The sequence below is a fragment of the Rapidithrix thailandica genome, assembly GCF_039710355.1.
GTDB lineage: Bacteria > Bacteroidota > Bacteroidia > Cytophagales > Flammeovirgaceae > Rapidithrix > Rapidithrix thailandica.
On sequence record NZ_JBDKWZ010000012.1, the window covers coordinates 1 to 115,343 of the forward strand.

Annotated in this window: 84 protein-coding genes, 1 tRNA gene and 1 pseudogene (1 of these 86 running past the window's edge); 29 read left to right on the forward strand and 57 right to left on the reverse strand. The window is 40.0% G+C overall.

Translation table 11 applies throughout. The annotated features are described in order from the left end of the window. Positions 1-120: 120 nt before the first annotated feature. The gene (locus tag AAG747_RS19315; protein WP_346822859.1) at positions 121-1,635 is read right to left on the reverse strand and encodes a P-loop NTPase fold protein; all 1,515 of its coding nucleotides are present in this window, start codon (positions 1,633-1,635) and stop codon (positions 121-123) included. 420 nt (positions 1,636-2,055) lie between these two features. On the opposite strand from AAG747_RS19315, the gene AAG747_RS29225 reads away from it, so the two are divergent. The 7 genes from AAG747_RS29225 to AAG747_RS19345 all read left to right on the forward strand — a co-directional run bounded on the left by AAG747_RS29225 (position 2,056) and on the right by AAG747_RS19345 (position 12,374). Further along, complete coding sequence (locus AAG747_RS29225; RefSeq protein WP_430300664.1) at positions 2,056-2,187, forward strand: DUF4113 domain-containing protein; 132 nt, start codon at positions 2,056-2,058, stop codon at positions 2,185-2,187. A gap of 78 nt (positions 2,188-2,265) precedes the next feature. Further along, positions 2,266-3,510, forward strand: a complete 1,245-nt coding sequence (locus AAG747_RS19320) for a hypothetical protein (protein WP_346822860.1) — start codon at positions 2,266-2,268, stop codon at positions 3,508-3,510. Beyond that, positions 3,510-4,631 carry a hypothetical protein gene (locus AAG747_RS19325; RefSeq protein WP_346822861.1) on the forward strand — a complete coding sequence of 374 codons (1,122 nt, stop codon included), beginning with the start codon at positions 3,510-3,512 and terminating at the stop codon, positions 4,629-4,631. The genes AAG747_RS19320 and AAG747_RS19325 overlap by 1 nt, the downstream gene beginning before the upstream one ends. 1,094 nt (positions 4,632-5,725) lie before the next feature. Further along, the gene (locus AAG747_RS19330; RefSeq protein WP_346822862.1) at positions 5,726-7,291 is read left to right on the forward strand and encodes a class I SAM-dependent DNA methyltransferase; all 1,566 of its coding nucleotides are present in this window, start codon (positions 5,726-5,728) and stop codon (positions 7,289-7,291) included. Next, positions 7,284-8,495, forward strand: coding sequence for a restriction endonuclease subunit S (locus AAG747_RS19335; protein ID WP_346822863.1), 1,212 nt, complete (start codon positions 7,284-7,286; stop codon positions 8,493-8,495). Before AAG747_RS19330 ends, AAG747_RS19335 begins: the two co-directional genes overlap by 8 nt. Next, on the forward strand, positions 8,488-9,132 hold the full coding sequence (locus tag AAG747_RS19340) for an abortive infection family protein (RefSeq protein ID WP_346822864.1): 645 nt from the start codon (positions 8,488-8,490) through the stop codon (positions 9,130-9,132). The genes AAG747_RS19335 and AAG747_RS19340 overlap by 8 nt, the downstream gene beginning before the upstream one ends. After that, positions 9,129-12,374 carry a type I restriction endonuclease subunit R gene (locus AAG747_RS19345; RefSeq protein WP_346822865.1) on the forward strand — a complete coding sequence of 1,082 codons (3,246 nt, stop codon included), beginning with the start codon at positions 9,129-9,131 and terminating at the stop codon, positions 12,372-12,374. The genes AAG747_RS19340 and AAG747_RS19345 overlap by 4 nt, the downstream gene beginning before the upstream one ends. A 503-nt stretch (positions 12,375-12,877) precedes the next feature. On the opposite strand, the gene AAG747_RS19350 is transcribed toward AAG747_RS19345, so the two are convergent. The 8 genes from AAG747_RS19350 to AAG747_RS19385 all read right to left on the reverse strand — a co-directional run bounded on the left by AAG747_RS19350 (position 12,878) and on the right by AAG747_RS19385 (position 18,251). Continuing rightward, positions 12,878-13,732 (reverse strand): hypothetical protein, encoded by an 855-nt coding sequence (locus tag AAG747_RS19350; protein WP_346822867.1) that lies wholly within the window; start codon positions 13,730-13,732, stop codon positions 12,878-12,880. A 122-nt stretch (positions 13,733-13,854) separates the two neighbouring features. Continuing rightward, a complete protein-coding gene (locus tag AAG747_RS19355; protein ID WP_346823029.1) occupies positions 13,855-14,211 on the reverse strand; it encodes an HAD domain-containing protein in 357 nt (118 codons plus the stop codon). 257 nt (positions 14,212-14,468) lie between these two features. After that, positions 14,469-15,317, reverse strand: a complete 849-nt coding sequence (locus AAG747_RS19360) for a metallophosphoesterase family protein (protein WP_346822868.1) — start codon at positions 15,315-15,317, stop codon at positions 14,469-14,471. 72 nt (positions 15,318-15,389) lie between these two features. Continuing rightward, positions 15,390-15,833, reverse strand: coding sequence for a hypothetical protein (locus AAG747_RS19365; RefSeq protein ID WP_346822869.1), 444 nt, complete (start codon positions 15,831-15,833; stop codon positions 15,390-15,392). Positions 15,834-15,856: 23 nt separating this feature from the next. After that, positions 15,857-16,654, reverse strand: coding sequence for an RHS repeat domain-containing protein (locus tag AAG747_RS19370; RefSeq protein WP_488168894.1), 798 nt, complete (start codon positions 16,652-16,654; stop codon positions 15,857-15,859). Positions 16,655-16,729: 75 nt separating this feature from the next. Then, a complete protein-coding gene (locus AAG747_RS19375) occupies positions 16,730-17,044 on the reverse strand; it encodes a hypothetical protein (RefSeq protein WP_346822871.1) in 315 nt (104 codons plus the stop codon). Between the two features lies 1 nt (position 17,045). Further along, a complete protein-coding gene (locus tag AAG747_RS19380; RefSeq protein WP_488168895.1) occupies positions 17,046-17,687 on the reverse strand; it encodes an RHS repeat domain-containing protein in 642 nt (213 codons plus the stop codon). Between the two features lie 165 nt (positions 17,688-17,852). Then, complete coding sequence (locus tag AAG747_RS19385) at positions 17,853-18,251, reverse strand: hypothetical protein (protein ID WP_346822873.1); 399 nt, start codon at positions 18,249-18,251, stop codon at positions 17,853-17,855. Between the two features lie 180 nt (positions 18,252-18,431). Here AAG747_RS19385 and AAG747_RS19390 point away from each other — a divergent pair, with 180 nt between their 5' ends. From AAG747_RS19390 to AAG747_RS19400, 3 genes and pseudogenes are all read left to right on the forward strand, one after another. Beyond that, complete coding sequence (locus AAG747_RS19390) at positions 18,432-18,710, forward strand: transposase (protein ID WP_346822874.1); 279 nt, start codon at positions 18,432-18,434, stop codon at positions 18,708-18,710. A 142-nt stretch (positions 18,711-18,852) separates the two neighbouring features. Continuing rightward, positions 18,853-18,990 (forward strand): annotated as a pseudogene (locus AAG747_RS19395) (IS3 family transposase); the annotation flags it as partial. Positions 18,991-19,090: 100 nt separating this feature from the next. Next, positions 19,091-19,582, forward strand: coding sequence for a DDE-type integrase/transposase/recombinase (locus AAG747_RS19400; protein ID WP_346822875.1), 492 nt, complete (start codon positions 19,091-19,093; stop codon positions 19,580-19,582). Positions 19,583-19,721: 139 nt separating this feature from the next. Here AAG747_RS19400 and AAG747_RS19405 read toward each other — a convergent pair whose 3' ends face one another. The 9 genes from AAG747_RS19405 to AAG747_RS19445 all read right to left on the reverse strand — a co-directional run bounded on the left by AAG747_RS19405 (position 19,722) and on the right by AAG747_RS19445 (position 32,077). Next, positions 19,722-20,801, reverse strand: coding sequence for a leucine-rich repeat domain-containing protein (locus AAG747_RS19405; protein ID WP_346822876.1), 1,080 nt, complete (start codon positions 20,799-20,801; stop codon positions 19,722-19,724). After that, a complete protein-coding gene (locus tag AAG747_RS19410) occupies positions 20,801-21,568 on the reverse strand; it encodes an RHS repeat domain-containing protein (RefSeq protein ID WP_488168896.1) in 768 nt (255 codons plus the stop codon). Before AAG747_RS19410 ends, AAG747_RS19405 begins: the two co-directional genes overlap by 1 nt. Positions 21,569-21,713: 145 nt before the next feature. Next, positions 21,714-22,823 (reverse strand): hypothetical protein, encoded by a 1,110-nt coding sequence (locus AAG747_RS19415; protein WP_346822878.1) that lies wholly within the window; start codon positions 22,821-22,823, stop codon positions 21,714-21,716. 121 nt (positions 22,824-22,944) lie between these two features. Continuing rightward, positions 22,945-27,198 (reverse strand): DUF6531 domain-containing protein, encoded by a 4,254-nt coding sequence (locus AAG747_RS19420; RefSeq protein WP_346822879.1) that lies wholly within the window; start codon positions 27,196-27,198, stop codon positions 22,945-22,947. A gap of 671 nt (positions 27,199-27,869) precedes the next feature. Further along, complete coding sequence (locus AAG747_RS19425) at positions 27,870-28,736, reverse strand: BT4734/BF3469 family protein (protein ID WP_346822880.1); 867 nt, start codon at positions 28,734-28,736, stop codon at positions 27,870-27,872. Between the two features lie 210 nt (positions 28,737-28,946). Then, positions 28,947-30,509 carry a hypothetical protein gene (locus tag AAG747_RS19430; protein ID WP_346822881.1) on the reverse strand — a complete coding sequence of 521 codons (1,563 nt, stop codon included), beginning with the start codon at positions 30,507-30,509 and terminating at the stop codon, positions 28,947-28,949. Positions 30,510-30,571: 62 nt separating this feature from the next. Continuing rightward, positions 30,572-30,916, reverse strand: a complete 345-nt coding sequence (locus AAG747_RS19435) for a helix-turn-helix domain-containing protein (RefSeq protein ID WP_346822882.1) — start codon at positions 30,914-30,916, stop codon at positions 30,572-30,574. Between the two features lie 83 nt (positions 30,917-30,999). Then, complete coding sequence (locus AAG747_RS19440; RefSeq protein WP_346822883.1) at positions 31,000-31,896, reverse strand: hypothetical protein; 897 nt, start codon at positions 31,894-31,896, stop codon at positions 31,000-31,002. 106 nt (positions 31,897-32,002) lie between these two features. Then, positions 32,003-32,077 (reverse strand) — tRNA-Val (locus tag AAG747_RS19445). Between the two features lie 400 nt (positions 32,078-32,477). Between AAG747_RS19445 and AAG747_RS19450 the strand changes: the two genes are divergently transcribed. Then, positions 32,478-33,404, forward strand: coding sequence for a CPBP family intramembrane glutamic endopeptidase (locus AAG747_RS19450; RefSeq protein WP_346822884.1), 927 nt, complete (start codon positions 32,478-32,480; stop codon positions 33,402-33,404). A gap of 95 nt (positions 33,405-33,499) precedes the next feature. Here the strand turns inward: AAG747_RS19450 and AAG747_RS19455 are convergent, their stop codons facing one another. The 5 genes from AAG747_RS19455 to AAG747_RS19475 all read right to left on the reverse strand — a co-directional run bounded on the left by AAG747_RS19455 (position 33,500) and on the right by AAG747_RS19475 (position 42,595). Beyond that, positions 33,500-34,984, reverse strand: coding sequence for a RagB/SusD family nutrient uptake outer membrane protein (locus tag AAG747_RS19455; RefSeq protein WP_346822885.1), 1,485 nt, complete (start codon positions 34,982-34,984; stop codon positions 33,500-33,502). Positions 34,985-35,012: 28 nt separating this feature from the next. Next, positions 35,013-38,297: a SusC/RagA family TonB-linked outer membrane protein gene (locus AAG747_RS19460; protein WP_346822886.1), complete on the reverse strand. Its 3,285-nt coding sequence runs from the start codon at positions 38,295-38,297 to the stop codon at positions 35,013-35,015. Between the two features lie 338 nt (positions 38,298-38,635). Next, positions 38,636-39,682 (reverse strand): FecR family protein, encoded by a 1,047-nt coding sequence (locus tag AAG747_RS19465; RefSeq protein WP_346822887.1) that lies wholly within the window; start codon positions 39,680-39,682, stop codon positions 38,636-38,638. A 181-nt stretch (positions 39,683-39,863) separates the two neighbouring features. Beyond that, entirely contained in the window at positions 39,864-40,478 is a 615-nt protein-coding gene (locus AAG747_RS19470; protein ID WP_346822888.1) for an RNA polymerase sigma factor, read from the reverse strand. Positions 40,479-40,720: 242 nt separating this feature from the next. Continuing rightward, the gene (locus AAG747_RS19475; RefSeq protein WP_346822889.1) at positions 40,721-42,595 is read right to left on the reverse strand and encodes a PAS domain-containing sensor histidine kinase; all 1,875 of its coding nucleotides are present in this window, start codon (positions 42,593-42,595) and stop codon (positions 40,721-40,723) included. A gap of 278 nt (positions 42,596-42,873) precedes the next feature. Between AAG747_RS19475 and AAG747_RS19480 the strand changes: the two genes are divergently transcribed. Then, positions 42,874-43,905 (forward strand): WD40 repeat domain-containing protein, encoded by a 1,032-nt coding sequence (locus AAG747_RS19480; RefSeq protein ID WP_346822890.1) that lies wholly within the window; start codon positions 42,874-42,876, stop codon positions 43,903-43,905. Positions 43,906-44,003: 98 nt separating this feature from the next. On the opposite strand, the gene AAG747_RS19485 is transcribed toward AAG747_RS19480, so the two are convergent. Continuing rightward, positions 44,004-44,246 carry a hypothetical protein gene (locus tag AAG747_RS19485; RefSeq protein WP_346822891.1) on the reverse strand — a complete coding sequence of 81 codons (243 nt, stop codon included), beginning with the start codon at positions 44,244-44,246 and terminating at the stop codon, positions 44,004-44,006. Between the two features lie 458 nt (positions 44,247-44,704). On the opposite strand from AAG747_RS19485, the gene AAG747_RS19490 reads away from it, so the two are divergent. Beyond that, positions 44,705-45,151 carry a hypothetical protein gene (locus tag AAG747_RS19490; RefSeq protein WP_346822892.1) on the forward strand — a complete coding sequence of 149 codons (447 nt, stop codon included), beginning with the start codon at positions 44,705-44,707 and terminating at the stop codon, positions 45,149-45,151. A gap of 47 nt (positions 45,152-45,198) precedes the next feature. On the opposite strand, the gene hpf is transcribed toward AAG747_RS19490, so the two are convergent. From hpf to rpsU, 3 genes are all read right to left on the reverse strand, one after another. Further along, positions 45,199-45,504 (reverse strand): ribosome hibernation-promoting factor, HPF/YfiA family, encoded by a 306-nt coding sequence (hpf, locus tag AAG747_RS19495; protein WP_346822893.1) that lies wholly within the window; start codon positions 45,502-45,504, stop codon positions 45,199-45,201. 64 nt (positions 45,505-45,568) lie between these two features. Further along, entirely contained in the window at positions 45,569-46,441 is an 873-nt protein-coding gene (locus AAG747_RS19500; RefSeq protein WP_346822894.1) for a phage lytic cycle repressor MrpR family protein, read from the reverse strand. A 206-nt stretch (positions 46,442-46,647) separates the two neighbouring features. Then, on the reverse strand, positions 46,648-46,842 hold the full coding sequence (gene rpsU, locus AAG747_RS19505) for a 30S ribosomal protein S21 (RefSeq protein WP_346822895.1): 195 nt from the start codon (positions 46,840-46,842) through the stop codon (positions 46,648-46,650). A gap of 297 nt (positions 46,843-47,139) precedes the next feature. Between rpsU and AAG747_RS19510 the strand changes: the two genes are divergently transcribed. The 4 genes from AAG747_RS19510 (at position 47,140) to AAG747_RS19525 (ending at position 54,668) form a co-directional block, all read left to right on the forward strand. Beyond that, positions 47,140-49,881: a 2-oxoglutarate dehydrogenase E1 component gene (locus tag AAG747_RS19510; protein WP_346822896.1), complete on the forward strand. Its 2,742-nt coding sequence runs from the start codon at positions 47,140-47,142 to the stop codon at positions 49,879-49,881. Positions 49,882-50,013: 132 nt separating this feature from the next. After that, positions 50,014-51,549 (forward strand): 2-oxoglutarate dehydrogenase complex dihydrolipoyllysine-residue succinyltransferase, encoded by a 1,536-nt coding sequence (odhB, locus tag AAG747_RS19515; RefSeq protein WP_346822897.1) that lies wholly within the window; start codon positions 50,014-50,016, stop codon positions 51,547-51,549. 111 nt (positions 51,550-51,660) lie between these two features. Further along, a complete protein-coding gene (lpdA, locus tag AAG747_RS19520) occupies positions 51,661-53,064 on the forward strand; it encodes a dihydrolipoyl dehydrogenase (protein WP_346822898.1) in 1,404 nt (467 codons plus the stop codon). A 668-nt stretch (positions 53,065-53,732) separates the two neighbouring features. Then, complete coding sequence (locus tag AAG747_RS19525; protein ID WP_346822899.1) at positions 53,733-54,668, forward strand: NAD(P)-dependent oxidoreductase; 936 nt, start codon at positions 53,733-53,735, stop codon at positions 54,666-54,668. A gap of 193 nt (positions 54,669-54,861) precedes the next feature. Here AAG747_RS19525 and AAG747_RS19530 read toward each other — a convergent pair whose 3' ends face one another. After that, complete coding sequence (locus tag AAG747_RS19530) at positions 54,862-55,608, reverse strand: porin family protein (RefSeq protein WP_346822900.1); 747 nt, start codon at positions 55,606-55,608, stop codon at positions 54,862-54,864. A 396-nt stretch (positions 55,609-56,004) separates the two neighbouring features. Here AAG747_RS19530 and AAG747_RS19535 point away from each other — a divergent pair, with 396 nt between their 5' ends. The 4 genes from AAG747_RS19535 (at position 56,005) to AAG747_RS19550 (ending at position 59,417) form a co-directional block, all read left to right on the forward strand. After that, positions 56,005-57,510: an aminotransferase class V-fold PLP-dependent enzyme gene (locus AAG747_RS19535; protein ID WP_346822901.1), complete on the forward strand. Its 1,506-nt coding sequence runs from the start codon at positions 56,005-56,007 to the stop codon at positions 57,508-57,510. Between the two features lie 212 nt (positions 57,511-57,722). After that, positions 57,723-58,496 (forward strand): AraC family transcriptional regulator, encoded by a 774-nt coding sequence (locus tag AAG747_RS19540; protein ID WP_346822902.1) that lies wholly within the window; start codon positions 57,723-57,725, stop codon positions 58,494-58,496. Positions 58,497-58,578: 82 nt separating this feature from the next. Then, on the forward strand, positions 58,579-58,968 hold the full coding sequence (locus AAG747_RS19545) for a VOC family protein (RefSeq protein ID WP_346822903.1): 390 nt from the start codon (positions 58,579-58,581) through the stop codon (positions 58,966-58,968). Between the two features lie 101 nt (positions 58,969-59,069). Further along, a complete protein-coding gene (locus tag AAG747_RS19550; RefSeq protein WP_346822904.1) occupies positions 59,070-59,417 on the forward strand; it encodes a rhodanese-like domain-containing protein in 348 nt (115 codons plus the stop codon). A 73-nt stretch (positions 59,418-59,490) separates the two neighbouring features. On the opposite strand, the gene AAG747_RS19555 is transcribed toward AAG747_RS19550, so the two are convergent. From AAG747_RS19555 to uvrA, 4 genes are all read right to left on the reverse strand, one after another. Continuing rightward, entirely contained in the window at positions 59,491-59,922 is a 432-nt protein-coding gene (locus tag AAG747_RS19555) for a DUF2147 domain-containing protein (RefSeq protein ID WP_346822905.1), read from the reverse strand. Between the two features lie 138 nt (positions 59,923-60,060). Further along, entirely contained in the window at positions 60,061-61,161 is a 1,101-nt protein-coding gene (locus AAG747_RS19560; RefSeq protein WP_346822906.1) for a peroxiredoxin family protein, read from the reverse strand. A gap of 88 nt (positions 61,162-61,249) precedes the next feature. After that, the gene (gatB, locus tag AAG747_RS19565; RefSeq protein ID WP_346822907.1) at positions 61,250-62,710 is read right to left on the reverse strand and encodes an Asp-tRNA(Asn)/Glu-tRNA(Gln) amidotransferase subunit GatB; all 1,461 of its coding nucleotides are present in this window, start codon (positions 62,708-62,710) and stop codon (positions 61,250-61,252) included. A 178-nt stretch (positions 62,711-62,888) separates the two neighbouring features. Beyond that, complete coding sequence (gene uvrA, locus AAG747_RS19570) at positions 62,889-65,732, reverse strand: excinuclease ABC subunit UvrA (protein WP_346822908.1); 2,844 nt, start codon at positions 65,730-65,732, stop codon at positions 62,889-62,891. 192 nt (positions 65,733-65,924) lie between these two features. Here uvrA and AAG747_RS19575 point away from each other — a divergent pair, with 192 nt between their 5' ends. The 3 genes from AAG747_RS19575 (at position 65,925) to gatC (ending at position 68,046) form a co-directional block, all read left to right on the forward strand. Continuing rightward, a complete protein-coding gene (locus tag AAG747_RS19575; RefSeq protein ID WP_346822909.1) occupies positions 65,925-66,704 on the forward strand; it encodes an FkbM family methyltransferase in 780 nt (259 codons plus the stop codon). A gap of 221 nt (positions 66,705-66,925) precedes the next feature. Then, on the forward strand, positions 66,926-67,690 hold the full coding sequence (locus tag AAG747_RS19580; protein WP_346822910.1) for a lysophospholipid acyltransferase family protein: 765 nt from the start codon (positions 66,926-66,928) through the stop codon (positions 67,688-67,690). Positions 67,691-67,758: 68 nt separating this feature from the next. Then, positions 67,759-68,046 carry an Asp-tRNA(Asn)/Glu-tRNA(Gln) amidotransferase subunit GatC gene (gene gatC, locus AAG747_RS19585; RefSeq protein ID WP_346822911.1) on the forward strand — a complete coding sequence of 96 codons (288 nt, stop codon included), beginning with the start codon at positions 67,759-67,761 and terminating at the stop codon, positions 68,044-68,046. Between the two features lie 21 nt (positions 68,047-68,067). Here the strand turns inward: gatC and AAG747_RS19590 are convergent, their stop codons facing one another. The 18 genes from AAG747_RS19590 to AAG747_RS19675 form a co-directional block, all read right to left on the reverse strand. Then, positions 68,068-69,465 carry a right-handed parallel beta-helix repeat-containing protein gene (locus AAG747_RS19590; RefSeq protein WP_346822912.1) on the reverse strand — a complete coding sequence of 466 codons (1,398 nt, stop codon included), beginning with the start codon at positions 69,463-69,465 and terminating at the stop codon, positions 68,068-68,070. Between the two features lie 156 nt (positions 69,466-69,621). Continuing rightward, the gene (locus AAG747_RS19595) at positions 69,622-70,467 is read right to left on the reverse strand and encodes a CheR family methyltransferase (RefSeq protein WP_346822913.1); all 846 of its coding nucleotides are present in this window, start codon (positions 70,465-70,467) and stop codon (positions 69,622-69,624) included. 72 nt (positions 70,468-70,539) lie between these two features. Continuing rightward, entirely contained in the window at positions 70,540-73,428 is a 2,889-nt protein-coding gene (locus tag AAG747_RS19600) for a PAS domain S-box protein (protein WP_346822914.1), read from the reverse strand. Between the two features lie 34 nt (positions 73,429-73,462). Continuing rightward, the gene (locus AAG747_RS19605; RefSeq protein WP_346822915.1) at positions 73,463-74,059 is read right to left on the reverse strand and encodes a hypothetical protein; all 597 of its coding nucleotides are present in this window, start codon (positions 74,057-74,059) and stop codon (positions 73,463-73,465) included. Positions 74,060-74,077: 18 nt separating this feature from the next. After that, on the reverse strand, positions 74,078-75,895 hold the full coding sequence (locus AAG747_RS19610; protein ID WP_346822916.1) for a chemotaxis protein CheA: 1,818 nt from the start codon (positions 75,893-75,895) through the stop codon (positions 74,078-74,080). 8 nt (positions 75,896-75,903) lie between these two features. Further along, positions 75,904-76,950, reverse strand: a complete 1,047-nt coding sequence (cheB, locus tag AAG747_RS19615) for a chemotaxis-specific protein-glutamate methyltransferase CheB (protein WP_346822917.1) — start codon at positions 76,948-76,950, stop codon at positions 75,904-75,906. A gap of 9 nt (positions 76,951-76,959) precedes the next feature. Beyond that, positions 76,960-77,316, reverse strand: coding sequence for a response regulator (locus AAG747_RS19620; RefSeq protein WP_346822918.1), 357 nt, complete (start codon positions 77,314-77,316; stop codon positions 76,960-76,962). Between the two features lie 60 nt (positions 77,317-77,376). Further along, complete coding sequence (locus AAG747_RS19625) at positions 77,377-77,898, reverse strand: chemotaxis protein CheW (RefSeq protein ID WP_346822919.1); 522 nt, start codon at positions 77,896-77,898, stop codon at positions 77,377-77,379. 27 nt (positions 77,899-77,925) lie between these two features. Further along, entirely contained in the window at positions 77,926-81,327 is a 3,402-nt protein-coding gene (locus AAG747_RS19630) for a methyl-accepting chemotaxis protein (protein WP_346822921.1), read from the reverse strand. Positions 81,328-82,011: 684 nt separating this feature from the next. Next, entirely contained in the window at positions 82,012-82,443 is a 432-nt protein-coding gene (locus AAG747_RS19635) for a hypothetical protein (RefSeq protein ID WP_346822922.1), read from the reverse strand. Positions 82,444-82,536: 93 nt separating this feature from the next. After that, complete coding sequence (locus AAG747_RS19640) at positions 82,537-83,430, reverse strand: hypothetical protein (protein ID WP_346822923.1); 894 nt, start codon at positions 83,428-83,430, stop codon at positions 82,537-82,539. Between the two features lie 68 nt (positions 83,431-83,498). After that, positions 83,499-86,606, reverse strand: coding sequence for an ATP-binding cassette domain-containing protein (locus AAG747_RS19645; RefSeq protein WP_346822924.1), 3,108 nt, complete (start codon positions 86,604-86,606; stop codon positions 83,499-83,501). A gap of 145 nt (positions 86,607-86,751) precedes the next feature. Then, complete coding sequence (locus tag AAG747_RS19650) at positions 86,752-87,114, reverse strand: DUF1987 domain-containing protein (RefSeq protein WP_346822925.1); 363 nt, start codon at positions 87,112-87,114, stop codon at positions 86,752-86,754. Positions 87,115-87,158: 44 nt separating this feature from the next. Continuing rightward, the gene (locus AAG747_RS19655; RefSeq protein ID WP_346822926.1) at positions 87,159-87,695 is read right to left on the reverse strand and encodes a SiaB family protein kinase; all 537 of its coding nucleotides are present in this window, start codon (positions 87,693-87,695) and stop codon (positions 87,159-87,161) included. A 105-nt stretch (positions 87,696-87,800) separates the two neighbouring features. After that, the gene (locus AAG747_RS19660) at positions 87,801-91,247 is read right to left on the reverse strand and encodes a PAS domain S-box protein (protein ID WP_346822927.1); all 3,447 of its coding nucleotides are present in this window, start codon (positions 91,245-91,247) and stop codon (positions 87,801-87,803) included. 57 nt (positions 91,248-91,304) lie between these two features. Continuing rightward, entirely contained in the window at positions 91,305-92,102 is a 798-nt protein-coding gene (locus AAG747_RS19665) for a GAF domain-containing protein (RefSeq protein WP_346822928.1), read from the reverse strand. After that, a complete protein-coding gene (locus AAG747_RS19670; protein WP_346822929.1) occupies positions 92,102-92,689 on the reverse strand; it encodes a chemotaxis protein CheB in 588 nt (195 codons plus the stop codon). The genes AAG747_RS19665 and AAG747_RS19670 overlap by 1 nt, the downstream gene beginning before the upstream one ends. Positions 92,690-92,769: 80 nt before the next feature. After that, positions 92,770-93,630 (reverse strand): CheR family methyltransferase, encoded by an 861-nt coding sequence (locus AAG747_RS19675; protein ID WP_346822930.1) that lies wholly within the window; start codon positions 93,628-93,630, stop codon positions 92,770-92,772. A gap of 293 nt (positions 93,631-93,923) precedes the next feature. On the opposite strand from AAG747_RS19675, the gene AAG747_RS19680 reads away from it, so the two are divergent. From AAG747_RS19680 to porX, 3 genes are all read left to right on the forward strand, one after another. Next, positions 93,924-94,469 (forward strand): hypothetical protein, encoded by a 546-nt coding sequence (locus AAG747_RS19680; protein ID WP_346822931.1) that lies wholly within the window; start codon positions 93,924-93,926, stop codon positions 94,467-94,469. A 127-nt stretch (positions 94,470-94,596) separates the two neighbouring features. After that, positions 94,597-96,324, forward strand: coding sequence for a phospho-sugar mutase (locus AAG747_RS19685; protein ID WP_346823030.1), 1,728 nt, complete (start codon positions 94,597-94,599; stop codon positions 96,322-96,324). 402 nt (positions 96,325-96,726) lie between these two features. Beyond that, positions 96,727-98,280, forward strand: a complete 1,554-nt coding sequence (gene porX, locus AAG747_RS19690) for a T9SS response regulator signal transducer PorX (RefSeq protein WP_346822932.1) — start codon at positions 96,727-96,729, stop codon at positions 98,278-98,280. Positions 98,281-98,378: 98 nt separating this feature from the next. On the opposite strand, the gene pfkA is transcribed toward porX, so the two are convergent. Both pfkA and ppk1 read right to left on the reverse strand, forming a co-directional pair. After that, the gene (gene pfkA, locus AAG747_RS19695) at positions 98,379-99,350 is read right to left on the reverse strand and encodes a 6-phosphofructokinase (protein ID WP_346822933.1); all 972 of its coding nucleotides are present in this window, start codon (positions 99,348-99,350) and stop codon (positions 98,379-98,381) included. A 131-nt stretch (positions 99,351-99,481) separates the two neighbouring features. Then, positions 99,482-101,590: a polyphosphate kinase 1 gene (ppk1, locus tag AAG747_RS19700; protein ID WP_430300665.1), complete on the reverse strand. Its 2,109-nt coding sequence runs from the start codon at positions 101,588-101,590 to the stop codon at positions 99,482-99,484. Positions 101,591-102,103: 513 nt separating this feature from the next. Here ppk1 and AAG747_RS19705 point away from each other — a divergent pair. Both AAG747_RS19705 and AAG747_RS19710 read left to right on the forward strand, forming a co-directional pair. Then, complete coding sequence (locus tag AAG747_RS19705; RefSeq protein ID WP_346822935.1) at positions 102,104-102,916, forward strand: murein L,D-transpeptidase catalytic domain family protein; 813 nt, start codon at positions 102,104-102,106, stop codon at positions 102,914-102,916. A 166-nt stretch (positions 102,917-103,082) separates the two neighbouring features. Beyond that, positions 103,083-104,318 carry a M48 family metallopeptidase gene (locus AAG747_RS19710; protein ID WP_346822936.1) on the forward strand — a complete coding sequence of 412 codons (1,236 nt, stop codon included), beginning with the start codon at positions 103,083-103,085 and terminating at the stop codon, positions 104,316-104,318. A gap of 73 nt (positions 104,319-104,391) precedes the next feature. Here AAG747_RS19710 and AAG747_RS19715 read toward each other — a convergent pair whose 3' ends face one another. From AAG747_RS19715 to AAG747_RS19735, 5 genes are all read right to left on the reverse strand, one after another. Continuing rightward, positions 104,392-104,979: a helix-turn-helix domain-containing protein gene (locus tag AAG747_RS19715; protein ID WP_346822937.1), complete on the reverse strand. Its 588-nt coding sequence runs from the start codon at positions 104,977-104,979 to the stop codon at positions 104,392-104,394. A gap of 90 nt (positions 104,980-105,069) precedes the next feature. Then, positions 105,070-106,752, reverse strand: coding sequence for a DUF6909 family protein (locus tag AAG747_RS19720; protein WP_346822938.1), 1,683 nt, complete (start codon positions 106,750-106,752; stop codon positions 105,070-105,072). A gap of 164 nt (positions 106,753-106,916) precedes the next feature. After that, positions 106,917-110,324, reverse strand: coding sequence for a VCBS repeat-containing protein (locus AAG747_RS19725; RefSeq protein ID WP_346822939.1), 3,408 nt, complete (start codon positions 110,322-110,324; stop codon positions 106,917-106,919). Between the two features lie 144 nt (positions 110,325-110,468). After that, entirely contained in the window at positions 110,469-112,076 is a 1,608-nt protein-coding gene (locus AAG747_RS19730) for a RagB/SusD family nutrient uptake outer membrane protein (protein WP_346822940.1), read from the reverse strand. An 18-nt stretch (positions 112,077-112,094) separates the two neighbouring features. Continuing rightward, positions 112,095-115,343, reverse strand: the 3' portion of a protein-coding gene (locus AAG747_RS19735) for a SusC/RagA family TonB-linked outer membrane protein (RefSeq protein ID WP_346822941.1). It continues 84 nt past the right edge of the window; only the last 3,249 of its 3,333 coding nucleotides appear in the window; its start codon lies beyond the right edge, outside the window; the stop codon is at positions 112,095-112,097.

The window sequence follows — 115,343 nt, forward strand, 5'->3', positions numbered from 1 at the left end:
ACCTTTATCAATTATCGCTCTAAGCTCGGATACTTCTTCTTGCAGTAATTTGACCCTGTACCTTTTCATCTTTTTTCTAAAGGTACTGAATTATTACGTTATTTTAAATTTTACTTAACACTAATTGTATACTATTATTTTTTCATCCCGGCATTTTATAAGGGTTTCCAGTAATAAGCCGAAATAGTTTATATGGTTCCCATCTATATATTTAACCTTGTTTTTATTCCTAGATTTTTGTTCTATATTCTGAATGGAGTGAATTTGAACATGTGTATGATCTTGTTTACCTACTAAGTACGTAAATGATTGGCTAGTTTCAGTACATGTGAAATTATACCCAATATCTTTTGGTGTAAAATTGTGATCTTCATAACCTAAAATTGTTAATAGACTTGCGCTATAGTGAGTTTTATCGATTTCACTTTTTAAGTCTTTGCATCGTCTAACAATATTAATAAATTCATCATAGCCTTCAAATAACCATAGAAAGAAGTCGATTATTTGAATGCAAGGTATATGAGCAGGGTGAAGAATGCTATCCTTTAAAGCTAAATTTAACCTATTTTTATTAGGGGTGTATTGATCCTTTTTAAGGAACCTCTTTAACATTCGAGGGGTAAGTAGGTTTGCATTGATCATTTCGTCAAGTATATAACAAATGTTTGCTGAAGTAGGAGAAGAAACACCCTTGTATAATTGATACTCATCCTGTTTTAATCTTTTAAGTTGATTATATACTTTTTGCTTAATTCCATCAATATTGCTGAAAGAATACACCTCATTTGAATAGAATTTATCCATATATCCATAGAAGTCCACATCTGCCCCATATCGGTTTTTGAAAATATTTCGGATATTTTCTATATCACACACAAGAATGATTTTATCAAAATCAAATTTATTTTCATCATCACGGTGATCTGTATGTGCTGCAAATACATTAAGCACTCTGAATATATGTTCCGGGTCTATTCTGTCCAGGTCATCAATAATTAATACAGTCTCTTTTTTATTCCTCACCTCTGACTCCCCTTCTGTATCTGTTTCTCCCTGATTATCTTCCTCAGTTTCTTTTAGTTGATCTACTAAATTACAGATGAGTTGGGTAAAGAAATCTTCTTCATAAACACTTCCCTGTTTTTGTGTAAACTGTTCTAGAAAGTTTATCACTGTTTTTTTCTCATCAAGTTGGGCTTCTTCATGATGTTTCAAATATTGATCATATAACTCCTTAAGTTTGTCGGCAATTGGATAAAGGGTTTTACCCAATTTGGGAATGAGGTTTACAAAAGGGGTGAGAATATTTAGTACATTATTAGTCGCGAAGAAGTGTAAAGTTTGAATATGAGGAATATCTAATTTGTCGAACTCAAATACTTTATCTTTATTTTCAAGAAGAGAGAATAAAATATCATACTTCACCAATTCAAAAATATCCTCATTGGAGGCTACACTATAATTTACTGGATAGAGGTGTATGGCTTTGTAGTCGTCATTTTCTTCAAAAAACTTTTTTAAAAAGTAAGTCTTACCACTGCCAAACTTTCCGGAAAATAAAATTCGTTTGTTTTCATCACTACTAAGATGTTCTTCAAACCTTTTTCTAGGGGTTTCAATACTAAATTCTTCCATAGGAGATAAATGGTTTAAATTATACGGCTTTATAGCATATCTGAAAATAGTAAAATTGCAAATTAAACGACCGTTTTATTTGCAAGTATTTTGCAGAAAAAACGGTCGGATTTTTTTGTCTGTATTTGTGCAAAAAAATACCTGAAAGTACCTTTTTTGTGCAAACCCTCGCCTATATCCGTGTCAGCACTGACAAACAAGACCTCGAAAAACTATAGCAGGCTCCATCTCCATGCAACTCACCTATCCGGGAAACAGCGCTTTCGTTTTGGCTAGAAGTGTCCGAAATCTGTTGAAAATGGTCTTTAAGGAAGGATACAAATACAAGCGAATGGGGTACTCCTTTCCGATTTTTGCACGGAACCGGAATTACAACTATCTCTTTACCCTGGATACGACCCGAAGAAGCTCTCATCCCTAATGAAGAGTGTGGATTACCTCTCCGCCAAAATGGGCCGGAAAGCCATACAACTAGCCTGCTCCGCTATCAAACAGCCTTTCAAAATGTGGAAGTCGCCTTGTTATATCACAAATATGGGTGATGTTTTTTAGAATGAAAATTTAAGAGTATTTAGGTAAAAAATTTCTATTTTCATAGCCTTGAAAACATTACTTTCCTAAATAAGCATTATGAAAAAAGTTTCAGCTGAGAATTTTATTAAAATATTAAGGGGTGATGTACTCGCTTTTAAGATGGGCTTTATAAAAGAGAATACTATAGTAATTGATGAGGTAACTGTAGAGGAAAATATTATAGTACAGAATGAAATTACATACAATTTAGAGATTCAGATAAAAAAAGTGGAATTTCAGAGTCAATTTATTATTAAAAAAGGGGAATTTTTAAAGAAATTTTCAATTCAAGGAGGAAATTTTAAACATAGTAGAATAGCTGTACCTGGGTTTTCAATTGAAGGAGGAAAATTTAGTGATTTCTCAATTGAAGGAGGAAAACTTGGTTATGCTTCGATTTTAAATGGTGAATTTGATCGATTTAATATTAGTGGAAATACTGAATTTCGTTTTTTAGACATTTCAGGGGGGATTTTTCCTAATAAATTATCCATCAAAGGGGATCCTAAATTTGATCAGTTTACTATTAAAAAAGTAAATGAGTCTAATAATGTCAAAGTATATATTAAAGGAGGAGAATTCGAAAGTATTTGCTTTGAGGAATCAGAGCTAAAATGTACAGAAATTCAGAACGCAAAAATCAAAAATGACTTTTCAATTAATAATTGTCACTATACAGGTTATTGTAAAATACTTGAAAATAGTTGTATAAACCAATTGACTGTTCAGAATAAGTGTCAATTTGATCATGGTCTTTTAATAGAAAAGGCAAGTACAAAAAAAATTACTTTAGCAAATAGTTTTTTTAAGAATAAATCATCCGTTTTTGCTGAATGTCTATCTTTTATTAATGGAAATCATAATACCCTTAGTATTTATAGTTGTGAGTTATTAAAGAAATTTTATATTTCCAATGGGACATTTAAGGGTAAGGTATTTATTTCTAGAAATGAATTTGGAAAAGATTTTGTAATCAATGGAGGTTCTTTTGAGGATGAAATAAAAATTACAGAGGAGGGAGATACTGAAGGTAATTTTGAAATTTCCAATGGGATATTTAAGGGTAAGGTATTTATTTCTCCAAATGAACTTGAAAAAGGTTTTGTAATCAATGGAGGTTCTTTTGAGGATGAAGTAAAGATTACAGGAGGAAAATTTAAAGGTGACTTTAAAATCTCTAAAGGAGAATTTGAAAAGTCTGTAGTGTTTGAAGGAGGGACTTTCTATAAAGATTTAAAAATAACTGGTGGCAATTTTAAAGAAAAGCTAATTATTAAAAAAGAATCAAAGAAGATCAAATAATGATTATAGTTAGTGGAGGTACTATAAATGAATTAGTCATTGGCCCTTTTAATGAAGAGGAGCAAATTAAAGTGGATTGTAGCGTTTCCAACGACATTAGTATAAAAGGGGCCGATTTAAATGATAACAGTCCTATAACTCAACTCATCTTAAAAGGTAAAATTTCCTCAGACGCAACCCTTGAATGTGCAGATTTACAGATTAACACTCTAAAAATGGAAAAGCTCGTCAATAATGGAAGGCTTTATCTAAGAAATTGTAAAGGACAAGCTTCAAAAAGTGAGGTAATTATTGAAAGTTCTCGTTTGGGCAATACCACTTTTGAAAACTTTGATTTTAATTCATTTGAGAAATTACGGATTGTACATAGCAACTTGAATGAGATTGAAACCTATGAAATGCATTTCCCTGGTTTAGATGGGAATAATAAAATCAAGACTTCAATATCTGAGCTAAATAACAATAACTCTATTTCCGAAGAGTATAGGCGCCAGTCCGAGTTTTATAATAATCTGATGCTTGCAATGCAGAAGCAAGGTAACCGTACACAAGAAAACTTATACTATGCTTCACACTTAGAAACAAAAAGAAAGTATTTAAAAGAAAATAAACAAGAAAAATACTGGGGAAAATTACCGGAAATTATTTCATTGTCCTCTCACAAATATTCTTCAGACTATAGTCAAAATTGGATGATCCCAATTGTCTGGCTTTTATCCTTTGGCCTATTTTGCTTTTATCCTTATTACATTGGATTATTATATGATGACATTCAAAGTGCCATATGTTTTTTGACAATAGGATTTATTTTCTTTTTTTCAATCTTTTTTAGCTTGTCTAAGTCTAAAATAAATTGGCATGAAATTCCAATTCCTTTAGCCTGTTTTGGAGCAGTTTGTATAATCATTTCCATTTTCTCTGTTTTTCCATCATATCTATCAATTATTGATTGGACTTATTTTATAGGCAAATACAGTGAGTTTATTTTACCAACACATAAATTAGACTTTTTATGTAATGATCCCAATGGTTGGATAGTGTTAGACTTTTTTAATCGAATCATCGCAGGCTACCTCATCTATCAAATGATTGTTGCCTTTCGGAGGTCAGGAAAGAAGTAAAGCCTTATTTACTTCTCCTCAATTTATTCAGATAAAATTTAATTAATATCATGAGCATTATTATCTGTGGTATTTTTGGGAGTTGTCACAGTCCCAAGAAAAACCGCTTGGAAGCTGTTAAAATCAGATAAGGAATGCTTAACCAGTCGAAAAGCCTGCCTTAACCAACAGGATAATACTACCTGTTATCAGGCCTGATTCCAAATAGGTGGTGCATTGGCCAATACCTTGGGAGAAATATTTCCACACCTTCCACCAATTCCATCCTTATTATATAGGGACGTCATCAATCGGCAATTCAAAGCCCGTCTGTGCAATCACTATAATTATGATCTGGAAACTTTGGCGTACCAGGCAAAATAATAACACAGATTCAGACTGGTTTTCCCACCGGGAATTTCGTCTGAATCCGTCTTATTCCTACCGGTTACTTTCATTAAAAGTGCGTCCCGGTTCCAAAAAATTTGGTTGAGTTATTGAATCAGGCGTATGGCTTGCCGTATGCCATACGGTATGGTTTTACCACTTTTCCAGATGCCTTTGGAAATCTATGTGGGTTGGCGAAAGATCAAAGAAATCGTGAAGGGAATCAGAGCTGTTAAGTTTAAATTTGGTATTAAACCAAAGAAACTACCTGTAGAGCAGGATATCAGACTGACTACAGGAACATATGTTAAGACATAGCTTTGTTACTAGTTCTACATCTTGACATTTATTAGGGCTAGGAACCAACTTACAATATATTCAAAACTTATTGGGGTATACTTCCGCTAAAACAACAGAAATATATACCTAAATATAAGTCAAAAAGCACTGGAAAATATGAATAACCCCTTGGATAATTTGGCAGTATAGCTAAATTTGGGGAGTTAAAGATAAGCGAAAAATAACAGGGATAATACAATTGGAAATAGGGAGTGGTTCCGGTTATTCCAATGTTGTGTGGCATACAAAAAAACCAACGTGTAAACAGGCATATTTGCTTACCCAAAAGTTAAATGCTCATGCCTCGCAAGCAAAAGAGCCTGTTTTTTTGGGCCAACGCTAGGACAGAAAAAATGAACTTTGAAACTGATAAAAAGAACTTTAAATAGATGGCAAAAAAGAACGGAAACGGAACGGAAGAACCGTTGGAAAAACAACTCTGGAAATCGGCAGACAAGCTGAGAAAAAACATTGATGCTGCGGAATACAAACACGTAGTACTCGGACTGATTTTTTTGAAATACATCTCGGATGCGTTTGAAGAACTCTACGACAAATTGAAAGCCGGAGAAGGCGAATATGCCGGAGCCGACCCGGAGGACAAAGACGAATACAAAGCCGAAAATGTCTTCTTCGTTCCGGAAAAAGCCCGTTGGTCTTATTTGCTCTCGCAAGCCAAACAACCCACTATTGGAAAATCGGTGGATGAAGCCATGGACTTCATTGAAAAGGAAAACGTATCGCTAAAAAGCGTTTTGCCAAAAGTATATGCACGGCAGAATCTTGACCCGACCAGTTTGGGTGAACTCATTGACTTGATCGGTAACATTGCCCTTGGTGATGCCAAAGCCAGAAGTGCTGATGTGCTTGGGCATGTTTTTGAATACTTCCTTGGTGAATTCGCCTTGGCAGAAGGTAAAAAGGGCGGCCAGTTCTACACGCCAAGGAGCGTTGTTGAACTCTTGGTAGAAATGCTAGAACCCTACAAAGGCAGAGTGTTTGACCCTTGCTGTGGTTCGGGTGGAATGTTTGTGCAGTCAGAAGAATTTGTAACAGAGCATCAGGGGAAAATCAACGATATTTCTATTTACGGACAGGAAAGCAATCAAACCACCTGGCGATTGGCAAAAATGAACTTGGCCATTAGGGGTATTGACAGCTCACAGGTGAAATGGAACAATGAAGGGTCGTTTTTGAACGATGCCCACAAAGACTTGAAAGCCGATTACATCATTGCCAATCCACCCTTTAACGTAAGTGACTGGAGCGGTGATTTGCTCCGCAAAGACGGACGCTGGAAATACGGTACACCACCCACAGGAAATGCCAACTACGCCTGGATTCAGCATTTCCTATATCACTTAGCACCGAGCGGACAAGCAGGTTTTGTTTTGGCAAAAGGCGCATTAACTTCTAAAAGTGGTGGTGAAGGTGACATCAGAAAAGAACTGGTAGAAGCCGATTTGATTGACTGCATCGTCAACCTACCTGCCAAGTTGTTTTTGAACACTCAAATTCCTGCTTCGCTATGGTTTATGAGCCGTAACCGCAGCGGTAAGGGCAACGGTTTGTCCTTCCCCTATAGAAACCGAACAGGCGAAATTCTCTTTATTGATGCCCGCAACTTAGGTCATTTGATCAACCGCAGAACCAAAGTGCTTTCTGAAGATGATATCCAAACCATTGCAGACACCTACCATAACTGGCGAAACACCGATGGGAACTACGAAGACGTAAAAGGCTTCTGTGCTTCTGCCACCAAAGAACGAGTAGCCGAATTGGACTATGTACTCACCCCAGGCCGCTATGTAGGCTTGGCAGAGGAAGAAGATGACTTTGACTTTACGGAACGCTTTACCAGCCTAAAAGCTGAGTTTGAAGCCCAACTCAAAGAAGAAGCCGAACTCAACGAACGCATTGCCGCTAACCTTCAAAAAGTGAAAATTGATGAGTGAGTGGAAGGATACCGAGGTAGGTAGAATCCCTGCATCCTGGAAAATGGGGACACTGGGGGAAATCAGCAGTCTTCTAACAGATGGATCGCATTCTTCTCCTAAAATAAGTCAGTCGGATAATCTAATGGCTTCCGTGAAAGATATGCGGTACAATCACTTTGACTTTTCAGATTGTAAAACCATTTCAGATGATGATTTTGAAAAATTAGTCAAGGGGAAGTGTAGTCCAGAATATGGCGATATTCTTTTATCAAAAGATGGTGCTAATTGTTTAGATATCATATTCGTCTACAAGCAAAGCGAAAAGATTGTTCTGCTCTCGTCCATTGCAATTGCAAGACTTGAAAAAGGATATAACCCAGATTTCTATCGGTATTATCTGCTTTCCCCACAGGTTCAAGACTTAATGAAAAACAACTACGTTTCAGGGTCAGCTATACCCAGAGTAATTCTAAAAGATTTTAAAAATGTTCCTGTTCCATTAATCCCTTTAGTCACTCAAAACTCAATCGCAGAAGTCCTTTCCAGCTTAGACGACAAAATAGACCTGCTGCACCGCCAAAACCAAACCCTGGAGCTAATGGCGGAGACGCTGTTTCGGCAGTGGTTTGTGGAGAATTCTAATCCTGAATGGGAAGAAAGGCCTTTGAGTTCAATAGCCACATTTTTAAATGGATTGGCTTGCCAAAAATATCTACCACAAAATGATGTGGACAAGTTGCCAGTTTTGAAAATCAAAGAATTGAGAAATGGTATTACCGAAGATTGCGATTGGTGTACTACAGAAGTTGATGAAAAGTACATAGTAGAAAATGGCGATGTAATTTTCTCATGGTCAGCGTCATTGATGGTCAAGATATGGGATGGTGAAACCTGCATTTTGAATCAACATCTTTTCAAGGTAACATCAGATGAATTTCCAAAATGGTATTTCTACTTGTGGAGTAAGTTCCATCTTGACCAATTTATTGCAATAGCGAGAGCACATGCAACAACAATGGGGCACATCAAAAGAGGAGATTTAGATGAAGCAATGGTATTGACACCTTCTGAGGATGAAATCAATGAAATGAGTGCTCATTTTGAGCCTGTCATTGATAAAATCACTGTCAATAATCGACAAATAAGTAAGCTAGTTGCCTTTAGGGATACCCTTCTTCCAAAACTCATGAGTGGTGAAATAAGCATTGACACAGATGAATAAACTCAAAACTGTCATAGAAGAATATCGCAATTGGGCTGGTTTATCGACTTACATTGACCGCATAGAAACTCATATTGAAATTGATTTCAGTCACTCACTTGAAAATGCAAAAGCTCTATTGGAAAGTGTTGGAAAAGAAATCTGTGATAAAAATGGCGTTGAGTTAGGCATAAAACCTTCTGTGAATAGTGTTTTAAAGAAATGCTTTTCTTCTATGGGTTACGCAAATGGAACTTTGGTCAATCAAGTTTCATCAGCTTTGGCGACCATTGCACAACAAGTTGGTGAATTAAGAAACGATATAGGATTGACTTCTCACGGTAAATCTTTAGAAGAAATCAAACAGCGGAACAGCAAAGTTGATGTAATTACCAGAGAGTTTTTAATTGATACGGTTGAAACAGTTTGCGTTTTCATTATCAGAAACTACGAAAGCAAAAAAGAAAAGAAAGCGGCTGAGCAACTTGAAGATACTTTGGACTATTGGGAAGCTGACGACTTCAACGAATTTTGGGATGATTCTTTTGGCGAATTTAAAATGGGCGATTACTCATATCCTGCAAGTGAAATTCTGTTCAATGTTGACAAACAAGCCTATGTAAACGAATACAAAGCATACACCGAAACTGAAGAATGACAAGAATAACCGAAAACACCATAGAAGATTTTGCCATCAAATTGTTAGAAGGGTTAGGTTATGAATACATCTACGCCCCAAGCATTGCTCATGATGGCGAAAACCCGGAACGTAGTTCTTACGAAGAAATATTGCTAACTAATCGCATGGTAGAAGCGGTGCGGAGAATCAATCCAAATGTTCCACTTGCAGCACAGGAAGAAGCCATCAAAGAAATTCAGCGCATCCATTCGCCCGAGTTATTGACCAACAACGAGAACTTTCATCGCCTATTAACAGAAGGCATCCAAGTTAGTTATCAGAAAGATGGTCAACAAAGAGGCGATTTGGTGTGGTTGATAGATTTCAACACACCTGAAAACAACGACTTTATTGTTGCCAATCAATTTACGGTGGTAGAAGATGGCGTAAACAAACGCCCGGATGTGATTTTGTTTGTCAACGGCATTCCTTTGGTGGTGATCGAACTGAAAAATGCAGTCGATGAAAACGCCACCATCAGATCTGCTTTCCGCCAGATAGAAACCTACAAAGCAGTTATTCCTAGCCTTTTTACATATAATGCTTTCACCGTTATTTCAGACGGATTGGAAGCCCGATCCGGAACCCTTTCATCGGGTATGAGCCGCTTTATGGCCTGGAAATCGGCAGACGGAAAAGAAGAAGCATCGCACTTGGTAAGCCAAATGGAAACGCTTATCAAAGGCATGCTGAACAAAGAAACCTTGCTCGATTTGATACGGCATTTCATCGTTTTTGAAAAATCGAAAAAGGAAGATACGGAAACAGGGGTAACGACCATTTCAACTATAAAGAAATTAGCGGCTTATCATCAATTCTATGCGGTGAACCGTGCAGTTGAATCTGCCATGAGAGCCACTGGCTACAACGTTGAGAAAGAAACGCCAACCAGCATGGTGATGGAATCGCCAGAAAATTATGGTGTGGCTGGTGTAAAATCACAACCTTCAGGAGATAGAAAAGGTGGTGTGGTTTGGCATACCCAAGGAAGTGGAAAATCTCTTTCCATGGTTTTCTTTACTGGTAAAATTGTGTTGGCTTTGGACAATCCCACCGTTGTGGTCATCACCGACCGTAACGATTTGGACGACCAACTCTTTGATACTTTTGTTGCATCCACCCAGCTCTTACGTCAAGAACCCAAGCAAATTGAAAACCGAAACGATTTAAAAGAAAAACTGAAAGTAGCTTCGGGTGGTGTGATTTTCACCACCATTCAAAAGTTCTCACCCGAAGAAGGTAATGTATATGAAACCCTTTCGGAAAGAGAAAACATTGTGGTGATTGCCGATGAAGCTCACCGAACACAATACGGTTTTAAAGCCAAAACGGTAGATGACAAAGACGAACAAGGCAATGTGATAGGAAAGAAAACCGTGTACGGTTTTGCCAAATACATGCGTGATGCTTTGCCCAATGCCACTTACATCGGTTTTACAGGAACTCCCATTGAAAGCACAGATGTCAACACACCTGCTGTTTTCGGAAATTACATTGACGTTTACGACATCGCTCAGGCGGTGGAAGACGGGGCAACGGTTCGTATTTACTATGAAAGTCGCCTAGCTAAGGTTAAGCTCACAGAAGAGGGAAAAAAAATAATAGAAGAGCATGAGGATTTTGAAAAGTTGATAGAATGGGAAAATCCTGAATTTTCTAATGCCACCCAAAGAGCTAAGGCTAAATGGACAAGGCTGGAAGCCTTAATTGGAAGTGAAAACAGAATAAAGAATATAGCCAACGACATTATTCAACACTTTGGGCAGCGGCAAGAAGTGTTTGAAGGCAAAGGAATGATTGTGACCATGTCCAGAAGGATTGCCGCTGATTTGTATGAAGAAATCGTCAAGCTCAAACCCGAATGGCATTCAGCCGATTTGGACAAAGGTGCGATTAAAGTGGTAATGACTTCATCATCTTCCGATGGACCGAAAATCGCCAAACATCATACCACCAAACAACAGCGTAGAACCCTTGCCGAACGGATGAAAGACCCTGATGACGAATTGAAATTGGTCATCGTTCGGGATATGTGGCTCACAGGTTTTGATGCCCCAAGCATGCACTCGCTTTACATTGACAAACCGATGAAAGGCCACAATTTGATGCAAGCGATTGCACGAGTTAACCGGGTGTATAAAGACAAACCCGGTGGATTGGTAGTGGATTATTTGGGCATTGCTTCCGACTTGAAAAAAGCACTTTCCTTCTACTCAGATGCCGGAGGAAAAGGAGACCCAACCATTGTCCAAGAACAAGCGGTTGAATTGATGTTAGAGAAACTGGAAGTAGTTTCGCAGATGTTCAGCGGTTTCCCATATGAAGATTATTTCCAAGCGGAAACTGGTCAGAAGCTTTCCATGATTCTAGCAGCCGAAGAACACATTCTCGGTTTAGAAGATGGTAAGAAAAGATACATTAATGAAGTAACCGCCTTGTCTAAAGCTTTTGCCATTGCCGTTCCCCATGAACAAGCCATGGATGTGAAGGATGAAGTTTCTTTTTTTCAAGCGGTTAAAGCAAGATTAGTTAAGTTTGACGGAACAGGTTCTGGAAGAACGGACGAAGAAATTGAATCGACCATTCGTCAAGTCATTGACCAAGCGTTGGTTTCAGAACAAGTGATTGATGTTTTTGATGCGGCAGGAATCAAGAAACCGGATATTTCCATTCTTTCAGAAGACTTCTTGATGGAACTAAAAGGCATGAAGCATAAGAATGTGGCACTTGAAGTCTTGAAAAAGCTGCTCAATGATGAAATAAAAGCACGTTCCAAAAAGAACCTGGTAAAGAGTCAGTCACTGAAAGAAATGTTGGAAAATTCTATTAAGAAATATCACAACAAGATTTTGACGGCTGCTGAAGTGATGGATGAGCTCATTAAGTTGAGTAAGGAAATCGTCAACATAGACAGTGAAGCTCAAAAACTTGGACTTTCTGACTTTGAGTACGCATTCTATACGGCAGTAGCCAACAACGATTCTGCAAAACAACTCATGCAGCAAGACAAGTTGAGAGAGCTTGCCGTGATATTAACAGAACAAGTGAAGCAAAATGCATCGATCGACTGGACAATAAAAGAAAGTGTCCGAGCGAAACTGAAAGTAATCATTAAAAGAACCCTAAGACAATACGGCTACCCGCCTGATATGCAAAAGCTGGCTACTGAAACCGTGCTGAAACAGGCAGAGATGATTGCAAAAGAACTAACAACTGACTGATAAATACCAACGCTCAAGGCAGACACACAAGCTAAAGCTTGTTAAAGAGTATGTCTGAGTCAACACACGGTTACAAAAGAAAAAAGTCGAGTAGGTAGAAGATGAGCCTCACTCACTAAGCCTTTCACATCATAAGGTTAGGTGTACTAGCCACCACTTGATCTGACAGGTCATAATTATCGGTCACTATATTCCTTTGGCGAGCTACATCCATCTTGTTCAAGCTCCGGATATAGCAGAGCGTTGCTACTACCTCATACAGTTCACTGTATCCTCCTAAAAATGTCAAATTTTCATCCTAAAAAGGGCGTTGATACTGAGTGGTCATTTTGGGTGTAGCGGGTCAACTGGGGGGGGAATTGTGACCTTGTGGCCAGGCCTCTCTTTTGGAACCTCTTCTGCGCATAGGTAACTTGTGCGATTGGCTGCAAGTTTTATGCGTATTCCATTGGGATAGCATATGATACGACATGGAAATTATACCTCATATTGTACAGCGCTTTTCATTTGGAGAATAATCCCAATAACCGCTCCCAAAATGTTTTCTTAGGTTTTGTATGCAATTCGGACGGTTTCAAATCAATATTTGGACTTGTTTCAACTGGCAAACTTTTTTGCTCAACATGAGTGATTTTTGCTCTTTCTCTCTCAAACGATGGTAGTTCTGGCTTTTTGGCTTCAATTTCTTCTTGTTTAGGAAGTTCATTGCTACACTCTCTACCATTAATTATGGTTTCCCAATTTGGATCATGTAATCTTTTTGCAAACCTTTGTTTTCTAAAATATCCACTTAATTGCTTTTGTAATTTCTGAACATCACCTTGAAACTTTATTTTATGCCAAATGTCAACTTCTATTGCTGTAAGATTATTATTCCGATAGAATTTTTTCTTTGAATTTTTAACCCGATTAGAAAGATGCAGTTCAATGATGATCATTGAGTTTACAGGAAAACCGAATTTATTTTCCTTGCAAATACGACAGTATAAATCTGCCTTATACTTTCCATCTTCAAATGGTTGCTCAATAATTACCTCTGAAAAAAAAATTGAATCCTCTATTTCTCCAATTTTGATATTTAGTGATTTTAAATCAGAGATTATTTTTTTCGAGAGTTGATGCTCAATGCTTTCTCCTCCTCCAGAGTTTTTATTTCCCCCATGACCAGGTTTAAATGCAAAATGAGGCTTTTGTTTTGTGGAATTAACTTTCGCGATCATTGGTATATGATGCCATAATGAAAAGTAGGTTCTTCCTTCCCAAGCTGAAGGAGTCTCACCATTCAATCCTTGAATAACATCATATATGGAAATTATCTTACTATCAGGATTATTTTCTAAATGAGCAAGGTATTTCATTACTTGTTTTTATCCATAGTAAAAAATTAATGCCTCAGTGAGTAAATTGCCCGTTGGATCAATTCCAACTTCTTTATGCCGTACAACGGTTTGGGTTATGAGCAGTAGCATCCCACAGGGTACTATTGCTTATTGGTTTTGTTGTCCCAGGTTTTTATTTTTTTCTTGTTTTCAATCAGCTTTTCAGAATTAAATCCAATCATCGGGTCGGTTCGCATCCAAAAACGCTTTCGAGCCTCATTCAATTCTTTATTGATGTTTCGACTTGCAAAGATCTCCTTAAACTTCTCAAGCGATTGGTTCATTCGTTTGGTGGAGCTTAACCATAGTTCAGCATCAACTTCTTCCAACAGTTTATTTAAATTTCGAACAGCATTCCTGTTAAACTCGGAATATCCATCAATATGGATTTCATCTGGCTTCCAACTTGGTGTCGTTATCAAAACACCGTCCAAATCAAGTATTATAACGTTCTTTATTTAATTGGGCGCAACAACTATATAATTACCAATAAAACTGTATTTATTTTGTAGTAACTAAGATAATAAATCTCTCAGAAAAGTATTTGGGTATGGCACATTTTCCAATAAATATGGAGTGCCCAAACCGTCTGAGAAGATGGAATAGGTTTCTCCTTCTACAATGGCACAAAATTGCCTTCGTCAAAGACCCAGGTGATCAGGTTTTCTACGGGTTCGGGTTTAAACGATTGAATAAATTGAAAATAAAACGAACATCAGTCTTTCCAATGAGTTTTGGTTAATTTACCTGTCAGGGATGGTGGAACCACTGTTAGCTCCCAGTCCTCTTCCTTTGTTTGGTGGAGAATGATCATGCATCCTTTCGGTAAAGTGCCGTCCTCTGAAAATTCCAATTCCTTAATTTTACACGAAGTCGTGATGCCGTTGCTGTCTATCTGGCATTGAAAGGGCTCGCCCGTATGTCCATAAAAATGATAATGAAAAATCACCTGGTCCAGTGTGTGACGGATTTCGGGCATTCCATACCCCCGTTGACTTGCATCGTCTTTGTCATGCGAGAGCAAAATATCAAAGTGTTCGTTTGTTTGGAACAGGGATGCTAACTGTTTCCGTTCATACTCCTGGATAAAGCGTTTTGCCGTCCGTCCTTTTCGGTCACCAATCCTTCCGATCCCCACAAAGCTCAACCGTTTATCCCCCTTTCGAAAGGTTTGAATATGACCTGTTTTGCAGATCCATACCCTTTGATAGACATCTATGGGAAACCGTGAAGCCTTACCACTTTTTTGTTCTAAGGCATCCAGATAGTCGTGGTCTTCATGATTCCCCCGAACACAAATCATATGCAAATCGAGCTGTTGGAGATAAGCCTTGATGGTCGCCTTTTCTTGGACAAAATCCTCATGGAAACCCAATTCATCCCGGTCGTACCGGGCATGTTTCAGAGTGGCCTTATCCAATGCCTTCAAATCGGGATAGGCTCCTAAATCCCCGCATTGTAAAATCAAATCCACTTTCTCCCCAGTCTCCTGTTGATACAAATCCACCAGTTTAAACGGGAGTAATAGTTTTCCATGAAGGTCTGCAAAAATCGCGATGCGCATATTGGATCAATTTTTTTCTTATCTATTACACTTAGTTCACGAACGAGATGCTTGCGACAGTATTGGGGAAATTTAGTTTATAACATAGTTACTCGCTAATAACTCAACATAGCTATCATACCCTTCAATCAAATAATGTTTTAAATTTAATCTATTTCTAGGATCATACCTTTCTTTGGATTCTTTTAACCAATGAGAATCATCTATTTGGTAAAATCCAGATGAAGGATGATACCCATTAATAACCCAAAACTCATACTCCGATACATTTTCTTCATTAATATCTAATATTTCAAAATTTTCATAATTGCTCTCTTGAAAATTTAATGAGATACACTTTAACTCGGCGACTAACTTAAATTCTATTTGAATAGTTGTGCGTTTTTCCTTTTGCTTAAAGTCCTCCAAAAGGAATGATTCTAATTTTATTTTAGCACTGTTTCTTTCTTTATATTCTACAAATAAATCTGTAGTAGATATTTTAAAATCTACTTCCTCTGGGATCAAAATCTTCATAGGTATCTTCAAACTTCAAATGTTTACTTACAACTACTATTAACTTTTTTTAGAAAGCCAGATCCATCTTTATTTTTGGTAATATTAATAGTTTTTGAAGGAGGTCTGTTTTTAATATCGGCAACTAGATGTGGAGGGACTCTATCATAAGGAACTTTTATAGTCATATCCGGAGTTTTTCCTGACTCCACTATTGCCGCCAACCCTCTATTATTTAGTGTAACATTTTTACCTGTCGCGGGATCAACAGTATATGAAATAACCATTACATTTGGATCAATTTTTCCTGCCTTTATATCACTAGACACATCAGTTATTGATTGACCAATTATTACATCATCAGCTTGAGAACCTATACTACTAAAATTTGGAGCTATCCTATCTTGCCCAAAATATATGTCTTTTGGAAATTCTGTTACTTCTCCAACAGAAAATGGATCAAAACTACTTAACCCAAAAACATCCACCCAAGCATTACTATCATGCACATAAGCATAAATATTCGGATTATTCCCCGCCAAGCCAATCGGATCCTGGGAAATATACGTCCCTGATTCAGGCGAATAGTACCGAAAACGGTTGTAGTACAAGCCCGTCTCTACATCCTCGTACTGTCCTTGGTTCCGGAAGGGACAATCTTGAAAGGGACAATCTTGAATCGAGCCTCTTTCTAAAGTTCGGATCTTTCCATAGATGTCCAATTCGGCTTGCCAAACCAGGTTGCCTACGTGGTTGTACATCAGGCATGGAGTACCCAAATAATCCGATACGATGGAATAGGTTTCTCCTAAAAAAAATTTAGCCGAAGAAATTATATACACCTCTTTCGCTAAATTGAAACCGTCAAGACTCCTCCTACAGTTGTAGTTTTTATTTGAAATGAAAATTCTTAATAATCAACTAGATGATTCTTTGTGCTCTATATAAGCATTACTGTTTAACTTTTGCCTCTTATCGAGCATTTTAAGTATTCGTATATTCTCAAAAACGGATTTAGCTGTTTGGCTGAGAGTTTCTAATTGATGAAGACTAAGTTCAATAGAAACAAAACCCTCATTAAACTCTATTTTTTGTAAATCTTGTACTCTTAATTGAAGAGTTGCTTTTTCAAATTTACTTTCAACCATATATAAAGCGTCTATGGTCCCAAATTGGCTTTTATTATCCTTACTTTCAAGAAGATATGCGCCAGTATATAATTTTTTTTTCATGTTATTTTTTGCATTTTATTATCGGTTGTTCATCCAAGTCTAATGGCATTCCCCCGTCTAACAATTTATTTAGCTTATTGATATTATCTACAAAATTAGTTTTTACATAGTTTAAGCCAGCTTCTTGTGCCACATACAATGTTCGATTGTTCAGAGTTACAATATTTTGCCCCCCATTTAATTCCATTACATTTAGCTGTAATCCATTAGGTAATTTTCCCTCTTTTGCGGTTTGCTCTATGGCTTCTTTCGATGTTTTTCCCCTCCAAGGCCCCTCATTAAATTTATCACTAATAGAATTCTGAGTAAATTGAATATCCCAGGGATCCATTAGCCCAAGTGGGTCTATTCTCATGTTACTACCACTGACATACCCATAAATATTCGGATTGTTCCCCGCCAAGCCAATCGGATCCTGGGAAATATACATCCCACTGTTTCCATCGTAATACCGGAAGCGGTTGTACATTAAGCCATCCAACTCTGCATCTTCGTACTGCCCCTGGTTCCGGAAAGGAATGAAGTGTTGCTCTCCTTTGGTTTGGCTGCGGATATTGCCATAAATATTGTATTCCACCTCCCAAACAAGATTCCCCACTCCGTTGTAGGCGGCAATGGGTTTGCCAATGTAATCGGTGACAATGCTGCTGGGCCCCTATTTTGATGGTCTTTGTAGAAGAGGGAGATATAAAAAAGCCCATGAGTCATTATTCATGGGCTTTTTTGATCAACTTTAGAATAAGATATTTTTAGCTCATTAAACTATTGTCTGTTGCATTCCCATCAAACCACCCTAAGTGTTTAGCTTTTAGTAATAGGCATAAAAGCAGTTATCAATTAAAGTAAGCAAGCCATCAACCCGGTCATCTTTAATCTTTACACACTGAGATTCGAGCGCTTTTAATTCTTGAAAAACACCTGCATCTTCTTGCTCCATTTTTTCAAAGGTCTCACTATTTATAAGTGATAAGGTAGCGATGAGAAGCCGTTCAAATTCCGGATCTGTTTTTTTAAGTTGATACCCCTTTATGAACTCCATCGCATTTTCTAAAATAAATCCTTGGTAATGCTCATGCGTGTCAAATAACAATGATAAATTTTCCTGAACTTTATATATCTGACAGGCATCTTCGTATTTAGAAGATAAAGCGATTAATTGCTTACTTTTTAAGTCCAATATTGAAAAACTTAATTCCTCAAAAAACACTTTTTTCTCTCTTTTTATTTTTAGGAGAAGTTGTTCAAGTGGTTTCTTATCAAAATGAACTTTACGAGTTTCAAAAAAGCCCTTTTCAAGGAGGAAATTTTGAGGAACCCCTAAGCTGATGTTTCCCCAAAAATTCGGACAGTAAATTAAGTTTAAAAATAAACAATTAAATTTACTGATATGACGAGAAGGAAATTCACATCGGCTTTTAAGACCAAGGTAGTTTTGGCAGTCTTAAAAGAGCGGGAAAGTTTATCGGAACTTGCCCAAAAGTATGAGGTTCACCCCCAGCAGATCAGGACATGGAAACGGGAATTTCTAAAAGGCGCAGAAAATGTATTCAGCCATGGTGAAAAGAAAAGCGCCAGGACGGAAGCCGAAGAAAAAGAAGAAAAGTTATTGAAAATCATCGGCCGGCAAAAAGTGGAACTTGATTTTTTAAAAAAAGCCTTGTCGTGAAAAAAACAGTACCGGAACGCAAGTCCATGATAGACAAGGATTATGCAAGCCTGAGCCTGGTACAACATGTGTTTTATTGTCGATAAGCCGCTCAAGCCTGTATTACAAGCCCTGTGGGGAATCCGGGCTGAACCTTGAGTTGATGCGCTTGATGGATGCACACTACCTGGACCACCCCTACAAAGGAGCCGGTCGCATGCACACCTGGCTGACCAAAGACCTCGGGTATAAAGTCAGCCTGAACCGTATAGAACGCCTGTATTACAGAAAAATGGGGTTGCGTTCATTGCTGCCTGGTCCCCATACTTCCAAACCGAGCCAGGAAAACCCGGTGTACCCCCTACCTTTTGAGGGGCCTGGAAATCAGTCACCCCAATCAAGTGTGGGCCACCGACATTACATATATACCGATGAAAAACGGATTTATGTACCTGATGGCCATCATCGACCTGTACAGCCGTTATGTGGTACACTGGTCGGTATCCAACAGCATGGAGGCCGAATGGTGCACCAAGGTCTTTAAGGAAGCTGTGGAAAGACAGGGAGCCCCCAAGATTTTAAATACCGATCAGGGCAGCCAGTTTACCAGCGAGGTTTTTAGCAAAGCAGTGCTGGCACACAGCCAGCTTTCCATGGACGGCAAAGGAAGGGCCACCGACAATGCCTTTATAGAAAGGCTATGGAGAACGGTAAAATATGAAAAGGTATATTTGGAGCCCCCTACCGATGGGGTGCACCTTTATCACATACTGCACAGCTTTTTTGATGAATACAACCATAAAAGAAGGCACAACAGCATTGAAGATGACAGACCAAAGGATCGGTATTTCTCTTGTAACCCACCCCGTAATAATCAAGTCCGGGCGGCTTAAAAGAAAAATAGCAAACTAAGAAATGAGCAAGAACTGTCTGAAACATTGGGGGGAGATCAGTTCCTGAAATGGGAATTTTTAACCCAAAGGATGAAATTTAAACATGCTCTAAAACTAAGTATTTTGTAGAAAAGAGACTTCAAGGTAAAAAAGGAGGGGTGTACTCTGAAGGTTTCAATTGTATGGTGATATTATCGGGAACCCTTCCTTTTATTTCTTTCAGGGGATTATGAGCTAAAGTTATCAAACACTTTCCCTTTATTTTATACAACCACTCTGTATCAAACTCCTTAATTTGATTTCCCGCTAGATGGAGTTCTTCTAAAAAAATCAACTCCTCATCAATCTCCTCAATCAAATTACAAGAAAGGTACAAGTATTTTAAACTGTGTGAAGGGATATTTTCTATTTTTCTAATCTCATTAAAATGCAATATCAAAACCTCCAAGTTTAATAAATTTTCCAAGCCTTTGATTTGCTCAATTGGGTTATAAGCGAGGTTTAATTCCTTAAGTTGTGATAAGTTATTTAAACCTTGCAGTTGTAGAATTCGGTTTGAACTCAAATCTAAAGTTTCTAACGTTTCTAAGTGATTCAAACCTTCAATCTTGGTAATCTGGGATGAACTTAGACTAAGCTCTCTGAGTTGATTCATCTTCTCAAACCCCTTTATCCCTGCTATCGGATTGTTACCCAAATCTAATACTTCTAACCTAGGAAATCTTTCCAACCCTGTAATTTGACTAATTCCACAACCATTTAATAGTAATGTTTTGAGGGAAGGAATAGCACAAATATTGTCAATATTATCAATTTTGTTGCCATCCAAATCTAACACCTTCAGACACTTAAGACATTCCAACCCTTCAATAGAATTAATATCTATACATCCTAAGACTAATTTTTTAAGACAAGATAATGTTGTTATTTCTTCTAGTTTTGAGATACGGTTACGAGACAAGTCTAATTCTTCAAGTCGTGTGAATGTTTTTATCCCTTCTATATTTTTAATCTCACATTCTATTAGAGATAAGACTCTCAGGTGTTTGGCAATAGGTGACAACCTATGTAAGTGTTGAAGTTTAACTTCTTCCAGATATAATGCTACAATATTTCCAAACATATCTACACTGTAGGTATGTTTATCTTCTATAGGTAGATTAGATTCTATTAATTCTATATTAAAATCTCTTTCTAGTTTCTTGATAAATTCACTCATTAGTTACAACCCTTTAAACTCTTAAACTTTGCTGCATTATCTTTTCCTTTTGGATTTATATTTGCCCCCAATCTTCTAAGTACCTCTTCTGCATATGAAAAACAGTCCATTTTATTAAGTTTGTATTTTTTTCCTGTATATTTATTCTTTATATCACTTACAGCACTTACCGCATCGTCTCCTTCTTTTTTAACTATTACATCTATGGAGTCAACTATATCATTATCATTTCCAATATATTTGTCTGTCTTAATTAATATTTTATTATTACTATTCTTAGTAAGGTGCGTTACATTCTCTTCTTCCGTACCAGGAAATGCAACTTTATAATGAACTTGATTATTTCTTTTATAAAAGAATTTTATTAATTGAGCCTTTAATTCTGTGAGCCCCAATACATCCACCCAAACATTACTATCACTGACATACGCATAAATATTCGGATTATTTCCTACTAACCCAATCGGATCCTGCGAAATATACGTTCCCGATTCAGGCGAATAGTACCGGAAGCGGTTGTAGTACAAGCCTGTCTCTGCATCCTCGTACTGGCCTTGGTAACGGAAGGGACAGTCTTGAATTGAGCCTCTTTCCAGGGTTCGGATCTTTCCATAGATGTCCAATTCGGCTTGCCAAACCAGGTTGCCTACATGGTTGTACATCAGGCATGGAGTACCCAAATAGTCTGAGACGGTGGAATAGGTTTCTCCTTTTACGATCTTGGCACTTGGCACAAAACTCCCTTCGTCAAAGACCCAGGTGATCAGGTTTTCTGTGAGAGAAAATTATTACTTTATATTTCCTCCATCAAAAAGTGGATGCCTCAGAGCTATTTACCCAAGACATCCACCATTTATTAAAAGAAACCAATTATTTTGATCAATTTATAACTCTGTCAAATAGACGATATAACTACTCTAAGTAACTATGTATATCATATATGTCATTAATTTTCTCTTTTTTTATGCCCTTAGGTATTAACCCGGCATAAAGCATTGAGTAAGTATGGGTTTTATACTCATTAAGCGCATCATATAAAAACATCTGTACAGGATTTAGTTGATTTACAGAGACAATTTCTCCTTTTCCCAGAAAATCTTTGTAAACTATACTTGTAATGTCTTCTAATAAATATTTATGAGGAGGGAAGTCAATCTCAAATTCAGGATTATATGAGTCCCTAAGAGCAGTGTACCCTTCTAATATATTTGATAACACTTCAATCTTCCTCTTAATACTTTTATCTGAATTGGCTATAAAATAAGAACAAGCAGATAATACAGAAGAATAGCCATTGGCCCAGGAGATACTTGTTTCTTTATTATTTTGTATGAGGGATAACAAAATGTTTTCATCACATTGCTTCCCTAAAAAGCCTAAAGAGGTGTCTATAAACCCATCTGTAATACTTGGTAACCTGATGTCTTTGTAGGTTATATCAATCTGACTTTTGTATTTTAAATATCCTATGCCAATTAAAATATCATGGACAAAACCCTGATTGACTACTTCTTCATCTATCAGACCAAGTAATTTAGGTAAAACTTGCAGTGGTTTTCCAAAAATACTATCATAATAGGCTATTGACCCTATATTCTCTTTCTGAAAGTTGTCTGAAAAATGTTTGAAATATAGCTTCTTAAATTCTAGGTATGCTAAATATTCTTCCTGATCAAAAGTCTCTATCGCTTTAGAAGCTAACGAGTAACGAATGGGAGTAACTAGTAAATTAGCCGTATCCCTTATATGTTCTGAAAATATGTATTCTAAAAAATAGAGAATGACCATTTTATATTTTGTATTCAAATTTTTAGCTAAATAATCATCTATACATTCCATAACGGGATAAATTACATTGTATATCCTGTATTGATGTTTGATATTCGCAGCCAAATCCGAATAGAGAAATAACTCTACATCCTCTATAGAATCACTTGTCGTAAAAAGGTATTCCAATTGGACAGGTACCTCTTCAAAAGCTTGTTTATAAGGATAATTATATAGTTTCCAATCTATTTTCATACAACTTTAAACAAATACAATTTGTACTAATAAATTCTTTTGCTGTGCTTTTCTTATTATCAACTTTTAATCATTACATACCGTGGACTATAGGTGCTAACACGTATTTTTTGATCAATAATTAAGAACAACCTATTTTAGGATACTTAACTGTTTTTCCTCTATAGTTATATTCAATTTCCATTTTATTTTTAATTGCAAATTCATCCATTCTTATATCACAGAAATCACAAGGGGCTATCCCTTGAATGGGAATTGTTTTTCCTTTTGCTCTTATAAAAGTAGGCTCAGAGTTAATTACCAATTTTGAACCTTCTAATTTGCTACCCTGAGTTGAATTTATATGTCTCAAAATTTTCTGTTCGGAATCTCCTGTTCTACCAGCAATGGTTTTTGCTTTAGGGTCAGGTTTCATATTGCCTTTTTCTAAAAGCTCTCCATTAGAGCCATATAAAAACCAAGAAGTTTTATTTAATCCAAAAACATCCACCCAAACATTGCTATCGCTGACATAAGCATAAATATTCGGATTGTTCCCTGCCAAGCCAATCGGATCTTGGGAAATATACATCCCACTATTTCCATCGTAATATCGGAAGCGGTTGTACATTAAGCCATCCAGCTCTGTATCTTCGTATTGTCCTTGGTAACGGAAGGGAATAAAATGCGCTGCTCCTTTGGTTTGGCTGCGGATATTGCCGTAAATATCGTATTCCACCTCCCAAACAAGGTTCCCCACTCCGTTGTAGGCGGCAATGGGTTTGCCGATGTAATCGGTGACAATGCTGTACACATCCTCTTGGGTGATTTTGGTGGAGGGCACAAAACTCCCTTCGTCAAAGACCCAAGTGATCAGGTTTTCTACCGGTTCGGCTTTGTCCAAACTGAGCATTCCCAACTCATCGGCCACCGTCTGTGGCCGGTCTTTTAAGGCATAACGCCACTCGTGCAAAGGTACGTTCCCGTCCCATACAAACCTAGTGATCTCTTCGGTGGCATGGTTGAGTTTGGCCGTTCTTCTACCCAAGGCATCGTATTCGAAAGAGACCTCCGTGCCGTCCGGACGCTTTACGCTTTGCAACATCCCGTTGGCCTGCCAGGTGTAGTACCAGTCCCCGTGCTTCCAACGGGGTGCACCGGAACCTTGCCGGGCTTTGTTCTGCAAATAGCCCTCTTTTTCCTCCCGGGTATAGCGCTTTTTCCGTATCTCTTCGGGCGCTCCCCATTCCTTTTCGTCCAGAAACAAACTAAATTTCGGTTGGGACGCTTCTTTTTGTGAAGCCGGATCTTGGGATTCCAAAGGTACTTCCTCTTTGGTCTTGCGGATCAGGTTGCCTTCTTCATCGTATTGGTAGTACCAGTCCCGGTCTTTGAGCAGCTTGCCACCCTTGCCGTAGACCTCTTGCTTTTTCGGGTCTTTGTAGAGGTTACCCACCTCATCGGGCAACTTGTAGTCGTAACTGCCGTCCTGGTACTTGGCCGAAGCCAGGTTGCCAAAGGCATCGTAGGCGTATTGGATCTTGCCCTGGGTCAAGGCATTCAGTGTCTCTTTCAAACGGTGGTTGGCATCCCAATGGTAACGGTAGTGCCGGTTGTCGTGAAACCCCCGTTTCACCCGTTGGGAGGTCGGTCTTCCCGCCTCGTCATAGGTAAAGGTGGAGGTGATTCCTCCGGTCAGCTCCCGCTCTATTTCCTGCCCCAAGGCATTGTGTTGTAACTTTGCCTCCCAGGTCTTGCTTTCAGTCTCGCCTTCTTCCTCTGTTTGGACCCGGGCTGTGGTTCCGGTTCTTCTGCCCAGGGCATCGTAGTTGTTTTGAATATCGGCTCCTAAAGAGGAGGTGATCCGGGTGCGCTGTCCGTCCCGGTTGTAGGTACTGAGCACTTCGTAGCCCTCTTCTCCCGGCAAGCCCGAGGTCTGTACCTCCCGGATCACCCGGCCCAAGGCATCCCGTTCGATCAAGATCGCGTTCTTCTCCGTGCGGGCCTCTACCAGCTGCCCGTTTTTGTTGTAGCCATAGGTCTCCCAGCTGCCGTCCTGATGGTCCACCCGGCTGATCCGGCCCAAGGCATCGTATTCGTATTCCGAAAAGCGTTTGCCCGGCCGCTGTACTTTCAACACCTTGCCCGCACTGTCACGGTCGTACTTACGGGTCAAGCCGTCAAAACCCTCTTCCTCGATGATATCTCCCTTCAGGTTCCGGGTAAAGCGGTACCGTTCTTGCCGTTCGTTCTCGACCCTGAGCAATTGCTCCATCTTGTCGTAGTCGAAAAACACCTTCTTGCCGTTTTCCTCCCGCATCTTCAAGCTGCCCATAGGCGTGTATTCAAAGCGCACATGATGGTGTTTGTCCAGGGCTTCGATCACCTCGTCATAGGCGTTGTACCGCAGTTGGGTCTGGTTGTGGTCCGCTCCCCGGATGCCCACGACCCGGCCCAAGGCATCGTAGTTGAACTGTTGCTGGCTCTGCCCTTCGGCTTGTACCGCCCGCACACGGCCCTGGGCATCGTACACCCAACGGGTCGAGTGGCCCATCGCATCGGTAAAGCGTACCAGGTTCTGTTGCTCATCATAGGCCAGGAGGCTCTTTTGTCCGTTCTGCCGCACTTCTACCAGCAAGTCCTCTTCATCGTATTCAAACATCGTATAGCTGTTGTCCGGCTCCACCACGCTGCCGAGCAAATGCGGCTTTCCGTCCACATAACTGTAGGTACGGCATTGGCCTTCGGCATCACTGGCCAGGATCAAACGGTCTTCTTCATCGTAGACAAAGCCCTCTTCGGTACCGTCCGGGTAGACTATGCCCGTGCGGTTGCCCCGCTCGTCATAGGTGTAGCCCGTCAAATTGCCCGCCTCGTCAATCTCCCGGTACAGCTCCATAAACTCCGTATACTGCAAAAAGCGGCTGTTGCCCAAGGGGTCTTTTACCTGGGTAACCAACCCTTCCGGGGTATAGTAATAGGTAGTAGTGGCCCCGTTGGCATCGGTGATGAGGTTATAGCCCTCTTCGGTATGGTACTCAAACCAACCTTCTTGATAGCCTCCGTCTCCCCAGGTGTGTACACAGCGGGATTCGTTATCGTATTCCCAGTAAAAGGCCTGTCCGTTCCGGTCGGTCTTTTTCACCAGCAAATGCTCTTGGTATTCCATGACGGTTTCCTGTCCCAAGGAGTCGAGAATACCTGCCATATTCCCCTCCGCATCGTAGCGGTAGCCCACCAAGGTGGATTCATTCAGCCGGATTTCGGTAATCCGTCCTTTCGCATCGCTGTCCACTTCCAGTTCCCGGCCCGCACTGTCGGTGATGCCCGTCAAGCGGTCCCCGTTCAAATGCAAACGCAGCGCCTTGCCCGCCGGGGTTTCGATCCGGCTCAGCCGGTAGCGGTCGTAGCCGTTGTAGCAGTCAAAGAGATAGGTCAACGAGCTACTGTGGTCTACCAACTGGAAGCAGCCGTTGCCCAGGCGCTTCAGGGTGAGTTTTTCCTGGCGGGAATAAAATTCCTCCCCGTAGTCCAACAGTGGAAAGCCCACCAAACGGCCGTCTTCCATCCGCAAGCCTAAATTTCCCTCCTCCGGGTAAAGCTCTACGCAACGGTCCAGAGCATGATGCACCCCGTGCCCCAGCCAGCCTTCGTATTCGGTATCCGAATACCAGGCCCGGTCCCAGGACAAAGGCACCGGTCCGGGCAATGCAAAGTCCTTGCCTTCGTAAACCACCGCTCCGGTGATCAGGTTGATCGGTTCAAAACCCAACCAACAGAGGGCATCGGTGAGTTTCTTGGGCGCTTTTTTATTTTTCAACAGGCCGTTGAGCCGGGTCATTCCATTTTTGGCCCCTTTCATCAAAGCGCCCAGGCCGAAGCTGGTGATCAATCCGGTGATCAAGCCTTCGATGTCCGGCACATAGGGGCCGCCCACGATGACCGGAGGCCCGGTGGGAATGGGCAAAGAGAAGGACGTGGGAGCATACCGGGTGGGTACCAGCTTCCGGAATTTGTCCTTGCCGGGGGTCACCGAAAAGGGAATGCCGATGTCGTTGCAACTCATCACCATATGGCCTTTGGGGCTGAGCCGGGAGCCTTCGGCAAAGACCGTCTGGCTGCCGAAAAAGTTGAGGCTTTCGTGGCCGATGGCCGGCTCCATGACAAAAGGCGGGTTGAACAAAGGGATATGCTGAAAAGTAACCAGTAGGCCCATGGTGTCCGTATTGCCCCGTTTGAGACCGTTGATCTGGACGTTGGAACCCAGAAAGGGGATGTAATCCATGGGGTCCATCAGGATGCCGATAAAAGGTTGAAAAGGGTTGTTGGGCGGAGTAGCCGTAAAATGGATATCCAGCCCGATGATAGGGGTAAAGTGGTTGCTGGCTAGTAACATAGTGGTTGAAATCAGGGATTATACAAAACAGCCCTCCGGGACAAAAAAAAGATGGCCCTGTAGCTTTCTTCGGTTTAATACATTTCGGATAAATAAGTCTTGGAAGGTATTCCAAAGACTTGCATTCGATCTCCCCAAATATAGTTACATCTTTGAATAATACAACTGATTGAAGTGTTTTTTTAGTAAGAAACTTTGGGTAGGGAGATTGTTAAGGGGGAGGTGAGGGTTGGTTTCGCTTTGACCGGCATTCGACCCCTTACAAGCATCTTGATCCGGTGGGTTTCAAACAATTACCGGTCAGGGCGCTGTGGCAGCTCATGTCATGAATAGAATACGCTTCATCACCGATGATACACCCTTTCACCCCCTTGTCTTGTTTTTATCCGGCCAATATTTTTTCCAACGTTAACAACACTCAGCCTAAAAGGATGCAATTGGTCCCCCTCAACTCCTTAAAAACAGTCAGGATAGGTGGAAAACTGGCTTGAATTTAAAGGGGGGGTAAGGCTGATTACCCCTTAAAACCCCGTCTAATTCCGCCCCTTTTTTCCGATGGGTTCCGGTCTCTTAAATTAAGGGGTGTAAAACTCCGGGGGGTTACATTTATTGATGAAGATTTAGGGACTCAACAAGCGGTAAAACCCTTCATTTTTTGGAAACCCGCCTGATTATTTTGCCCGGTACAACAAAGTCCCAAGGCCATAATTGTACTGGTTGCGCAGGCAGGCATTGAATTGCCGGTCGGTGGCCGCCACCGTATAGTCGGGGTGGAACTGGCTGAGGGTGTGAAAATATTCCCGGCCGGCTTCTCCCAAGGTATTGGCCAAGGCACAACCTATTTGAAACCAGGCCTCATAACTGGCCGTAATATCCCGCCGGTGAAGGCATATTTTTTCAACCAGTTGTCGGATACATTCCTCGTCAGAACTCCCTTGGTTCAGCCGGGTTTCCGGCGGCTTCCAAGCGGTCTTCACACGGGTTTTCAGGCGTTGATACACCCTGGCCCGGGGGTTAAAATACGCTTCGGGATCATAGGAATAGCCTCTGCCACTGGAGATGTTCTTGGGAATGCTGTCTAACCGGATCCCCAACCGGAAAAAGTCTTCTTCAAAGGCCTCAAAATGCGCCCGGTGCTTGTGGGGATAAGCGACAGGAACCAAACCCCAATACCCCCTTCCCGAAACAGAAAGACCGCAATAGGCTACATTTTGCAGGTTTTGAAGCAATGTTTTTAACTCGTCAAAATTGGCTATGTGCAGGTTGTCTTTTTTGTCTATATCAAACTGAATAAGCCCACTGTATGCAAGCAAATTTTCTTCCGACCGATACCGGAAGGTACCCGATGGGGTGATAAGGGGGAGTTGTGCTTTCAATAGCCTGCGTTCCTCGGGAGCTTCAACCGCTCTAATTTCAAGTACCTTATTTGCGTATTTTTCGCAACGTAACCAGGTCAACAGGTTTACAGGCCGGGGGTTGTAACAGACGGAATAGTTTTGAAAACAAGAAACGGTAATATCCAGACAGTTTTGGAGCATATTCCGGGAAGTTTAAAGGATCTGTCAAAAAAAACATACATACACCCCCTAACAATTAGGAAACACTGATTTATTAAATTATTAAACAGTAGACTGATGAACAAAAACCACCTCTTAAATGCTATTTAAGCCGTTTTAAGGCCGGTTTCAACCGGTTTCAATTTAGAAAATTAAGAATTTGCTACTGTAAGGGGGTATGTGTCTAAAAAATTAAGCCTGAAGGTTCGGTATGAAATAGAAATCAGGACCTTTGAATACTGTTTTCCATCCTTTATAAGCAGCAAAATGCTTTACATTATTGGAAAAGGCGCGTTGACTGTAGTCTTTATTAGTAAAACCGCAAAGGTGTACGAAACACTTGTACCACTCCTGGGTCTTGTATTTTATTTCTGCTTGAAAAGCCTGTTGCATAGCCCATTCGAAAAAAGAGGGATCCACTTTTTGTTTAAATGTATTGAGTGCAATGTTTTTGTGCTCGTAGCTTTGCAAGCCATTTCGAAGGTAATATTGTATACAGTAGATGATAAAATTGTAAAATAACCCCCACTCGGTGTCATTCCATTCATGGGAAAAGAAGGTACACCCATGTTCTTTGACCACCGGTTGTTCAATGCCGGATTTGATCATTTTCGAATAGTAATCGCTAAACTCCAGGGGAAACAGCCTTCGTTTGCGGGTGGTGCCTTCCAGGCTCGGAATATGATTGGAAGTGATCACCATTTTAGGGCAATACTCCGGAGGAATCCACTTTTCAGGTTCGTACTTTTGTTCTACGGCCCAGCCATTGTTTGAAAGGGAGTGCAAACGGTCAAAATCAAAGTGCTTTTTCACATCATCCAAGGCAAAAATTTGCGTCAGGTAATGGATGCCCTGAAACGCAAAACGATCGTTTTCATTGAACTTTTTACCGTCTTTACAGAGGGTGTTGCGGACATGTTGAAGGGCCTGCAGGAAAAGGCCTTGCCCCGTGCCTCCCTGGGGGGTGTTTTGATCGGTAACGGCTTCGTCAATACAAACAATGGCCTGACTGGTTGCCGGAGTATGGTAGTTATGCAAGAGGTAACCAATGGCACTGACAAAGGCCCAAAAACGCTCGTTTTCCCAGTTGGAAATATTCTTGATAAAACGGTAAAAATGACCTTGGGTAAAGTCCTGTACCGGGCGGTATTCTTTAGCCAATACATGGAGCTTCCAAAGGTAGTGGTCTTTTAATTCCCAATATCCCGAAAAGGTGACTTGCCCGGCCGTAACGGTGACAAATCCATTTTTAAAAGGGAGAAAAGCGCGGTCCTTTGTATCCCGCAACAGAGGGAGGCTGAAGCTTTCCAGGTTTTCCAAAAAGGTAGCGTTGAAGATCAAATTGCTTTGTTTGAAAAAGGTCTCTCTCAGCAGTTCCCGGGTGGCTGTAATCTCCTGTCCCTCGAACGGAAAACACAAACCCTTGGCATAGTAAGCAAAGACAATTTCCCGCACCCTGTCCAGCATCCTGTTGATTTCCACTTCCTCAATTAAGTTATTTTCCCGGTGGACGTAATGATACCCCTTTGGGTCTTTGTACAATTTAGCGTAACCTAATTTGAGCAAAAGTTGTATAAAGGCCGTTCGGTAAAGCCCTTTGAGCTCCCATTTGCGTTTTCCTTTTTTCTCAAAGTAAAACAAACCACAGGCGATTTTAGCCTCCGACAAAAGGACGGGTTGGTGGCTAGGCAAGGCATTCAAATCAAGCCCGGGAGGAACGGCTACCATATGTTGTTCGTTATTTTTAGGATTCATGATGATAGGTTTTTGAAGGCACAGACAGGTGAGGCTGTTTGTGCCCTTTTAAAAGAAGCGGTTTAGGAAGGTTTGCGATGTTGAAGTTCCGAGCGGATTTCAAACCGCGAAGGATGCTTTCCGGCTTCCAGCCATTCGGTCAGTTCCGAGCGTTTGCAGAAAATCTTCTTACCCCGTTTGTAGAAAGGAATTTCCCGCTTGGAGGTACGATGGTAAAAAGAGGAGAGTGATTCCCCGATAAAATCGGCCGAAGCCGGGGCGTCCAGAAATTCATCTCTTGGGCTTTCCACTTGAAAACCCTGTTGTTTCAAAGCGGTAATGATGTCGGGCAGCAGCTCAATAAATGCCGCTTTGAAAAGCCCCTTGAAAAAAGAATGTAAAGCTGAATAAGGATTGTTATTTTTCATCTTGCCAGTAAGTTTTGTAGTGAAACTTAAAGCAAGTATAAGCAGGGATGAGAGGGTGAGGAAGGGGGTGGGGATATCCCCACCTACCCGTTTTGCTTGTTATTATTCAAATAATTTAACTCTTTCTCTATATAGTCTAACATTTTTTTGCAATTGCCATATGGCTCAAAGGGTTGAAGAAGTTCCTGAATCCATTGCAAGTGCTTCAGAGCTTCCTCTTTTGTTCCCCACTTTTGCTCACCTTTCAACTTCGAATATATTGAAGAGTCCCGAATAAGCTCACAACTCGGCTCGGCACCAAAAAGCTTGTAGGCCAGTTTCGCGATATACGTATAATGAGGCCTGTCTAAGGTTTCCTCCTCTTCCAGTTTATCCTCTTTTTGAGCGATATCAACCCCTAAACCATACAATAAAATTGAAAAAAGCCTTAATTGGAAGTTCCAGGAGTGCCCGTTTTTCGTTTCATACACCAGATCTCCTGCTGTTTTAATTACAGATCTGATTCTTTGATCATAGCTCATTTGAAAATCATAAATAGCATCTATTTCAGCGATTAGTTTTACTATTTTTTCCTCTGTTAAATTTTTAAGGACTTCTAAATTAGTTTGATCTGTGGCTGTGAGGGTTTCCGCATTTTGGTATTTTCCTAGCAATTCTTTTGCTTTGGGAACGACAAATTTAATAAGAGTATTTTTGACAATGTTTCTTTTGTATCTCTTGCGGTTGCTATCAAAGGCAACGTGTAAACAGTCACCTATTGTAGTCAAACGTTTAGATTCGCTCTTTTTTTTGTTATCCCTTACCTGAATAAGTCTTTTTTGTACTTCCCTTTGAAATTCCTCCCTTAGATCTTCCAAAGTACGATCGTTTAGAGGAGCTTCCCGTTCGACTTCTGCAGCTTGTTTTTCCAGTTCGTCTATTACCTGGTTATACACTTGATGGAAGAGTTGGTCCAAAGGACTGTCAGTTTGTTTGTTCATGATATGGTGATTTAAGGTGAGATAATGGGTGAGATTGTTTAAACTATGTTTAAACCAAAACAAAAAAGCAGTTACCTATAAATAGATAACTGCTTGATAATCAGTGTGGGACCTACTGGATTCGAACCAGTGACCCCCTGCTTGTAAGGCAGGTGCTCTGAACCAACTGAGCTAAGATCCCTTGTTTTGTGTTGCCGTTCCGTCTGAATTGCGAGTGCAAAGATAGCAGTGAAATTGAACTGTGCAAATCTTTTTTTTAAGTTTCTGACTATACAACAGTCAACATTTTGAGAATCAATAAAATATTTTTAATATTTTATTATCAGAAAACATTCACTTTTCTTTTTTTCAAAAGATGTGGATGTGAAATATTCCAAACAATGAATTTTCCGGTAATCAATCTTTTTGGTAAGTATATTCGCCTCTACATCCAAGTTGGAATTTGTATGGGAAGTCAAGACTTGGATTTTTAAAATGGAGAGTGTAAATACGATTTGGAAATTAGAATACTAAAAAAAACTAAGACTACACTTCACCCTTTGTTTCTTCTCTCCTTTCTACAATCGTGAAAAAGTTAAATTATGTTTATTGAACAAACCATTCAAGGCAAAAATAGCCTTTGGAGGTATTTACTCGGATTAATCCTTGTCATTGCTTTTGTTGTGCTTGCAAACTTTCCAATCGTACTGATACAAGCTTTGTTCAAAGAAGATTTATTACTCCCTTCCGGAACTACAAATACCGGGTATATGACACCCAATAGTGAATTATTAATCCAGTTATTCCCCTTTATTACCGGATTCTGCGGAATCTTGTTAGTCGTTAAGTGGATTCACCACCGTCCTATACTAAGCTTGGTCACGCCTACCTTACGGTTCGATGGGTCGCGATTTTTCTTTTCTTTCGGCCTATGGTTTGGATTAACCTTCGTAGCCGAGCTGTTCTTTTACCTTTATCAACCCGAGCAATACACCTTTCAATTGCAGTGGGAAAATTTTGCCATATTGCTATGTATTGCTTTGTTTATACTACCGATCCAAACCAGCTTTGAAGAGCTTCTGATACGAGGCTATCTGATGCAGGGCATTGGTTTGGCGACCCGGTTTCGCTGGATTCCTTTGCTAGCCACTTCCCTCTTGTTCGGTTTTTTACATGGGGCCAATCCGGAAATAGAAAAATACGGATGGGGAATTATGATGGTCTTTTATATCAGTGTGGGATTATTTGCCGGTATCCTTACCCTCATGGATGACCGCTTAGAATTGGCCTTAGGCATGCATGCAGCAAACAACATCTACGGAGCTGTATTGGTGAGTTATGAGGGCAGTGCATTATCCACCCCTTCTTTGTTTACCGTCAACACGTTAGCCCCGCTGACCATGTATCTGATGTTTTTAATATCCGCAATACTATATGTTATCATCATCAACAAAAAGTACCAATGGAAATCCTGGAAATCCCTCCTTCAAAAAATTGATCCTCAAGAGATACGACAAGCGTTGGACTAAAACAAACGAAGGCCATTCTCCCGAGTGATGAGAGATGGCCTTCGATCTATTAATATACACAATTACAAACAACTACTACCAAGTACTGTTAAGACTTAGGTTGGATTTTGTTTCATTTTGTCATTCAAGCCTATTTCTTCTTCCGGAATGAAATAAATTACTCGCGGATGGTCCGGTGAAATAGACTTTAATCCGTCACCATTTAAGTGTGTTCCCGGATAATCCCGGTTCATGGTACGATTGTTACGATACACATCAAATGGACGGTGTGCTTCAAACATAAGCTCCATTCTTCGCTCTTCCAATACTACATCCAATACGGATGCATGTCCTTTCAAATCGCCTACCGTATACAAATTTGCTCCGGTCAATCCGGCTCTTTCTCTAATTAAATTCACATCGTCAATCGCCTCCTGATCATTCCCCAGTTTGGCATTCGCTTCGGCACGGGTCAAGTACATTTCCGCCAACCGAAGTATTACCGGAGAGCTTAATGTTACGATATCATCTTGATAAGAAAATTTATTAATGTAATATTTCGGATAACCGCCTCGCTCATACAATACCGGATTACCCTCATCGTCCACTATAATATTGTCATCTTCATCATATTGGTATTGCGGTTCGATAAAGCTATTTCGCTGATCTTCGGGAATAAGCAGCTCCCGGATTGTTTGAGAAGCGTACATTTCTCCCCATCCGGCACCGTCACCATGATAATACATCGAACCGATGCTTCCCCATTCTCTGTCATCTACGGCTATATGCTTGATGGCAAAGATCGTCTCACTGTTTTCTTCAGGGTCCAACCGGTAATACCCTGGCAGGTTTGAGGTGCTTACCAATTCATAGCGCCCGGAATTAATTACCTTATCCGCATATTCAATGGCTTTGGCATTGTCTTCTTTGTATAAATACAAACGAGCCAATAAAGCATAAGCCACTTCTTTGGAAGCATAAGCATTGCTTTTGGAAGAACCCATCAGGTCTACAGCTCTCAATAAGTCCCCTTCTACAAAATCATATACTTCTTTGACCGTACTTCTTCCGGGGATATCCTCAACATCCGTATTATCTTTGATCATCACTCCCAGACTTGCCCCTCCGTCTTGTGCGTAGGGGCGGCCAAAAAGGCGTACCAAATCAAAGTGTACCATTGCCCGGATAAAGTAATTCTCCCCTTTAAGTTGATCTAACTCATCCGACACTCCATTTTCGATATTTTCAATCACCTGGTTAGCCCCATAAATCGTTTGGTAGGACTTTCTCCAGAAGCCCGTGGTATTACCCATTCCTGGAAAATGTTGGTAATTATAAGCATAAAACAAATGGTCGGTAGTCGTACCGCTAAGAGAAACGTTATCCCCGGGAAACTCCCCCATCTGCATCAAGTATTTGATATAATAGGGATCCTTCAGGTAACTATAGTTACCTAACGTAGCGGCTCTGGCCCCTTCTTCATCAGAAAACATTTTATCAAAGCTAATCGCATCGGCCGGTTCTAACTCCAGATTACAGGCATTAAAACTCAAGGCCAAGCCAATGATAAGCGTGAGTATTTTATAATTATATATCTTCATTGTATTGATCCGTTTTAAGTGTTGCAAATTAAAATTGAACATTGACTCCGAATACTACTTTTTTACTAATCGGGTATTTCGTTCCAGACACTCCGGCCTCTTGTGGTCCTCCCGAACGTCCTCCCAAGCCTACTTCCGGGTCCATGCCTGAAAACTTGGTAAATGTCAGCAAGTTATCACCACTGGCATATACGGTTACATTTCCAAGTTTTAATTTACTAATAAGCGCCTCAGGCAACTGATAGCTCAACCGAACGTTGCGCAAACGGATATAACTCCCATCCTCCAAATAGCGGGAAGAAGGCTTATTGGATTGTTTATTTCCTGATATTACAGGTTTGGGATGTGTGGCATTATCACCGGGTTGTTCCCAACGGTTCCAACCGTCTGCCAGCTTCATCGAATTGAAGGTATAATAAGCTCCGTCATTGTCAAACAACTCTCTAGCACTGTGATACACCTTATTGCCGGATAAGAAATTGAAAAAGACACTAAGGCTTAACCCTTTGTAAGAAAAGGTATTGATCATTCCCCCGTAAAAATCAGGACTGGCATTACCAACATTCTGTTGAGTGGCCTCGCTATAATCATTGGTGGTTTCCGAACCGGTCACATTGCCCTCTTCATCGTAGATTAATTTTTCCCATAAAGGATCTCCGTTATCCGGGTCTACTCCAACCCACTTACGAATGTACCAGCTGTACATATCTTCTCCCTCTATAAGGCGTTGCTTCCCTCTCAATACATCCTCTCCTTCATTCAACTTCATCACTTTATTGCGGTTGAAGTTAATATTGAAATTCGTTGTCCAGGTGAAACTTCCCCCTTTCAAATTCTGAGTTTCCACTTCTATATCAATCCCTCTGTTCCGTACGGTACCAACATTTTTAGTAAGCCAGTAATAACCGGTAGCAGGAGCCAAAGGCACATCCAATAACAAGTCTTTATTATGACGGTTGTAGTAATCTAAGTTCAGACGAATTCTATCCCAGAAGCCGATCTCTACCCCTACATTATAAGTTTCCGGAGACTCCCAGGTTAACTCTCTGTTTTCAGGTTGCCGGGGATAGGCCGCAGCATCTCCATTGTACTGAACATCTGCTTTATAAAGCCCTTTCCAGGCATAATCTCCAATATTGGCATTTCCGGAAACACCATAACTAGCCCGCAACTTTAAGTTGCTGATAAAATCTATATTACTGATAAAATCTTCGTTACTTAAGATCCAAGAACCACCAATCGAATAAAAGTTACCGTAACGTTGCTCCGGGCCAAAGCGGGAAGAGCCATCTCTCCGGAAAGAAACCGTAAGAAAATAGCGGTTATCATAATTATAATCCCCTTGAAAAAAGTAAGAATTAAAATTACTTTCCCCTTTATTTCCTCCAATATTTTTGGGTTCTGCAGTAGAATTCAAGGCATCCAGCCCGGCTAAAATTCCTTTACCGGTTACCGATGCATTATCCCAATGATTCGTTTGAAACTCCACCCCAAAAATCCCATCAAATTGATGTTTTCCAGAACTTTTGCTAAGGGTCAGCAAATTCGAACTCAAAAAAGCCTGACTGTAATAATACTGGTTATACAGTCTTCCTCCATCAGCCATCGCTGACTTAGTACGTTTATCGTTAAAACTTTCATTTCTTGAAAAATCAAGGTCTGCACGATTAGAGGTGGAGAAAGATAACCAAGAAGCGATATTATAGGTCAACTTCAGGTCTCCGGTAAATGATTGTCCTTTGGCTGTACTGTTGTTATATTGCAATGGATACAAAAAGTTACTCCGGTCTCTTCCGTACCAATCCACCTCATCTTCTACTTGGATAGGATTTCCATCGGCATCGTAAGGGCTGTCCCAAGGCATGTTCAAATACGCTTGCCCCAATGCTCCGGTAGGGTTGTAGGTACGGTTCCAGTATTGGCCATTTAACCGGGCGGTGACCGAGAATTTATCACTGGCTTGATGCGTGTAATTGATTCTACTGCTAAACCGCTCGTAATCAGTTGAAATCAAGGTACCTTCTTCCTGATAATATCCTCCACTAATGTAGAATTTGTTTTTCTCGTTTCCACCGGAAGCGGTTACCTGGTGGTCATGCGTGATCCCTGTACGGAAAGCCAAATCCACCCAATCGGTATTTTTATCCGTCAGGTCGGTAGGCAGCTCGGAATCATCCACAAACGTTTTCTGGTAGTCGTATAACTCCTGGCCGTTCATGACTTCGAACTCACCCATAGAGGCCGTATTGATACCGACAGCACCATTGTATGATAACACCGTTTTACCGGCCTTCCCCGACTTAGTGGTAACGACCACAACTCCATTAGCAGCACGTGCTCCATACAATCCGGTAGCTCCGGCATCTTTCAAAACGGTGACACTTTCTACATCCCGGGGATCAAAGGTTCCTCCGATTACTCCATCCACGACATAAAGCGGTGACGCTCCTGCAGAGATGGAACCCGTACCCCTGACACGAATATCTGAAGTTTCGCCAGGCTCTCCGGAAGGATTGGTAATAAAAACACCGGCTGTTTTCCCTTGCAACATATTCGGCAAGCTAGGAGTGGTTACCCCTTTCAATTCTTCACTGCTTACGGTGACTACCGAACTGGTCAGTTGAGATTGTTTTTTAGAAGAATATCCCATGACCACTACCTCTTCCAATTCTTCCAAATCCACCATCAATGTGATGTTGATCTGTGTACGGCCATCCACTGCTATTTCCTGGCTTTGGTAACCTATATAACTATAGACCAATGTCCCCTGCTCTGGTGCATTAAGGGTGTATGCACCGTTGATATCGGTGATGGTTCCTTGGGTAGTCCCTTTCACCAATACGTTTACACCGGGCAAAGGCTCCCCTTGATCATCCGTTACGGTTCCCTTCACACGGATATCATCCATTACCAACAAATCGTCCTCCGCACTGTTCTCAGCACGTTGGGAGGGTTTACGGGTAACATGAATGGTTTCATCAACTCGCTTAAAGCCCAACTGAGTGCGATAGGAAATATAGCGGAGAACTTCCGCCAGGGATTTGTTGCTCAGGTGAACAGACAGTTTTTCTTCTTTTCTTAGTAAACTTTTATTATAGGCAAAATCAAAATCGGTTTGAGTTTCTATAAGCGCAAATAAACGCTCCACTTTGGCATTGTGTTCATTAATCGATAGGTAAACATCTTCAAGGCTGACTTTTTGGGCATTGCCAGGCTTGGCAACTAACAGACTGCAACATAGGGCCTGGACGAAAATGCCATAGAACATAAGTTTCGTCATAGCAATAATTTGCCTGAGTAAAAACATTTTCATATTTTAACGATCTTTAAAGGTTAACTTTAAAACAATAGAATCCTAACCCCTAAGTCTGTTGCGCGCTATTTCACAGCTTAGAGGGAGAAAGATGTTGAAACCGGTGGTGACGCACCGGTTTTTTTATGACTGAACTTTACTTGAGAGATATAGGATAATTTGATAATTCAATCTCAATATATTTCATATTACCAAACTGGTAACCAATCATTTAACTAATACCCCTGACAAAGGTCAACTGTTTAAAGTTTCAGGTGCCATCACTTCTATCCACAATGTCAACTCTTACTTATTACTCTGCTAAAATTGGAACAACTGACGTAATACGAAATTGATAGTTAATATAATTCTACTTGCTTTCCTTCCAAAGTATACTGTAAACCGAATGAGAAACAAACCCCTTCCAATACAGTATCCAGTGATTTATTTTTATAGGTTCCGGTGAAATCTTTCTCAAAAGGCCCGGTTTTCTTGAGCGTAATATCCACACCGTACCAGCGCTCCAAAAGGGTAATAATTTCCGGAAGTTGCGCGTCCTTAAAGCGTAAAATACCATCCTTCCAGGCAAGCACTTCCGAAGGATCAAAAGCGTCCTTCTGCAGGTTGTTATTTATTTTGTTATACACCAACATTTCTGCCGGTTCCAATATCATTTTTTCTGTTTCCGTTTGGCCTTCTTCCCGGTACACGGCTACTTTCCCTTCTTTCAAGGCGACCTTCACTTCTTGTTCTTCTCCATAGGAACGGATATTAAAAGTCGTCCCCAACACCATGGTGGTCAACCCGCCGGACTTAATAATAAAAGGGCGGGATTCGTCTTTTGTCACTACAAAATATCCCTCTCCTTCCAGACTGACTACACGTGATTCCTTCGAAAAATGAGAAGGAAAAGAAAGTTTGCTTTCGGCATTAAGCTTTACCTGTGTGCCATCATGCAAGGTCAACCAAATTTTTTGGCCTTTGGTCGTTACCTTTTCCAGCATTTTTATTTCGGTAGATTCAGCAGTTTCTTCTTCTGATTTGTTAAAGTTTTGAAACACTACCAGACCACCTACCAATAATAATAGTACTGCAGCGGCTACCCAACCGTAGGAAAACCGATTGACCTGTTGATTAATCGGATAAACCGTTTGCTGAGTTCCTTGATCTATTTGAGCAAGTATTTGCTCTTTGAGATGGTCTATCCGTTTTTGTTCAATCGTATTTCCTTCGAACTGAAGATTCTTCAGGATAGTCGATGCCTGTTTGACCTCATCTGTTTTATGGGGATAGTCTGCCAACCATTTTTCCCATTGTTCATTTTGACTACCCTCATATACCCAGACTATGAAAGACTCATCCTTCAGTAAATCTTCAATGGAGTAGCTTTCCGGAATATTTTGCATAGTGGGTTAATTCAGGTAAATTTATCAGTAAACACAAGAGTTTGAAAAATTACCCCATGTATTTTAATTTTTTTTTAACTTTTTTTGAAATCTTGAAAAGAGCCTGACAAATTCTCCGAGCCTGACACATGCTTGATCATCAAAGTCTAAACGCTCCTTTCCTCCCGGGCTCACAATAAAATCAACTCGTAAAGACCTCCCATACGGTCAACAATAGCAAGATGACGGTCGTCACCAACACACTGCTCTTCAAAGCCTTGATCGCCCGGTCCGCTAACTTATAGACTCCTTTCTTTTTCAAATCCATCACCCGGGCCACTTCGTCATAGGAAAGTTTTTGGTAATACTTTAAAAAAATAAACTCACGTTGCCGGGGGGTTAACCCCTGAAGGGCCTCATTCAAGCGGTTCTTCCAATGTTTTTCTTGTAGCTCTTCCAACATTTTTGTTTCCTGGGATACTTCCAGGGCAAACTCAACTCCATAATTTTCTTCAATTTTTTGCTTTTGCTGGCTGATCCGGGACAGTTGACGGGTCAAACGCCTTTTTAAAGAGGTAAAAAGATAGGCTTTGATATTGTGAGTGCTACCCAATTGATCTTTTTTGAGCCACAAATCGATATAAAGTTCTTGAATACAATCTTCCACCAATTCATGATTGGGGCTTAGTTTACTCCCATATTCATACAGCACCCTTATGTATTTTTCATAAATTACAATGAAGGCTTTCCGGCTTCCGCTCTGAAATGCTGCCCATAAGTCTGTATCATTAATTTGTTCTAGCCCCAACTTATCCATTTGCAAGTTGCTTATTCGAGTAGTAAATCCTTCTTCTTTATATGAGAATATTCAATTTTTAAAGAAAAACATTGCAAATTCCATATACAAACATAATCTGAAATAATCCCCTGATATTTTTCAAGAAATTAAATAATACCACTTACAAATATAAAACTCTTATGAAAAAGGAAAGTGAAACCGGGTGATTCTCTTTTAAAAGAATGCATTGAATGGCACTACTGGTACACAGGGCACCCCATCTAAACCAAGCTAGGTATTTTTACAGAGAAAGTACTCCCTTCCCCGAATTGAGACTGCACCTCAATACTCCCATTGAGTTTTTCCACCGTTTCTTTGACAATGGACAAACCCAAACCGGAGCCTTTGGAATCATGCGAAGCGCGATAAAACATATCGAATATTTTATCAATATGCTTGGAACCAATCCCTACCCCATTATCTGTTACACGCATCAAAGCTTCATTACCTGATACGATCACTTGTACCTTCACCTGAGGGTTGGGATGGTACAAATTGGCATAACGAAAGGCGTTTGCCACTAAGTTATTCAAGATAATTTCCAATCTTCCAGGATCTGAAAAGAACGGCTCTTGCAAGTCCAACTGTAGTTCTTTATGTATTTTTTGGGCATTTTCATTGAACTTCTGCCCTTCAAATACATCATTCATCAATTGTTCAAAATCAATACGCTCTCTTTTTACTTCCAACCGGGCATTGCGCGAAAACTGGGCGATATCCTGAATAAAATTATTCAACTTGGTTGCGCTGCGTTCCATCAACTGGAGGTATTCCAGAATTGTCGGACTGGAAGTATCGTCCCTACATAAACGAATCAGACCAATGATGGAGGTAAGAGGTGCTTTCAGATCATGTGAAACACTGTAGACAAATTGATCCAACTCTTTGTTGATCTTTTTTAGTTCTTCATTTTTTTCCAGGATTTTATTTTCCGCCAATTTGCGTTCAGTTATATCCCAGTTCACTCCAATCATCCGGTAGGGCTCCTGGTTGACATCAAAAAGCACCTTCGCTAAGGCCTTGATATAGCGCAGCCGGCCATCCGGCCGGATAATTCTAAACTCCGTATTGTAGTCTTTTATTCCACGGAAAGCCTTTTGTGCCGCTATTTCGTCCAAATGCCGGTCATCCGGATGCAAGCTTTGTTGGAATACATTGGTAAGGTTATTCACATTTTCTTCCCGAATCCCGTAGATTTCAAACATCCGTTCGTCCCAAAATTCTTGATTTTCTTTGACATGATAGTCCCAAATACCAATTTTAGCTGCCTGACAAGCCAAGTACAGGCGTTCCGAAAAGCTTTTAATTTGTTCTTCGGACTCTTTTTGCAGCGTAATATCCTTTACCAGGTATACTTTCTCAAAACCAAAAAGTTCTTTTACGGGGACATACGATTGCCGGATATCGATCCAGTGCCGTTTGCCGCTTGTATCCCTGATAACAAATTCCAGGGCCCTTCCTTTATATTGATGCAACTGCGTCAATACATTGTTGTCAATGTCTTCTCCCACTTCCACCAAAAGCTCCCCAAGCGGCTTTCCAAGCAACCCATCCGCATCACTAATCCTGAGAATTTTCAAAAAACTTTTATTGACATGTAACACACAATGTTGCGCATCCACCACAATCAGCCCATCATTCATCTTGGCAAATACCTTTTTGAATAAATCGCTGTTGTTGAGTACAAAAGTTTGAGAAGAGGACAAAACAGGCTCTTTGATCACAGGCAACAGTTGCAACAAAAGGCAATCATTCTGCATATCAGGGACGGCTTCTCCCTGAAATGTTGCCGATAATGTGGGTATCTTCCATGTAAAACTTACCGCTTTTTGTTGTTTCCATGCCCATGCTACAGGGTCAAAACAAACCTGTTGAGCATTTAGAAATTCTCCTGGAAGTTGCTTATAAGAATGTGATAATAACTCAAGATTGGACGCTAACCACTCATTAACCTTAGTATTGAAATACACAATCTTCCCTTCTTGATTAATTTCGATAATTCCAATGATCAGATTTTCAAAGACATGTTTATGTGTTGTGGAGGTTAGTTGCTGGTTATTCTCAATCTTTTCTTTCGTGTGTTTCGGCTGAGACATTAATTTACAAAATTTGTTTTGTGATAATCTATCTTTAACACTGAGTTAGTCTAAGGACAATTAAGATCGTACTTCTTTCTCTAAATGTACATATTTCTTCCTAAAATGTCTATTACATTCCTATGAAATGGTTTTTATCTCCTATCTTTTTGTACTAATCCCCGGATCATGTACGCAGTGAACTCCCTCTGCGTTTTGTTATTAATAGCTAAAACAATCACTGATGAGCGTGTGATACGCCTCTCAAACTCAAGCAATACCAACGAACCCAAATCAGCATGAAAGCTCCTATTTTCATTCTCTTATTCCTACATTTTTCAGGAATTTCTTTCGCTCAAAATAGGCTAAAACTACCCCTCCCCGATCAAGCTACAGTCCTTCAATTGGCCAGTAGCCCCAACGGACAGTACCTGGCAGCTGCTTATCAAAATCATACCATCGGATTATGGGATATTCCTTCCGGCAAGTTACTCCGGTTGATCCCGGCACACAAAGACATGATTAACGACTTGCGTTTCAGTCCGGATGGGAAAACATTTGCCAGTAGCAGCCGGGATCACACTGCAAAAATCTGGACATGTCCTTCCGGTCAAAAGCGGCAAGCCTTTGGAGAGAATTTCCAACCGGGGCAGCGCGACTACGATATTCAAGCCATTGCTTACAGCTCAGACGGTAAATGGTTGGCAACCGGCTCTAAATCTATGCGAATCCGGATTTATGACACCTCTAGCGGCCAGCAAGTTAAAACTTTGCGCGCCCCGGCCATGGTTCATAGCTTGCAATTCGATACCAATGACCAACAACTCCTGGTAGGATTTCACGATGGAATTACTTCTTTGATGGATTTGGCCAGCGAGCAAGAAGTTGCTCAATATTCAAAACATACGGGCCAAGTCATATCCGTGAGCTTTCACCCCGACTCACAGCCTCTGTTAGCCACAGCAGGCTCAGATAAAATCATTCAACTATGGAATACACAGCAACAAGAGTTACTTTTTACCCTTCACCATTCCAATCCGCTGCTTTCAATTACTTTTCACCCCAAAGGCCAGTATCTCTTTGCTCTGGAAGGCCATCATTTTCAAGGATGGAACCTGCAAACAGGAAAGCCCGCCTATCAATTTTCCTTTCCTGACAAAGAACTTTCCGCATTAACCATTTCTCAAGACGGGCAACAGGTTGTATTAGGCTCTGCAACAGGTGAAATTCTGTTTTTAAACGCTTATACGGGAGAGTTAAGCCGGAGCCTGCCCCGCCCTAAAGACGAGCATCCTTTCGTGAGCAGTATTTCCGACTCGTTTGAAGAGTAATTTCAAGAAACCGGTAATCAAGAAAAAAGCTTCCGGATGGTGCATCACAGAAGCGGGTTATTGTCAAGTATTTTCTCCTTCGATTTATTCGGGATGATTCATGTAAGATGACTCATGACAACTTGAAGCAAAGGCTTTGAAATTTGCATACCACTTTCCCCAACTTCTCTGACCAGGTAACCCAGCAAATCAGCTCTTCGTTTTTTTTGAAAATATTCCTCTTTCTTCATCAAAAGAAACACAAACTCATGCTTTTTCAGTTGATTCTGGAGAGCAAGCGGAAGCTTTTCATAAAGATCTAAGGCCTTCAGATGATCGGGAATAATTCCAGGTTGCATCATAAGAAAGGGCTTTTAAAGTTAAAAAAAGTAGTTATTAGAACGAATTGTTATTCCAGACCTATACTTTCAATTTCAAAAGGAAGTGAATATAACTCCAAATTTTCTATTTTTTCACTTGCTCATGTATATTCTTCTTTTTCTTATACAGAACACTCCTAATATTCAATTTTCACTTCTTTACACCTTCTTTTTTGCATATAATGTGAAAGCAAAACCTTCAGTCAAAGACCATTTAAGGGCTTATTTTTTTACAAAGCCCAAAGAAATTAATCTTTTTAAGAAAATGTTATAAGACCAAATCCTTCAACAGCTATTAACACGATTAACAATCCTATTCCTTTCAGCCGGAGTTTAATGCATTAATAGACAGGCCTCATACCTGTGGTTCTAGCGAATCATACATTCATTCTTCATAAATATTCACTTTAATCAACTGATCAAATAAACTTTTTAAACCTATGAATACTCAAACAGGATTCCGCTATGGCTTCTATACCTTTTTGGGGTATACCGCCTATTTTTTATTAATGAAATTGGTTGGGCTGGTGCATATTGTAGAACTCAGGGCTTTCAACGGGGCCATTTTGGGTTCTGGCATTTGGTTAGCCATCAACCATTTAATCCATCACCCTTCGGCAAAATTTGACTATTACCATGGCTTTCGAGTGGGAGTTATTACCGCATTTTCAGGGGTCATCATGTTTTCTATATTTATGTTTTTCTATTTGAGGATTATCGACCAGGCTTTTCTCATGCAAATTAAAGAACAAGAAGCCTTCGGGCAGTATCTAAACCCTTATATCATCGCGGTCACGCTAATCATTGAAGGTTCCTTTTCGGGATTTATCATGACTTTCGCCATCATGCAGTTCAAAAAATCCAAGGCGGGAAAATTTCATGCATAAAAAAAGGAGGGTGCCACCCTCCTTTCTTATTTTTTTAAAGAAATGAATTAATGCTTTGCATATAGTTTTTCTTTATGTTTTTTCAGTTGTCTTCGTAATGACTCTACCGCCTCATCCGTAGACTCTTCAAAAGAAGTGGTGAGCTCTTTGGCAAACAGACTTCCCCCAGGAATATTGAGTTTGATTTCAACCGCTTTATTTTCCCGTTTATGATCGCCTTTTTCCAGCTTCAGAAATACCTCGCCATCCACAACGCGATCATAAAAAGTTTCCAGTTTATCAACCTTCTTCTGAATGAAATCCAACAACTTCTGATCTGCGTCAAAGTGGATTGAATGAACTTGTAATTTCATGCTTGTAACGGTTTAAAATTGAATAAATCTATTTAAAAAATTGTAGAGGTTCGAAATGACAAAGTCACTTCGACTTCGGGTGTGCTTGCTCGAACACCTTTTTAATTCGCTCCAGCGAATTGTGGGTATATATTTGTGTGGCCGCCAAATTAGCATGCCCCAATAAATCCTTAATGGCATTTAAATCCGCACCTTCGTTCAACAAATGAGTGGCAAATGTATGTCTCATAGTGTGGGGGCTACGTTTTTCTACACTGGTGTTCATACCAAGATATTTGTTGGCAATCCGGTATATCATCATCGGATAGGCTTTTTTCCCATTTTTCGTGGTAATTAAATATCCTTCCGTTGTTCCGTTTATTAAATCTACATAATTTTTCAGGAGATTCAATAAATTTTTATGGATAGGTATCAGCCTTTCTTTGTTATTTTTTCCGAGTACTTTCAAGGTCTTCTGGTTAAAGTCAATAGCACTTATCTTTAAGGAGGTCAACTCCGATAAACGTATCCCGGTACCGTACAACAACTCCATCACCACCAGATCACGTTGACCATATAAGTCCTTTTTAAAATTGGACGGATCAAAGAGCTGTTCTGTTTCATTTTTCTTAATAAAAACCGGTAAATTTTTATGGTATTTTAAGGATAACAATTTCTGTGTGGGGCTTTTTTCAATAATTTTTTTCTGTAACAGAAACTTATAAAAAGCATTTAAAGAAGCGATTTTCCTATTGACACTCCGGGGGTTATACTGCTTTTCCATTAATTGAATTACCCAGGCCCGGATGTGATAATACTCGGCTCTTTCGAGGGCAAATTCAGGATTTTGTTCTAAACAAAATTTTTCAAATTGTTGGAGATCGTTTTGATACGATTGCAGTGTATGCTGGCTGGCACGCCTTTCGTATTTCAAAAAGTTAAGATAGGATGCTAACATATAGGTTCCGGGTCAATGTCCATTGTTTCTCTTATATTGAAAACGGGTGAATACGGTAAATAATCTTTCCGAAAGATCTGAAAAAATCCCTAAAAAACCAGCAAGCCTAACAAAAGCGTCTAAGACAGAAGAAATAAAATGAAAAAACCCTTCAAAATTCAGTAACTGAATTTTGAAGGGTTTTGTATATTTTGAATCAACTAACTCTAGTAGTTGCTATCAGCGTACATTTTTTGTTTGTATGCCGCCTTAATTTTAGCATTTCTTTTTGCCACTGAAGGCTTCTCGTAATAAGCTCTCGACCGGATGGTTCTTAAAACCTTAGTTCTTTCAAACTTCTTTTTGAATCTCTTCAAAGCTCTGTCGATAGATTCGTTTTCTTTTACGTTAACTACGATCATACAATTTATTCTTCTTCTTTTTGAAAATCAGGGTAAACTATCTTTTTTGGAACTGCAAAGATAAAAAATGATTTGAAAAATGAAAACAATTCCCCTTCCTCCTTTAAAAATAATAAATTTCTCTTTTTTCAAAACCTTTTTATCAATCAAATCCACTAATTTTCCATAAAATTTACTGCGTCAGCAATTACACTAAACCATTGATAATTAACAACATTCGCCTATGCGAATTTATATTTGTTAGAATAAATTAATTATTCTAGATTTGCGTCTAAACATAACTTTTTTACAAAACAAATGGATAAGTACTCATACATAAGCAATGCAGATACTGCTTATATTGACGATCTTTATAAATCCTATAAAAATGATCCCGGTTCAGTAGACGAATCCTGGAGGAGATTCTTTGAAGGATTTGATTTTTCACTAGAAAAATATGGAGAGAATGGTGCACCTACCGAAGCGGTAAGCAAATCCATTTTAGAAAAAGAGATTGCCGTTCGTCGATTTATTGACGCCTACCGGCTCAGAGGTCACTTGCAATCGTTAACCAACCCTGTTCGAAAACGGAAAGACCGGAAGGCCCGCCTGGAATTAAGTGATTTTGGCTTGTCGGACAAAGACTTGGATACCGTTTTTGAAGCCGGAAACGAAATCGGCATCGGCCCTGCCAAGCTACGGGATATTGTAGCGGCCTTAAAGAAAATCTATGAAGGTCCGATCGGTTTTGAGTTCATGTCTATTCGTGAGCCCGAGGTATTAGATTGGTTTAAAAACAAAGTCGAAAAAGAGTTTTTGAACTTCACCCTGTCTTCAGAGCAAAAAAAGCGCATTTTACAAAAACTGAATGAAGCTGTTGTTTTTGAAAATTTCTTACATACGAAGTATGTCGGACAAAAGCGCTTTTCTCTGGAAGGGGGGGAATCTACCATCCCTGCTTTGGATGCCATTATCAACTACGGGAGTGACTTAGGTGCTGAAGAAGTGATCATCGGAATGGCTCACCGGGGCCGGCTGAACGTATTAGCCAACGTATTAGGCAAAACCTACGAACAAGTTTTTAATGAATTTGAAGGAGCTGCCATCCCGGACGAAACCATGGGAGACGGTGATGTGAAATACCACTTGGGCTTTCGCTCACAGACAACCTCTCTTTCCGGGAAATCCATTAACGTCAACCTGTCGCCCAACCCTTCCCACTTAGAAGCGGTGGATCCGATTGTAGTGGGATCGGCAAGAGCTAAGATAGACAGCCTGTATCAAAACGATTATAAAAAAATCATCCCGATATTGATTCACGGGGATGCGGCCTTAGCCGGGCAAGGTGTTGTGTATGAGACCGTGCAAATGTCTCACTTACCCGGATATCATGTAGGAGGGACTATTCACTTTGTCATCAACAACCAAGTGGGTTTTACCACAGACTTTGATGACGCCCGTTCCAGTATCTACAGTACGGACATTTCTCAAATCATTGAAGCCCCCGAATTGCATGTCAATGGAGATGATCCGGAGGCAGTGATCTTTGCCGTAAAACTGGCGGTAGAGTTCCGGCAGAAATTCCAACGCGACATCTTTGTAGATATGGTATGCTACCGGAGACACGGACACAACGAAAGTGATGAACCGAAGTTTACCCAACCTACCTTGTATAATATTATTTCCAAACACCCTAACCCAAGGGAGGTTTATAACAACAGGTTATTGGAGAAAGGGGATGTAGATGCTCAGTTAGCCAAAACCATGGACAAGGAGTTCCGGAAGTTGCTGACTGACCGGTTAAACGAAGTTCGTCAAAACCCTCTCCCTTACAAACCTCAGGAGTTTGAAAAACAATGGCAAGCCTTGCGCAGAGGAGCGCCTGAAGATTTTTTATCGTCTCCGGACACCAGCATTTCACAAGAAGTAGTTGACAAGGTGGGTAAAAGCCTGACAACGATTCCCAAAGGTTTCAAACCTTTGCGACAAATTGAAAAGCTGTTAAAAGAGCGGAAACAAGCTTTCTTCGAAACCAAGGAATTAAACTGGGCGGCTGCGGAATTATTGGCTTACGGTTCATTGCTCTTGGATGGCAAAGACGTAAGAATTAGTGGACAAGACGTACAACGTGGTACGTTCTCGCATCGTCATGCCGTACTCAACGATGCGGAGAGCAATGAAAAATACATCAACCTGGTACACCTGGACGAGCAAAAACAGGGAAGGTTTATGATTTACAACTCACTGCTTTCAGAGTATGCCGTACTGGGTTTTGAATGTGGATATGCCATGGCTACTCCTAATTCATTGGTCATCTGGGAAGCCCAATTTGGTGACTTTGCCAACGGAGCCCAGGTAATGATCGATCAATTTATTTCAAGTGCCGAATCCAAATGGAATAAGATGAGCGGCTTGGTCATGTTATTACCACACGGATATGAAGGACAAGGCCCCGAGCACTCCAATGCCCGTCCGGAGCGTTTCTTACAACTCTCAGCAGAATATAATTTGGTAGTTGCGAACATTACTACTCCGGCTAACTTTTTCCACTTATTGCGAAGACAATTGACTTGGGACTTCAGAAAGCCTTGTGTAGTGATGACACCGAAATCCCTCTTACGTCATCCACAAGTAATTTCTCCGATCAGTGAATTTACACAAGGAGGCTTCCAGGAGGTATTTGCAGATAACTACGCCAAACCTTTTGATAAGGTAGAGAAGGTATTGCTGTGTACCGGAAAAATCTACTATGACTTGCTAGAAAAGCAAAGGGAGGAAAAGCGCAAAGATGTAGCCATCATCCGTATCGAACAGTTACATCCTTTCCCTGAGGAACAGGTAGACAAGCTTTTATCCAAATATAAAAATATGAAAAAGCTTATCTGGGTACAAGAAGAACCGGTAAATATGGGATACTGGACCTTTATCTTACGGACATATTACGAACGTAAAGATATTGAACTGGTCGCTCGTAAGCCAAGTGCTTCTCCGGCATCCGGATTTGCAAAAATTCATCAAGAAGAACAAGCCAAAATTGTGAATGCCGCTTTTAACCGTTAAACGCAGTATTCCTTTGGAATTCGTCTGTATTGATTACTCCTTTGTTTGGTTTTTGGCTTGACAAACAGGAATTACAACAGACACCTAACTACCTACAATCATACAATCAATAAGCTAGAAAATATATTTAAGATGAGTTTAGAAGTCAAAGTGCCTCCTGTCGGTGAATCGATCACCGAGGTCACTATCGCCCAATGGAATAAGCAAGACGGGGATTTCGTAGAAGCGGATGAAGTACTTTGTGAGTTAGAATCTGACAAAGCAACCTTTGAGTTAAATGCCGAAACAGAGGGCATCTTACGCATCAAAGTGCAGGAAGGAGAAACGGTGGAAATCGGAACACTAATTTGCGAAATAGAGTCCTCTGAGAATGGCGCTGCTCCTCAACAAGAGGCAACTTCTCAAACGGAAGTAGCGGAAACGTCCGGCACTCCTCAGGCTACCGGACAAGTGGTGGAGGTTACGGTACCAACAGTAGGAGAAAGCATCAATGAGGTAACCATTGCTTCATGGAACAAGCAATCAGGCGACTTTGTAGAAGTAGATGAATTATTGTGTGAAATAGAGTCCGATAAAGCTACCTTTGAGTTGAATGCAGAGCACAACGGAATCATTGAAATCGTTGCTGCCGAAGGCGATACTTTGGAAATCGGAGCCTTGATTTGCAAAATCAAAGTAACGGAAGGCGGAGCTCCTGCCGGTGCCGAACAAAGTCAACAGCCTAGTGCTGAAGTAGCAACGGCCCCAAATGCCGAAGGAAATTACGCATCCGGACATCCATCTCCGGCCGCTTCTAAAATTCTGGCGGAAAAAGGCATTTCTCCCAACGATGTACAGGGTTCCGGCCCCGGTGGCAGAATTTTGAAAGAGGATGCACAAAAAGCGAAGGTTCAATCACAACCTTCTGCACAAAAAACTACAAAAGCAGAGCCGAGCCAACAAGACACAACCGCTCCGGTGGCAGGCAGTCGCAACAGCCGTAGAGAAAAGATGACCAGCCTTAGAAAGACTATTTCCAAAAGACTGGTATCGGTAAAAAATGAAACGGCCATGCTTACCACTTTCAACGAAGTGGACATGAAGCCGATCATGGACATCCGTAAGAAATACAAAGAGATGTTTAAAGAAAAACATGAAGTAGGATTAGGCTTTATGTCATTCTTTACCAAAGCTTGTTGTGTGGCCTTACAGGAATGGCCGGCGGTCAATGCCATGATTGACGGTGAAGAAATCGTTTATAATGATTTTTGCGATATATCCATTGCGGTATCGGCCCCGAAAGGCTTGGTAGTTCCGGTAATCCGAAATGCCGAAACATTAGACTTCAAAGGAGTGGAATCGGAAGTAATCCGTTTGGCTAAAAAAGCCCGGGACAATAAATTGACCATTCCGGAAATGACCGGGGGTACCTTTACGATCACCAACGGTGGCGTGTTTGGCTCAATGATGTCTACTCCGATCATCAATGCTCCTCAGTCCGCGATTCTTGGTATGCACAACATAGTGGAACGCCCGGTTGCCATCAACGGTCAGGTGGAAATCCGCCCTATGATGTATATCGCCCTGTCTTATGATCACCGGATCATTGACGGTCGTGAGTCAGTAAGTTTCCTTGTCCGGGTAAAACAACTGCTTGAAGATCCTATCCGATTATTATTAGGCGTATAAAATAACAAGCCTTTGGACATTAGATATTCTTTCTTAATGACAAGAAATTACGTCTAATGTCCATTTGCTGTCTTGTTACTAAATCAACCATAATCTAAAACAAGCTAGAAGATGAATTACGATGTAACGGTGATTGGTTCAGGTCCCGGAGGATATGTTGCGGCCATCCGCTGTGCTCAACTGGGTATGAAAACAGCAATCATCGAAAAATATAATAGCCTGGGAGGTACATGTCTGAACGTAGGTTGTATCCCTTCCAAAGCCTTATTGGACTCCTCCGAACATTATTTCAAAGCGACTCACGAATTCAAAGAACATGGGATTGATATTGGCAAACCCAAAATCAACCTCAAGCAAATGATTCAACGCAAATCGGAAGTAGTGGACCAAACCTCCGGTGGCGTGGAGTTTTTGATGAAAAAGAACAAAATCGATACCTATCACGGTTTGGGTTCTTTTGTGGACAAAAACACCATCAAAATCACGGATGCAGAAGGAAAAGAGCAGCAAATCACTTCTAAAAATACGATTATCGCCACAGGGTCCAAACCGATGATTATCCCCGGGATAGATTACGATAAAAAACGGGTGATCACGTCTACCGAAGCATTGAACCTGAGCGAGGTACCCAAGCATATGGTTGTGATTGGAGGTGGTGTCATTGGGGTAGAATTAGGTTCTGTATATGCCCGCTTAGGCGCTAAAGTGACGGTAGTGGAATTCTTGGATTCGTTAATACCGGGAATGGACAGTACCTTGGCCAAAGAACTTCAAAGAGTATTGAAAAAGCAATTGGGCTTCCAATACCACTTTAAAACCAAAGTGACCAGTGCTCAAACCAAAGGAAAAGAGGTAATCATCAAGGCTGAAAACAGCAAGGGTGAGGAAATCGAGCTGAAAGCAGATTACTGTTTGGTTTCTGTCGGACGTAAACCTTTTACGGAAGGTTTAGGCCTTGAAAAGGCCGGGGTGGAATCAGACGAAAGAGGGAGAGTAAAAGTAAATGACCATCTCCAAACCAATGTATCAAACATCTATGCCATTGGTGACGTGGTTCAGGGAGCGATGTTGGCCCATAAAGCGGAAGAAGAAGGTGTTTTTGTGGCCGAAGCCTTGGCAGGGCAAAAGCCTCATATCAACTATAAATTAATTCCGGGTGTAGTGTATACCTGGCCGGAAGTGGCAGGAGTAGGCTATACCGAGCAGGAGTTAAAAGCAAGCAAGCGGAAATACAAAGTGGGTAGCTTCCCGATGCGGGCATTAGGCCGGGCACGGGCCAGTATGGACATTGACGGGGTCATTAAGGTGATTGCCGATGCGGAAACAGATGAAATACTGGGTGTACACATGATCGGTGCCCGTGCAGCCGATATGATTGCCGAAGCGGTGGTAGCCATGGAATACAGGGCTTCTGCGGAAGACATTGCCCGTATGTCTCACGCTCACCCTACCTTTACCGAGGCAATCAAAGAAGCTTGTTTGGCAGCAACCGACAACCGGGCCTTGCATGTATAAGATATTATTTTCATAAAAAACATATAAAGATACACTATGAATGCCACCGGCAGACTCCCTGTATAAACCTCCGACATTTGTACTCAAAAAGAAGGAAAAGGAGAACTTAATTGCATAAAAATATGTAATTAGATATATAGTGTACTTTTTAGGAATAATAAACCATAAAGCTTGCTTTTCATTAAGGCAAGCTTTATTATTTTAGGACTTTTCGAACTTAGAAAAGTATTCCTCCAATCTTGTTTTGCCCCTTCCTCTATTAACTTACCCTCTCAACAAACTGAAGGAAGTACATCGATCTCTATGTGCTCTATGGTTTCTTATTTTTTTTAACCACAGTAGAAACATAAGAATACAATAGAATCAAAACAAATACAGATTTCAAAGGGAAGCTAGCCTATCACTATCTGCTCTACGGTGTGCTATGTGGTTTCTTATTTTTTTAACCACAGTAGAAATATAAGAATACAATAGAATCAAAACAAATACAGATTTCAAAGGGAAGTTAGCCTATCACTATCTGCTCTACGATGTACTATATGGCTTCTTATTTTTTTAACCACAGTAGAAACATAAGAACACAGCCGTTTTTTACGAATGCATCTTCTCTTTTTGATTTGAAGAAATCCATTATATTTACCCTCCTAAAATTTAAAAAGCTTACGCCTATGACCAAGGTACTGATTATAGACCCTATGTATCACAACATAGAGTCACTCCTTACAAACATCGGGGTAACCCCTGATTACCAACCTAATATCCTCAAAGAAGATGTATTCAACCTGATCCATCAATACGATGGATTGATCTTGAGAAGTAAAATGAAGCTGGACGAAGCTTTTCTCAGACAAGCCGGGAATTTAAAATTTATAGCCAGAGCCGGAGCCGGAGTCGATCAAATTGATGAAAGCATTCTCGATGAAATCGGGGTTACGCTCCTTAATGCTCCCGAAGGCAACCGCGATGCCGTAGGAGAACATGCTATGGGGATGTTGCTCTGCCTGTTGAACAAGCTTCATACCGGAAATCAGGAAGTAAGGCAAAAACAATGGCAGCGGGAAGCCAATCGAGGCTGGGAACTGGGCTCTAAAACCGTAGGCATCATTGGCTATGGCAATATGGGAAAAGCCTTTGCCAAGCGGCTGTCCGGTTTTGGTTGTAGGGTGTTAGCCTACGACAAATACAAAACCCGTTACGGAAACGAGCATGCCCAAGAAGCTACCTTAGCACAAATTCAGGCAGAAGCCGAAGTATTGAGTTTCCATATTCCATTAAATGATGAAAACCGCTATTGGGTAGACGAGACCTTTCTCGATCAATTCAAACATAACTTTTACCTGATCAATACTGCCCGGGGCGAAGTGATTCCGCTACGGGTATTGCGTTACGGACTGGAAACGGGCAAGTTACTGGGAGCAGGGCTGGACGTATTGGAAAACGAAAAGCTCGCCACCATGACCGAAGAGCAAAACCAACACTTTGAATACTTGGCCCAACAACCCAATGTTCTTTTCACTCCCCATGTTGCCGGTTGGACGTATGAATCGTATGAAAAAATCAACCGGGTATTGGTACAGAAAATCCAGGATTTTTTGGAGAAGTGAGGCCTTAACGTTTTAATGAGGTTTCAGTCATTCGATGGCTTTTGAGGTGGCCTCTCAACTTAAAAACCTTCGGATGACTATACAATTTAGCCGTATAAATTACAGTTCAATCCGTATTTTGCTGACCTTGAGCTTACTGATTATTGAACCCCTGGTGCTGTGTGAGCTTGTATTTCTTAAAGTTCAGTACTAATCACTGAAAATACCGCTGTTTCTCAAAGTTTGTCAGATTGGTAAAGACCAGGCCGATATTGCCCGAAAGCATATAATCCCGGGTTTGCAGCTCTTTTTCTTTATAAACTCTTGAAAGCCCCAAATAATGGCGCACATCTACTTTTAAAGCCACGACTCTGGATATGGCAAACTTCACTCCTACTCCAGACAATACCCCATAGTTCAAGGTTTCATGCAGCCCGGATACATCACTTGCGATCCTTGCCCCTTTAGGCTGGGCAGTGGCGAGGTCATAGTGAACCATGCTTTGTGTAGCGTCCAACATATAAGAAAAAGAAGGCCCCCCGTAAAAATAGGGCCGTATTCTGCGATCGGGCTGAAACATGGTGAGGTAAAAAAGGATAGGGACCTCTACAAACTGCCTTTGCGTGCGCATTTTCAGCAAGTCCGATTCGGAGGCACTTTGGTATTCAATCCGGTGCATCAGGTAATTTACCTCTGCCGACACACCAAAATACCGGTGAAAGTTAAATCCGCCCACGATTCCCGCAGACCCTACTAATAAAGGTCTGTACCGGTTATCCGTATCCGAATAGGCTACTAATTCTCCGTACCAATCCGAGTACCCCCCACCGGCCCGAATACCAAAATAGGCGTCTTTCCCGGAATTTTTTCTTTTGATGAGTTTGCGATGGGCTTGAAATTGGGCAAAAGAGGAGGAAACATACCATAACAGGCAGAATATTACCAGGAGCAGGGTTCGCATGATAGTGATTTTTAGTGTATTTTAGAAATAATGTGTTTGATAGGGTTTATACTAATATGATTACAAAAATCCCCCTAAACATAAAAGAGAATTTCTTGTAAATCAAGTTTGTGAAAAGAGTATTTTCAAACTATTCACAAATGTTAGAAACAGTCTGTACTTTACAGTTTTGATAAAAATACCACGTAGCCAATTCTCAACTAATCCCATAAATCTGCGGATTCAACCCTCGCTTCATTCACTTCATACGGAGAGGCCTCCAAGGGGGAAATGGAGTACAGGCATTTTTTTTATTTTTGTACACCGAATGAATCCGGTAAAGTGGTAATGAACGTACATTCAATCAGTTGCTAAGACTTAAAACAAATTGATATTCAACACATTCGCATAACACCCATGGAAAAACAACTACAAGAAGAAGCCCAATCCAAGGTTTTGGAAGAGTACTTTCAGGCTTTCGCGAAAAAGATCATTGGACAAACGCAAGTTTTTCAAAGTCCTTATGGGGAGCAAGCCATCCTCTATGCGGATTGGACAGCCAGTGGCCGGCTGTATCGCCCCATTGAAGAAGCCTTGATCGAAACGTTTGGTCCGTTTGTAGGCAATACGCATACGGAAACTTCGGTGACCGGTACTTCTATGACTGTAGCCTATCACGAAGCGAAGGAAATTATTAAAAAACATGTCAATGCCTCTGATCAGGACGTCTTGATTGCCTTCGGATCGGGCATGACCGGAGTCATAAATAAGTTTCAGCGAATGTTGGGATTAAAAGTTCCCGAACAGTTCAAACAAAAAATTGAATTCCCAGAAGAAGACAAGCCGGTTGTTTTCCTCACTCATATGGAACACCATTCCAACCACACTTCCTGGCTGGAAACCATAGCCGATGTCGAATTGATCAACCCCACGGAAGAGGGCCTGGTGGATTTGGGACATTTGGAAACGCTTTTGAAAAAATATGCCCATAGAAAACAAAAAATAGCTGCAGTAACGGCCTGTTCCAATGTCACCGGAGTCACCACTCCCTATCACCAGATCGCCAAAATCACCCATCAACACGGAGGTTTGTGCTTTGTAGACTTTGCCTGTTCGGCTCCGTATGTAGCCATTGATATGCATCCCTCCGATCCACAGGAAAAGCTGGATGCTATTCTCTTTTCACCACACAAGTTTTTGGGAGGTCCCGGTACGCCCGGAATTTTGATCTTTGACTCCGCTTTGTACCAGAGCAATGTACCCGATCATCCCGGAGGAGGGACTGTGATGTGGACAAATCCTTGGAAAAAACACCGCTATATCGATAATATTGAGGTGCGTGAAGACGGAGGCACCCCGGCCTTTTTGCAAACCATCAAAACAGCTCTTTGTGTAAAACTCAAAGAAGAAATGGGAATTGATAAAATGCTGGAACGGGAAAAAACCATGCTCAAGAAGGTTTTTAAAGTATTGAAACCCCTTCCGAACTTGCATATCCTTGCAGGTGATCTGGAAGAGCGTTTGGGTGTTATTTCTTTTTATATTGACGATTTGCATTATAACCTGGCTGTCAAGTTACTCAACGACCGCTATGGGATTCAGGTAAGAGGCGGCTGTTCTTGTGCCGGCACGTACGGACACTACTTGTTACACGTATCGAAACAATATTCGGACACCATTACTTGTGCCATCGACAAAGGCAACCTTTCTACCAAGCCTGGCTGGGTACGTATGTCGATTCATCCTACCATGTCAGACAAAGACCTGTCGTATATCCTGGATGCCATTAAAAACTTGAGTGAACATTTCGGTGATTGGGCAAAAGAGTATGAATACGATCCCAATACCAATGAGTTTACACACAGAAGTATGCTCAAACATCAACACGATGATATCAAAGCCTGGTTTCAGCGGGCTTTATAAATGAAGTGAATTAAACTTTTTCTTTTTCCTGAAAAATATTTCAAACAGGCCTCCTCTGTGTTACTTTTTTCAACAAGAGCTTTGGCTATTCTCTTCAATATGAAATTAAAATCAAAAGACCTTCCCTGTTTTTTAGCGGAAGGTCTTTTGATTTCACAGGATTGTCAAAAGTTTACTAACTTACTTTACATGACCACAGTTTATTTAAACTTATGCCTTACCTGGAATTTACACCTTCTGCCCAACTTCAACACTTGATAGAAAGTTATTGGATATCCGAGACTTTTGAAGGTGTACACGCACATAAAATATTGCCGGATGGCTGTATGGACATCCTCTTTAATCTAGGCGAAGAAATTCATTCGGAGGCATTGGGACAAGTCAGTTCCATTCCCAAATACGGAGTCAGCATAGTCGGAATGATGACGCGTTTTTCCGAAATTTCGATGAAGCCCCAAGGCAAAGCTTTGGGCATCCGGTTCCGGCCCGGGCAATTTAGCAAGCTCACCGGAATCCCCCTGTCGCACTTCAGAAACGAATTGATCAATGCAAATGAAATACTTCCCAAAATACAAAACCTGCCATTCGAGCAGCTTTTTCAACTAACAGATCCCCGGCAACAAATCCGGCTTTTAGAACAGGAATTTTACAACACTTTTCAAGTACATATCCCTGGCAAAAACTCTTTGGTTACTTCTGTCACGGATTTTATCCTCGAAGCATCTTCTCCTGTTAAAGTCCAAGAAACCGCCAAAGTTCACGGTATCAGTGTACGTCAATTAGAACGGGTCTTTCAAAACCAAGTAGGAGTAACGGCCAAAGAATTTGCTTCTATTATCCGGTTTAAACGCACATTACGGCAAATTGCACTACAACCTGAAAAAAGCTTACTGCATATTGCCTTTGAAAACGGTTATTATGACCATGCGCACTTGACAAGGGAGTTCAAAAAATTTTCCGGGATTTCTCCCAGCACATTTCGATAATGTCGCATTTATACAAAGCATTCCCGCCTTTCTCCCTTTAGCTTTGTAGCTCATTCTATTTTCCATTTCAAATCATACAATCATGAAACTGCAATCACTTACCCCCAACCTAATGGTAAAAGATGTCAACGAAACCTTAAACTATTATCTTAATACCTTAGGTTTCGAACTCTTACAAACCGTTCCCGAAACCGGAAGTTTTGACTGGGGATTTGTACAATCCGGCAATGTAAGGTTGATGTTTCAGAAAGAGGCTTCCATCCAAGAGGAATATCCGGAACTTCAATCCTATACGAGAGGTGGTGCGTTAACACTTTACATTAAAGTGGAAGACTTAACGGCTTGGCATGAGAAACTCAAGGACAAGGTAACCTTTGTCAAACCCCTACATAAGACTTTTTACGGAGCCAATGAATTTGCCATTGAAGACCCCAATGGTTTTATATTGACATTTTCAGATATTCTGGAATAAAAAAACCTTTGGGAATTACGGCATTGAAAACCGGAATGAGCTTGATAGTTTTAAGAATTTTAAAGTAACTTTGAAACTTGAGCGAATCAATTGAAAATGTCATGTTAGGATTCTTAAAAAATATGTTTGGTGGGCCGCAAGGATATACCACACTGGAGGATGAGGAATTTCAGGAAGCTTTGAAAACTACGGACCGGAAAATGATTATCGATGTCCGGAGCCGTCATGAATTTGTGGATTACAAGCTTTCCAATGCTCTGAATTTGGACATTATGCACCCGGATTTTAAAGATAAAATTTCCCACTATGACAAAGACAAAACATACTTTGTATACTGCCAAAGTGGAAAAAGGAGTGCAAAAGCCTGTAAAATTATGGTAAGTCAGGGGTTTGAAAAGGTTTATAACCTGAAAGGAGGGATCAACAACTGGACAGGTCGTACGGTTTAAGTAAAAAAGAAATGCCATACTACTACCCGCGAGAACGGATTGCATTAATCGTTTTCGCGGGTTTTTATATGCATTATTCTCCTTCCACCCTATACCATGATTGTGTACGGTACAAAAAAGCCACATACCCCCTTACATTTAACTGATCTTTATTTTCCAGCCAGATTTTACAACGATATGTTTTCCCGTTTTCCGGATCAAGGATTTTTCCCCCATTCCATTCGTTCTCCTCTTTTTCCATATTTTCCAGGATGACCATTCCCAAAATTTTCTGTCCTTTCCGGTGGTCAGTACATTCCTCACATACCGGATTGGGCTCTGGAGGATCGATTAACTTGACAATTTTTCCATAGAGCTTTCCCTGTTGCTCATAAATTTCCACGATGGATTTAGTCTCTCCGGTTTCATCGTCCACGGTTTTCCATTTCCCTACCGGAGTCTGTGCGAACAGATGAACGGCCCCTGCCCATATCAGCAAGCAAGCCAAAAAAGTTTGTTTTAGCATAAGTGAACATATTTTTGATCAAAAAAACACCCTATAAGAAGTATTATCTTCTTATAGGGTTATGAAAATACAATTTATTTTTAATAACCTAAAGCACCTGTATCCGCTTACCAGGATTTTTTATTGGCGGGTTTTGGCTTAAAGCAATTCTTCCAGTTTATCTTCCAATGCTTTTCCTCTCAGGTTTTTAGCTACGATCACACCCTCTTTGTCAATCAACACGGTCATCGGAATGGCCGTTACGTTATAGGTCCTGGCTGCTTCTGATTGCCAGTACTGCAAATCCGATACATGTACCCATTTCAAGCCGTCTTTCTCAATGGCTTTTACCCACTGGTCTTTATCACGATCCAGTGAAACTCCGTAAATTTCAAAATCTTTGTCTTTGAAGCGTTCGTACATTTTTACCACATTAGGGTTTTCTTTACGGCAAGGTCCGCACCAAGAAGCCCAAAAATCAATCAACACATATTTTCCTTTTAAAGAAGACAAGGCTATTTTTTCCCCTTCCGGAGTAGTCAGGTTGATTTCAGGGGCCTTTGCTCCGATTTTAGTTTGCTTGGCTTTATTGATTGCCTCTTTGTATTGGTTGACGTATTCCGACTCAGGGTACTTTGCTTCTAACTTAGCCAACACTCCATCGATATACTCTATATCATCGTCAATACTTAATTGTTGAATAGCCAACAAGGTTACCAAGGATATTTCCTGTTGTTCGATAAAGGACTTGAACTTTTGCTTAAACTGCTCCATTGCGGCTTCGTGCTTCTTCATGGCTTCTTCCTCCGGAAGTTCTCCGCTCATGAGCTCGGAACGCAACACGTTAAAGTCCTGCTGGATTTCTATATTCAATTGTCTGAATTTTTCAAAAGCGACAGTTGCCTTCGAATTTTTCACATCCACTTTTCCTTCAGGGCTTGAAGCATCCACTTCCAATTGAATATCCTGGTCTTCTACCACCAAGGTTACTTCCTTCGTGTCATAAAAGTTCACCAAATAGAAGTTAGGCTGGGTATTTTGTAAGGTATAACTAAATGTTCCGTCTTTTGCCACTTCGATTTGTCCCACATCTACCGGGGCACCTTTTTCAATTTTCTGCAAAGAGACTTTTCCCTCCTCTTCAGGGTTTAGCACTTTACCGGAAATGATGACTTCACCCGGGTTTTTGGCTACTGTTCCCGCTGGTTGGCAAGCTGAAAAAAAACCGACAACCAATAAAAAATACAACAATTTCTTCATTCGAGTTTTTAGTATTAAATAGTAAAAAATAATCGTCAGAACCATCACGGACTGTCACTTATCCAAACAGTATAAAACTTCAATTCATTCAGGCGGACTCCAACGCTTCCCGGATCAATTGGTTGGCTTTTTTCGGATCCACTTTTCCTTTGCTGAGTTTCATCACTTCGCCCATAAACATCCCCACCAGGTTTTTCTTTCCGTTTTTATACGCTTTTACTTTGTCCGGATATTTGGCCAGTACTTCTTGAATAATCGGCTGGATAAAATCCTCCTTGTCTTCGTGAATCAGGTCGAACTGTTCGGCTACTTTTACGACTTCCATTCTTGGATTTTCCAATACTTTAGGAAACAAGTTTTGCGAAGCCTTAGAAGCACTGATTTTGCCATCGTCTACCAATTGGATAATTTCTGCAATGCGTTGGGCTGGTAGCATCAACGCATCCAGGCTACTGTTTTGCTCGTTCAACACTTTCTTTACAGAGCCCATCAACCAATTGGCGATGGCTTTATAATTACGAGAATATTGACAAACCCCTTCAAAATACAAAGCCATTTCCTTGGTATCGGTCAGCACACTGGCATCGTATTCGGGCAATTGGTATTCTTGGGTAAATTTATCGAATAACTCCTGAGGCAAAGCAGGCATATCGGCTTTGATTTGTGCCAACATTTCTTCTGTGATGATCAAAGGAGGCAAATCCGGCTCCGGAAAGTAGCGGTAGTCGTTCAAGGTTTCTTTGGTACGCATTCCGGCCGTGGTTCCTGTATTTGCATCAAAAGTGCGGGTTTCGGAAATAATTTCCACACCTTCTTCTACCAACTTCACCTGGCGCTCAAACTCATGTTCAATAGCTCTTTGTACATTGCGGATTGAGTTCATATTTTTCACTTCCACTTTCTCTCCCAACTTTGTATCCCCCTTGAGCCGCACTGAGATATTTGCATCACATCGCATAGAGCCTTCTTCCATATTGCCATCGCAAATGTCCAGGTAACGAACCAACTTTCGCAATTCGGTTAATAAAAGACCGGCCTCTTCTGCCGAGCGGATATCCGGTTCCGTCACGATTTCAATCAGAGGCATTCCCGCCCGGTTCAAATCCACAAATGTTTCGGACTCTCCTTCCAAATGCAAAGATTTCCCGGCATCTTCTTCCAAGTGAATATGATGGAGCCGGAGTGTCCGGGTTTCACCGGAACTCAATTTCACCGGCACTTCACCCCCCAAACAAATCGGGGTTTTATCCTGGGTAATTTGAAAGCCTTTCGGCAAATCGGGATAAAAATAGTTTTTGCGGTCAAACACGTTGTAACGGCTGATTTCACACCGGCAGGCCAAGCCCATCCGGATGGCCAATTCAGCCACTTTTTTATTGATCTTGGGTAAGGTACCCGGATGCCCTAATGTAATCACAGAGATATGTGTATTGGGCGATTGCCCAAAGGCTGTGGCATCTGAGGTAAAAATTTTACTTTGGGTAAGCAGCTGTGCGTGAACTTCCAAGCCTACCACTACTTCGTATTTATCTGAAAATGATTGAGGCATGAGCAAATTTGTCTATCTTTCGTTACTAGCTAACAAAATTACTAAGGATATTTTAAGGAATGGTATGGAGGGGGAAATAATTAAACTCCGACCATCTACCCAAAAGCGCAAAAGCACTGTGAAAGTCAACAACCTTCACAATGCTTTTTAAATATTGATTACAGTTTACCTGATGGTTTTATCCTTTTTTAGCGGGGATTTTTTCGCTGAGGTACTTTGCCGTATAATTGTCTTTCAACTTCACCATCTCCTCAGGAGTTCCGGCAAAACACACATTGCCTCCATCTTTTCCTCCTTCTGGCCCCAGGTCAATGATCCAATCGGCCAGTTTGATCACCTCCATATTGTGTTCGATGATAATCACCGAGTGCCCTTGTTCCACCAAAGCACTGATAGACCGCATTAATTTATTGATGTCGTGAAAGTGCAAGCCGGTAGTAGGTTCATCAAAAATAAACAAGACTTTTTCGGTGGCTTTCACATTGCCCTTTACCAGAAAGGAAGCCAACTTCACGCGTTGGGCTTCGCCCCCACTCAGCGTATTGGATGATTGCCCGAGTTTTACATATCCCAAGCCTACTTCTTGCAATGGCTTCAGTTTGTTGACAATCTTTTTTTGCTCTTTGAAAAACTCAATACTTTCATCAATACTCAATTCAAGTATTTCCGCAATGTTTTTCTCATGATATTTTACTTCCAGTACTTCGTCTTTGAAACGATGGCCTTTGCAACTCTCACATTTCAGATAAATATCGGCCATAAATTGCATTTCCACTTTGATCTCCCCTTCCCCCTGGCAGGCCTCACAACGCCCGCCATCCACATTAAACGAAAAGTGGGCGGGTTTATACCCCCTTTGTTTGGACAAGGGTTGATCGGCAAACAACTGACGTACCACATCGTAGGCCTTCACATAGGTCACCGGGTTGGAACGGGAAGATTTGCCAATAGGGTTCTGATCGACAAACTCGATATGGCTAATGGCTTTAATATCACCTTCCATACCTGCCATCTTCCCCGATTCGTCACTGTATCCGCCAAGTTGCTTGGTTAATGCCGGATAAAAGATTTTCCGGATCAACGTAGATTTACCCGAACCACTCACCCCGGTAATCACCGTGATGATGTTCAGGGGAAATTCTACATCCAGATTTTTCAGGTTATTTTCTTTAGCCCCCAATACCCGGATGGATTTTTTCCATTTTCTCCGGTAAGAAGGAACATCTATTTTTTCCACATTGTGTAAATAGCGGGCCGTATGGCTGATATCCGGGTTGTCCATGTTGAATATATCTCCCTGGAAGCTCAATTCTCCTCCGTAAATCCCTGCATCAGGTCCGATATCAATGATTTGATCGGCCGCCCGCATCACTTCTTCTTCGTGTTCCACGACAATCACCGTGTTTCCAAGATCTCTCAACTCTTCCAGTACGGAAATCAAGTTATGGGTGTCCCGGGGATGTAAACCAATAGACGGCTCATCCAAAATATACATCGACCCTACTAAGGCACTTCCTAAAGAAGTGGCCAGTTTGATCCTTTGATACTCTCCCCCGGACAACGTTGCCGTCAATCGGTTTAAAGTCAAATAGCCCAAGCCTACCCGAGTGAGGTACATCAGGCGGTTTTCTATTTCTACCAGTATTCTTTTAGCAATGGCCTTCTCATAGTCGGTAAGTTCGAGCGCTTCAAAAAAGGTTACGACTTCCGATACCGGCAATAGCACCAGTTCGATGATGGACTTGCCTCCGATTTTCACATAACCGGCATCTTTGCGCAAACGGGTTCCTTTACAATCCGGGCAAACCGTACGCCCCCGGTACCGGGATAATAATACACGGTATTGTATTTTATGCGTCTGCGTTTCCAGATGTTTAAAGAAAGCATTTAAGCCTTCAAAATATTCATTACCTGTCCAGAGGACTTGTTTCTCTTCGTCTGACAAATCGCTATAAGCTCTGTGGATAGGGAAATCAAACTTGATCCCGTTTTTTAACAAGGGGACTTGCCACTTTTTCATGGACTCACTACGCCAAGGGGCTATGGCTCCCTCATATACAGACAAGCTTTTATCCGGTATCACCAGGTCTTCGTCAATCCCCAGAATATTTCCAAAACCTTCGCAGCGTTTACAAGCTCCATAGGGATTGTTAAAGCTAAATAAATTGACTGAGGGTTCTTCAAACCGTATCCCATCCGCCTCAAAGCGATCGGAAAAGTTTTTTCGTATGGTCTCTTTATTTTTTTGGATGATTTCAATGGTACAATCTCCTTCCCCTTCAAAAAAGGCCGTTTGAATGGAATCGGCAATCCGGTATTGATTGTCTTCATCGTTCTGTTTGACGGTGTTACGGTCAATCAGGATATCCACTTGTAAGCCTTTCTTTGCCAAGTCGTACACCTCTTCAAAGTTTCCATTGTCCGGTAAGTCTTCAATAAAGGTCAACTCCTCGTTAAACAGGATACGGGTAAATCCTTTTTGCAAAAGGATTTTTAATTCCTCGGCAAGGCTTCTCCCCTCTTTCATCTTTAAAGGACAAAGGGTCATTACCCTCACGCCCTCTTCAAACGATTGGATAAAATTTACCACACTGGTCACACTGTCTTTGGTCACCAGGTTTCCGGAAACAGGCGAGTAGGTTTTTCCAACCCGGGCAAATAGCAATTTCAGGTAATCGTAGATTTCTGTAGTGGTTCCCACTGTGGAACGAGGGTTCCGGGTATTCACTTTTTGCTCTACGGCAATGGCCGGACATACTCCCCGGATATACTCGACTTCCGGCTTTTCCATTCGTCCCAGAAACTGACGGGCATACGAACTCAAGCTCTCCACATACATCCGTTGTCCTTCGGCAAAAAGCGTATCAAAAGCCAGTGAGGACTTGCCAGAGCCCGATACTCCGGTAATCACCACTAATTTATTTCGGGGGATGGCTACATCTATATTTTTTAAATTGTTTACCTTCGCACCTTTTACAATGATATATTGCTTAGGGTCAAGCTGGTCAACTGATATGCTCATAGTAGTTTGTCAATTTTATATGGCAGGCCCTTTGCCAAAAGTTGCCACAAAAGTGCAATAATTTAAAATATTCGCCATATTTTCATGGCTGTTTTTTTAGAGTATGTTATTGAAGGGATTCCTCCTTTCATTACGAATGATGACATACTCCTTGAAAATTTCGTAGTTTCACCGATACGTTAGCAAACACACATGCTCATCCGAAGGCTTCTGATCCGTTTATTAGGTTTCAAAAATTATTTGCAATTTATCAGTTATTTTTTTCTTAAAACCTATCGTTCAAAACTTTACCTGTCCGAACATTTTCAAGTCCGGTTTCTCCGGCAGCTCGTCCGGCAAGGTGATACCTGTTTGGATATTGGCGCAAATTTAGGCTATTTTTCCATACCCTTATCGCATTTGACCGGAGAAAAAGGAAAACTCTACTCTATAGAGCCTGTTCCCATGTTTCGCAAGGTATTACAAAAAAACCTGAGCCGTTTTGGCCTCAAGAATTTTGAAATCCTACCCTATGCTTTGGGAGAGGAAGATCATAAGAAAGTGCAAATGGGAACACCTACCGTAGACGGGGTGATCCGGCACGGACGGACGGAAATACTGGAAGCCCGGCCCCAACAAGGCATTGCCTTTACTCATGAAACCGAGATGATGTCGCCTCAAACCTTATTCGGAGGATTGAAGGAATTGCAATTTGTCAAATGTGATGTGGAAGGGTACGAAACGCATATTATTCCACAATTTTTATCTCTTTTTGAACAACACCAGCCCATTCTGGAAATTGAAATCGGGCCTAAAGAAAACAAAGCTGAAATCATCAACCTGCTCAGCCCGTTGTCATATACTGCTTATTATCTTAAAAACAACCAACTCTGGCCTTTTCAATTAGATAACCCTCAACACACAAAAGAAATTGAGCTTTACTTTATTCCCACTGGCAAAAAAGACCGGGTCAGGGGTGTGATTAGGGAATGAGGGATAGAAGGAGTGGAGGATTGAAGGAATGGAGGATTGAGGGTTGCGGGAAGATAATTGTACTTTTGGGGTTTATCAGATAATTTCAACAAACTTAATGTATCCGGCAACTTGAATTAATTATTATCTTTGCATTTCTTTCCTTTTGATGGAAAGGTATTTTTTCAAGTTTAAATAAAGCCGGGGTGTTCACTGAATCTCTGAGCAAACGACTGTAAACTATGCCAAAAAAGAACTTTTTCAACCTATTATATGCCCTCTGGTATTTGCTTTGGTTTTGGGTTATTTTTATTTTGATTTACCCGCTTTTTCTCCTGACCATTTTCGTAAAAAAATGGAGACCTTATTCTTACAAAGTCAATAATATATGGGCGTATACGGTGTATTTTTTGGTTGGTTTGCCTGTAAAAGTACAATACCGCTTTCCCTTTGACAAAAAGGGAAATTATGTATTCTGTCCCAATCATAATTCCTATCTGGACATTCCCATTTTAGGATATGCCATGCGGCAGTTTGGTGTATATGTAGGAAAAAGCCAGCTGAGTAAAGTGCCCTTGTTTGGCTATATGTTTAAGAAATTATATATCTCCGTTGACCGCAACAGCCTGAGAGACCGTTATCAATCTTTTGAATTGGCTAAAAACGAAATTGACCAGGGGAACAGTTTGATCATTTTCCCGGAAGGGGGAACCAATCAAAACCCACCGGTACCCAAACGCTTTAAAGACGGGGCCTTTCGTATTGCCATTGAAAAGCAGGTTCCGATTGTCCCGGTCACCATTCCTCAACACTGGTTGGTAATGCATGATATCTCTCCCTATTTGCATTGGAGCAAAATTGAAGTGATCTTTCATGAACCGATAGCAACCACGGGAATGACGATAGACCAAGCCGATGACTTAAAAGAACAGGTATATTCTGTCATCTACAATGAAATGAAGAGTCGCTTTCCAAAGTATTTTGAAAAAGAAACCGTGAATAAATAAGCTGAAAACTTTGAAGGTGTTCTTATTTTTGTGAAAGTCCAGAAGGATAGAATTTGAAATCAATTAAAATGAAAATAGAAAAAGCAGATTTAGAAAAAATAGCCCATTTGGCAAGGCTGAATTTTAATGAGGAGGATGAGGGGAAAATGCTGCAAAGCATAAATGAAATTGTAGAATGGGTAGGTAAACTCGAAGAAGTGGACACCGAAGGAGTGGAACCCTTAACCCATATGTCCGAAGAGCAAAACGTGCTTCGGGAAGACGAGGTAAAAAACCACCTTTCCCGTGAGGCCGGCTTAAAAAATGCCCCTCGAAAAGACAAACAGTTTATCCGGGTGCCTAAGGTGTTGGAATAATCCTGGGTTTGCATTCAGGATTTATTCTATTCTTTCATAGGCTCCGATATCCGGGTTTTCATCCCGGGCATTGTCCAAAAGGTCATGGGAAACGAACAATTTTTGTCCTTTGTCTTTGGCCGGGCTGAGTGTATCCAAGGTAAAGAGCTGTTCGATCGGGCTGGTAAACTTCGGGTCTGTATTTAATTGATTATCATTCCCTTTTAAGAAATCCGTCAGTTGGGTTTTGAAAATATTATTTCTCAAGTTCAACTCCATTTTGGTTTCGCTTTCCGCATCTGCAAAAAACTGCACTTCGTCATTTAGCACCCCCCATACAATCGTATTGCGCATATCCACATACAAATCTTCCCGAAGGATATCTTCTCCTGTATTAAAGTAATTACTCAAGATCAGAGAGGGAGTCTCTCTAAAGAAGTCAAATTGGTAATTGGCAATGGTATTATGGTACAAGACATAATTGCCCCCGGCCCAGCAGGCCAAGCCACTTTGAATACAATTGTCAATCAAGGTATTGTACATCAACAAATCCGAGGTAAAGCACTGTATGCCGGTTGCTGCCATGTTTTCGATGATAGAATTTGCCAAAACCAGGTCCGGTTCCTCGTCTTCGTCAGGGGTTCCTAAGTGAATCCCCACCGTAGCATTTTTAATAATGGCCGAATAGATTTCGTTTTGATGGCTTTGTTCCAAGAAAAAGATCCCCCCCCATTGTCCCGGAGCTTTGGCATATGCTTTTTCCTGCCTTACCCCTTGAAAAGTTACCGGTTTTTCAGCAACTCCCTGAATTTTAAGCGTGCCGTTAACAAACAAATATGCCCCTGGATTCATATAAATACGAGTTCCTTCTTCGATTGTAAGCGTGGCATCCTTTTGCACCAATACAGAGTCAAAAATCACATAAGGCCGGTTAGCGGTCCAGGTAGTGTTGCCATCGATACCTTGTAAGCCACTGCGGTAAAAGTTGGCATCTTGCCCCCAAGAAATCAGTTTTACATCCTGTACATTGCCGTTTGTTTCAAAAACCAGGGAATCTTGTACGATAAATGGCAGGTCATTGTCCTGAGGGTCAATAAATACTTCTACCAATACCAATAAACTATCCCCCCCCAGAAGCTTTACATTTTCCACCTTTGTATCGGAAATGCCATTGATATGAACAGCATAAGCAGAGCTTTGGGTGTTTCCCAAACTGATGTTAGCAATATTTACGGCTTTATTGCTAGGGTTGGTTACCGAAAGGCGCTTGGTTACGCTTCCCACAGTTGTAAAAACCGTATCAAAAAAGATGGTATCTTGAGAAAAGGAAAGTTTGATATCCGGGCTTGTGGAAATACTCTCTTCTTCTGGCTCACAAGCGAAAAGTAATACGGTTGAAAGCCATACAATACTTATTCTGAAAAATTTATACTTGTTCATTCGACTATCACAGGTGGCTTGAAACTCATCCGTAAGTTAACGAAGCATTGTATTCTAGCAAAATATTCCTGTGATCAGATCTTATTTTATTTTATGAATGGTAATATTTTACCGCTAAAAGTCCTATTAACGTTTAAAATTCAGCCATTTGAGGGTTCAAGTGGGACTTGAGGCTTTATTGAAAATTTTCATATTCAAATCATAGATATTCAATTGGATATCTCGAATTATGGGCATCACACTATCAAAATATCCCATTACTACAAAGCCCTCACTCTCTAGCGTATCATGCAGCCGGTTTACAATATTAATTTGGGTAACTTTATCGAAATAGATCAGTACATTCCGGCAAAAAATCAGATGAAATTTTTGTCTAAACCCATCTGCAATCAAATTGTGTTTTTTAAACTCCACATTCTTTAAAAGCAAGGGGTCGAATTGAAACGTATTCCCGTTTTGCAGACAATACAGGACCAGCTTTCCTTTGGGGTTATATTGCCGGTAATTCGACTCAAAATCAGCCCATTTGGTATTGCAGTACTCTCCCATCCGGGCCTTTTGCAGGGAATCTTCATTGATATCCGTAGCGACAAAACGGCATTTATGATACACTCCCAACTCTTTTGCTAAAATTGCCATTGAAAACAGCTCCTCACCTGTGGAGCAGCCTGTATGCAATATGGAAACCTGCTTATTGGTACGAGTCAATTGTAATAGCAAGTCCTTAACACACAACCACATTTTGGGATCGCGAAACAGCGTGGTAAGCCCTACTGTAATTTCATTCATAAAAGGATAGATAAACCCTCTGTCGCGCAATAACGTTGACCATAAATCGATCAAAGAATTGAACTTAAATTTAAGCAAACAGTTTTTTAACCTTCTTTTGAAAGGAGTAGGCTCATAGCAGGAAAAATCAATTCCATACCTCTTATAGATGGCCTCACAAAAAGAGACTAACTCGAAATCTGAAATTGCTTGCTCTTGTAAATTTTTTTCCATTCACTCAAGGGGTTTCAAGTTATGCCTCATACAAAAGGTAAGTAGCGGATAGGCAGTGAATTGGTTTTTCGCTTATTGTACAATCAGCACCGTTTTTCCAATGGTATGTTCTAAATTCAAAATAGGGAAAAAGCGCACTTGCTTCTGTAGTGTTTTTCCCTTTTTGGTTAAGAATTTCAGGGACATTGTTTCATTTTTTCCTTCGGAAACTTTTTTCAACAGACTTTCAAAACCAGCTGCCCGCTCGGCTAAAATGTCCTCAAGTGACTTGTTTCGCAAATCCATTCTCGTATACCCTAGTAGCTCAAGAAAGCCCTGGTTAAATGATTTGATGATAAAGCCTTCTTTTAATTCCAAAGTAGGTACAACCGATTTGTACGCAGCTAGCGTATTGCTCAGGTCGTGTTGTTTTTCTTTTTCAGCAGTGGTAAACTGTGCCAGGAGCATGATTTTTCTGGGCACTCCTGCGATGTCCAAAATAGGATTAAACGTTCCGTTGAGCCATAAGTCTTTCCCGGACTTGCTTTTGTGCTTAAATTCACCGGAAAAAAATTGACCGTTTTTTAAGTTTTCCCACATCATTTTGATTTGCGGCTTTTCATTTTCCTCAACATCCAAGAGGATTTCATAAGAATGCCCTACCAATTCTTCCCGTGTATACCCCATCACACTCAGGTAGATCGGGTTCACTTCCTTGATCCGGCCTTTCATATCAAACTCCACCGAAGCAATGGTTTTGTTTATGGCTTCCAGGTAGTAGTTTAATTCTACTTTATTTTGCCTGTTTTTGATTTCCAGGTGCTTTTCTACCGTAATATTATTGGCATAAATCACCACACTTTCCACTCCGCCTTGCAAATCAAAGATGGGATTGAACACCCCTCTTAAACAGATTTCATGGTCATATTTATTTTTCATATTAAAATCACAGCGGATAAACTGACCCTCCATGATTTTCTCCCACCAAGTAGTTTGCTGCTCTTCATCCGCGATAGTAGTTTGCAACAGGTCAATGGCCTGCCCTTGAATTTCGCGTAAGGAATAGCCGAATACTTCTAAAAAGTTATCATTCACCTCAGTAATCGTCTTATCCTTTTTGACTTCGATGATCAACGAAGAGCGACTGATCGCTTCTAATTTGGATTTGTAGTTGAGTGCGTTAGTTTTGGTTTCCGTAATTTCGGCTTGCACTGCAATATACTTTACTACCGTTCCATGGTCATCTTTCACCGGATTAATGGACAAAGAAATCCAGTATTTTTCGCCTTGCTTATTATAGTTTAATATTTCTTCGTAAATGGATTCCCCTTGTTTGAGCTTCCAACTAATCCGCTTTTGTGTTTCGGCACATGTTTCCGGACCTTGAAGGATGTTCCCCGGTTTTTTACCTAGCATCTCTTTAAGGGTAAAACCAGAGATACGGGTAAACCCCCGGTTTACATATTCAACATAGCCCAAATGGTCAGTGATGACTACGGCAGTATCCGTATTATCGGCCACCAACGACAGGCGTTCAAATTCTATTTCTTCGGTTTTTTTCCGGGTAATATCTTGCGCTAACATCAAAACACTGTGGACGTCACCATTCTGGTCTTTTACCGGATTATAAGTAGTATGCAACCAAACATCTTTGCCCTGACGCGTTTTGACCAATAAGTCATCCGAATAGGCTTGTTGTGTTTGGTTAATGATCTTTTGAATATGGGAGTAATTTTTAAAAACTTCTTTATAATGTACTTTGTAAAGCTGTTCGCTTGTATAAGCCAACAAGCTCAACGTATTTTTGTTAGCCTTCAGGATTCTCCCTCGAGGGTCCACTTCTACCATACACAGTGTTGTGTCAATGGCGGAAACAATACTGTCCAATTCCAATTGTTTTCGGCTCATTTCTTCCTGAGTCGCAGACAGCTCTTCAAAGTTCTGCCTCATCTCTTCCTCATTTTCCCGCAATTCCGCCGTCAACAACTGAGACTCCTCAAGTAATTTCTTGGTTTTCAGATTGGCTTCAAGGTTGTGTATACTGGAGGCAATGCTTTCGGTAACCTTGCGAATAAAATCCACTTTATGTTGAGGTAAGACTTTGAAGGACGCCAACTCGATGACTCCAAAGATAGCATCGTTAAAAAGTAAGGGGGCAATGATGATATTGGTAGGGGGAGCATCGCCCAAACCGGAAGTGATCTTAATGTATTCGGGAGGAATGTCTGTTAAGTAAATCAGGTCTTTTTCTTGTAAACACTGCCCTACCAGTCCTTCACCCGGGTACACCTTTCCGGACAGGTATTTTTTCCGGTCGAAAGCATAAGCAGCAGCAAGCTCTAAAAACTCCCGGTAGCTTCGATCGGTTTTTACCAGGTAAAACATTCCTTGGTTGCACCCTAACATTTTAATTAGGCTTTTCAGGCAACTGAAACACATCTCTTCAATCTTATCCACTTCCTGATGAAGGATCTCACTAAACTTCGCGACTGACTCAATGCCCCACTGGCGCTCCGCTTCCCGTTGTTTGAAGGTGTGTAGTTCGGATTCGAGGTTTAAAATAGCTTTTCCGAAGCGGTCCTCATGACTGAGCTTGTCCAAATGTATTTGTTCTCCTTTGGAAATTTCATCGATTAGTTGCGAAGCTTCTTTGATTTTGAATATTGTATTGTTCAGGTTGTCCGTGATACTTGTATAAATATCCTGTTTTTTCTTTTGCTTGTGAGCGGAGCAATGAGAAACCTCCGCTAACAGTTGATTGGACGAACTGAATACCTGTGCCACCTGCCGTGAAATCCGCCAAATAATCCTACCCACAATGGCCAGGTTCATCACTAAAGCAATATGTACCAGATTATCTTTTAAAAAGGGAATATACCCCTCCACGATTTTTAATGTGGAAAGGAAAATTATTCCATTCAGCACTAACAGTGTAAATACCCATCCCTTGGCTTTGCCTAGTATTGATAAGAAAGTTTTCATAGTGATACAGATGACTGAACAATGGCTATAGGCCTCAATTAAAACTTAGCAGTGGCGTGTTTGCTATTTTAGCAAGAAAATTTTCTGAAAACTGCCATAAAAACTGAGTTTGAAATTGTTGTGAAGGGTTTCCCACTAAAAAAGTTGTGGAAACAAAAAAATCCTGATTTCCGCTTGAAAAACCCTCGATAAAGGTCTCTATCACCAGTTTACTCAGAATATTCAAGTCCGGCACCCCTCCATGCAAATTCAGTTGCAAAATATTGGTAATTTCAGTGATCACCGCAGCGGATAAGATATTATCCAACTCTTTGGCAAATTCCAGCATTACATGTTCTTTTTTGAAGTCGCTCAGAGGTGTATACAACTCCCTGCATCCCTGTTTTGGGATTAACAAGAAGCTTCTCCCCTCGATTTCGCCTATAAGTTTTGTCACCAACAAGCAGTGTTTATGAAAAGTCTTTTGATTTGCCTCCTCTATGTATGAGCGTTTATCAAAAAAATATTGAGGAGTCCCCCCTTGAACTGGCTTACCTGTAAACAGCCGAAATGCTTCGGAAGCATTGGCAAAAGCTCTCTGAAAAAGCAAATCCAGCTTTTGTTGATATTGCATCTCGTTTTGGTGCATCATAATGATTTGATATAGAGATTAGCCCGATAATTCCCGGTCTGATAAATAAGTTGATCTGAAAATAAAGTTTGCGATGGCTGAGATATTTACCACCAGGCAGACATTGCCATCGCCTAATATGGTCACACCACTGATAAAAGAGCTGGTGTCTGCCGGCTTTTTAAGAGGTTTTTCTACAATTTCTTTTTGTTGTTGTAATTTATCCACTACCAAACCCATGGTCCAATCATGATAGGTGACCACCACAATCTCCAAGTTGGCATTGTCTGCAATGTTATCAAAACTATGATGTAAGTAGCTTTTTCCTTTTGCCAGGTCGTCAGAAGAAGCCCCAAACAAATCTTTTAAGAAGACCACCGATACGGTTTTATCCAGGTGTTTTGTCATCAAGCCTTTTCCCACTTTATGAATTTCCTTTTTCTTGATAGAAATCACTGCTTCGGTATAAGACAGTGGAATGGCATAGACACTTTTTGATAATTCAAATAGCAAGGTGCCTCGTACAGCCATGGATGCCGGGAGCAAAAGTTTAAAAACCGAGCCCTTACCTTGGGTGGTTTCCACAGAGATATTCCCACCAACGGATTCGATAGAGCGCTTCACCACGTCCATCCCTACACCTCTTCCCGAAACCGTGCTGATTGTTTCGGCCGTAGAAAAGCCTGCTTCAAAGATAAAGCGAAGGACTTCCTGGTCTGTTAGTTTGTTGACAACCTCCTGAGTGATAAGCTTCCGGTTGATGGCTTTTTCACATACCTTTTTCAAATCAATACCTTTCCCGTCATCCCTTACTTCAATCACCACAGAGTCGTTCAGGTTTTTGGCTTCCAAAGTAATGGTTCCAAATTCTGTTTTTCCTGATTTATGCCTTTCCTCTGTTGTTTCTATTCCGTGACTTACCGCATTTCTAATCAAATGGATAAGAGAGTCACTGATGGCTTGTAAGATATTCCGGTCGATCTCCGTTTCGGTTCCTTTTAACAGCAACTCCACTTTCTTATGTTCCAAGGCAGCAACATCCCGTACTACCCGGTGGAATTTTTTGAACAAAAAGCCTACTTGTACCAAGCGGGCGTTCATGACCGAATACTGTAAGTCCGAAGAGATTCTGTTAAGACGGGAATAGGAATTGTCTGTATGATCGTCAAGGTGAGTGGCTATCATCCGGTCGCGTTCGATGACGAGTTCTCCAACCAAATTGAGCATTTCATCCAGTTTTTTTACTGGTACCTGGATGATTTCGGAGAACTTAATTCCGTTTTGCAGCGGTTCTTCCCGATTGCTTTCTCGGGATTTTTCTCTTGTAATTTCTTTGGGTTTTTCCTTTATATTGCTTTCTGTATGAGCAGCTTGACCTTCTTCTTTGACAGGGTCTTTTGACGAAGACTCCGTCAGTACAGTATCTGTCGCAACTTTAGTTTTTTCCGGTGCCGGGTTACTTTTTTCATTGCCTTTCGACTGATTTATAATCAACTGTAATTTGGTTCGGATTCCCTTATACCTCACCTGTTTATCAATTTTAAGCGCCTCGATCAAATTTCCCAACACATCTACGGCCCTAAAAACAAGTGAGAATGTTTGCTCACCCAATATAAGTTTGTTTTCTTTGACTTCCCCGAACAAATCTTCGATTGTATGAGCAAACTCAGCGATATCATCAAAGCCTAACCCTGCCGCATTTCCTTTTAAAGTATGCACTATTCTGAAAATGCTATTAATGATTTTGGAATCGGTAGGATTTTTTTCCAAAGCGGTGAGTAACTGGTTGACCTCCTCGTAGTACTCAAGGGCTTCGCTTAAAAAAAGCTCTTTGTATTCATCTGATTTTGCACTCATATACAGTATTAAAGACTGGTGACGATAAAGTTTGGCATTTCATGTAATTTCACAACCCGGTCGATACAACCTTCCTTGATGGCACTCTGAGGCATGCCGTAAATCACGGCTGTTTGTGCATCCTGGGCAATCATAAAACTTCCCTGCTTTTTTAATTCCACGGCTCCCTGGGTGCCATCTCTACCCATTCCTGTCAGGAGTACTCCTATGGCTTTTCCACCAAAGGTTTTACTCACGGATTTAAACAAACAATCCACTGAAGGGTGATTAAACTCTTTGAACTTCTTTTTGGAAAAATGGGCAATGGGCTTTTTTGATTGTACATCCGAAATAATTTCCAGGTTAGCATGCCCCGGAGCCAAATAAATCACTCCCCCTTGAATGGCTTCACCATTCTTAGGAATCCTTACCGGAAGGGAAGAACGTTGATTTAATCTTGCAGCAAAAGAGTCGATAAACCGCTCGGGCATATGTTGGGCAATGATTATGGGAACCGGAAGGTTTTCAGGCAGCTTTTCTATAAATATTTCTATAGCTGCCGGGCCTCCCGTAGAGGCTCCTATTACAATAATTTGATAATTAAGTTTTTGATCAAAGGTATGTTGATGGGTGTTTCTTTTACTGTCGTGGTAGAGAAGTTTGTCCGTATCCACAGCGGCAGCCGCTTTTACCAACTCTGTCAGTACAAACGTCCCCTTCTCTTCCTGGATGTTTTTAGGTTTATCGATAAAATCAAAAGCCCCTAAATCCAAGGCATCAAACACCTGTTTATCGGTCCGGTCCAAGGAACTTAACAAAATTACCGGTGTAGGGCAGTGTTTCATCACCTCGCCCACCACATACAGCCCATCAAAGTCAGGCATCATAATATCCGTGATGATGACATCCGGGCGCAATTTTTTCACTTTGTCCACCCCCTCTTTGCCATTGTTTGCCGTGGCCATAAGACGAATGGCAGGGTCTTTTCGCAATACGTCCGATATAAGTATTCTCATGAAACCGGAGTCTTCAATCAATAAGACGTTGATTGGAGAATACATTGTTGACTTGGACATAACTTGTGTTTACAATTTGTCGATTGCTTCGTTTAATTGTTCAGAAGTAAATGGCTTCACAATATAGGCGGAAGCCCCTAACCCCAAGCCTTCCTGGATGACCGACTCTTGTCCAACAGCACTGATCATGATGACTTTGGAGGACAGCTTTTCTTCTTTATACACCTTCAAAATATCCGTACCTATCATGTCGGGTAAGATATTATCCAAGGTGATAATATCCGGTTGTAACTCTAGCGCTAAATCGATTGCTTCTTCACCGTTAGCCGCCTGACCAACTACTGCATGCCCGCTATCTTCCAGGGCATCTTTAATGACCGTACGCATATAAAGCGAGTCATCAACTATGAGCACTTTTTTTGACATAAAAATGATGTATTAGATTTGGAGTAAATTGAAAGTAACAGGTAAAAAAATCAGCATTTGTTAGGTGCCGGTAAATACGTTGTTAGTACTTTCTCCTCCAATGACTTGAATAATATCAATTAGGATAATCATCCGGTTTTCCAAGGTAATCACGCCTTTGATATAATCAGACTGGTTACCTGAATGGATGATATTGGGAGATTTTTCAATTTCGTCACTTGTAACGGTTAGTGTATTAGGTACTTCCTGTACCAATACACCGAACTTATATTCATCACTGTCGACCACCAACGTGTAATTCTGTTGATGGGTATCCAGCTTTGTATTTTTCTTTAGTTCGAAAAGTTCTTCCAAATCGATCACAGAAATCACATTGCCCCGGATATTCGCTACACCTTTGATATAAGGTAGGGTTTGAGGCATTTTCGTGATAGGAGGCGTAATGACTACTTCCTTAATCTGGTCGATGTTAATGGCATATTCTTCTCCTTTTTGTTTAAAAACGATCAACTGAAAAGTGGACCTATTTTCCTTTTGATTACTTCCATTGGCTTGCAGAATAGCTTGCTTTATCTTTTCCATAATCTTGATATCTAAAGTGCTGGAAATTTATTTGCTTGCGGCAAGGGTAAACTTGTTAATACCTTCTTTCAGTGCTTTAGCCACTTCGGAAAGTTGGTTACTAGAACTCGCTACTAGTTCCATACTAGCATTTAGCTCTTGGGAAGAATTAGCTACCTGTTGGGTACCGGCAGCTGTTTCTTCGGCAACGACTACAATTTGCTCAATGTTTTTGACGACTGATTCGATCGCAGCTTTTTGCCCTACCGAAGCATCTTTGATGGCTTTGGAGTAAGTGAATGTTTCTTCACTGGATTTCGCAATATCTTTGAAGACCTCTTCGGCATCTTGTGTTGCTTTTTTACCTTGATCCACTGTCGTTTCCATGATATCAATGGCTTTGCTGGCAGACTGGGTATCTTTCTGCACATCCCCTATGATCTTTTCTATTTCGATCGCTGATTTACGAGAGTCCTCAGCCAATTTTCGAATTTCTTCCGCAACTACGGCAAACCCTCTTCCGGCATCCCCGGCCCGGGCAGCTTCAATGGCTGCATTTAAGGCTAAGAGATTGGTTTGAGCGGCAATATCCGTAATCACATTTAGCGTTCTTCCGATTTCTTCCGCCCTCCGGGTTAAAATGCCTATAGAGCTTGACGTTTTAGAAGCCGAGTCTCCGATTCCACTCATACTTTCCACCAGCTTTTGGATACTCCCCAAGCCTGTTTTACAACTTTTTTGCCCGGTTTCGGCAGCAATATTGATGCTTTCCGCTTTATCTGCTACAGAGCCAGCCGACTCCATAACATTTTCTACCAATTTAGAAGATTCATCCGTACGTTGTGCTTGGTCTTGTGCCCCTTGAGCCATTTGACTTATAGCTGAAGCCACTTCTGTGGTGTTATTTTTCATACTTTCGGACTTCTCCAACAAACTCACAGAAGAATCGGCGATCACATCCGAATGCTCACCAATTGCGCTTAACAATTCATTTAAATTATCCATTGCGGTGTTCAAGGCCTGTGCCATATTAAGTATGTCCCCGTTTGCCTTCATGGCAAAGCGCTGAGTTAAATTACCATCGGCCAGTTCCGATATGATGGCATTCATTTCCAAGATGGGGTCTGCAATGGACTGCAAGAGTAAGTTAAGGGCATCAATCAGCTCCTTCCACATACCTTTTGCATCCTCTAGGGCCAAACGAGCATTTAAGTTGCCGTCTTCACCCGCAGATTTAATCACTTTATAAATTTCATTGATAATATTTTTTAAGTTGTCCCTTAGGGCCAAATTACCTTGAATCATTCTACCCAAATCCCCCTCGGCATGTACAGAGAGTTCCGCATCAAAATTTCCTTGACTTAGTTCGTTCACAAAATTACTCACTTGGCTTAATGCAATGGTAAACCGGGTGATGTCCGTAGCAATCATCACCACCTTTACCGGCTTGCCATCCATATCAAAAATAGGGTTATAGGTTGCCTGAAGGTATACATCCTTCTCATTTTTACCAACTTGTTTGTAAGTACCCTGATCAAATTCCCCTCGTTTTAATTTTTTCCAGAAAGCCTGATACTCCGAAGATGCTACATATTCAGGTTCACATAATGTCCGGTGATGTTTTCCTTTTATTTCCTCTAGGGTATATCCCAAAAGTGACAGAAAATTGTCATTTACCTGTAGGACATTGCCCTCTAAATCATATTCAATCACACAACTGGCCTTGTTAACGGCATCCAATTGCCCGGACGTATCCAGGTTCCGTAGTTTGTCTACAGTGATGTCAGTGGCTAATTTAATGATCTTCACTACGTCTCCGTTTTCGTCTACGACAGGAGTATAGTTAGCCATTAGCCATACTTCATTTCCATGTTTATCCAAGCGCTTGAATTCTCCCGTCTGAGGAGTTCCTTCCCGAAGTTTTTCCCAAAACAACTTATATTTAGCGGATTGGGTAAATGCGTCATCACAAAAAATCCGGTGGTGTTTTCCGATAATTTCTTCCAGTTTGTATTTGAATGCTTTTAGGAAAAGATTATTTGCACCGGTTACATCCCCATTTTTGTCAAACTCAATAAAAGCAGAGTTCGAGTTAATCGCAGCCAACGTTCCATCAAGTTCCATTTGCCTTTTAGCCATTTCTTCTTGGGCATTTTTCATCTCCCCCATATGTTGTCTCAACTCTTCCTCCTGCGCAGCAATACTTTCTTGTTGTTCTGTGGACTGTTCCAGTAACTTTTCTACCTCTTCTTGTTTGTTCATCTGCTCGGTAATATCAAAACGAATTCCCAAATACTTTATAGGCTTCCCTTCTTCATCTAACACAGGGGCAATACTGGCATCTACCCAATAGTAAGAGCCATCTTTTGCTTTGTTTTTATAACGGCCTTGAAAAATTTTCCCAGCCTGTATCGTTTCCCACATTTCTTTAAATACCGCCTTTGGTGTCTCAGGGTGACGCAAAATACTGTGGGGTTTACCAAGGCATTCATCCTCTGTGTATTTGGATATTTCACAAAACTTTTCATTGACATAAGTAATAGTACCGTATAAGTCGGACTCAGACACCAATGCTGTTTTGTTCAGTAATTCGACTCGGGCAGCTAACTCCTGTTTCATTTCGTCATTCTGCCCTAATTCATTTTCCATTCTTTCATATGCCGACTTGAAATAACCCAGTTCTTCCAAAAGTTCCTGTTTATGAGAAATATCCCAAGCCACAGCTACTATTTTTTGAGTTTCTTCTATCAAATGGAATGTACAATCCAGCCAAACCGACTTTGCTCCCGATCCTACTAATTCAAGCTCTACTGAGGCCTCTTCACCTTTTTTTAGACCTTCCCACATGAATCGAAATTCAGAACTGTTGGCCAACTTCGGTTCAAGAAAGTCCGAAAATGTTTTGTCAGTTACGTCATCCTGACCAATGACCTGACAAAAGTTTGTATTGGCTGAAATAATATTTCCGGAGAGGTCGAGCTCTAAAAGCACATGACTCTCATTCAGAACATCTGATACTTGCCCAGACACACCAGTATCGTTGGCATTCGTTGAATGCCCAAAAAGAACGATTTTTAATAACTTATTTTGTTTATCAAATACCGGAAAATAGCTTCCGGATAAATTTATTTCTTTTTTATCTTTTGTGATCCTTCTAAATTCTCCAGATTGAGGGTCTCCTGTTTTGAGTGCATCCCAAAACAATTGAAGCTCCATACTCTCTGAATATTCAGAAGTTAAAAGTAGCTTATGCGATTTGGCTAATAATTCCTCTTCCGAATAACCAAATAGCTCACAGAAACGCGCATTTGCCAGTAGGATGTTTCCCAACTCATCAAATTCTATACAAGCAAACAGCTCATTTAACGCTTTATACTGAGCTTCTAAAACAGGTGTATTCACTTTTTTTGAAGTATTCTCTGGAGAAGATTGAGAGCTATTGGTACTCATAATAGTTTGATTCTAAGTAAAGGGTAAACATTGTATTCAATAAACTTTGTAGGATGTCTATTTAGGAAGGAGTGTCCGTTATAATAAGTAAAGGGCTTTTCAGAATCAGGCCACATTACTATTTTCTTTGATAAAAAAATAATTGTGAAAATAGGATGAACAGCTTTGTCAGTATGGAGATACTCAACTATGACGTTCAATGCTATTAATAAAAAAGCTTAATCACTTTATGATTATATCCTGAAAACGAAAGAGATAGGTTATTGTTTATAAAAAATACAGAGTACCCCTTAAGATCTTTTTAAGGTGATATAAGTTATTCAGAAATCACAAGGATTGAGGCAAAAAAATACTAAGAGAATGGTAGGCATTTATTTTATTAATTCAATAACATAAAACAAGCAAACAACACCAAAGAGAATTCATTCAAAGTGCAGATGCTTTATTTTCAAATATTACAGATTAATCTATGTTTTTTGAGTTTCTGTCTGGCATTTGGTAGCTATATCAATTACATTTTATTGATAAGAAGGTTAGCTTATCTGAAATCACATAATCAAAATAAGTGCAATTGCTCATGTACTTGATACTCTTTACACTTAAATGCCAAAAAGCCCAAAAGGTAATAGATCTACCTTCTGGGCTTTTTCACTAATATCTTACAGTAAAAAATTTAATCCATAATTATCTCCTAAATCCTAATACTGCCGCACCACAAAAACTTTTAGAATCTTTGAATGTAAAACTCAAATAGTAAATACCGGTTGCACGGCATTTATAAATCCATCCTGGAGAAAATTTATTATTGTAATAACTAGTTACAATTTTATTTCTTCTAGAGTCATATAATGTACCAATAATACCATGAGCCCCACCATCTTTACCACTAATATTGATTTGGTAGTTAGTATCTTTACTGAATACACAAGTGTATTCTATTTTCTTACGAGCTCCCCCTCTCCCATCGATTCTAAAACTTTTAGAAAATTGATATCCATTCGCCAATGACCTCATGCTTTTATTAATATATAATTCAGCATTACATTGAGCATAGGTAGAGGCACATGTAAACAAAATTCCACTAAAAAATAGTAGAGCTAAAAATATTTTTTTCATATTGCTAATTATTTTAAATCTGCAACAAAAAATAAAGTACTGAAATAGACAAAAAGTATATATCAATCAGAAGACCGGATAAGAGAGAAATTTTTAGCGAATAATTTTATTTCTCACAGATCTAATTAGGCTAGTTATTTTGTCAATTTGAGCATCTGTCACTTTCACAGTACTTGAATTGTTATCCATAACTACTAACATACCATTTACTTCTTGTGTGGTAGGTTGCCCATATGTTGTTTCAATTGAAATTTCGTTATACACTTTTTTCAACTCGTTCAAATCCGAGATTAAACCAGGAAACTCCGGTTTCGTTTTGAACATTTGTAAAACTTTAAGTATTTGATCTAATACAATCTTCTGCTCTGCTATTTTGACTTTAAGATCTTCATGTTTACTTCGCTGTTGAACTATGGTTGTAATGTGTAATGCTTCAATCCACCCTCCAGTTAAAAGCAGTATACTTAAATGATCACGTCCTTGTTGAGATAAGTGATAATTAATTTTTTCAAAATTTGAGGTTGTTGTCATTAACAACTCATCAAAATTATTTGCACTTTCTGCTAATTTTTTGATAGTTTGATAATCAAAAAACTGTCCAATACTTAATCCATCCGCCAATTTTTTTACAGAACTCAAATAATTTAACGCATCTTGATTTTTGCTGTAAATATTAGCAAACCCTAAATCAGTACCATAAACACCTAGATTCAAAGCTTTTTTAAAACTTGTGTTGTACTTGGAAACAAAATCAGAATTGTTTAAATCCGTCTTATTGTAAACAGTACCAAGTTCTTTGATTAGCATGGATATTTCCAAAGGTGATGGAATTGCTTGTAGAATTTGCATAATGGCATCATCCGACACTGAATAAGGTTGCGATAGTACTACCACCTTAGGATTATCATTCATTTTTGATGCAAGAGCAGTGTTACTTAATATTAAGATGTACACTAGTGCCGAAATTCCTAAATAAAATTTCTTCATACTTTCTATAGCTTAGAAATATTATAAACTAACTTCAGTTAAAAGGGACTTTTCAATTAGAACTGTATTTATTTCGATTTCTTGCCCACATTTTGCGTAATGCTCCCAAACCATGTAATAATTCGTGATAATACATCAAAATATAAAGTCATGAACAAGATAAAAGTCATTGCCCAAATAAACATTAAATTGAATGTATACGTGTTGAATAACTTTCCCAAAAAGGGCTTCACCGGGGCATAAAAATGGACTCTATAATCTAATAGTGAACGGTTTAAGGAAGGAATATTGAATATAGGGTCCATTAATTGAACAACCTTTCCGTCACTCACAACTACTCGATCTTCAACCGTAGTATTCCTTACAATTTCCTCCAAACAGTCATTGTAATATTTATCCTTAAATTGACTTTGATCAATTCCTTCAGGAAGATCGTCTTTCATTTTATACAAAACGGAATCCTTAGACTCACTTGCTCTAATAAAGCCTAAAGTATAAAATTGAGCAACTTGATTAAAATATTCTCTTAAAGCTTGAGTGTTCTCTTCACTGCTAAATCTATCCTCATTTACTAAACTATCAATGTTTACTTTTTGAGATTTTGTATAGAAATCATTCCTCAACTCCCTCTTTAACAATAGAATATTGCTCTGAATAATTGGAGCTGTCGAATCATTTTTATTGGATAATAACGATGAGGTTTGGTTGATAATTTCATCCAGTTTTGGTTTCCAGTAACTGGATTTAAAGCTGTTACTTTTCTCCAGTACTTCAAATTCAAACAAATTTTCCTCATACTTATTACTCTTAAAATGTTCTACAGCAATACCTTCATAAGTCCAGCGAGAAGCCATAAAATCTGCCACTAACGGAACTTTTCCTTTATCACTTATCGAATTATTTAATTTATCGTAATCGAATATAACTCCACTAGCAATAAGCTGAGGAATAAGTAATAATGGAATTAATATATAAACTGTAACAGCAGAGTTAAACGCAGAAGAGATATTTAAACCTATTACATTTGCATGACATGATGCCGTAAATAACGCCAACCAATACATAAAATGTAACCCATCAATTCCAAGTACTAAATTGCCTATTAAAACAAAACTGACAGTTTGGATAGCAGAAAAAGCAAATAATATCAGAACTTTTGAAGTCAAGTAACTGAAGCGGCTTAAATTCAAAAAGGTTTCCCTTTTTAATATTTTCCGGTCTCTGATAATTTCTTCCGCACTCACTGACATCCCCATAAATAAAGCAGCAACTACACATATCAGAATATAAGCAGGAATATTATCATTGTGCCTAAAAATATACTCTCCATCACTTGATCCTCTATACCTAATCACCCATGATATTAATAAAGCTAAAAAAGGGGCTTCTAATAAGTTAATTGTTAAGTATTGGAGGTTACTGATTTTAGAAAGAAAATCTCTTACAGAAAAGATTAATGTTTGTTTTATTCTTGATGGGATTTTAAGAGTTGAAGGGGGATCTTCTTTTACGTTCTCCAAACGTTCTAAAGAAAAATGGTCTAAATACATTTTATACCATTCTTCTGGTTGTACTTTTCTTTTATTCGTAAATTCCCCATATTCGTCTACCACCCTTGATTCAATGATATTGAATATTTGCTCAGGGTTTACGTTCCCACAAGTTGCACACTGTCCACGATCACTTCCTACTTGACGACTGGCACTCTTAAAATAGGTAACGGCTTCTATTGGGTTACCCATAAAAATAGGGAACCCGCCTGTATCCATAATTAACATTTTATCAAACATCTTAAAGATGTCCGAAGAAGGTTGGTGGATAACTACAAATATGAGCTTACCTCTTAACGAAAGCTCTTTTAATAAATCTATTACATTTTCCGAATCCCTTGAAGAAAGCCCGGAAGTGGGTTCATCCACAAACATAATTGCCGGTTCACGGATGAGTTCAAGTGCAATGTTCAGTCGCTTTCTTTGCCCTCCACTAATTTTTTTATTCAAAGGACTTCCTACTTTCAAGTGGGCTCTTTTTTCCAAACCCAAACTTGTAAGTACTGCCATCACTCTTTTGTCAATTTCTTCATCACTTATGTCTCCAAAACAGAGCTTGGCATTATAGAATAAATTTTGGTATACAGTTAATTCCTCAATTAATAAATCATCTTGAGACACATAGCCAATCACTCCCTCAATCTTATCCGTGTCTTGCTGGCTATGAACATTATACCCATTTATCAACACATTTCCTTTGGAAGGGGATTCCAGACCGGCCAAAACATTCAATAATGTTGTTTTTCCAGCCCCACTCGCCCCCATTATTCCAATTAGATTTCCATTACTTTCTGATAAATTAATGTTTTGAAACCCAATTGTTCCATTTGGAAATTTAAATTCTAAATCATGTACATTAAAAGATATATTGTCAACTTCTTGGTCTGTATTATAAGTACTAACCAAATCGCTATAATAAAGAGGGGCTCCTTTGGGGGTTTTAAATACACTTCCCGGGGCAAACTGAATTACACTTTCGTGTTTTACTAATTGCCCATTTAAATAAATTTCATCCTTTCCAGTGTATTTTGTAAAGTAAGCTCCGACACTCTTAACGCGTATAAAAATAATTTCCCCATCCAATTGACCTGAATCAATATATTTTAATTTACTTCCTTCTGAAGGTTTATCATTATCAAAAATTAAAATATCTTCATGATCAATTTGTGAAGAGTGGGCTTCAAATACAAAACTTTCTATCAACTTGTACTCTTCTGTCGGAATATTAAATACTGTTGAAACAGTATTAATGATTTCCATTCTTTGAGATGTGAAAGATCGGTCAGAAGCTACTAGTTCTAATAACTTAATCAATACAATTACTTTTTGTTGTTGATTAAGTGTTTTATTAATTTTTTTACAAATCGCTAATGTACGAACAGAATCCCTGACATTCGTCAACTTCCTTTTATTCTTCCTCTTTTCCTTATCACTAACCTCTTTTGTAGCAATTCCATACTCTGCAAATTGATCAAATAGAGCAATATATTCCTCTACAGTCTTGGTATCGAGTTCTAAGCGAAAATATTCAATTACAAAATCCCTTTCCGCATTAGTTACTCCACCATCTTGTTTTGATATAATTGCAAAAAGTTGGGTAAGAGCTTTTAATATTTCTTCACTCATGATACTGAATTATCAGGAATCCATTCAGGATTTGAAAAAATCTGTTTTTGCTAAAAACAGTATATGCAGGAGAAAAAAATTTATTTAAAAAGAAACAATAGTTGAGAATTAGATCAACTATTGTTTTCTAATTCACTAAAAAAATTTAGTAAGTCTTAAATTCAAAAGGAACATCCACTAATTCGGAAAACTCCTCTCCGGCTTCCTCCATATCTTCATCATCTTCATGAAAGTACCAGTCAACACTTGATCCTTCAATGTCTTCTAATTTTGATAAAATATCCAAAATTAACTTTGACGATGCGGTATTGAAGTATTCAAGCTTAAATATGAAAGGTGTCTGGGGATTAGCATCATTATTATACTCATCTAACCAGTCTAAAACAGGTTGAAAAAACTCAGCTGCATCTTCAGGAAGAGCTCTTCCCGATAATTCAAAAGAATTAGTTGACTTATCTAAAATAATTCTGGGGGTATCTTCTGTTCCCTCTAAGTTTAGTGCCTTCATGTTATTTAATTATTTATTTCAATTCTTAATTAAGAAGAAAAAAATTAACCTCTCGGAATTATAGTTTGCAAAGAAAAAAATGTCAGCCTATCATTGATAGGAACAAAGTCAAACATTAACTTTTCTCCTGATTTTCTGGCCATATCAATAAAGCCTAAACCAGCTCCACCTTTATCTGATAAGTCCCCGCTCTTAATCACCTCCTTATATAAAGACTTTAACCCTGTTTTGTCCAGGCTATTTATAGTCTTTAATTGTCTTTTCATTTCTTCCACCTTATCATTTGCAATTGGATTACCAGAAGTGATAAAGTACTCTTTATCATGCTTTCCAATCATAAATATGGCGTTGCTTTTTTGACTATTATTCGCAGCTTCAGCATGTTTACAAATATTTTGCAAACACTCAACCATAATATTAAAGACTTTTCTTTTAATGCTAGATTCCTCACCAAAAGAGTCCAAATTTCTCTCTGCCATTGCTAAGACCGATTTTGTAATCTCTTGAGTAAACTCCCCTTCATAAACCAATATCAGACTGCGGTCTAGCATTATGTTATGTAAATCATAAATATATTTCATGTTGGCTGACAATTTTAAAAAATCTATATTCTTAATTAAAAACCTAAATTTGAAACGCTTATTTTAAGGAAAAAACATACTTACAGGTTAAAAAATATCATTTCGTCAAAATTTTACTCCAATTAATAATATATCATCAGTTTGCCTCCTATCCCCTTTCCAATTGATAAACTCCTCATATACAATCTGCTTCATTTCTTGCATATCCGAATGCTTTTGCTGACTGATCAGCTCCCGTAACCGTCTTGGTGCAAACTTTCGGTTATTAGGTCCTCCAAATTGGTCTGGCATTCCATCTGAAAACATGTAAATTTCGTCTCCTTTTTGGATTTCTATTTTATTGGTTTTGAAATTTGTTCTATTTCTATACTGTCCTCCACCAATTGGAAACTTATCTCCTCTGATTTGTGTCAACTCTCCTGAAGAATAGAAATACAGTGGACGATGCGCTCCGGCATATTCAAGTTCATTTTGCTTTTTATTCACTTTACATAAGGAAATATCCATTCCGTCTTTTGTATCAGAGCTATCTCCACTTTGCTTTAATGTTCTTGTGACACCAGCATTAAGCGCATCTAGTATTTGCCCAACATCTGATACCCCTTGAGAATTGACCACATCATTCAAAATAAAAAATCCTATGAGTGAAATAAGAGCTCCAGGCACTCCATGACCAGTACAATCCACCGCAGCTATGTACACATCGTCTCCCTTTTCCAAAAACCAAGGAAAATCACCACTGACAACATCTCTTGGGAGGTATAACATAAATGAATCAGGGAAGGCCCTCTGTATTACATCATCATCAGGTAAGATTGCACTTTGAATTCTTTGAGAGTAATTAATACTTTCTGTAATTTTCTTATGCGTGTCTCGGATTTCAATTTCAGCTTTCTTTCTCTCTGTGATATCATGGTACACAATCAATGCAGATTCTACTTCATCCAAGTCATTAAATTCAGGGATCGCATTAACTTGCATAACTCTCTCTCCATCAAAAGTTGGGAACTCCATCTCCACTTCAATTTTTTGACCTTTATCAACTACTTGTTCAAGCAATGCAATCCAAGATGACTTAATTTTTGTATCCAGATCAATTTCATTGATAGGCTTCGCTAAAATCATATCAGGATGCCTGCCTGTCAAATTTTCAATTATAGGGTTAATATAATATACTGTCCCTTCTTTATTTACCCTTGTAATCAAATCGGGCGAATTCTCCGAAAGAGCCTGCATTTGACTTCTCATCCTTTCTTCTTGCTCTGCTCTTCTTCTTTCTGTAATATCTCTTGAGTTTACAACAATTCCTTTAATTGCCGGATCCGACAATAAATTTGTTCCTGTTGCTTCAAGCCAAATTGCATGATTGTCTTTTGTGATGTATTCTACTTGTATTGAATAAGGATTATCAACATCTTCTAATAACTTAGAAAAGAATTCATCAAATACTTCCCTACTATCCGGATGGATATTTTGCAAATCACTGATTCCAGTCATCTCTTCTTGGCTATACCCAAGGATCGGTTCTACAGACGGACTAATATATCGGATCTCCCCATTTTTCTCATAAATTGCGATAACTTCAGAAGCATTTTCCAAGAATACTTGCATTCTCTTCTGAGTCATATTCACTTCTTCAATTTGCTCTTCCAAACGATGATTTGTCCTCTTCAGTTCTTCTTGTGTAGCCTCCATTTCCTCTGCATTTTGACGGAGGATTTCTTGCTGCATTTTCAATTCCTCACTCATTTTTTGAGACTCTTCTAGAAGCTTAACCGTTCTCTCATTGACTTTAATATTAAAGATAGTGCGGGCAATAATGACCGAAATTTCTTTAACAAACTCAATATGAGTAGGACTGAATTTGGTAAAACCAGCAAATTCTAGTATACCATAAACTTTTTCATCTATTAGTAAAGGTATTAAAACAATACAAGAAGGCTTCTGGTCTCCTAAAATACCAGAAGTAATGGTTACATAGTCTTCCGGTATTTCAGTCCTAAGGATAATATCTTGCTCAGCAGCACACTGCCCCACTAACCCCTCTGCAAACTTAAAATCCTTTTTATAATATTTCTTCTTTTGGTAGGCATAGCAAGCTACCATTTCGAAAAGCGCTTCACTCTCATTATCCAATTCATTAATGGTATAAAAAGCACCTTGAATCGCATTAATTTTTTCTGTAACGAATGCTATCACTTCATTACCCAACCCTTCTAAATCATTATGTAATCTTAATATTTGGCTAATTTCAGCAACGCCTGTAACGATCCAGTTTCGCTTGTTATCTCTTTCATCTGCTTCTTGGATGCTATCCCTCATTGACAATAATGCGTTCCCAAGATTATCATCTTTACTCATAGGTGTGAACTCGGCAGCATAGTTACCTTCACCAATTTGATGAGCGAAATTGACCGTTCGTTTTAAGGCAATTACTAAGTCTTTTACTGCAGAGCCCATCTCCCCAATTTCATCTTGAGATCTAACTTCAATATTTTCAGGTAAGACTCCCTTTGAAATTAAATTCAGCTTATCATTTATATAAATAATTGGTCGAACTAACAACTTAGAATAAACTAATGCGGCTGTCAATGCTAAAAATATTATTAACAAGCTTGACTTTACAAAAGTCCAAACTAAATCATAAATAGGTTGATTTACTTCCTCTTTATCCATTTTCACCACCAAGCCCCAATCTACTACCGGAATATGATTCCAATAACTTAATGTGGTTACCCCTCTAAAATCAATATCATAAATAAAATCAGGTTTCTCACCAAGGGCCGATTTCTGAACTGCAATATTGGTTGGATCATTATTCAGTACAAACTCTGTTAAAAGCCCGGTCGTGACGCCTTTTAAAGGGCTAATGATATTTATTTTTGACTCTTCCTGTTTACATAGAATTATTTCACCTGACTCCCCAAGAGCATCTTCTTCATTCAATTTTTTGTAAATGTTCTCAGATACATTAAATGACAAGACCATATACCCTATCACTCCCCCATATTGACTTTTAATCGGGGACACCACATACATAAAAGCCTGTTTACCAGCCAAAAAAACTTTCCCGAAATATAATTCTTCTTTTCCTTTCTCCAATAATTCATTATACCCTTCATACCTTTCTCCCAAAACAGGTACTTTTAGTGTTGAATTACTTTTGTAAAAAACAACCCCTTCCTTATTCGTTAAGACGATGTTATTATAATTATAAATTCTTTGGATTGCAGGAATAAAGCTATTAAGGTCAGTATTGATCTCCTTGATAAGGACGGGCTCATTAATATCGGCAAAATTTGACTTTCGAAAGGATTGAATTGCAAGTGGCGAGTTCTGAACAAGAGCAATGTTTTGTTGCAACTCCTTAAAGAAAGACCCAATCTGATCAACCTTGGCATCGCTGATCACTTTGAAGTTTCCTGCTGTAGTTTTCTCAATATAATTTCTTGATTGAATATAGGATAAATAACTTACAGATATGACTGATACTACAACAACAGTTAATAGTAATATAGTTATTTTAGTACCTATCTTGATTTGTTTGAACATCGTTGAAGATTATTTTGACCGGAAACAACTAAAAAAATAACAGGCTAGCATAAAAAATTAAGCATATTGAAGTTGGGGGATATGTATTGCAAGTAATGCATTTGCTTCTCTAATATATTCCAACTCCTTGGCATTATATTTTCTAAAAGATCCTAACTCTATAACCCCTAAAACATCATTTTCATATACAATAGGCAAAATAGTCAAAAAAGAAGGTTGTTTACTTCCAAGCCCAGAAGTCACTTGCATATAATTTTCGGGTACCTCGTCTATTATAAACTCTCTATTCGATTTTGCCGCTTGTCCGACAAGACCTTCTCCGAATTTATACTCCAGAGCATCGCCATCCGGCAAACAAAAGGCATAACTACTTTTCAACTCTAGGCAACGGAAATCACCCTTAACTTGCGCCTGGTACAAGGCTCCCACCCCTACATGTAATTGCTTACAAAGCAATTGAAAAGAATTCTCAAGCTTTTCTTTTATATCGCCTTCGCTTTCAATTTCATTTTTTAATACCAGCAAATTCAAATTACTGTTCTCAGCACCTTCCTCATCGTTTTGAGAGCTTTTTTCTTTGACGAATGAAGATTTTTCAACATAAACTATATTTCCATCCCTGCTTTTCAAATTATCAAAAGATAATGCAACAATTAAGACTAACACAATGCATAAGTCAATAGACAAAACCCAATTCACATGGTTCATCGCGTTTGCAGCTTCCTCAACCAACTTATGATCGGTAACTCCCACAACCGTCAGCATTTCTTGAGGAAGCAGGTATAACTGAGTTACAGCATAACTGGTAGTAACAATAAAAAATATAACACCAATAAGACTGATTTTTCTAGCCATTATACTTTACTTTTATATAGTTCACTCAATTGAAGAAAAAACTGGATTAGTTGTTCAACTTTAAAGACATGATCAATTTCGGTAATGGCAAGGGCCGCAGCAGGCATGGTAGTAATCATACTATCTTCTAAATCTTGCACTACTGTCATTCCTCCCCGCTCTTTGATCTTTTTCATCCCGTATGCCCCATCTTTATTTGCTCCGGAAAGGAGAATTCCTATCAGCTTGTCCTTATAATTATATGCTGCCGTTTCTAAAGTAATATCTATGGCAGGTCTAGAGTTATTCACTAATTCTTCAGTAGACAAAGCAAAGGTATTCCCTAGCTCAATAGACATATGATAATTTGCCGGAGCTAAATAGACCAACCCTCGTTTGATTGGTTCTTTATCATATGGTTCTATGATTTTTTTATTGCTTTTTATCGAAAGAGCCTCTACAAAACCATGTCTGACATGCTTCAAACGATGTAAACACAGAAATATTGGTAAAGGAAAGTCCTCAGGTACACTACTGAGAATTTGTGTCACAGGCTTAAAACTTCCTGCTGACCCTCCTATTACTACAGCTTTATATTTATCTGACAATCGAACGCCATTCATACTGCTAGAGCATCAAATACCTTTACTATTATTTTCAACTATGACCTACTTCTACAGATCTACTTTTACTCTTTTATTTTCCGGTAAATTTTTTCTTCATTATTCACCACTAAAAACTTGTTTGCAATATCACACCATATTAATGATTCTTTGGAACCTATGGCTAAATAACCATATTTAAACAAACTTTCATGCAATTTATACAATACATTATTTTGTAAAGTCTGGTTAAAATATATCATCACGTTACGGCATAAAACCAAGTCGAATTTTGAAAATACAAACCCCTTTACCAAATCATGTTTCCTAAAGGAAACCTTGTTAAGCAAATCACTCTTCAAAGTATAAGATTCCCGGTCCTCATCAAAGTATTTATCCAAAGAACTATTCCCTCCAAAACGGTGGTAGTTTTTATCGTTTAACACCATATTTTTCTTACTGATCTTACCTTGTTTTGCCCGGGAAATAATAGCTGTATCTATATCCGTTGCAATCACATTGGCTTTATCAAGTAATCCCATTTCTTCCAACAAAATGCACATGGAATAAACTTCTTCACCAGACGAGCAGCCTGCATGCCAAATACTTAGTTTATTATTATTCAATAAAATTTGGGGAATCACATGATCTCGAATTTCTTTCCAGAAAGAAGGGTCACGATACATTTCGGTGACATTGACTGTAATTTCAGATAAAAACTCTTCAAAAAACTCTGGTTGGCTATTCAAGCGATTGATTAAAGCATCTACTGATTTAAATTTATATAAATCAATAATACGACTAATGCGTCTTCGGAACGAAGAAATTGCATAATCTTTAAAATCGAAACCATAATTATCTTGGATAATTTTGGTTAGCCTTCTGATTTCATTTATCTCTATTTCGTGCATCGTTTTAGTCGCAGAAAAATAATTATTTTCAGGCATCGCCCCTGATTTTAATTCAATAATTGAGTTCCTTAATATAAATATTACTTAGGTATAACTATATAGCCCCTGTGACATTATACTTCACACCAGCTTTCTATAAAGAAAGTTATACAAATCTTTATTAACAAATTCTTTGACTCCGTAACGATGCGCAAGATTAATTATGCATAAGACCTTTAATAATTACAAAACAATCCTATTAAGTTCCTATTTAATAGGAGAGATCCATCTCTCTCACAAATTATATAATGATCCCTTTCAATGTAACGTTAACTAAAAAAACGCATTGAATGATAATGAAAAAGGAATACATAAAATGCTGTCTTTGGGTTTGGGTGTTTTTAATGACCATCAGTGTACAGGCTCAAACTGCCGAAAACACCTTTGAAGAAGACCCTCTATTAAAACCCAATATTTGGCAACAACTATCTGACGATCCTTATAATGATGATCTTTGGATGAAATATTTTGACAAGGACCTTTTTAACCTTAATTCCAAGGAATATGAATTATATACTTCTTGCCGGAATGGGTTATTGCAAAAAAATTTAGCCAAACAGCGCAAAAGGGAGGAAGCCCTCCAAAAATTCAGAGAAGAATATGTTCAACAACGATATGGAGAAAAACAAAAACTGGATTACAGAGAATTAGTCCAAAATATAGCGAAAAACTTTCCGATGATTGAAGAGTATTTTGACGCTCAATTCAATGTATATGAAATTGACTACCTGTTTTATGACGAAAAACACCCCGATGGCAAATACAACAAAACCAAATGGGTGGAAGAACATGAAACCAAATTACAAAAACTCAAAGAAGATTATTTGATCAAATAAATAATATTTCATTCGGTTCAAAAGCGGCAGTTACAAATTGTTAATTGCCGCTTTTGTTGTTTATTATGTACATTCAACTACCTTTGAACTAGGTAATATTTCGTTAAATCTCAACCTTACTATCACAATGGATCAATTTGTCAAAGAAAAAGTGAATCAATGGCTGGAAGGTAACTATGATCAGACTGTCAAAGATGAAATTCAACACCTTTTGAACAACAATGAGGAAGAACTCATCGATGCTTTTTACAAAGATCTTGAATTTGGTACGGGTGGTCTTAGAGGTATTATGGGTGTGGGCTCTAATAGAATCAATAAATATACGGTTGGGATTGCCACTCAAGGGCTAGCAAACTACTTACTGAAAACAATTAACCAGAAGGAAATTAAGGTTGCTATAGCTCATGACAGTCGAAATAACAGTGATTATTTTGCAAATATCACGGCCAAGGTGTTTGCTGCAAATGGTATCAAAGTATACTTATTTGAGCAACTACGCCCTACTCCTGAACTGTCGTTTGCTATCCGGCATTTAAACTGCGATAGTGGGGTTGTCATCACAGCATCTCATAACCCTAAAGAGTACAATGGATACAAAGCCTACTGGGCCGATGGCAGCCAATTGGTGGCTCCCCATGATAAAAATGTCATGAATGAAGTCGCAAAAATTCAATCCATCGACCATGTGAAATTCGAAGGAAATGATGACAATATTCAATACATTGGCAATGAAGTAGACCAAGCATATTTAGAAGCCATCCACAAACTTTCCCTTTCTCCTGATGCTATCCAAGCGCAAAAGGACCTAAAAATTGTTTTTACTCCTATACATGGGACTGGTATTACACTCGTCCCTCAAATTTTAGAAAAGTTTGGATTCTCAAACGTAACCGTTGTAGAAGAGCAAGCCAAAGCAGATGGTAATTTTCCCACTGTTGTTTATCCAAATCCTGAAGAACCGGAAGCTCTAAGCATCGCGTTAAAAAAGGCACAGGAAATTGATGCGGATATTCTACTGGGGACAGACCCGGATTCTGACCGGGTGGGAATTGCTGTCAAAAACAATCATGGCGAATTCCAATTACTAAACGGCAACCAAACCGCAGCTCTTTTATTTAACTATATCATTAGTACCCGAAAAGAAAAAGGTTTGGCAAAAGACAATGACTTTGTCGCCAAAACAATCGTCACCTCAGATTTAATTGACACATTTGCCGCTGCCAATCAGATGCAATGTTTCAATACTCTTACCGGGTTTAAATTTATCGCTCAGGTAATCCGTGATAATGAAGGAGAACAAAACTTCATTGTTGGGGGGGAAGAAAGTTACGGTTATTTAATCGGAGATTTTGTACGAGATAAAGATGCCATAAGTTCTGTTGCATTAATTTGTGAAATGGCTGCATATGCCAAGGACAAAGGGCAATCGCTCTTTGACATGTTACTCGATATTTATACAACTTATGGCTTCTATAAAGAGAAGCTAATTTCTATCACCAAAAAAGGAAAAAAAGGAGCGGAAGAAATCTCTGAAATGATGAAAAACCTTAGGGAAAATCCTCCAACGAGTATTAATGAATCGCCCTTGGTAACCATCAAAGACTATTTATCTTCTGAGTCGGTGGATGTAGTTTCGGGTGAAAAAGTGCGTATTGAATTACCGACTTCTAATGTTTTACAGTTCATTACAGAAGATGGAAGTAAAATATCAGCCCGTCCTTCAGGAACAGAACCCAAAATAAAGTTTTACTTCAGTGTAAATGAAACCCTCTCTGACAAAGGAGAGTACGAAGAAATAGAGCAAAAATTAAATCAAAAAATTGATAACATCATCTCTGATTTAAAACTTAATTAAAATAATCTCTTTCACAAAAAGATTACTTTTGCCCGGAATCAAGTAATTGGTTTCGGGCATTTTTTTTAACCCTAATACAACTTATCAAAGTCTTCAATGGGGGTACCTGGGAAGGATTTCATTTTCACAACTTTTATCAGAATCACATCAAACTTTCACTGGCTATATCCCATGTTACTTGAAAAGCTGAACTCACTCCTTCTCTCAAATTAAAAATAACTTGATCACTCAAAATTATAGATTAGTAGAAAGTGTTGTGATAGTGGTAATCACTCACCTTTCACCAAAGACCTTTAAAAGGTGCCTGAATTATAAAAAATGTTAAACCTTTTACTAGTTATCATCAAAACGTAAAACTATTCCGTAATTAACAGTGAACTTCGAATTATAAACTCAATTAATATGCAAAGATATAGTATCCTGTGGGCTGATGATGAAATTGATCTATTAAAACCACACATCTTATTTCTGACAAACAAAGGCTATGACATTACTCCTGTAAATAGTGGGGCTGATGCAATTGATAAATGCGAAAACACCAATTTTGATATCATTTTTTTGGATGAGCATATGCCTGGTATGACCGGCCTGGAAACACTCGCTCAAATTAAAACGATCAACCCGAACATACCGGTGGTAATGATCACCAAAAACGAAGAGGAGCAAATTATGGAGGAGGCGATCGGGTCTAAAATTGAAGATTATCTGATCAAACCCATCAACCCGAACCAAATTTTATTGGCGGTCAAGAAAATTCTGGATAAAAAACGGATTGTTTCGGAGAAGACAAACTTCAGCTACCAACGGGATTTTCAAAATATTTCCATGGCATTTAATGACCACCTGGAATATGAAGATTGGATAGACATCTATCGTAAACTAGTATTTTGGGATATAGAAATCAACGAAACCGAAAACAAAAGCATGACCGATGTGTTGGACATGCAAAAGGCGGAAGCCAATGTTAATTTCACTAAATTTATCAAAGAAAATTACCAAGACTGGCTGAATGACCCGGATGCTCACCGCCCCATGTTATCACATGAACTAATGCAAAAAAAGGTCTTTCCCCTCCTACAAAAGAAAAAACCCGTCTTCTTTATCGTTATCGACAATTTAAGATTAGACCAATGGAAAATTCTGGAGTCAACCGTGGCCGAATATTTTAAAATTGAAGAAGAAGACACCTATTTTTCTATATTACCGACTACCACAGCCTTTGCGCGGAACTCTATTTTCTCAGGCTTACTCCCTCTGGAGATGGCTAAAAAACACCCTGACTTATGGGTAAACGAAGACGAAGAAGGTGGTAAAAACAACCACGAGCATGACTTCTTGGAAGCCCAAATACAAAGGCTCCGATTAAATATCAAATCCAGTTACAATAAAGTCATTCATGTCAATCAGGGAAAACAAGTTTTAGATAATTTGAATAACCTGCTAACCAATGACTTGAACACTATTGTTTACAATTTTGTAGACATGCTTTCTCATGCGAGAACCGACCAGGAAATGATCCGGGAACTGGCCCCCGATGAATCGGCTTACCGCTCTTTGACAAAATCATGGTTCCAGCATTCGGCCTTATTGGATACGCTGCGGATTCTTTCGGAAAAAGACGTCTCTATTGTACTGACTACGGATCATGGTACTATCCGTACAAAACGCCCTTATAAGATCATTGGGGATAGAAATACGAATACCAACCTAAGATACAAACAGGGGAAAAACCTGAGCTATGACAAAAAGTATGCGTTTGCCGTCTCTGACCCTGAGAGTTTCTTTCTTCCAAAGGTAAATGTATCTACCAGTTATGCATTTGCAACTGAAGACTACTTCTTTGCCTACCCGAACAACTATAATTATTATGTAAATTATTATAAAGATACCTTTCAACATGGGGGAATTTCAATGGAGGAAATGATCATCCCTTGTATTACACTGGGGAATAAGTAGTAACAGATTCAGCTGTAACCTAAAAAAGGTTACTGTTTTCCATTTTCAGGATCTCAGTAACCTTTTTTGATTTAAAAATTAGTTTTAAAAGTAAATACTTAAATGCTTAAGATATTCACCATTTTAATCAAATCTTTGTTCAATGGTTTCTTCTTATTAATGGCATCTTGAAAGGTAGTATACACAACTTTATCGTCTACTATTCCTACCATCTCATTTTTCCGTCCGGCAATCAAACCTTCTACCGCGGCCAAACCTAATCTACTTCCCAAAATCCGGTCCATTGCAGTCGGTGCCCCCCCTCTTTGGATATGTCCCAGGTTCGTCACCCGGATATCCATATTGGTCAATTTCTCTTTGGCTTTGATGGCTACATAGTGCGCATTCCCTACCTCTTCACCTTCCGCTACGATCACAATAGAAGAAGACTTTTGGTTGTTACGTCCGCTACGCAAGCTCTCAATCACTCCTTCAATGCTGTCAGGGTTTTCAGGAACCATTACAATTTCGGCGCCTCCGCCTATCCCTGTTTGGATGGCTATATATCCGGAATCGCGGCCCATGACCTCGACAAAAAACACACGGTCGTGTGAATCTGCCGTATCCCTGATTTTATCAACGGCATCCAAAGCTGTATTTACTGCGGTATCAAATCCTATGGTATAATCGGTTCCGTATAAATCGTTATCAATCGTACCAGGCACGCCAATGGTAGGTATGCCATATTCTTTATAAAAAATCTCCGCACCTGTAAACGAACCATTTCCACCGATGACCACTAAACCTTCAATCCCGTGCTTTTTCATTTGCTCATAAGCTTTCTGCCGGCCGATTTTGGTTCTGAACTCATCCGAACGGGCCGATTTCAATATCGTACCGCCTTGTTGAATAATATTACTTACCGACCTGGATTCCATCTTTATCATATCCCCTTCGATCACCCCTTTATACCCTCGGATAATCCCATATATATTCAGGTTATGATAAATCGCTCCTCTTACTACAGACCGGATACAAGCATTCATGCCTGGTGCATCTCCTCCCGATGTTAAAACTGCTATCGTTTTCAAGGGCATTTGTTTTTATTAATACTTAGAACCGTGCAAATATAAGTTTCTCGTTCGAAAATTTAAATTCTCTTAAATCCATTTTTAATCGAATAAGAAATTTTCAACAAAACATTCTTTATATTACCAATATCTCAAAATAAAGAGATATTTTCAATCATATCATTAGTTAAATTAAAAAACTCTTCATGCACATTAAATTCTTGCCCCTCCTTTGCTTTCAATTTAACATAACTGCCATCCTCTTGCATTTTGTAGGAATTGACATTGTCTTTTAAATTAAAGTCCAAAATGCTAATCGCCTCCTTTTTGGCTTGTTCATCCACAAATAAGAACATGGACTCCACTCTACGATCAAAACTACGTACCATTGCATCCGCACTCCCGCAGTATACTTTAGGATCTCCGTTATTATGATAATAAAATATACGGGAATGTTCTAAAAAATCTCCTACAATAGAATACACTTCAATATTCTCACTCAACTTGGCCCGCCCCGGACGCAAACAACATATCCCCCGTACAATTAACTTCACCGGCACACCGGCATTCGAGGCTTCGTACAAGGCGTGAATAAACTTATCGTCCTGTAATGAATTGATTTTAATTACAATACCACTTTGCAAACCCTTACGGGCATTCTCCGTTTCATGATAAATCAACTCAATTAACTTATCACGCATCTCATCAGGAGCGGTCAACAACACATCGTAATAGCTGGGTTTTGAATGCCCGGTAATCGCGTTGAAAAACTCCGATACATCTTGCCCGTACTCATTGCGGGTGGTCATTAAACTGATGTCCGTATACAAACGGGCTGTATCTTCATTGTAGTTTCCACTGGACATATGCACATAACGGGTTACCTTGTCTCCCTCTTTGCGTACCACCAGTAATATTTTGGTATGCGTTTTTAACAAACCGATCCCGTGAATGACGAAACAGCCTGCCTTTTGCAGTTGTTGTGCTTCCCGGATATTATTTTCCTCGTCAAAACGCGCTTTCAGCTCAAACAATGCCGAGACATGTTTTCCATTTTCGGCCGCTTTTAATAATGCGGAAGTCACCCGGGAATCTTTGGCTAAGCGATAAATAGTCAACTTAATAGCCAATACCTGAGGATCTTCAGCTGCTTTCTCCAGAAATTCCAAAAAATGCTCGGGACTATTGTAAGGATGGTGCAATACAATATCCTTTTTCTTAATCTTTTGAAAAATATTGTCGGAATCAACTTCCCTTAACGCCAAAGGCGGCACACTAGCTCTACGGGTAGGCACCTCGTATTTAAAGTTTTTGTGTTTAATCACATGCCACAGGCAGGTTAAATCAATCAGCCCCCCTACCTCAAAGATATTGTATTCATCAATATCCCAGCGTTTAATCAACTGCTTCATCATCCATTTTGAGTAGCCAGTTTGCACTTCTACCCTCACCACTCTACCGGTACGCCTGGTTTTTAATTTCCGCTTAATCTCTTCAATAAAGTCTGTTTCCAAATCCTCACTTTCTTCCAAAGTAAAATCTCCGTTCCGGGTGATGCGCATCAAATCGCAAGAGAGAATTTCAACATTCCGGAACAATTTGCGGATATTCTCCCGGATAACTTCCGCGATGGGGATAAATAACAGTTCATTATCCCGCTCCATTTCAAAGAAGCGAGGTAAGTTTTGAGGAATCTGTACAAAAGAGAGTTTTTTCAAGTCGTCTGACTTACCGGAGCCTTCCCGTGTAACAATGCTAAAAATCTGCAGGTTGTTCATCAAGATCGGAAAGGTATGGTAACTATCATACACCATAGGGGTGAGCATTGGGAAAAGCGTCTTTTTAAAAAATTGAGCCGCTTTTTTCCGTTCATCCGTATTCAGCTCTTTGATCCCGCAAATCTTAAAATGATTTTTGGAAAACTGAGGAAGTAATTCTTTTGCATACACCTGATATTGCTCCTTCACAAATTCATGTACATCACTCAGCAATTTGATACGAAAGTCCCCTTCCCTCAAGCCGGAGTAATCGACTCTTTGTTTATTATAATCCAAATAATTATACAAACTCCCTACTCGGATCATAAAAAACTCATCCAAGTTGGAAGCCGTAATGGCTAAAAACTTCAAGCGCTCAAAAATGGTCCTTGTTTTATTATTTACCTGATCGAGTACGCGGTAGTTAAATTGCAACCAACTTAAATCCCGGCTAATTAAATTACTGCTTTGAATCAGGGCATTTACTTTATCACTATAAATCATCGACATGGGAAAGTAGGGTTTTATGATCCGGAAATGCTTCTATTCAAGGTGCAATACCCAAAATAGACTCAAGCTCTTTGACACTGTATTCTCTCAAAGATAAAAATAAAAGGGCAGCTTCTCCTCCCTTCCGGAACCTGAATTCAGATTCCCGTTTAAATCGCAAAGGTGAATGGAAAGCACATAATTCTACAGCCTTTCCATATAAACTTTCTGTAAAATTTTTTCGAAGCTTTTTCCATATGGTTTTTCTTTCATAAAATTATACATTTAAAAGAATACACCGAAGGCAAAGAAAATGAAAGGTCTTTTTTTTGAAAAATGCATAGAAATTGTAATACTTTTTTTCGATTTTTAGCCACCCGGTGCAGTCCCAGGTACAATCCGCTTCCGGACATGCACAGGGTAAACCACCCGATTTTTAAAAATGATGTGGTTGAAGCACCCTTGTATGTATTTGTTAGGTGTTTCTTTTTTTGATTTTTTTATTCCCAAGCGAATCTGTTTTTTTAAATGAAGAATCAAGTTGTTCTGGTAGGATTATTCTTACTCTTTTTTTCTTACACTACTTTTGGCCAAGATCTAGCGTATCACCAGCCGGTAAAACAAAACGCCCGGAAAACACTCGATCCCCCTCCCCCTCCCGAAAGCTCTCTTCAATCGCATATCTACAATTTGTACCATCAGTCCCAACTCTACAAACAACACCTCTCTTACGATGTATTTGAAAAAGCGGTAGTGGGCTTTTATAACCTCAAAGCCGAAGGCCTGTTTACCGAAAAAGAACTGCTCACCATTATCGATTTTACACAACCTTCTTCGGAAGAAAGGCTGTATATTATCGATTTACAAAACCAGAAACTACTTCACCGCAGCTTGGTGGCACATGGAAAAAACACAGGGGATATCTACGCTACCCACTTTAGCAACCGCGTGGGCTCCCTACAGAGTAGTCTAGGTTTTTATAAGGCTTCAGAAGCTTATATCGGGAAATACGGTTTGTCCTTAAAATTGGATGGACTAGAAACCCGCATCAATGACAATGCCCGCAAAAGGGCCGTGGTCATGCATCCGGCTGATTATGTTAACTACCAATTCATCCGGGACAACCAACGCCTGGGCCGTAGCTTTGGATGTCCTGCCATCCCTTACGAAAAACATAAACAAATCATCAAGACGATTCAGGGAAACACTTGTTTGTTTATCTATCAAAATGCGACTTCCTACCTTCGCAACACAGAAAAATTAAACTTTGACAAAGCAGAGCAAGCCTTTCTGAGAGAACAAGTACTATTACATGCCAACCAGATGGCTTCGGTGTTATAACTGATTGAATACAAGTATCAACCTTATCTCCAACCCTATGGCGGAACTCCATTTCCACAATAGGGCTCTTTATTGTCTTGCCTCCACGGCACTTTCTCCCCTCAATTTTCAAGGACTAATAAGTTAATTTTTATAGCTTTGCTGGAAATTTTTAGTTAAGAGTGCTATGGAAAAAACAATTCTGTATATAATTATCGCCATTGTAGCCTTTGAGTTTATCTTGGAAAGGCTGTTGGATTATTTAAATCAAAAACACTGGGACAACCAGTTACCCAAAGGCTTACAAGGCATCATCGATCAGGATAAGTACCAAAAATCACAGGATTATGCTTTTGCTAAAAGCAAGTTATCCTTGTGGTCAAGCTTGTTGAGTTTTGCAGTAATCCTCACAATTTTGTTCACGGGTGGTTTTGCCCTCATCGATCAATGGGCCTTGTCTGTCACGGAAAACTCTATCCTCTCCACCCTCTTGTTTTTTGCGGTGATCGGTTTGGGTTCAGACTTGATGAGCACTCCTTTTGGGATCTACAATACATTTGTAATTGAGGAAAAATTCGGCTTCAATAAAATGACTCCTAAAATTTTCATCATGGACAAAATCAAAGGTTGGATACTGGGTGCCCTTATTGGGGGGCTGTTGCTGGCCGTATTTGTATGGTTTTACAGCACTTTCAGAGAATACTTCTGGCTGTATGCCTGGGGCATTTTCTTGGTATTTTCCATCGGTATTACCATGTTTTACACCAACCTGATTGTACCTTTATTCAATAAACTCACTCCGCTGGAAGACGGGGAGTTAAGAACTGCCATTGAAAACTATGCAAGCAAAGTAAACTTTCCGCTCAAAAATGTCTTTGTGGTGGACGGTTCCAAACGAAGCACAAAAGCCAATGCCTATTTCAGTGGCTTGGGCAATGCGAAAAACATTGTATTGTACGATACACTGATTGAAAAGCATAGCACAGAAGAACTGGTAGCGGTATTGGCTCATGAAGTAGGGCATTATAAAAAGAAACACACCTTGCAAGGCTTGTTTATTTCAGCTTTCACAATGCTACTCACCTTATATATTCTAAACCTGCTAATCGATAATCCGGCACTGTCCATGGCCTTAGGGGCCGATGAAAGCAGAATCACCCTGGGAATGGTGGCCTTTTCAATTCTTTATAGTCCACTTTCTACCATTACGGGCTTGTTGATGAATATCTTCTCCAGAAAAAATGAATTTGAAGCGGATGCTTATGCAAGAGAAACCTCTTCAGGTGCCGATTTAGTGACAGCTTTGAAGAAGCTATCCGTAGATACATTAAGCAATCTCAAGCCTCATCCGGCTTATGTGTTTTTTTATTATTCCCATCCCCCCTTACTCAAACGGATGGAAGCCATAGAAAACCCCTCATAAATATAAAGTAAAGCCCCCTTGAAACGATATGTTTTCAGGGGGCTTCGTATATTCCATTATTTTCCACCTGCTTTCACCCTACAGGGTGCCCTTCTTCAAAAAAGTAAATCACCAACATCTGCGCCTTTCCCTTTCCGATATTTTTAGGAGAATGTTTTAGGCGTCCGTCAAACAACATAGAATCTCCTTCTTCCAAAATCACCGATTGCGATTCAAATTCGTACTCTATTCTCCCTCTGAGAATATATTTATATTCATAGGCTTGCGTTTGAACAAACTCCCGTTGGGCGTCTTCCTCTAATTCTAACAAAATGATGTCCACGGTAGAATTATCGAAATTCTTCGTAAAAATCCGTTTATACAGAAAGCCCTGGGCATCTTCTTTTTCAAAAGGCGTGTATTCCGAAGCCTTTTTTACAAAAATCCTTTTGTTAAGACTATTGGTGTCAAACCCTTCAAAAAAAGAGTTCAGGTCCTCCCCCATCGAGCGGATGATCTGGATCAGCACCAAAAGCGATGGAATGGTACGACCGTTTTCGATCTGAGAAATCAACCCTTTACTCACATTGGCTTTTTCTGCAACCTCTTGAATTCGTAGTTTCTTACGCTTCCGGATTTCTTTAATCCGTTGACTGATCTGTAGAATTATTTCTTCTTTCATTCAAAAATTACTTAGCTGAATCGTGGATATGCCTCATATGGTCAAAACCGGTTTCAAAGTTAGAAAAAATCACCTTGCCCGATGCAGGGATTACCCATTAAAAATTTTGTTTAAAATTTTGCTTGTTATCAAATAAGTAGGTTTAATCCCCTCCATTCCCAAACTGCCGGAAGCCAAGGTACTCCCGGTGAGCAAGGGGTTGTCCGAGGCATAATAGGCATAGCGCACTTTGATGTCTTCTTTGATACTTTTCCGGATTTTGGTGGCAGACTGAATAGCTTTTTGATAATGAGCCCCTTCCATCTCTATGCCGATGGCATTCCAAGTAGAAGTCAGGAAATGGTGCAGGATATCCCGGTTTTGCAATGATGTGCCTAATACGGTTACCATAGCCCCTTCAAATACTTTCAGGCCAAAGCCTTTAAAATCTTTGACAGAAAAATCATTAACAACAGGGTAGTTATCGGCGGTCCCTTCAAAGACATGAGCCGTAGGTACCATAATATCCCCCTTGCCTCCTTTCAGGATTCCGGCCTTTCCCATAATGGATACCGACTCCACATTCAAAGAGAAGTTTTCTTGAGGGGCTTCATTAGGTTTTAACAACTCCTCCATGCATTCGTAAGCTTGTTCACCAAAGGCATAATCCATCACAATGATTAAAGGAGGGTTTTTCAATTGCTCGGATTTCGGACGGAAAGAAGCCGGTAACTTAGTCAAAGGTAGCCGAGCGGTATCAAATACCTGTACGGTCAAATTGGTACCCGAATTATCTTCGATTTCGTACATGCCATTTTTCAAGGCAAATTCTTTTATTTTTTTCCGCATGGCCGCATTTTCATCCCGGCTGGTCATGGCTGCCAGTTCTTCCAGGTTTTCAGAAGCCTGCTCTTCCAAAGCCGTAAACCCATACATGGCATTCATAAAGCTGTGCAAATTCGCACTGACGATATGTACCGGCCGGTCAACCCAGCCATGTTCGTAGATCAATTGTTTTACCTTATTAGCCCATTGATCACCATAAATATGATGCCCGATAATCTCCCTTAACTTGGCAGAGAAGGTAACTTCTTTGTCCAGGTTTTCAAGGTTCTCGGTAATCGCCAGTTTGCCCAACCAATACGTAATATGATACAAACTGTGTTTGCTTTTACTCATGTCAAATGAGTGCAGCGCCTGGGTAGTTTCTTGGATAGTGCGCCCCAATACATTGCTTAGATAGGTTGCGGCTTTTTTCTCATCAAAATACTTGTTGTTATTTTCCAATTCCACAATTTCTTCCAAGCGTTTCCAGTCATCGGTTTCACCGCCTTTTGGATCCAGTGCCTGCTTTTTGATTTTGTTGGCTTCGATAAACAGAAATGTCAGATGAGTAAGTATATCGTAAATATCACTTCGTCCGCGGGTCATCTCAATATACATGCGGTTCTGATCGATGCGATAGCAATTACGTCTTCTTTTTGGGGGAATGATCACATCATAACCCAAACTTTCAAAACCTTCTCTGGCTACCAGTTTTATATACCGGCACTCTTCGATTCCATCGGGCAAGCGTTCTATCACATACAATAATCCCTCTAACTCTACCCGCTCAGGATCATTGACGGAACCATAAATTTCCGGACTTAAGGTCAGTAAAGCTTCTACCAAAGATTGCCCTGACACGCCATTGGGTTTGTAACTCCCCCGGATAAACAATTGCCGCATGGAGATATACAACTTCTCGATCGAAGCCCGGGATTCTCTGGTTCGTTTCTTTGATGATTCATTCATAGGAGTTATTGAATAAGGTTGGTGTTGGCGTATAAAGAAAGGGAAAAAAAGGAAGATTTGAAAACAAATGGGCTTTTCTGACAATGTATAAAAGAAATTACCCGCTTGACTTTCAGAGAAAACCAAGCGGGTAACACTTTGACTATTAACAGTTAATATTAAATTTACAGGGCAGGTTGGGATAGAATTTTCACTACTTGTAATTGGTCACTATTCATTGCTGCCAACAAAGCTTTTTCTCCGTTGTTTCCAAGTTGAATGGTCTTCATTTCCTTCACATCACCGATCAGGTACAAGCCACTCTCACTCGGTGCGACAACTTCGAACTCGCCATTTCCTTTACCTTTTAGGTACAGGCCAATCCCAGCATCATTTCTCGGAGTTTCTACTTCCGAGCCATACAAATTCCCGGCAAGGATCAAGTCCGGATTTCCATCCATGTCCACATCCTCTACCACAATACCATTGGTAGAAGAAATTTGTGCTCTTGAGGGCAATGGATTGGCTGTAAATTGTCCCTTTCCATCGTTCAAAAAGACAGTCGTAGCAAAGGTATTAGCCGTATAATGCAATGAGGTCTCTAATTTTTCTTTGCCATAAACATCTACTAAAGTAGCCGCACCGAATTCGTTATAAGTAGGGAATTTCTTTTTGATAAAAGGCATTTGATTGGACGAACATTGTCGGCCTCTTAGAGGAAACAAACGTCCTTCATTGTAATAACCTAATACGATGTCGTTGGACCCGTTTTGATCGAAATCCTGCATATATACCTGAAACGGCTCTTCAAAGCTTGTGTGGTATTTATAATTGATCCCCAAGTTACCGGCAATTAAATCCTGATCCCCATCATTATCCACATCGGCTGCGGTGATGCCAAACCACCATCCCGTCTGGTCGGCTAACCCTGCCGCCTCAGTGATGTTTTGCCAGGCTCCGGGTTGCACGGAAAATACCGTTACAGGCATCCACTCTCCGGACAATACTAACTCTTTTTGCTGATCGCCATTGACATCCACCCAAACGACATCCGTCACCATACCCAGTTTATTCATTTCCGGGCAAACCGCCTCGGTGACATCTTTAAACAGTACTTTTCCCTGTGTAGACTCATTTTGCAAAATATAGCTTTTTGCCGGATAAGGATATTGAGCAGGGAGCTGTCTCCCCCCTACAAACAAATCCAAATCCCCGTCACCGTCAAAGTCAAAGGGCAATGCCTTTGATCCACTGGCAGAAATCGAAGGCAAACTATTCACGGCTTTTGTAAACTGTCCTTTTCCGTTGTTTAAGTATAACCGGTCTTGGTATTCCTTGGCTTCCGCTTCAAATTCATTCCCTCCGCTCACCACGTATAAATCCATGTCTCCGTCTTGATCGGCATCAAAAAAAGTGGCTCCCAGGTCTTCTGATTTTTTATCTGCAAGCAAAAACCGATGATTTCCTTTCCGGAAAGTACCTTCCTCTGTTTGTAAAAACAAACTGCCTGCATAACCGGAAGCAGCCCCCACAAAAAAGTCTTCCAAACCATCGCCATTAACATCCGCCACTGCCAATCCCGGTCCGAAAGTAGACATCCTGTGAGGTAGTAAACTTTCTTTTTCAAAATCATCATACTTATTTTCACGATGAATATAGTGAACGCCTGCTTTGGCAGTAAGATCTTCAAAGGCATACTTCGGTGAAACTACTTGCTCCTCACTTTGTTTTGCATTCTCATAAGAGAGGCTTAATAATTGATTCGGTTTGACTTGCTTTAACCGTTGCACTTTACCGTCCGGCCATGTAACCGTTACCTGATCAAGCATTTCCGTTTCGCCCAAACCAAAATGTAAAACCTCTTCTACCGAAGATTGAAAGCCCCGGGTCAGGTGTAGCTCTTGGATCTGCTTTGAGTTCTGACCTTGAATGGCAACACGGGCTCCTAAGCCCAATTTATTATATTCAGAACCTTCAAGTTTTACTTTCAGGTAGTTGCCTTGCCCCAGTTCCCGGCTATTATTTTTATAAATAAAAGCGATATCGTCCGAGTTATTCAAAATCAAATCCAAATCCCCGTCATTGTCAAAATCGGCATAAGCCGCTCCGTTCGAATTTGTTAAAATGTCTTTGACCCAATCGGTGTTTTTCTTTTCAAAAGTCAAATCCCCTTTATTTCTATAAAAGTAGTTCGGCTTCTTCCGGGTAGGCATTTTGGACATGATATCACGGATATAGGCTTTCTGATCAAAGTCCTTTCCTTGCTTTTTCAATTCCATGATTTCTTTTTGGCGTTTTTTGCGATAGTTCACAAAATCATTGTTCCGGAAATCCCGCTTTATGCCATTGGAAATAAACATATCCTTCAACCCGTCATTATCCATATCGAACATCAACGGGGCCCAACTCCAATCCGTACTGGACATTCCTGCCATTTGCGCCACATCTGAAAATACCGGTACATCCGAACCTGGCTTCGTTCCATTGTTCAGTTGTAAGGCATTGTACATATATTGGTAATGTAGGCCAAGGTCCACATGCTTATAAAAACGGGCCGGGTTCATCCCACTCATACTGGTTTTGATCCCAAAGTTATCTTCCGACATCATATCCAGGCTAACCACATCCAGCCAGCCATCATTGTTATAATCCGCTACATCACTCCCCATGGAAAAATTAGAAGTATGGCGGGTAGCTTCATTTGAACACTCTTTAAATGTGCCGTTTTGTTGGTTGATATACAAATGGTCTTTGCCGGAGTAATCATTACACACATAGATGTCCTGCCAACCGTCATTATTCATGTCTCCTACCGATACTCCCAGTCCGAATCCCAACATTACATTGACAATACCCGCTTCTTTGGTAACGTCCACAAATTTCCCGTTATCATTTCTGTACAAACGATCCCCTCGCAAGTCCGAACTCATTCCTGCATAAAGAGCCAGTTTGGCATCTTCATAAGTATCCAATCCATGATTGATCAGAAACATGTCCAGATCGCCATCCCGGTCATAGTCAAAAAAGGAGGCTTGCGTAGATAAAGCGCTAATCGCCAAACCGTATTCTTCGGCCTTTTCTTCAAACACCGGTACGCCCTGTTCATTTGCTCCCAGGTTGATATACAACTCATTCAATCTTTTTTCCGGTTCGGAAAAGCGACCGGATTTACTAATATAGATATCCAACCAGCCATCGTTGTTGATATCGACCATCGTTACTCCGGTAGGAAATCCGTATTTTCCTTTGGTACCTGAGGTTTGGGTGATATTTTCAAATTTGAACTCCCCCTTATTCAAATACAACTCATTGCTTTGCAGGTTAGAGGTAAAATACACATCCGGTAGGCCATCGTTGTTCACATCTCCCACAGCGACCCCGCCCCCATTGTAGAAATACTCATAAAAAAGCCCGTTCATCAATAAGCTTTCTTTTAAGTCATTTCTAAAAGTAATACCTGTTTCTTTCGAATTTAAGACTTCAAACTGAGGCAGTTCCGGATCTACTGATTGAGATTGCTGTTTTTGTTGAGGAGAGGAGCAACTTCCCCACATCAATAAAGTTCCAAATAATAAATTGTAAGAATACTTCATTTTCTATTCACTAAAAGTAAAAATTCTATTCCATGTACTGTTAATTAATTCAAACCATTCGATGCCCCTTACTTCCAATGCATCTCCATACAGAAAAGGGCCACCTTCTAATATAAAGGTAGCCCTTGAAAGAAACAAACTTTCCTACCAGCCAGGGTTTTGTTCCATATTGCTGTTTTTCTCTATTTCAGATTGAGGAATCGGGAATAAATAGTGCTTGGACGGGTCAAAATTGCGGGATTCCACCTCAATGCGTCCATAAGGTTTTCCATTAGCATCTTGCCCGGAAAGCTCTCCATTTGGCCCGATTCTGACTCCATGAATCTTCCCGTTCAATACATTTTCTGCGATTTTCCATCGTCTCACATCCCAAAAACGATGCTCCTCAAATGCCAGTTCAATACGCCTTTCATGCCTAATTTTTTCACGCATTTCTTCTTTGGATAACCCTCCGGGTAAAGGAGGCATATTTACCCTGGCTCGTACCAGGTTCACTGCTTCATAAACATCAGATACGGCTCCTTCCGATTCATTTTTGGCTTCGGCATAGTTCAGAAGAATTTCTGCATACCGCATAATGATCCAGTTGTTTCCGGCAGCAACAGATTCCGCATCTCCGGCCCTTTCTTCTTCCATAAATTTCCGCATATAATACCCTGTTTTAGTCGCATCACCATGCGAACCAATTCCACTTGTCCCCCCTACTCTGGACTGTACGGGTGCTCCGCCAAACATCACTCCATCATAAAAAACACTTGCATAAAACCTTGGATCACGATTTTCATAAGGTTTTGCAGGATCGTACAGCGGAGAATCCTGATACAAGTTACCATCCGTCATCTCATACATATCTACTAATTCTTGAGTCGGGTTCGTTCCTCCCCAACCTCTTCCCCCCGGATGGTTTTTAGGTAGATTAAATAGCTGACCCCAATGTCCGTAATCAGGTTCTTGAAATTGCTTATCAAAAACTACTTCAGCATTATTGTCATTTTCAGCGTGAAAAATTCCTTCATAATCTTCAAATAAACTATACACCCCCAAATCGATCACCGCTTTGGAAGCCGCTGCGGACTCATCCCATTTTTCGGCATACAATAATGCTCTACCTTTAATTCCTAAAGCAGCCCCTTTGGTAGCTCTTCCAAGATCAGCGGTGCCATAGGCCTCGGGCAATAGTTCAGCCGCTTCGTCCAATTCACTTATAATAAATGTCAAACACTCTTCATAGGTATTCCGGGAAATGGACAAGTCATCATCTAAGGTCAAAGACTTGGTAATCAAAGGAACTCCTCCATAGAACTTAGTTAACTCAAAATAGTAAAACGCACGTAAGAATTTCACCTCACCGGTGAGTCGTTTTTTCCATTCTTCGTTTCCTTCTACTTCATCAATGCGCTCTAAGAATATATTGGTTTTACGAATCGCGGCATATGCATTACTCCATGTTCCACTCAAGGGGTAGTTAGATGGGTAATAATCGCCCCGGTTAAACGCCTGACTGGCAGGCCAGGCATAGCTATTTTCGGCATCATCCGTGCCGGAGGCTAGCATATACCAACCTCTATCGAAGCCACTGGGCAGGTTGTTATAAATATCATTTACAAAGGTTTCGATCAAACTCAAATCATTCCATACAGCCGCATCGGAGAGTTTGTCCAGGGGCTTCTTTTCCAAAAAATCCCCGCTACAAGACCATGCCCCCAATGTAATTGCCAGACTATAGAATATATATCTTAGTTGTTTCATCATCTTCATCGTTTTGCTTAATTAGAAAGTAACATTTACACCGAAGTTGATAATCTTTTGTTGAGGGTAAAACCAACCCCTTCCACTAGGTGCTTCAGGGTCAAAAGTGTCGACTTCACTAAAGGTGAATAAGTTGATACCATTTGCAAATAGACGCAAATTGCTCGCTCCGATTTTTGAAGTAATGGATTCCGGAAAGTTGTAGCCCAACTCTATATTCTTAATTCTCAAATACGATCCGCTTTTCAGCCAAAAGGATGAGGTTCTTTGATTGTTACTATCTTCCTCTAAAATGCGCGGATAAGAAGCATTCGGGTTATCCGGGGTCCAACGATCCAAATGTTGTTCCAATACCTTTCCACCGTTAAAGAAAGCCCACGCGGCTTCATGACTTAAATACAAATCGGCATTCCCGGCACCTTGTAATAGCACACTTATGTCAAAGCCTTTGTAACTAGCACCTAACGACATGCCGTAAACAATTTCCGGCACCGTACTACGCCCGATTTTCACATTATCCAAGTCGTCAATCACCCCATCATCATTAATATCTTCGTACTTAATATCTCCGGGGGCTACATTTCCTTGATCCGCATGGTCTTTAATTTCCTCTTCGGACTGAAATAAACCCAAGGCTTTCAAACCAAAATGTTGATACAAAGGCAAACCGATTACACTTTGATAAGCGGGTTTGTTTTCCCCTTCATCCAACTCGATAATTTCACTCCGGTTAAAGGTAAAGTTGACTTTGGCCCAGTAGTTAAAGTCGTTCAACGTATTTTGATGTTCTAAAATCACTTCAATTCCGCTGTTATCCACAATTGCATGGTTTTCCACAGGTACCTCAGCACCCAGCAAATCCGGAATTGCCCGGTTTCGAGGCATTAATATATCTTTGGTTCTTTTGTAAAAGTAGTCCAGTTCCAACCCCACTTTTCCTTGGAAAAACTTCGCTTCAACACCGATATTCGACATCGTTGCTTTTTCCCAAGTAATATTTGGATTCGCAATCACCCCTTCCCGAATACTTTTTACAATGGTGGCATCTGCCCCTCCAAATACATACTTGTTAAAGCCATAGCCAGAAAAGTATTCAAATGCCGGAATCCGGTCATTTCCTAATTGCCCCCAGGAAGCTCGAAGTTTCAATTGGTCCAGCCAAGCAATATTTTTCATAAACAGCTCCTCGGAAACCCGCCAGCCTAAAGAGAAGGAGGGGAAGAAACCGATTCTGCCGCTTTTGGGGAAATTAAAAGAACCATCCCTTCGAAAGCTAGCTTCCAGTAAATACCGGTCTTTATAACTATAATTTAACCGACCAAAAATGGATTGTAAGGACCCTTCCACTGACTCTCCATTAGTACTTTGGTTTTCATCATCCCCCACAAATAGTTCAGGCAATGCACTGGAAATATAATCCCTGCGCAAAGCGCTGAAAAAGGTTCCAAAAAATTCAGATTGTTCGGCACCTATCAAACCTTTTACATAGTGATCCCCAAAAGTATTTTCATACTGCAAGCGAGCATTCAACAAAATCACAGGACCGGGCCAGTTTGTTCCATTCGGAGGAGGGCCTTGTATAAACGTATTTTTAAGAGTTGGTTTGGTAGTGGGGCTGACCCTCTCGATATATTCACCATCGATCAGTTCATAAAATGTATTTGATGGTGTACTCCAAAGTTTTTCATATCCCCACCTTTTATTAAATGCTGCACTTCCGGATACTTTCAATCCTTCTATAAAAGGAATATTATACTCTCCGGATAAAGTCCCTTCGAAGATATAATTCTCTTTTTGAGAAAACCCGCTTTGCTCTATCGAAAACAATGGGTTTTCACCATTCCGTCCCGGAGCAATCAATCCATTAGAATAATAAGCCGGAAATGTGGGAGGGGTTCTTAATAATTGGCTAAAAATAGTCCCCGTGGATGCTCCCGGTGCATTTCTACGTTCAAACCTACCATTTAAATCTAACTTGATGGTAAAGTCATCGTTAAGGGTTGCATCAATATTGGAGCGGACATTGTATCTTTTAAAATTGGTTTTATCAAAGAGTCCATCCTGATCCAAATATCCCATAGAGACAAAGAATCTCGCTTTTTCTCCCCCTCCATTAACCGTAATATTATGTTTGGTTTGTATTGCTTTACGCTTCATACCTATATCCAACCAATCGGTATTGGGTAAACGATCGGGATCAGAACCGTCCTTTATCTTTTGTAATTCTTCATCGGTATAGGCAGGATTTTTATCGGCATTGGTTCTGGCTTCGTTTAACAAGGTAGCATAATCATAAGCCCCTAAAAACTCAGGCAAACGAGTAGGCATTTGAAAACCCACCTGACCATTGTATGAAACCGTTGTTTTACCGGCCTTACCACGTTTTGTAGTAACCAAAATTACTCCGTTGGCAGCCCGTACGCCATAAATAGCGGCCGCCGATGCGTCTTTTAAAATTGAAATGCTTTCAACTTCATTTGGGTCTATTTGAGAAAAGGGACGTTGTACCCCATCTACCAACACTAAAGGTTGATTCGCACCAAAAGTTGATTGTCCTCGAATTAAAAGATCTGCTCCGTCTTCGCCTGGCTCACCGCTTCTTTGGGTAGCAATCAACCCGGGTAAGCGGCCGGCCAAGGAGTTACTCAAATTGGCGGTGGGGCTTTGTTTTAAGGTTTTATTGTCAATTGTAGCGACTGCTCCGGTCACATTTGCCCGCTTTTGTTCTCCATAGCCCACCACAACTACTTCTTCCAATTGAGACACGTCCTGTAACATCGTTATCTTAAACTCTGTTCGCTCTCCAACTTCAATCTCTTGGGTTTGGTAACCGATATAACTCAATACCAAAACGGCATTTTGTGGCAAGTTAAGTTTGAACTCGCCATCGATATTGGTCGTCGTCCCGGTTGTTGTTCCCTTTACGACAATACTGACGCCCGGCAAAGGCTCCCCGTCTTCGCCTTTCACCAGCCCTTTGATCACTTGATCCTGCCAAATGACTTCCTCTACCGACTCCCCGTTCAGGCGTTTATTGACAAATATATTGTTATTCACCCGCTTGAAATTTACATGGGCGTTGCGGGATATATCGCGTAAAATCTGCGCTAACGACTCATTCTGAGCCACTAGCGTGATCTTATGCTCTTTGTTAAGTATACTACGGTAATAAGAGAAGTTAAAATCGGTCTTCCGCTCTATTTCCCGCAGTGCTCTGGCTAAATCAACATCTTTAAAGTTGACTGTAAGATACACTTTTTCTATGCTCAC

What these genes read in the sequence shown, in the direction of transcription:
- AAG747_RS19315 (WP_346822859.1), bottom strand. Translation starts at nt 1,635, where the DNA reads ATGGAAGAATTTAGTATTGAAACCCCTAGAAAAAGGTTTGAAGAACAT.
- AAG747_RS29225 (WP_430300664.1), top strand. Translation starts at nt 2,056, where the DNA reads ATGAAGAGTGTGGATTACCTCTCCGCCAAAATGGGCCGGAAAGCCATA.
- AAG747_RS19320 (WP_346822860.1), top strand. Translation starts at nt 2,266, where the DNA reads ATGAAAAAAGTTTCAGCTGAGAATTTTATTAAAATATTAAGGGGTGAT.
- AAG747_RS19325 (WP_346822861.1), top strand. Translation starts at nt 3,510, where the DNA reads ATGATTATAGTTAGTGGAGGTACTATAAATGAATTAGTCATTGGCCCT.
- AAG747_RS19330 (WP_346822862.1), top strand. Translation starts at nt 5,726, where the DNA reads ATGGCAAAAAAGAACGGAAACGGAACGGAAGAACCGTTGGAAAAACAA.
- AAG747_RS19335 (WP_346822863.1), top strand. Translation starts at nt 7,284, where the DNA reads ATGAGTGAGTGGAAGGATACCGAGGTAGGTAGAATCCCTGCATCCTGG.
- AAG747_RS19340 (WP_346822864.1), top strand. Translation starts at nt 8,488, where the DNA reads ATGAATAAACTCAAAACTGTCATAGAAGAATATCGCAATTGGGCTGGT.
- AAG747_RS19345 (WP_346822865.1), top strand. Translation starts at nt 9,129, where the DNA reads ATGACAAGAATAACCGAAAACACCATAGAAGATTTTGCCATCAAATTG.
- AAG747_RS19350 (WP_346822867.1), bottom strand. Translation starts at nt 13,732, where the DNA reads ATGAAATACCTTGCTCATTTAGAAAATAATCCTGATAGTAAGATAATT.
- AAG747_RS19360 (WP_346822868.1), bottom strand. Translation starts at nt 15,317, where the DNA reads ATGCGCATCGCGATTTTTGCAGACCTTCATGGAAAACTATTACTCCCG.
- AAG747_RS19365 (WP_346822869.1), bottom strand. Translation starts at nt 15,833, where the DNA reads ATGAAGATTTTGATCCCAGAGGAAGTAGATTTTAAAATATCTACTACA.
- AAG747_RS19375 (WP_346822871.1), bottom strand. Translation starts at nt 17,044, where the DNA reads ATGAAAAAAAAATTATATACTGGCGCATATCTTCTTGAAAGTAAGGAT.
- AAG747_RS19390 (WP_346822874.1), top strand. Translation starts at nt 18,432, where the DNA reads ATGACGAGAAGGAAATTCACATCGGCTTTTAAGACCAAGGTAGTTTTG.
- AAG747_RS19405 (WP_346822876.1), bottom strand. Translation starts at nt 20,801, where the DNA reads ATGAGTGAATTTATCAAGAAACTAGAAAGAGATTTTAATATAGAATTA.
- AAG747_RS19415 (WP_346822878.1), bottom strand. Translation starts at nt 22,823, where the DNA reads ATGAAAATAGATTGGAAACTATATAATTATCCTTATAAACAAGCTTTT.
- AAG747_RS19420 (WP_346822879.1), bottom strand. Translation starts at nt 27,198, where the DNA reads ATGTTACTAGCCAGCAACCACTTTACCCCTATCATCGGGCTGGATATC.
- AAG747_RS19425 (WP_346822880.1), bottom strand. Translation starts at nt 28,736, where the DNA reads ATGCTCCAAAACTGTCTGGATATTACCGTTTCTTGTTTTCAAAACTAT.
- AAG747_RS19430 (WP_346822881.1), bottom strand. Translation starts at nt 30,509, where the DNA reads ATGAATCCTAAAAATAACGAACAACATATGGTAGCCGTTCCTCCCGGG.
- AAG747_RS19435 (WP_346822882.1), bottom strand. Translation starts at nt 30,916, where the DNA reads ATGAAAAATAACAATCCTTATTCAGCTTTACATTCTTTTTTCAAGGGG.
- AAG747_RS19440 (WP_346822883.1), bottom strand. Translation starts at nt 31,896, where the DNA reads ATGAACAAACAAACTGACAGTCCTTTGGACCAACTCTTCCATCAAGTG.
- AAG747_RS19450 (WP_346822884.1), top strand. Translation starts at nt 32,478, where the DNA reads ATGTTTATTGAACAAACCATTCAAGGCAAAAATAGCCTTTGGAGGTAT.
- AAG747_RS19455 (WP_346822885.1), bottom strand. Translation starts at nt 34,984, where the DNA reads ATGAAGATATATAATTATAAAATACTCACGCTTATCATTGGCTTGGCC.
- AAG747_RS19460 (WP_346822886.1), bottom strand. Translation starts at nt 38,297, where the DNA reads ATGAAAATGTTTTTACTCAGGCAAATTATTGCTATGACGAAACTTATG.
- AAG747_RS19465 (WP_346822887.1), bottom strand. Translation starts at nt 39,682, where the DNA reads ATGCAAAATATTCCGGAAAGCTACTCCATTGAAGATTTACTGAAGGAT.
- AAG747_RS19470 (WP_346822888.1), bottom strand. Translation starts at nt 40,478, where the DNA reads ATGGATAAGTTGGGGCTAGAACAAATTAATGATACAGACTTATGGGCA.
- AAG747_RS19475 (WP_346822889.1), bottom strand. Translation starts at nt 42,595, where the DNA reads ATGTCTCAGCCGAAACACACGAAAGAAAAGATTGAGAATAACCAGCAA.
- AAG747_RS19480 (WP_346822890.1), top strand. Translation starts at nt 42,874, where the DNA reads ATGAAAGCTCCTATTTTCATTCTCTTATTCCTACATTTTTCAGGAATT.
- AAG747_RS19485 (WP_346822891.1), bottom strand. Translation starts at nt 44,246, where the DNA reads ATGATGCAACCTGGAATTATTCCCGATCATCTGAAGGCCTTAGATCTT.
- AAG747_RS19490 (WP_346822892.1), top strand. Translation starts at nt 44,705, where the DNA reads ATGAATACTCAAACAGGATTCCGCTATGGCTTCTATACCTTTTTGGGG.
- hpf (WP_346822893.1), bottom strand. Translation starts at nt 45,504, where the DNA reads ATGAAATTACAAGTTCATTCAATCCACTTTGACGCAGATCAGAAGTTG.
- AAG747_RS19500 (WP_346822894.1), bottom strand. Translation starts at nt 46,441, where the DNA reads ATGTTAGCATCCTATCTTAACTTTTTGAAATACGAAAGGCGTGCCAGC.
- rpsU (WP_346822895.1), bottom strand. Translation starts at nt 46,842, where the DNA reads ATGATCGTAGTTAACGTAAAAGAAAACGAATCTATCGACAGAGCTTTG.
- AAG747_RS19510 (WP_346822896.1), top strand. Translation starts at nt 47,140, where the DNA reads ATGGATAAGTACTCATACATAAGCAATGCAGATACTGCTTATATTGAC.
- odhB (WP_346822897.1), top strand. Translation starts at nt 50,014, where the DNA reads ATGAGTTTAGAAGTCAAAGTGCCTCCTGTCGGTGAATCGATCACCGAG.
- lpdA (WP_346822898.1), top strand. Translation starts at nt 51,661, where the DNA reads ATGAATTACGATGTAACGGTGATTGGTTCAGGTCCCGGAGGATATGTT.
- AAG747_RS19525 (WP_346822899.1), top strand. Translation starts at nt 53,733, where the DNA reads ATGACCAAGGTACTGATTATAGACCCTATGTATCACAACATAGAGTCA.
- AAG747_RS19530 (WP_346822900.1), bottom strand. Translation starts at nt 55,608, where the DNA reads ATGCGAACCCTGCTCCTGGTAATATTCTGCCTGTTATGGTATGTTTCC.
- AAG747_RS19535 (WP_346822901.1), top strand. Translation starts at nt 56,005, where the DNA reads ATGGAAAAACAACTACAAGAAGAAGCCCAATCCAAGGTTTTGGAAGAG.
- AAG747_RS19540 (WP_346822902.1), top strand. Translation starts at nt 57,723, where the DNA reads ATGCCTTACCTGGAATTTACACCTTCTGCCCAACTTCAACACTTGATA.
- AAG747_RS19545 (WP_346822903.1), top strand. Translation starts at nt 58,579, where the DNA reads ATGAAACTGCAATCACTTACCCCCAACCTAATGGTAAAAGATGTCAAC.
- AAG747_RS19550 (WP_346822904.1), top strand. Translation starts at nt 59,070, where the DNA reads ATGTTAGGATTCTTAAAAAATATGTTTGGTGGGCCGCAAGGATATACC.
- AAG747_RS19555 (WP_346822905.1), bottom strand. Translation starts at nt 59,922, where the DNA reads ATGCTAAAACAAACTTTTTTGGCTTGCTTGCTGATATGGGCAGGGGCC.
- AAG747_RS19560 (WP_346822906.1), bottom strand. Translation starts at nt 61,161, where the DNA reads ATGAAGAAATTGTTGTATTTTTTATTGGTTGTCGGTTTTTTTTCAGCT.
- gatB (WP_346822907.1), bottom strand. Translation starts at nt 62,710, where the DNA reads ATGCCTCAATCATTTTCAGATAAATACGAAGTAGTGGTAGGCTTGGAA.
- uvrA (WP_346822908.1), bottom strand. Translation starts at nt 65,732, where the DNA reads ATGAGCATATCAGTTGACCAGCTTGACCCTAAGCAATATATCATTGTA.
- AAG747_RS19575 (WP_346822909.1), top strand. Translation starts at nt 65,925, where the DNA reads ATGCTCATCCGAAGGCTTCTGATCCGTTTATTAGGTTTCAAAAATTAT.
- AAG747_RS19580 (WP_346822910.1), top strand. Translation starts at nt 66,926, where the DNA reads ATGCCAAAAAAGAACTTTTTCAACCTATTATATGCCCTCTGGTATTTG.
- gatC (WP_346822911.1), top strand. Translation starts at nt 67,759, where the DNA reads ATGAAAATAGAAAAAGCAGATTTAGAAAAAATAGCCCATTTGGCAAGG.
- AAG747_RS19590 (WP_346822912.1), bottom strand. Translation starts at nt 69,465, where the DNA reads ATGAACAAGTATAAATTTTTCAGAATAAGTATTGTATGGCTTTCAACC.
- AAG747_RS19595 (WP_346822913.1), bottom strand. Translation starts at nt 70,467, where the DNA reads ATGGAAAAAAATTTACAAGAGCAAGCAATTTCAGATTTCGAGTTAGTC.
- AAG747_RS19600 (WP_346822914.1), bottom strand. Translation starts at nt 73,428, where the DNA reads ATGAAAACTTTCTTATCAATACTAGGCAAAGCCAAGGGATGGGTATTT.
- AAG747_RS19605 (WP_346822915.1), bottom strand. Translation starts at nt 74,059, where the DNA reads ATGATGCACCAAAACGAGATGCAATATCAACAAAAGCTGGATTTGCTT.
- AAG747_RS19610 (WP_346822916.1), bottom strand. Translation starts at nt 75,895, where the DNA reads ATGAGTGCAAAATCAGATGAATACAAAGAGCTTTTTTTAAGCGAAGCC.
- cheB (WP_346822917.1), bottom strand. Translation starts at nt 76,950, where the DNA reads ATGTCCAAGTCAACAATGTATTCTCCAATCAACGTCTTATTGATTGAA.
- AAG747_RS19620 (WP_346822918.1), bottom strand. Translation starts at nt 77,316, where the DNA reads ATGTCAAAAAAAGTGCTCATAGTTGATGACTCGCTTTATATGCGTACG.
- AAG747_RS19625 (WP_346822919.1), bottom strand. Translation starts at nt 77,898, where the DNA reads ATGGAAAAGATAAAGCAAGCTATTCTGCAAGCCAATGGAAGTAATCAA.
- AAG747_RS19630 (WP_346822921.1), bottom strand. Translation starts at nt 81,327, where the DNA reads ATGAGTACCAATAGCTCTCAATCTTCTCCAGAGAATACTTCAAAAAAA.
- AAG747_RS19635 (WP_346822922.1), bottom strand. Translation starts at nt 82,443, where the DNA reads ATGAAAAAAATATTTTTAGCTCTACTATTTTTTAGTGGAATTTTGTTT.
- AAG747_RS19640 (WP_346822923.1), bottom strand. Translation starts at nt 83,430, where the DNA reads ATGAAGAAATTTTATTTAGGAATTTCGGCACTAGTGTACATCTTAATA.
- AAG747_RS19645 (WP_346822924.1), bottom strand. Translation starts at nt 86,606, where the DNA reads ATGAGTGAAGAAATATTAAAAGCTCTTACCCAACTTTTTGCAATTATA.
- AAG747_RS19650 (WP_346822925.1), bottom strand. Translation starts at nt 87,114, where the DNA reads ATGAAGGCACTAAACTTAGAGGGAACAGAAGATACCCCCAGAATTATT.
- AAG747_RS19655 (WP_346822926.1), bottom strand. Translation starts at nt 87,695, where the DNA reads ATGAAATATATTTATGATTTACATAACATAATGCTAGACCGCAGTCTG.
- AAG747_RS19660 (WP_346822927.1), bottom strand. Translation starts at nt 91,247, where the DNA reads ATGTTCAAACAAATCAAGATAGGTACTAAAATAACTATATTACTATTA.
- AAG747_RS19665 (WP_346822928.1), bottom strand. Translation starts at nt 92,102, where the DNA reads ATGGCTAGAAAAATCAGTCTTATTGGTGTTATATTTTTTATTGTTACT.
- AAG747_RS19675 (WP_346822930.1), bottom strand. Translation starts at nt 93,630, where the DNA reads ATGCCTGAAAATAATTATTTTTCTGCGACTAAAACGATGCACGAAATA.
- AAG747_RS19680 (WP_346822931.1), top strand. Translation starts at nt 93,924, where the DNA reads ATGATAATGAAAAAGGAATACATAAAATGCTGTCTTTGGGTTTGGGTG.
- AAG747_RS19685 (WP_346823030.1), top strand. Translation starts at nt 94,597, where the DNA reads ATGGATCAATTTGTCAAAGAAAAAGTGAATCAATGGCTGGAAGGTAAC.
- porX (WP_346822932.1), top strand. Translation starts at nt 96,727, where the DNA reads ATGCAAAGATATAGTATCCTGTGGGCTGATGATGAAATTGATCTATTA.
- ppk1 (WP_430300665.1), bottom strand. Translation starts at nt 101,590, where the DNA reads ATGATTTATAGTGATAAAGTAAATGCCCTGATTCAAAGCAGTAATTTA.
- AAG747_RS19705 (WP_346822935.1), top strand. Translation starts at nt 102,104, where the DNA reads ATGAAGAATCAAGTTGTTCTGGTAGGATTATTCTTACTCTTTTTTTCT.
- AAG747_RS19710 (WP_346822936.1), top strand. Translation starts at nt 103,083, where the DNA reads ATGGAAAAAACAATTCTGTATATAATTATCGCCATTGTAGCCTTTGAG.
- AAG747_RS19715 (WP_346822937.1), bottom strand. Translation starts at nt 104,979, where the DNA reads ATGAAAGAAGAAATAATTCTACAGATCAGTCAACGGATTAAAGAAATC.
- AAG747_RS19720 (WP_346822938.1), bottom strand. Translation starts at nt 106,752, where the DNA reads ATGAATGAATCATCAAAGAAACGAACCAGAGAATCCCGGGCTTCGATC.
- AAG747_RS19725 (WP_346822939.1), bottom strand. Translation starts at nt 110,324, where the DNA reads ATGAAGTATTCTTACAATTTATTATTTGGAACTTTATTGATGTGGGGA.
- AAG747_RS19730 (WP_346822940.1), bottom strand. Translation starts at nt 112,076, where the DNA reads ATGATGAAACAACTAAGATATATATTCTATAGTCTGGCAATTACATTG.